Origin of the sequence: Arenibacter lacus, from assembly GCF_008711145.1 — a bacterium.
Classification (GTDB): domain Bacteria; phylum Bacteroidota; class Bacteroidia; order Flavobacteriales; family Flavobacteriaceae; genus Arenibacter; species Arenibacter amylolyticus.
Map to the genome: position 1 here is coordinate 1 of NZ_VVIN01000009.1, position 93,813 is coordinate 93,813.

The 93,813-nt window shown below is 41.7% G+C and carries 53 protein-coding genes; 8 read left to right on the top strand and 45 right to left on the bottom strand.

Annotated elements, in window-relative coordinates; translation table 11 throughout:
* Positions 1–47: 47 nt before the first annotated feature.
* The 6 genes from F1E73_RS04880 to F1E73_RS04905 all read right to left on the bottom strand — a co-directional run bounded on the left by F1E73_RS04880 (position 48) and on the right by F1E73_RS04905 (position 13,588).
* Positions 48–2,135, bottom strand: coding sequence for a right-handed parallel beta-helix repeat-containing protein (locus F1E73_RS04880; protein ID WP_150451266.1), 2,088 nt, complete (start codon positions 2,133–2,135; stop codon positions 48–50).
* A gap of 39 nt (positions 2,136–2,174) precedes the next feature.
* The gene (locus F1E73_RS04885) at positions 2,175–3,053 is read right to left on the bottom strand and encodes an alkaline phosphatase family protein (RefSeq protein WP_150451267.1); all 879 of its coding nucleotides are present in this window, start codon (positions 3,051–3,053) and stop codon (positions 2,175–2,177) included.
* A 115-nt stretch (positions 3,054–3,168) separates the two neighbouring features.
* Positions 3,169–5,472 (bottom strand): DUF5703 domain-containing protein, encoded by a 2,304-nt coding sequence (locus F1E73_RS04890; protein WP_150451268.1) that lies wholly within the window; start codon positions 5,470–5,472, stop codon positions 3,169–3,171.
* A 59-nt stretch (positions 5,473–5,531) separates the two neighbouring features.
* Positions 5,532–8,687: a sugar-binding domain-containing protein gene (locus F1E73_RS04895; RefSeq protein ID WP_150451269.1), complete on the bottom strand. Its 3,156-nt coding sequence runs from the start codon at positions 8,685–8,687 to the stop codon at positions 5,532–5,534.
* Positions 8,688–8,788: 101 nt separating this feature from the next.
* On the bottom strand, positions 8,789–10,504 hold the full coding sequence (locus tag F1E73_RS04900; RefSeq protein WP_150451270.1) for a RagB/SusD family nutrient uptake outer membrane protein: 1,716 nt from the start codon (positions 10,502–10,504) through the stop codon (positions 8,789–8,791).
* A gap of 21 nt (positions 10,505–10,525) precedes the next feature.
* Positions 10,526–13,588: a SusC/RagA family TonB-linked outer membrane protein gene (locus F1E73_RS04905; protein ID WP_150451271.1), complete on the bottom strand. Its 3,063-nt coding sequence runs from the start codon at positions 13,586–13,588 to the stop codon at positions 10,526–10,528.
* A 205-nt stretch (positions 13,589–13,793) separates the two neighbouring features.
* Here F1E73_RS04905 and F1E73_RS04910 point away from each other — a divergent pair, with 205 nt between their 5' ends.
* On the top strand, positions 13,794–17,798 hold the full coding sequence (locus tag F1E73_RS04910) for a hybrid sensor histidine kinase/response regulator transcription factor (RefSeq protein ID WP_191088984.1): 4,005 nt from the start codon (positions 13,794–13,796) through the stop codon (positions 17,796–17,798).
* Positions 17,799–17,901: 103 nt separating this feature from the next.
* On the opposite strand, the gene F1E73_RS04915 is transcribed toward F1E73_RS04910, so the two are convergent.
* From F1E73_RS04915 to F1E73_RS05045, 28 genes are all read right to left on the bottom strand, one after another.
* Entirely contained in the window at positions 17,902–18,837 is a 936-nt protein-coding gene (locus tag F1E73_RS04915) for a BspA family leucine-rich repeat surface protein (RefSeq protein WP_150451273.1), read from the bottom strand.
* A 279-nt stretch (positions 18,838–19,116) separates the two neighbouring features.
* Entirely contained in the window at positions 19,117–20,292 is a 1,176-nt protein-coding gene (locus tag F1E73_RS04920) for a helix-turn-helix domain-containing protein (protein WP_191088985.1), read from the bottom strand.
* Between the two features lie 399 nt (positions 20,293–20,691).
* Positions 20,692–24,024 (bottom strand): S41 family peptidase, encoded by a 3,333-nt coding sequence (locus F1E73_RS04925; protein WP_150451275.1) that lies wholly within the window; start codon positions 24,022–24,024, stop codon positions 20,692–20,694.
* Positions 24,025–24,027: 3 nt separating this feature from the next.
* The gene (locus F1E73_RS04930; RefSeq protein WP_086476321.1) at positions 24,028–24,984 is read right to left on the bottom strand and encodes a uracil-DNA glycosylase family protein; all 957 of its coding nucleotides are present in this window, start codon (positions 24,982–24,984) and stop codon (positions 24,028–24,030) included.
* 211 nt (positions 24,985–25,195) lie between these two features.
* Entirely contained in the window at positions 25,196–27,319 is a 2,124-nt protein-coding gene (locus tag F1E73_RS04935) for an nSTAND1 domain-containing NTPase (protein WP_150451276.1), read from the bottom strand.
* Entirely contained in the window at positions 27,316–28,821 is a 1,506-nt protein-coding gene (locus F1E73_RS04940) for a toll/interleukin-1 receptor domain-containing protein (RefSeq protein WP_150451277.1), read from the bottom strand. Before F1E73_RS04940 ends, F1E73_RS04935 begins: the two co-directional genes overlap by 4 nt.
* A 293-nt stretch (positions 28,822–29,114) precedes the next feature.
* Positions 29,115–32,573 (bottom strand): eCIS core domain-containing protein, encoded by a 3,459-nt coding sequence (locus F1E73_RS04945; protein ID WP_223883357.1) that lies wholly within the window; start codon positions 32,571–32,573, stop codon positions 29,115–29,117.
* A 342-nt stretch (positions 32,574–32,915) separates the two neighbouring features.
* Positions 32,916–33,962: an eCIS core domain-containing protein gene (locus tag F1E73_RS04950; RefSeq protein ID WP_150451278.1), complete on the bottom strand. Its 1,047-nt coding sequence runs from the start codon at positions 33,960–33,962 to the stop codon at positions 32,916–32,918.
* 22 nt (positions 33,963–33,984) lie between these two features.
* Entirely contained in the window at positions 33,985–35,364 is a 1,380-nt protein-coding gene (locus tag F1E73_RS04955; RefSeq protein WP_223883358.1) for an ATP-binding protein, read from the bottom strand.
* The gene (locus F1E73_RS04960; RefSeq protein ID WP_150451279.1) at positions 35,331–36,791 is read right to left on the bottom strand and encodes a contractile injection system tape measure protein; all 1,461 of its coding nucleotides are present in this window, start codon (positions 36,789–36,791) and stop codon (positions 35,331–35,333) included. The genes F1E73_RS04955 and F1E73_RS04960 overlap by 34 nt, the downstream gene beginning before the upstream one ends.
* Positions 36,792–36,794: 3 nt before the next feature.
* Positions 36,795–40,538, bottom strand: coding sequence for a peptidase associated/transthyretin-like domain-containing protein (locus F1E73_RS04965; protein WP_150451280.1), 3,744 nt, complete (start codon positions 40,536–40,538; stop codon positions 36,795–36,797).
* A gap of 11 nt (positions 40,539–40,549) precedes the next feature.
* The gene (locus F1E73_RS04970; protein ID WP_150451281.1) at positions 40,550–45,265 is read right to left on the bottom strand and encodes a hypothetical protein; all 4,716 of its coding nucleotides are present in this window, start codon (positions 45,263–45,265) and stop codon (positions 40,550–40,552) included.
* Between the two features lie 15 nt (positions 45,266–45,280).
* Complete coding sequence (locus F1E73_RS04975) at positions 45,281–48,637, bottom strand: baseplate J/gp47 family protein (RefSeq protein WP_150451282.1); 3,357 nt, start codon at positions 48,635–48,637, stop codon at positions 45,281–45,283.
* The gene (locus F1E73_RS04980; RefSeq protein WP_150451283.1) at positions 48,634–49,068 is read right to left on the bottom strand and encodes a GPW/gp25 family protein; all 435 of its coding nucleotides are present in this window, start codon (positions 49,066–49,068) and stop codon (positions 48,634–48,636) included. The genes F1E73_RS04975 and F1E73_RS04980 overlap by 4 nt, the downstream gene beginning before the upstream one ends.
* A gap of 3 nt (positions 49,069–49,071) precedes the next feature.
* Positions 49,072–49,362, bottom strand: coding sequence for a PAAR domain-containing protein (locus F1E73_RS04985; protein WP_086476329.1), 291 nt, complete (start codon positions 49,360–49,362; stop codon positions 49,072–49,074).
* A 12-nt stretch (positions 49,363–49,374) separates the two neighbouring features.
* Positions 49,375–51,126, bottom strand: a complete 1,752-nt coding sequence (gene vgrG, locus F1E73_RS04990) for a type VI secretion system tip protein VgrG (RefSeq protein WP_150451284.1) — start codon at positions 51,124–51,126, stop codon at positions 49,375–49,377.
* A gap of 9 nt (positions 51,127–51,135) precedes the next feature.
* Complete coding sequence (locus F1E73_RS04995; protein ID WP_086476331.1) at positions 51,136–51,840, bottom strand: CIS tube protein; 705 nt, start codon at positions 51,838–51,840, stop codon at positions 51,136–51,138.
* Entirely contained in the window at positions 51,840–52,010 is a 171-nt protein-coding gene (locus F1E73_RS17570) for a DUF5908 family protein (RefSeq protein WP_191088986.1), read from the bottom strand. The genes F1E73_RS04995 and F1E73_RS17570 overlap by 1 nt, the downstream gene beginning before the upstream one ends.
* A 13-nt stretch (positions 52,011–52,023) precedes the next feature.
* Positions 52,024–52,473: a phage tail protein gene (locus F1E73_RS05000; RefSeq protein ID WP_086476332.1), complete on the bottom strand. Its 450-nt coding sequence runs from the start codon at positions 52,471–52,473 to the stop codon at positions 52,024–52,026.
* Between the two features lie 5 nt (positions 52,474–52,478).
* Positions 52,479–52,907, bottom strand: a complete 429-nt coding sequence (locus F1E73_RS05005; protein WP_086476373.1) for a phage tail protein — start codon at positions 52,905–52,907, stop codon at positions 52,479–52,481.
* A gap of 44 nt (positions 52,908–52,951) precedes the next feature.
* Positions 52,952–54,403, bottom strand: coding sequence for a phage tail sheath family protein (locus F1E73_RS05010; RefSeq protein WP_086476333.1), 1,452 nt, complete (start codon positions 54,401–54,403; stop codon positions 52,952–52,954).
* Positions 54,404–54,427: 24 nt separating this feature from the next.
* A complete protein-coding gene (locus F1E73_RS05015) occupies positions 54,428–56,239 on the bottom strand; it encodes a phage tail sheath family protein (protein WP_150451285.1) in 1,812 nt (603 codons plus the stop codon).
* A 14-nt stretch (positions 56,240–56,253) separates the two neighbouring features.
* A complete protein-coding gene (locus F1E73_RS05020) occupies positions 56,254–57,396 on the bottom strand; it encodes a hypothetical protein (protein ID WP_140157721.1) in 1,143 nt (380 codons plus the stop codon).
* Positions 57,393–58,001 (bottom strand): DUF4255 domain-containing protein, encoded by a 609-nt coding sequence (locus F1E73_RS05025; RefSeq protein WP_176328456.1) that lies wholly within the window; start codon positions 57,999–58,001, stop codon positions 57,393–57,395. The genes F1E73_RS05020 and F1E73_RS05025 overlap by 4 nt, the downstream gene beginning before the upstream one ends.
* Before the next feature lie 286 nt (positions 58,002–58,287).
* Entirely contained in the window at positions 58,288–58,977 is a 690-nt protein-coding gene (locus tag F1E73_RS05030; RefSeq protein WP_223883359.1) for a response regulator transcription factor, read from the bottom strand.
* A gap of 263 nt (positions 58,978–59,240) precedes the next feature.
* Positions 59,241–59,654 (bottom strand): hypothetical protein, encoded by a 414-nt coding sequence (locus tag F1E73_RS05035; RefSeq protein ID WP_150451286.1) that lies wholly within the window; start codon positions 59,652–59,654, stop codon positions 59,241–59,243.
* Between the two features lie 33 nt (positions 59,655–59,687).
* Positions 59,688–60,701 (bottom strand): hypothetical protein, encoded by a 1,014-nt coding sequence (locus tag F1E73_RS05040; RefSeq protein WP_086476338.1) that lies wholly within the window; start codon positions 60,699–60,701, stop codon positions 59,688–59,690.
* A gap of 127 nt (positions 60,702–60,828) precedes the next feature.
* A complete protein-coding gene (locus tag F1E73_RS05045) occupies positions 60,829–61,941 on the bottom strand; it encodes a toll/interleukin-1 receptor domain-containing protein (protein WP_150451287.1) in 1,113 nt (370 codons plus the stop codon).
* Between the two features lie 467 nt (positions 61,942–62,408).
* On the opposite strand from F1E73_RS05045, the gene F1E73_RS05050 reads away from it, so the two are divergent.
* Positions 62,409–63,617, top strand: coding sequence for a toll/interleukin-1 receptor domain-containing protein (locus F1E73_RS05050; protein WP_086476340.1), 1,209 nt, complete (start codon positions 62,409–62,411; stop codon positions 63,615–63,617).
* A gap of 22 nt (positions 63,618–63,639) precedes the next feature.
* Here F1E73_RS05050 and F1E73_RS05055 read toward each other — a convergent pair whose 3' ends face one another.
* Both F1E73_RS05055 and F1E73_RS05060 read right to left on the bottom strand, forming a co-directional pair.
* Positions 63,640–65,637 (bottom strand): tetratricopeptide repeat-containing protein, encoded by a 1,998-nt coding sequence (locus tag F1E73_RS05055; RefSeq protein WP_150451288.1) that lies wholly within the window; start codon positions 65,635–65,637, stop codon positions 63,640–63,642.
* A gap of 9 nt (positions 65,638–65,646) precedes the next feature.
* On the bottom strand, positions 65,647–66,792 hold the full coding sequence (locus tag F1E73_RS05060; RefSeq protein WP_150451289.1) for a patatin-like phospholipase family protein: 1,146 nt from the start codon (positions 66,790–66,792) through the stop codon (positions 65,647–65,649).
* 355 nt (positions 66,793–67,147) lie between these two features.
* On the opposite strand from F1E73_RS05060, the gene F1E73_RS05065 reads away from it, so the two are divergent.
* Positions 67,148–67,885: a hypothetical protein gene (locus tag F1E73_RS05065; protein ID WP_086476343.1), complete on the top strand. Its 738-nt coding sequence runs from the start codon at positions 67,148–67,150 to the stop codon at positions 67,883–67,885.
* Between the two features lie 3 nt (positions 67,886–67,888).
* Positions 67,889–69,784, top strand: coding sequence for a CHAT domain-containing protein (locus F1E73_RS05070; protein ID WP_150451290.1), 1,896 nt, complete (start codon positions 67,889–67,891; stop codon positions 69,782–69,784).
* Positions 69,785–69,893: 109 nt separating this feature from the next.
* On the opposite strand, the gene F1E73_RS05075 is transcribed toward F1E73_RS05070, so the two are convergent.
* The 8 genes from F1E73_RS05075 to F1E73_RS05110 form a co-directional block, all read right to left on the bottom strand.
* On the bottom strand, positions 69,894–71,639 hold the full coding sequence (locus tag F1E73_RS05075; protein ID WP_150451291.1) for an efflux RND transporter periplasmic adaptor subunit: 1,746 nt from the start codon (positions 71,637–71,639) through the stop codon (positions 69,894–69,896).
* Positions 71,640–71,788: 149 nt separating this feature from the next.
* Positions 71,789–73,027, bottom strand: a complete 1,239-nt coding sequence (locus F1E73_RS05080; protein WP_150451292.1) for a TolC family protein — start codon at positions 73,025–73,027, stop codon at positions 71,789–71,791.
* Positions 73,028–73,033: 6 nt separating this feature from the next.
* Complete coding sequence (locus F1E73_RS05085) at positions 73,034–76,834, bottom strand: efflux RND transporter permease subunit (protein ID WP_150451293.1); 3,801 nt, start codon at positions 76,832–76,834, stop codon at positions 73,034–73,036.
* Between the two features lie 146 nt (positions 76,835–76,980).
* Positions 76,981–77,394 carry an HYC_CC_PP family protein gene (locus F1E73_RS05090; RefSeq protein ID WP_150451294.1) on the bottom strand — a complete coding sequence of 138 codons (414 nt, stop codon included), beginning with the start codon at positions 77,392–77,394 and terminating at the stop codon, positions 76,981–76,983.
* A 182-nt stretch (positions 77,395–77,576) separates the two neighbouring features.
* Positions 77,577–78,674, bottom strand: coding sequence for an ABC transporter ATP-binding protein (locus F1E73_RS05095; RefSeq protein WP_086476376.1), 1,098 nt, complete (start codon positions 78,672–78,674; stop codon positions 77,577–77,579).
* 95 nt (positions 78,675–78,769) lie between these two features.
* Positions 78,770–80,395 carry an ABC transporter permease gene (locus F1E73_RS05100; protein ID WP_086476348.1) on the bottom strand — a complete coding sequence of 542 codons (1,626 nt, stop codon included), beginning with the start codon at positions 80,393–80,395 and terminating at the stop codon, positions 78,770–78,772.
* A 113-nt stretch (positions 80,396–80,508) separates the two neighbouring features.
* On the bottom strand, positions 80,509–81,540 hold the full coding sequence (locus F1E73_RS05105; protein WP_086476349.1) for a Fe(3+) ABC transporter substrate-binding protein: 1,032 nt from the start codon (positions 81,538–81,540) through the stop codon (positions 80,509–80,511).
* Between the two features lie 354 nt (positions 81,541–81,894).
* On the bottom strand, positions 81,895–82,794 hold the full coding sequence (locus F1E73_RS05110) for an EamA family transporter (RefSeq protein ID WP_150451295.1): 900 nt from the start codon (positions 82,792–82,794) through the stop codon (positions 81,895–81,897).
* Positions 82,795–83,135: 341 nt separating this feature from the next.
* Between F1E73_RS05110 and F1E73_RS05115 the strand changes: the two genes are divergently transcribed.
* Positions 83,136–84,680 carry a pyruvate kinase gene (locus F1E73_RS05115; RefSeq protein ID WP_150451296.1) on the top strand — a complete coding sequence of 515 codons (1,545 nt, stop codon included), beginning with the start codon at positions 83,136–83,138 and terminating at the stop codon, positions 84,678–84,680.
* A 140-nt stretch (positions 84,681–84,820) separates the two neighbouring features.
* Here the strand turns inward: F1E73_RS05115 and F1E73_RS05120 are convergent, their stop codons facing one another.
* Positions 84,821–85,393 (bottom strand): sugar O-acetyltransferase, encoded by a 573-nt coding sequence (locus F1E73_RS05120; RefSeq protein ID WP_086476352.1) that lies wholly within the window; start codon positions 85,391–85,393, stop codon positions 84,821–84,823.
* Positions 85,394–85,867: 474 nt separating this feature from the next.
* Between F1E73_RS05120 and F1E73_RS05125 the strand changes: the two genes are divergently transcribed.
* The 3 genes from F1E73_RS05125 to F1E73_RS05135 all read left to right on the top strand — a co-directional run bounded on the left by F1E73_RS05125 (position 85,868) and on the right by F1E73_RS05135 (position 93,593).
* Positions 85,868–87,997, top strand: a complete 2,130-nt coding sequence (locus F1E73_RS05125; protein WP_223883360.1) for a S9 family peptidase — start codon at positions 85,868–85,870, stop codon at positions 87,995–87,997.
* A gap of 973 nt (positions 87,998–88,970) precedes the next feature.
* On the top strand, positions 88,971–91,982 hold the full coding sequence (locus F1E73_RS05130; RefSeq protein WP_150451297.1) for a SusC/RagA family TonB-linked outer membrane protein: 3,012 nt from the start codon (positions 88,971–88,973) through the stop codon (positions 91,980–91,982).
* Positions 91,983–91,997: 15 nt separating this feature from the next.
* Positions 91,998–93,593 carry a RagB/SusD family nutrient uptake outer membrane protein gene (locus F1E73_RS05135; protein WP_191088987.1) on the top strand — a complete coding sequence of 532 codons (1,596 nt, stop codon included), beginning with the start codon at positions 91,998–92,000 and terminating at the stop codon, positions 93,591–93,593.
* The last annotated feature ends 220 nt before the right edge of the window (positions 93,594–93,813 follow it).

Genomic DNA, 93,813 nt, shown 5'->3' on the forward strand with positions numbered 1-93,813 from the left:
ATAAGGTTCTCATTTAGTGTACTTAGGTATAAATCATTGATTCATTCCTAGTTTTTCAGACCGATTTCCTTCAAAGGTAATTTTTCCAAACCAGAAATTTCATTTACAATTTGATTTATAAATTCGTTTTTACTTTTCACCTCAGGCAACATCTTGTTAGCACTAATATTAGAATCGGCAAAACCTAGCCATTCCTTCTTACCAACATACACTTCATTGACATTAATAAATACGTTATCGGCTACGATATTACCTGTTGGAATTTCCGCATTCTCAAAATAGTTCTTAAGCGTTGGATATTGCTCTACATACGGGGGTTGATCATAATTGACAGCTTCCATTCGCTTCTCAAAAAGTCCACCTTCGTCCAAAACCCATTTAGCCCAAGATTGCAATCTATTACCAGTGCGGACTCCCACCTTACCTTCAATGAAAAAATTGTTTTTATAAATATTATCAGAGCCACCACCAATTAAAACATTTAATTTTCCGGCTTTATAGAACACATTATCAGTTACAATTAACCCACATGCGGCATCGTCATGATAAACAGCACTAGTGTTATAAATATCTGGAATATTAGCTATATAATTATACCTTACCACAGTTCCTCTTTCAGAAGGATCCCTACCATAGTAAATAGCTCCCATATCTTCTACTTCTAAACACACCTCGTGAATATAGTTATATTCAATTGTATGGTTGTTTCCATGCATTAAGATAGCTACACTTGGCAGATCGTACATTTCACTATGTATTACCTTATTTCCAACGCCTGTAAGGTGTACGGCAGGTCTATATGATTTTTCTATTCTATTTATATCATAAAACAAACAATTCTCCACAATGTTATTACCTTCCTCTAAGGTTAAGCGATTACCTCCGCCCAAAGAAACCCCACCAGCTCCTAATTGTGAAAATGTGCAGTTTACAATTTTATTATTGAATCCACCTTCTCTATTAAACGTGGTATTACTATACAAATGTTGCAGCAAACTACCCAATACTCCAGCTTTTGCCTTGCCTGTCCCTTCATGTCTATACTCGGTAAAAGCCTCTATCCCCTTCCCTACTGAAATCCCCAAACTTCCTAGATTTTTAAAAGTACATCCATCAATTGTAACTCCATTTGTGTTGGCCATAGCAATACCCATTCCTCGCGAATTCTGAAAAGAAATACCTTGTATGGTTAAATTCTCTGTTCCCTCAATTTGAAAAAACGGATCTTCAAGAATAGAAAAATCCACGCTAGAAATTTTTTCTACATCCGAAATAAAATACAGCATTCCCTCTTCAGCATCGATATAATATTCCCCTGGGGCATCTAATTCTGCCAATATATTGACACCATACCATTTTTGCCAAGGTTTTCCATTTCCATAGCCATATAGGGTAGCCGATGCTGTGCTAATAGTTTTCTTAAGCGTATCTATACTTGCTATCTTCACCATATCATCCGCATAACCATGCATAAAATAACCGGACATCCAGGCGTTTTTCTCCTTGGCCCAATTACTAATTCGCAAAGTATCATATTTAATTACCCCTCCCCTATCGGAGAAATCATCCTCTCTAGGAATAGCTCCTTTTTCTAACACTTTCCCCATGGGCACCATGCCTTTATTAGGCCAGCGAGCCAAATGCATGGCTTTTCCATTTACAAAAAGCTCACCCCAAGCAGGTCCGTAAGGTCTAGAAAACCCAACATTACGCAAATTCCCAAAATCTATAATTCCTAACTCTCTAAGGTTAACCTCATAAATGGGAAGAGAACTTTTTTTGGAACTAAATTTCAGGTCACTAACTTTTAAGTAATTAGCAGGTATATTCAACCCTCCCGATAGAACCACCTCTTGGTCTTGGTAGGCTTTAATATTAATGTGGGAATGACGATCGTCTAACTGTATTGTATTTACAAGTTTATAAACTCCGCCCATTAGATAAATGTCCACCTTTCTAATAGTGTTTCCGTCTTTCCAATTGACCGCTTTCTGCAAAGCTTTTTCCAAGCTTTTATAGGGAGATTTAATTGTTCCCCTTCCCGTGTCTTTTCCAGTAGGAGAAACATAGATTTCCTGACATATGGCTATATTACTCCATACTAATAAGACCAAACAACTTAGCAACTTTATCATCAATAACTTTGTTTTATATTCTGTTGTAACTAACAAACTCTAAAGTCCCGAAACCTCCCCATCTAGCTTCCATTCCTCTTTTACATCAATCCCTAAATGCTTTAATGCAGTAACAGTAACGTCCACCACATTTACCGGCTTTAATAATTCTCCTTGGACTACATCCTTTCCAGCTGCTATATAAAAAATAGTGGTATGCTCTGCTGTATCCTTTCCATGTCCTTTTCCGCTACCTCCATGATCCGTAGACACCAAAATAAGCCAATTTTCTTTCTGATACTCCTTTCGCTTTTTCAAAGCCTTTATTATTTCCCCAACCTTCTTATCCGTTTTCTCAATAGCACCTATGTATTTTTTATTTTCCAATGCATACCCAAATTTATGACCTGCGTGGTCTACATTGTCCAAATGCAGAAAGAGAGCATCTACATCTGTATTTTTCAAGGTCTTAATGACCTGTTTTGTTACCGCCGCATCTGTTTTCCTGTGTACAGATAGGATTGCATCGTTTTCTTGTAGTATATTATGTACAGGCTTCCAGTTGGCAATGGAGTACGTTTTTAAATTAGGCTTTTGCTCTCTTGCCCTTCTAAAGAAGTGCGGATATTCCTTGACATTCGGATTTTCATACGAATTGGAATAAACTTTATGCTTTTCTTTCCAAACGCCAGTCAACATACTGGTCCAACACACCCCGCTCCAACTTAAAGGGTCTGTCTTTGCTTTAAAAGAATAGGCCCCATTTTGCCAAAGACCGTCAAGGTTGGGAGTATGTGCCGTTAAGAGGGCATCTGGTCGGGTTCCATCAATCCCGATGATCAACACTTTATTCTGAGCTTTAACATTTAAATGGCTTACCATGAAAAGCGAAACAAAAACCCAAACAAACGGTAAATTCTTGCAATTTATTTTATTCATTCTGTTGATACTTATATTAAAATTTTTAATTATCACGCAGTTAAACTTTTAATTATTTTTTTATAACCTCTGTATAAAACAGTATTTAAGATACCTATCAATTCAAAAGATCATGTTAATTAAGGAAATCAGATGAAATTATTATTTTCGAATCATTATTATCAGGTTCCATAGTACTTTGAATAACTTCTCCATTTTTAACTGAAATAGAAATAACAGTACTATTTGGTGTATGTAGTCTAAAATCTACATCCCAGTCTTTGGGCCAGGCAGGCAATAAATGAATCTCATCATCATTGTAATGCAATAGCATACGCTGAAGTGCTATCATAGCTACCGCTCCATGATCTTGATCGGGTGTCCAATCATAATTAGGTCCCCACATAGCAGGAAATCTATAGGCTTTGTTACTTGTATTAAAATTAATTGAAGTTAATTTAGCAGCTTCATCGGTGAGTCCCAGATAGGCGGCCTTAATAGCGTTTTGTTGCCAGCCTCCTGTTTGTTTAAAAGCTCTATTATGAAATGTATTTCGGGCTAACTCTAAATCAGGCTTTCCTACACCATAAGTACGGTAAGGGAAAATAGCATACAATTCCGGATTTTCAGCATTTTGCTTTCCACTGTATTCCTGGGCAGGTGCTAACATTCTCACTCCATTCATTTCACGAATAGGAATTGGAGGCATTTCACTAATTAGTCTAGCCCACTGTGTTTTATGGGAACTACTTACTTCAGTATCCTGAAGTTTTAGTAATTCACTACAAACCTTATTTATCCCTACAATTTCCGGTAAAGGATTCACCGCCACACTGTATGTTTCGAGAGCCATGGCTGGATCAAAACGAATTTTTCCGTTCTCATCACGCTCCCAATGTTGATCATAAAAATTAATGATTTCAGAGACCACCGGCAACAAAGTTTCTTTAAGAAACACCCTATCTTTAGTAAAGGAATAATAATCGATCATCATTAAAGAAATCTCAAGGCCACTTTGCCAGTAATGCCTAATATATTTGTTTTCAGTCATCCCCAGCGGAAGTCCACTCCGACTCCTCCCATAATTTCCATCCACGTAGGTACCCCAGAAATACATTGTTTCCGGGAAGAATGCGCCTTGGTGCCCATAGTATTTTTCAGTAGCTAATTTACGGATTGGTAATGCATCACGATACATTTTAAAAAGCGGTTTCATCATCTCAAAATCGCCTGATGCAAGCATCGCCCAGTAAGGCAATCTTGTATTTTGCCACCAATAAGGGCCTCCCCATCTACGATAATCAGCATCAAATCCTTCAAACTTCCCCCTTAAATCCTTGGTATCTACCGTAAACAAAGAACCGTTAAATTTTATTGGCGAATTCCCACGACCCGAGCACGCTAACATATACCTTTGAAGTGCATAACCGCGATTAATATTATACACCTCTTCTTTATGCTTCTCTTCTCTACTACTAATTTCAATATAACTGCGATCCCAAAAGGATTGCCACCAAATTTGATGATCCTTAAAACGCTTGGTTCGTGCTTTCTTACCGATAGTATCTGAGATGGCCATCAGCTGAGTAGCCCAAGTATCCAGTGTAGCATTTTCAATTGTATGCGCAAATACGGAGACGGAAAATGATTTTACTTTTCCCTTGGAAGTTAGGGTCATTGGTCCAGTTCTCTCCAACTCTTTTGACTCCATCAATGCTCCAAAAGTCCTATATAATAAAGGATCTGTGTTGGCATCTATATATTCGTCCAAGCCCTGAAGTTTTAAATTCTCCTCCCAAATAGATCGATTATTCTGATGTGCCCATAATATCTTGTCACCATACCCTTTTAAAAGAGTGTCTCTTTCTACAATAACTTTGGGAGCCCCTTCTCCATGCAAACCATATGCAGAATGCAACTCGACAGGATTATCTAACTGACGACTTTCCGTCCTCCAAGACTCCATACTTGCCCTGGCGGTAATAGGCTTTTTACTGGTTACATTTACCTCTACTACCGGATGGTTAGCATCTACCCACACATCTATTGTCACCTGGTCATTTTCATCTCCTACTTCAATATGGATATTTCCGTCTTTCAGAATTAGTTCTTGGCGAAAAATGCCCCCTTCCTTAAACGGATTAGGCGTTAGCGACACCTTCACTTTTCCTATTTTCAACAAACGGGCATTTTCACTCCAAGCATCGGTTTTCGCCAAATAAAAGATTACATCACCATTTTTTTCGGCCCATACATTTATTCCTATATCTCCATTGCCAGCTGGCATGGAACCCAAAGAATTTTCGCTTGGGCTGCTCCATTTGACATTGTAATTATCCGTTTGGGACAAAGGCAATGTACTTTTTGGTTCTTGACCAAAAAATAACCTTGGTACCAAAAACAGAATACATACAAATAACTGACACGCTATGTTCTTCATTTTATGTTTCAAATTATTGTGTTCAAGTTTTGAATAAATTAAAATCCCACAACACGCTTTTAATTAAAGATCAATTGCCATACAAAATTATGAGCTACAGGATTCGTTTTCAGTCGGTTAATAATATCAAGCTGACATATTATTATGGACCCCGCTCCTATTTTTAATTCCCCGGCAGCCATTGCAGCTCCTTGATCTTCTACCCAGTTGGTATTCCCCGTAGATAAAATTGGTGACCAATGATCTGATAGGACGATCTTATCTAAGAATGGAGTAATATAATCTACTTCCTCATCGTACCACATTTTAAAATCGAACGGCTTAGCGTTTTCAGTAAACCTATGACCTGTTTGGGGCGATGTAAAATAATAACTTCCCATAGAGGTGTTTTGAACTTTTACTGAAGTACCACCAATATAATGATCGCCAACAGGAACGTTGTACAAAATCACTTTTTTACCAGATTTAGCAAGATTTTCTAGTTCTTCCTTATAGATATCATAATCCGCAAAGCTAGACACCCATATTACGTCGGCATCCTCCCAGTTAGGGACTACTGCACCCCCTATGTGATTTCTTAGGTAAGTGCTAGTCTTGGAAGTTTTCCCCAAGAAACCTATTCTACTAGATTCAACATTTGTAGGGCTGGGAAAGACATCGATATCCATGGTTGTCTGATCTACACTGTTCCCAGCTCCGTCAAAAACTGCGGCACGTAATATATATGGCGTTCTTTTTTTCACCTGTGGTGCATTAAACTTTATAAAGCCCTGAAATTTTGAGCTGTTATGAGGTACTTCAGCGGTATTTCTCCCAGTTTGGATTATTTTGCCTCCATGTTCTAATTGATATTTTATATAATAATCTTTAGGGCTAGTATTAGGGTCATGGGCAATCCACGATTCCACAGCTACCTCTTCCCCTTCATAGAAGTGTTTTCTATCACTACGAATACTTACTATAGTAGGCTTTAATGCATTTCTATAAGCAAAATATCCCTTCTTTGGATTCCTATCTACATCCATAATAGTTTTCATCCATCCTGCCGGCCAGGCATCAATAAACAAATGTGCGGCAAAGGTCACCATGCTAGAGTCTCTTCTAAAGGCTTCGGTAACCGTTTCCAAAGCCCATTCCTGATGGTCTTGACTAGCATCTACCCAATCTTGTAAAGAATGTTGGGTATTGTACCACATATAATGGAATTTATGGGTCTGTGCTGCGTATATCCGGTTAGCCGTCCAATTCTTATCATCCTCTTGGTCTTTTGGCAGCCATTCTTTGGGATAATATTTTTCCATCACTTCCACAGGATCCAAGGCTTCTGCCCCAAACTCACCACAACCATAGTACCAGTCCGGTTTTACCCACTGCCAATACCCTTTATATAGCTTTCCTATCCCTAATCCTTGGCCGTTATACCAAGTGTTGTAACAATGATTATCTGGCAATCCAGGTGTAGGTGGATCGTAATCCCCATCAGACTTTTTAATTACCCTGTCCGGGTTTTCCTTAAGTACTGCCTCGTCCATGGCTCTGAATAGGGAAAAATATTGCTCTGGAGTGGCCATGTTTCTATGCGGATGGCCTTCTCCATTCGGGAAGCGCTCATTGATATAGGTTATAATCACATTACTGGGGTGGTTCCGAATTAATCGCTCCATTTCGGAAACCTGTCTTACACTTTCTTCCCATTGGTTATAGCGAATTCCCCCGAAAGTGGGGAAATCGGTCTGTAACATAAGCCCCAGCATATCAGCATATTCATAGATTTCTGGTTGTACGGGACGTTGAGTCATCCTTAAAAAGTTCATATTGGTCAGCTTGGCCAATAAGATATCATCAATCAATTGATCCCAATCTTTTTTAAAAACATCTTGCTGTAGGAAGCCCATGGTATTTGCTCCCCTTAATCTTATTTTCTTGTTGTTAAAATACATTCTTCCCTTTGGAATAGAGACCGTATCCATCGTAAATGAACGCATTCCAAAAGTTTGTTTTTGGGCATCTACAACTACATCATTTTCATCCAATACATTTATTTGTGCTTGATACAACCATGGTGTATCATTACTCCAGGATCTAAATTCAGGCATTTTAACGTAGTAGGTAAAATAATTGGGACCATAGCCTAAATTGGTCCTAGTATGTTGCCAATCCGTTGGTTTTTGTAAATCTCCAATCCCAGGGATGTGCAAAGCAGAGGGTACTATAAGGGAATCTTTAACAACAACGGATTCAAAGTTTTGTCCAAATATGGAAAGGTTAAAGCTAATTGGCCTACGATCTTCATGATAGTTGTTCACTTCTATACGAACTTCCACCATCTCTTGATCGTAAAGCGGCCTTACAAAAACATCGTTGATATGAATTGGGTCTCTAGATTCTAAATAGCAGTCTTGATATATCCCCATGCCTGCAGCGCCTTGATGTCCACCATCATAAAAATTATCGTATCCAAGTCCGGTTACCCCATAAATCTTATCACCAAAAAAACGTTCTTTCCCTGCAGCTACAAATCCGGTAGTAGTATAATCGTTTTCTACTTGTATCAAGAGTTCATTTTCACCTTCCTTGGCATACTTACTTACATTAAACTCAAAAGGGGCAAAAAATCCTTCATGGGAACCAACATAAGCACCGTTGAAAAACACGTGGGCCTTATAATCCACGGCTTTAAAATGGATAAAAAGAGCTCGGTCTTGTAACATTTCCCGAGAAATATTTATCTTTTTATAATAGTAGGTAGTTGCCCTGCCATAAGGCGCATCGAAATGCGGAACCTGTACGTTCTTCCATTGACCTTCCCCGTTAAGGGTTCCCTTAAAGTTTTGTCTATCTTCGGGTGTTTCTTCTCTCCATTGGAACTCTGATAAATACACCCGATCTCGTGTTGCTTTAATCTCTGGAGCCTTGTTCTCCATAAAGGGAAGAAACTTTTTCTTTAAGACTTCGAGCTCCTTATACAACTCCTTTTTAGTACTGATTTCTGGCACCTCTTTAAAGGAATATTTTTTTCCTTTACTGAGAGGAATTTCGATTTCAGGCAATTTGGGAGGAAGTTTTTCCTCCAGCAGGCTCATTCGTTCATTTTGTATTTTATTCCCGATCTCTGCAAAAAAATCGGTCTCCTGGGCATAGAGGCCCGATAGGCCAAGCAAAGCACTGATAAGGAACATGCAAACTATTACAACAACTCTAAAAATCTGAATCATAACCTAATACATAATGGATTTTAAGTAAAGAAAGTGCCATTGTTAAATGTCAATGGCACCTCTTACACTCAACTAACTAAACAACACTACAATTAACTTTATTAATATCCCGGATTTTGCTCCAATGGGTGTTCTAAATTTGCATCTATAGCGCTTTGTGGAATTGGGAATAGATTATGATGCAGTTCTACTGCTTCTACATCTGCTGGCCATCCAAATTCCTTCGTCCTCTCATAAATCATTCCCAATCTGGCCAAGGTAAACATCCGCCATTCTTCACCCCAAAGTTCTCGAGCTCTTTCATCTAAAATGAAATCAATGTTGACGTCGGAGGGAGTAATATCTGAAGCATTGGAACGCTGCCGAACCGTATTAATATCCTTTGCTGCATTTGCTAAATCGTCATTTTTCATTAATGCCTCTGCGCGCAAAAAATAGGTTTCTGGCAACCTAATCACATAGGCATCTCGCACATAGCCATTGTCCGGAATAGCATCAATATGCTTATCGGTTCCCATTTTAAATATTCTCGGAAAGAAATAACTTAGTGTATCATCCCTACTGGTTAACCATTCTTTTCTAATGGTATCCCCTGGTTTTAGACTAACTTCAATTTCGTTACCATTTGCCAGTGTTACACTAGACACATAGGTGGTATCCCTATCGGTTTGCTGTCCATTTACAATAACTTTAGGTGCAGTATATATTCTTTGGATATTATGATGAGCATTTCGGTTGTCATTATCTGCATTCTTCCATACATCATATTTAAAATAGTTGTTCGGTTTTATCCAAGCATTCCCCCTACCGGTCCAATCACGCGCAGGCCCTTCGAATCCAAATTTATTTGCTCTCCAAAAAGTTGGCCAAAAGGTTCGCTCAAACAACGGTCGGTCATAAATATTAGTTCCTCCAGATACGTTTCTTTCGAATTGTATGGTCCAGATAGACTCCTTATTTCCATCATGGTAATTTTGATTCCCCATTCTAAACAGGTCCCAATACGCATCCTTTCCCTCCTCATTACTACGGGTACCAAATCTACTCTGCATTAAAGAGTAATCACCATCCGTGCCATCAATAACTCTAGAGGCAGCAGCTATTGCTTTTTCGTACATATCCTTATCACCTGTTTCATCCCCTAAGCTTATGTAGACCTCGCTTAAAAAATGATCGGCTGCAGCACGTACAGCTCTTCCGGGTTGATCCGTAGTTTTTGTCATATACTGGCTCGCAAACAATAAATCTTCCAACGCAACTTGATACGTCTCTAATCTAGTAGCCCTTTTAAAATCCAATTTAGGAGATGTTACCGGTTCCAAAACAATGGGTACCCCTCCAAACAAGGTAGCAAGGTTACGATATGAAAAGCCTCTGAAAAATCTAATTTCCGCTTGGATCTCCAACTTTTGATTCTCATTTACCCATTCTATTTGCTCATTTTCTGTTTGTAACAAAAGCTCGTTACAGTTTTTTATCATTTGGTAATTACGATTGTACCAATCATTAGGAAACTGACTATGAGAACCTAGATTATTCCAAAAACTGTCTGTTTTCTCCAATCTTGTTGTACTCGCCATAACATCTGTACCGTATCCGTTCTTGATAAAATCACGGGCGCCATCTGCACTATTGAAATAGGCTCTGGTTTGCCTGTACATTTGATTAAGTCCAGTTTTAAACTGCGCTACGTTTAAAAAGGCATTTTCTGTTGTAAATCGATCTTTTAAGTCTTCTTCCAAGAATGCGTCGTCGTCACAACTTATACTTAGAAAAGCGAATAGGACAACACTTATTTTTATTATTGATATTTTCATTTCTACTAAAATTTATTTGGATTAAAAAGTAACGTCAAGTCCTAAAGTAAATGAACTAAGACCGGGCAGCGAGTACTCCCCAATTTGAGTAGCACTTTCAGGATCCCATCCTATCCAATCAGAGATTGTTAATAGGTTTTTACCACTGGCATATATCTTAAGGTTCGAAATATTTGCCTTTTCAATCAATTTCTTATTAAAGGTATACCCAAGAGTAAGGTCCTGAAGTCTTATAAATGAGTGGGATTGATAAAATCCATAGCCGTAAGGATTATTATAATCTGGTCTTGGATACTTGTTGCCTTGCCGCTCTGGTGTCCAATAGGGAAGATTTAACCATTTAGATGCATTAGGAACCAAGGCCCCCATTAATCCTTTTCTATTTCCTGCCAAATAATGATTGTTTCCACCATCTATATAGTTGAAATTAAAGTATAGATTAAAGTTTTTATAGTTAATGGTATTAGACATATTCAGCGTGAAATTAGGCTTGGTATAACCAATTATGGATCTATCATCTGTAGTTATCTTTCCATCAGGCACCCCATCCGGACCACTTATATCTTTGAATTTCACATCCCCGGGTCTAGCACCAAAGGTTTCTTGATATTCTATATCTTCGGTTTGCACAATTCCATCAAACTTATAATCGTAGATAGCTCCAAGAGATTTCCCTATAAACCATCTATTTCCTAGATCATCGTCCTCTACTCCGTCACCATCAGAATCGATTCCATAAAGGCTTACAATCTTATTTTTGTTTTTCCAGTATGTAAAGGATGTTTCCCAAGAGAAGTCTTGATTCTTAATATTAACGGTAGTCAGATTAACTTCTAATCCTTTGTTATTGATCTCCCCTATATTGGCTAATATGCTACCATATCCGGTCATTATGGGCAGTCTTCGGGTCATTAGTAGGTTCGTAGTTTTAGAATCATATACCTCTAAAGAACCAGACACTCTATCCTTTAATATAGAAAAGTCTAAACCAAGATTGGTAGCATTCGTTTGCTCCCACTTTAACCCGGCATTTGCCAAGCTAGACTGGTAAGCAGTATTCACTGTTTCACTTCCAAAAACATAGGACGAATTCCCAACCCTTGGCAAGGTGCCGTAACTTCCTATAGATGGGTTCCCATTTTCTCCATAAGACAATCTAAGTTTTAAATGATCTATAAAATTCACCTTATCCTTTACAAAAGACTCTTCAGAAATAGTCCAAGCTAAGCCTAGTGCCTTAAAGTCACCAAACTTATTACCAGGTGCAAATCCAGAATACCCGTCACGCCTATAACTAAAAGTACCGTGATACTTATTATCAAAATTGTAGTTAACTCTGAATAAATATGCTAGTTGATTCAACTTGCTATAACCCGTATTTACATTTCTCTTCTCATTATTACCAAGTTCAAGAGCATGTACTCCTAATGCCGTGCTTCCCACTTCTTCAAAATCGGAAGCAGATAAGTTAGAATGTTTGTTTATTCTTTGCTGTCTTTCAGACATTAAGGTTGCACTTATATTATGAACATCTGCTATAGAGGTATTATAAGAGAGTATGTTGTTGAAGAGATAACTGTCTGAAGTGGAATTATTTTTATATCCATTGGCATTCTTCAAATATTTACCTGGATTGTTTAATTCTTCAATTTTTAATGTATTTACATAATACTTTTCATCAGTAAATCCTTCGCTTTCGCTATGATAGCGATTTGCACTATAATTGAATCGATATTTTAACCCTTTAATCCATGGGAGTTGTATTTCGGCAAAGGCCGTCCCTCGGTAATTGTATCTCTTTTCCAGATTATAGAGTTCGGTACCAAGTAAGGGATTGCTCCATGTGGTAACTGCTCCTGGGTATCTTTCCAACCAATGTTCAAAGCCAGGTTCCTGAACATTTTTATATCCAAAAGGACTAATGTAAGTTGCAGTGTAAAGATTTGCAGAGTTTCCCGAATAATCACGTATATCTGCATTTAAAGAGGCTCCTACTTTCAACCAACTTGTTACATCGGTGTCCAACTTTAACAGAACAGATTGTTTTTTAAAGTCGTCACCGACAACAATTCCTGTTTGATCTAAAACATTTCCAGAAAGGTAATAATTCACATTATCAGTAGCACCAGAAATACTTAGTTGCAGGCTTTGAATAGAAGCTTGGCGTGTTACTTCATCAAACCAGTCGATGTAGTGACCTTCTTGATACGCCTGATATTCTTTTTGATTTAGGATACGCTGTAAATCTAAGTCTCCTCCAGTGGCACCCCCAGATTTATACACATCTTGTCTAAATGTTAGCGCCTGTTCTGGATTCATCATATCGGGCTTATTAGTCCAAGTCTGAATTCCATTATAAGCACTCAAGTTGATCTGAGGGATAGCGGTTTTTCCTCTTTTAGTTGTGATTATTATCACACCATTAGCAGATCTAGATCCATAAACGGCTGCAGCACTAGCATCTTTCAATACGTCTATGGAGGCTATATCATTCGTATTAATGCTAGAAAAACCACCTTCGTAAATAAGACCATCAACGACCAATAAGGGGGAGTTTCCGGCAGAAAGGGAGTTCTGACCTCTCACTTGAATACTCGGTTGTCCACCAGCTGAGGTTACATTTCCGATATTAAGACCAGTTACCTTACCCTTCATAGCCTCAAGGGCATTAACGTTGGCTATGTTAGCTATTGGACTATCTTCTATACGAATACTACTAACGGATCCTGTAAGATCCCTTCTCGTAGAAGTTCCATACCCAATAACTACCACTTCATCTAGAGCGGAAGCATCTTCTTGCATTACCACATCTAATTGAGTTCTTCCTTCAAGTTTTACCTCCACCGATTTTAATCCCAAGAAGGAAAATACCAACGTGGCATTAGGATCAGCTACATTAATAAGGTAGTTACCATCAAAATCTGAAACCACTCCATTAGCAGAATTTTTCTCTACTATATTAACGCCAAAAACTGGCGTTGAACTTTCATCTGTGACTTTACCGGTCACTTTTATCGACTGTGCTCTGGCAAAGGATGTGAGTCCCAAGAATACACCGATAAACATTAAACATGTTCTTTTCATAAATTCTATGCGTTTGATTATTAGCGATTATTTAACATTCAATATTAACTAACACATTAATTTTATGATAGAACATATCCGTCTAATGCTATATCAATATCGGAACACTATAACTTTATCGGGAAAGACTAGTACAATTCCGGGCTTAGGCATCTTTATACTACCCAAAACCATATATTTACTTCTCATATTAAGTGGTTTTCAAATGAGTTTTCGAAAATTATTATTGGTATTTATCCCTATTCTTTTTTTGGCAGGAAAGAGTAGCCAAGCCCAGTTTATTAATTACTCTACAAAAGAAGGTTTATCTTCTAATAACATAGAGCACATTAGTGAAGATGAGGATGGGTTAATATACATATCAAGTTTTAATGGACTTAGTATATTCAACGGCACAGATTTTCAAGTTTTAAACCAATACAATAAAGAGGGCTTTAGTAGTGAAATATCAGCCGTTCTACCACTCAATAAAGGTTTCGTCCTTATAGGCTCCTTGGACAAGGGCCTTTTTCTTTTGGATAATTTTAAGCAAGATATAGTCCCCCTTAAGATTTCATCTATCCCTTTAGATGCCACTGTATCCGTTAACACACTTTTCTTGGATAAAAATAAGAATGTATGGCTCGGATTAAAGGATGGACAAATCATAACTTTTAAAAGCTCCGAAATAACTTCCCGTACATCATCAACTAGGAAGGTTAAGAGCTCATTGGTCTCTACAACATCCTTTGCTATTAACACATTTATTGAATCCAATCAAAGTATTCTGGCTGCTGGAAATGGTTCTAAGGTTATTAGAATAAATAAAGAGAATTCTAATTTCATTATTGATTACCCCTTAGAGTTTAAGGGTGTGAACCAAATACGTAGTATGGCTTTTATTAACAACTCCCTATTTGTTGGTACCAATAGCGGACTTTATAATGTAAATACAACTCATTACCTTAACCAACCTATCCCCACTACAGTTAAAACCCCCTGGAAACTAACTAATTCCATTATTAGAAGTATATCCCTGCACCAAGATAAACTGTGGGTTGGCACAGAAGGAGACGGACTATATAATTTTTCCTTGGATGGAAGGGAGCTAGATCACTATTCCTACTTAGAAAACAAACGCAATTCCATCAATTCCAATTACGCTTTGTTTACAATGGTAGATAGTAATGATAACTTATGGGTAGGCACTTGGTTTGGAGGGGTAAACCTCCTAAACTTAAATGAGAGTAAATTTCAGTTTGTCTATGACAGTAGGAGCGAAATAAACTTATTCTCAAATATCATATGGAATATTGCCACTACTCCAGAAGGTGATTTATATCTGGGAACCCATGGAAATGGATTGTGCATATACAATCCCTCAGAAAAAAACTTTGTATCCATCCTAAACGTAGCAGAGATAAATTCCATTTCTGCCCTTTATTATGACCTTGATCTAAAATTACTGTTTATAGGCACTTGGGAGCATGGCATTAAGGTTTTTGACCCAACAAAAGGAATGCTGGTAGAAAATAAGTTCAACTTTGACAGCCTTGCGTCCGAACGAATTTACACTATTACCAAAGGACCGGACAATAAATTATGGATTGGGAGCTTTAACAATGGGTTATATAGCTACTCTTTTAAGAACCACCAATTAGAAAAATTTCAACTTTCAGATAAAAAATCTTTGGCCAATACTGATATCCGTTGTTTACTTGCCGATAAGGAAAGAAACCAATTATGGGTTGGATCAACAAAAAACGGACTGTTTTCTATTCAATTTAACGAAGGAGTCGTACAGGAAGCCATTCATCATCCCAACTTTAAGGGTACCAATCAAAAGATTATCGCAGAAAGCCTTTATAAGGACTCTTTAAACAATATCTGGATTTTATGCCGCAATGGAATAGGAAAACTAGATTCGAAACAAGCTCCTTTCAAATTACCCATTTTAAATGGAGCCATCACTACAGGAATGATCGAGGATATGCAACAGAGGCTCTGGATCAGTACTTATAAAGGTATTTATGTCTATGAACCAACCACCCAATCAACCACCCCTTTTTTAAAGGAATATACATTTTCTGACCTCTATTTTGATCCAATAAAGGATCTCATATTTGGAGCCTCGGACAATGGCTTACTTGTATCCAAAACGGATACCACCATAGAGAGACCCCACCTACCCAACATATATTTCTCCCGGTTGAAAATATTAGATCAGGAAATTAAACCTTTAGAAAGTTATAAAGGGACTACGGTTTTACCAAAACACTTAAATTATTCGGACACCCTAAGACTACCTCATTATTCACAAACATTTTCAATAGACCTAAACGCTATTTCCTTTATAGAAAACTCAAAAGACCAGTTGCGCTATCGTTTAAAAAACTTCGAATCCGGTTGGAATATTTCCAACAACCTCTCCGCAACAGCCTCATATACTAATGTACCTCCGGGAACTTACACTTTTGAAGTGCAAACTTCCAACTTAAAAGGCGGGTGGGAGTCTAACAACATACGAACAATAACGATTATTAAAGAGCGTCCTTGGTGGACCACTTTCTGTGCATATTTCATCTATCTTATTCTTCTTTCCTTCATAATTTACATTGTCTACAAGGAGATTAAAAATCGTATAAGAATTAAACAGGAACTAAAAATTGAAAAAATAAAGCAAGAGCGAGAATTTGAAATTTATCAGCAAAAGATGGCTTTTTTCACCAACATATCCCATGATATAAGGACACCCTTAACATTAATACTTGGACCATTAGAAGAAATAATAACCACCAAATCTTTTGAGAAAGAAGTTGAATCCAAACTACAGCGGATGCTCAAAAACACAAGAATACTTTTTAGTTTGGTAAACCAGATTTTAGACTTCAGAAAAGCGGATACGAATAACATAAAACTAGATTTAAAGCGAATCGAATTAAATTCATTTGTTCAAAACATTCACTATCAGTTTAGTGAACTAGCACAGAACAAAGAAATAGATTTTGACATCTCCTCTCCTGAAGATAAAATATGGATAGTTGCAGACCCTCAAAAACTAGAGTCAATATTTTTCAATCTGCTGTCCAATGCTATCAAATTTACGCCAAAATATGGTCAGATTATGATTCATTTCAACCAGGATGAAGAAAATACGGTAATTGTGATCAAAGATACGGGAATGGGTATTCCTGAAGATGAGTTAGAAAACATTTTTACTAGGTTTTATAGATCTAAAAACAACAACCATTTGCCAGGAACAGGTATTGGTATTGCATTAGTTAAGAAATACATAGATCTACACCGCGGCCACATTGAAGTTAAAAGTGCAGAAAACGTTGGATCAGAATTTATCATACACCTTCCATTACTTCCAAATCAGGAGGGGTACCCGAAATTTGTTACCGTTAATGAAAAAGACATAGTCTCTCCATACAACGAGGTAGATACGAAGAATGTTTCGAAAAAGCCAACAGTGCTAGTAATTGATGATAGTTATGACATAAGGGAATACTTAAGGGAAATATTACAACAGGAATATAATGTTCTCGAAGCTGAAAATGGAACCATAGGCTTATCCATAACCAATAAAAGATTACCAAATCTTGTTATCTCGGATGTAATGATGGAAGGAATAGATGGTATTGAAGTTTGTAGTCGCATAAAGACCAACTTAAATACCTCCCACATCCCAGTTATACTTTTAACAGCAAAAAACACTATGGAAACTAAAATTGAAGGATTTGAAAAGGGAAGTGATGCCTATTTAGAAAAGCCTTTCAACAGCACATTATTATTAACTATGGTAAAAAATTTAATAGAGCACAGGGAGGCATTGAAAAAGAAATTCCTACTATCCACCTCTGTTTCAGATCAATCCACCCCCTCTTCAGTGGATGAAGAATTTATAGAAAAAGTAATCGAAATTATTCACATCCACTTATCCGAGTCTGAATTTTCCGTGCAGGAGCTCGCAGAAAAACTTTTGATGAGTCCGGATCAACTTTATCGAAAAATACGGGTCTTGACCGGTTTATCCGCCATTCATTTCATACGACTTATACGGTTAAAAAAAGCAGCAAGCTTATTATTAGAAAATAAATATGCAGTAAATGAGATAGTTTATATGGTGGGCTTCAACAACCCATCTTATTTCACAAGATCCTTCAAGGCAGAATTTAAAGTACCTCCCAGCGAATATGCCGAATCCCAAAAACCCAATACGGGATAAGTAAGAATAGAAATGCCATTAACCCTAAGAAATCCCATCACAAAAAATATTGATGGAGATACAAATTATAGCCAAGCGCCTTGCCACTTGGTGTAAACTGCCACTAAAGAAATCGTTTCCTTATGTTGATAGGACTGGCATTACCAGGACGGGGTTTGCCTATTTTATAAGTGGTGGTATAGGGCTCAGCTGGGCAATCCTTACCGGCATCTATGATGGACCATCCAAATTTATCCATAATCAATTGGCGAGCGGTTGTTCCCTCACAAAAGGTAGTCTCACCTACAAAAAATGAAACTCCACGCCGTAAGTCTAGCATACTCCACCCTTTTAGGAGCTTGTCGTAATTAGCGGTAGACAATCTGGAATTCATAAACATCATTTCCATCTTATTAGTCCTACTTACATCCCAGCCACTAATATCTTGATTGAAGGATTTTGCACCATGGAACATAAAACTCATATCTCTTACCTTCCCAACATCCCAGGATCCGATGTCCTTATTGAAACGTACAGCACTACTAAACATATGCCCCATATCTGTAACACCACTAACGTCCCAATGACCGATATCCTGATTTAAAGATCGGGCACCGTCAAACATCCCTCGCATACTGCTAACCTTCGAAAGATTAGGAGCATCCGCGGCATTGATTACCACATTGGAACATTTATAAAAACTCTTTTCCATAGAATCCCAAACCTGGTTACCCCACTGCTCCACGGAAAGTAATTTTTTAGAGTCCGAATGAAAACTGAATTTAATATGTGGAAAGTCGCCACTAATTTTCACAATATAAATCCCCGCTCTAGAATAGGTATGCTTAGCAGCCCCCCTATGGGAAGTGCTATACCCATCTCCCCAATCTACCGTATAATTAAAAATTCCCTCCCCTATAGGGATTTCTATACTCTTGGCATCGGTTTTTCCGGGATTATCGGTTTTCCAGGTAGTGATAAATTCGCCCTGTGCTAATAAACTACCATAACTTAAAAAACAGAAAAAGGATAATAACAATGTAATGGTTGGGGTTTTCATGGTAATCAAATCACTAAACTTTGGTTCTTGGTTAGTTCGTTAAAGGGAAATAAGAAAGATATTTTACATGCTTTTTTCCGTTACCAACTTGTCAGAATTGGTCAATATAAAACCATCTATAAAAGTGCGAATTTTCTTTCTATACTTCAAACTACGATTGCAAAAAAACTACATTAAACGAGAAATATTGCCATTAAACGGATAAAAAGAGTGTTCAAATCAAATAAGAACACCTACTAGAAGATGGAATTACATCCCATAAGAAGCTGTAAAAGTGCACTATAAGCTATCGGCCTCAAATTTTAGCGCATATTCACTTGGACTAAGGTCCATTTCACTTTTAAAAGCCTTACTAAAAGAGCTTCTACTTGAAAAACCGCATTCCCAAGCCAAGGCCTCTATGGTATTAGTTTCTAAAAAACCTATTTCGATTAATTTTTTTGCATGCTCCATGCGCAACTTATTCTTGTAGGCGGTAAAAGAAATCCCGTAATATTTCTTTATAAAATAGGAAAGATGGTGTGCTGGTATTTCCAATTCCCTAGCACATTTGGTAACGTTAAAATCTTTTTCCAAATAGCGTCGCTCCTGTTGCAAGTTTTCCAATTTGGATTTTATTTTGGTTTCCTCCAATCCAAATTTTTGTTCAGAAGATGGATTGATAGCTTTTTCAATTTTTACAGGCTGTTTTTTAATTCGAGGGTAACCGTGAAGAATTGAGGGAAAGTAAATAGGAATAACACCTATGGAAAATATGATAAGATACAGTATCAATGGTATAAGGGCCTTACTGTTTTTATAATGAAACAATAACTCCAACACACTAGATCTCATCATGTTTTCTAAAGCATATAGCATAGCCAAAATAGAAAAGAGCATCAAGAACACCCAAAAAACCATCAACCATTTATTCAAGATAACCTTTTGGTCTTCCTTATTATCTTCCCTAATAAAATTTCGCAACTTGGGCCATACCAACACTAATGTGGAAAACTGCCACACATGCCGCATAAGCATATGCTGATCTAAATTTAACAACCAATAACTTACATGAAGTCTGTTTTTTGGGTCGGTGATAGCCTCATGCAACATACTGTCATATAGCGCATCTGGCTGCAAATAGACGTAGCTTACATCAATCACACTTAAAATAAATGGGATAAATAATAATAGGTAGCTATTCTTCCATTTAAATTCATCCTCTATAATTGTTATAAAATAAAAGTAAACAGGGATGGCAATTACATTATAAAGCATCAGTGGCCATAAAAAAAACCAGGGAGCTAGTGCCAAATTTCCACCATCTATGATATAGGCCTGAACTGTGTAGAATGAGAGCAATAGGTAAAACCCACCCAAAAATCCAGTGGCCTTGGGGTTGGTAGACTTCTTTAGGAAAAATATGCTTGTTAGGATAAAACCAAAAATTCCTGTTATCAATAATATATCACTCAAAATAATACTTTTATAATTCAGGGGCCACATTCATTAGACTACTTAGCTTATTGATTAAACCCCAGTTTGCTCCCTGTAAACAAAAGCTATCTTGGAAACTACCACAGTTTCAGATCCCTTCAATATAGCCAAGAATAAATCAAAAAAAACAGGGCCTAATCAATAATATCACTCTCTATAGTCCCGCGATGGAAAATCCATGATCTGGGTCTAAACATTTACATAGACACTTCAAATAAACGGAAAGCAGTAAAAACCACCAACATTAATTTAAAGGAAATCTTTAGCTACTATAAACTTTTACGTACTTTACAATACTCTTAAAAGATAATTGGGTACGGGAACAACCCCTTAGTGGTGATGTCGCTTCATTGACACCAATAAATCACTTATACTTATTTAGAAATCAATATTGGAAAGGGTATCCATGGCCGTTTCTATTAGATCTGCATTTCCATGAAGCAGGTCATTTTTTGTAATCTTATGCCTTAGGTCTGGCACAATGCCCAGATCTTCTATTGGTTCCCCATTATTACGAAGAATTCTACGGACGGCTACACTTAAATTAGCTCCTTTTGGCATTGGTTTCAGAGGAATTCCGTCTAGAACTTGATCTGCCATAAGACCCCGCAATATTTCATGACTCCAGACATTTGCCCCTCCTGCACCAGTATTGGAGTGGATTCCTATAATCTTCCCTAGGCCATGGTCTTGAAAGCCTGCAGCGAACATATCGGCCGCACTGTAGCAAAGGGCATCGGTAATTAAAACCTTTGGTTGGGGAAAAATACTTTTCAACCGTTGCCCCCCTTCCAATTTCGTAATTGGATATCCCCTGGAATAACGGTCTCCCGTAACTTTTGAAAGATTAATTGAACGAATCCAATCCGACAGATCAATGATATCATTCTTATCTCTATATTTCTCGCAAAGTTGAAGCGTCAGTTCCGAATTAATAAACTGTGCGCACTGAAATTCCATAGCCCCTTCCGTTAGGTGTGCCAATAAAAGATCACTGGCTGTAATTAATCCGCCCCCATTCCCTCTAATATCCAATATGAGACCGTTTATAGGATCCTCCTCCAGAATTTTGAGTACGGAAATGAAATCTTCTACAAACTTTTCTGCATTGGAAGCGGCAAAACTATAGATTCGGATATACCCAAAACTTAGACCTTCCGAGGATTTTTTTACAACCTTCCCCTTCATTAAATCCGGGTAGTTCTTGGGACGGGCCCACGAACTCTTTTTTTGGGGAGGTCTATTTTTGGTTGCCCCACCATATAGGGTTCCCTTTAACCCATTAACCGACAAGGTGTCGTAATCAAAACCATAGGACAACATGGTAGCGTTTTTTTTCTGTTTGTCCAGATCAAATTGGGGCGGGTGATACGAAACCAACCATTCAAATTGGAGCTCCAAATATGTAGCCGTTTCGGGATCAAAACATTCCAATTGGACCCTATGTTCAACTGGCGGACTGGAAGTCCCCAAAGATCGTATGGTAAGCGTATCCAACCCCCTTGCATCCCTAGCTGCCTCATTACTCCCCGATTGATTTTCGGAGTTTAGCGCTATCGCCTTTTTTATTGGAATATTGTTCCAGTACAATACCTCCAGTCCAGTTTTATAATCCGGGTTATCCATTAGGATATCCCTAAAATAAGTGGTGATGATATATTTAGGCTCAGTATCGAAGGGAGTGGGATAGTATTCTTCAATAAGAAATGGCAAAAAAGCAAACCTATTTTTATACGGTCTGGGAAGAATGTATTTAGTGTGCAGGTCTCTAAGGGAACTGAAAATATGTAGGAGTTCCTGATGAAACTTATAGTCGTCCTCTAACCGCTCCGGATGATATTTGGCATCATTTTTAATGTTGCGCTTCATTAAATCAATTCTGTGTATTGGATGTACGGCATACATAGACCTCTTAAGTACCTGATGCACATATACTTCTCCAAGGATAAGTTTCACCTGGTCCAAAATGCACAATTTCTCCCCCACGGATAAATTACTGGACATTTTCTCGAAGGTTTCCAAGGGAATGGGTTCCTCCAAGTTTATTAATTTCAGTCCCTCTATATTATAATCGCTGTGCATTAGGGACAAAGACGACCGGTCATAGAAATCCGGCAATTCCTTTCTTATATATGCCGGTAAGGGATGGTAGGCCATTCTTCTAAAATGCTCATCGTCTTCCATTACCGTTAGCTTGTCCAAGGGAAGCGGTTTGGCAATTTCACTGAAGGGGATGCCCCCTCCCCATTCCAATTGCGCCTCGTCCAAATCCGCATCGGCACCCTCATGATGATCGGTTACTAAAATCCATTCAGTATTCAAGGGGTTATCCGATGCAGTCAATAAAGGACTCCCATTGGCCTGCTCCAAGTTGGCAGCCAGCTCATTTAAATTATTGAGACCCCGTGCTATTTTATCCTTGGCTGCTTGAAGAGCCACGCCCTGGAGAATATTATCGGGGTCCGACTCCTTCAGGTAGAGGTATCTGGTAGAATTCGCTATTTTAAATTTTTCTATATGTAGGGGGTCAAAATCAAATTTTTTTATAATTCTGTTTTGGGCACATCTAGGGACTCCATTAATAAAAATTCCCAAAAGACTTATTTCCGAAGCCTGAATTAACTTGTAATACGGATCACCTTTGTAGCCATGAACAACAATCATATCTGCCTTTTTCCCCGTTTCCAGTGATCCTAAGGCTCCTTCCCATCCCAGTATACGGGCAGGATTGGAAGTAACCATACACACCAATTCCTCATTAGAAAAAACAGGCGCATCATATTCGTATTGACTTACCAGATAGGCAACTTTTAACTCTTCCAATAGATTTTTACTCCCGCTGGGCGACCAATCGGATCCCAAAGCGATCAATATGTCATTGCGCTTGGCCGCTTTAATATTGGCCGTACCACCGTAAAGCACCAAATTACTCATTGGGGACCAGGTCATGGACCCTCCATGATCTCCTAAAACCTTAAAATCTTCAGGTTCTAAGCCGGCACAATGTATCCCGTTTACCTTTGGGGTGATGGCCCATTGACCATCGGAAATCCGTAGGTTGGTAAAAAAGGACCTTGCCCTTTCGTCTACTCCTTCCGCAAGATGCAACAATCGGGTCTTTATTTCGGACAGGGAGTCCTTAAATGCCTGGGCTCCCCCTGGTCTAACATCGGCAATTTTGGTGAGCGCTTCCGGCAAGGCGTCCTCATTGGTTTCTTCTACATTCCTGATAACCCCATGGAAAACCTTTTTAGTAAGGCTAGAATTAGCCAAAGTAATCCCCTGTGAGGTAGTTACCCCACCCACTAGACATTTACATTCCACATATCTAACAATTGCCTGCGGAAATCCGGGGGATTTGCCCAAGGTTTGCATGGGACCGGTTACATTAATACGATAGCCTTTTATCCCCTTCCATTGGGAATGGTTCCTATACTGTTTATCCGCTATCCAGTAGGGTAATATATTATAGGGAAGATGGTTGTGAAGCTCAATCATTCCCGGATAAATGGTTCCTCCGGATTTAATGACATCTGCTTTTTTGAAACCGTCGGGAAGTCCTTCATTCACTTTCCTAATGCCCACTATGTTCCCATTTTGCACAAATACCCTCCCCCTATCCAGAACCCTGCTATCCTTATCCATAGTAACGATCCTGCCCTCTAGAGCATACTTAAGATTAAAATTGGGATGTATAGGATGGTTGGGCATGGGTTAGATGGATTGCCAAATTATATTCTTCACCCTATCCGCGGGGTCTCGTTTGCTATTGGTTCCATGTGTGCCATGCCAATAAGGAAGGCCGTAGGGCAAATCATATCTAGGGATATCGGCCATATGCAGCGTTTGGTCCCAATTTCCGGAATACGGGCTAAGATCCAATGCGGAAGCATCATCCGGTGTCAAAAAATCTGCAATAGGCGCTAACTGGTCATTCCAACTGGGATGAGTAGTTTGCTCCGGAGCTGTTGGATGTACCAAATTAAAAACCGTAATATTCTTGGAATTCTCCCAATGATTCAAGGCGTGCTTGGCTCCTGCCCCAAAAGTTAAAATTGCTTGGATGGGATTTTTTTTGATGAAGGTATTTATCAAATCATCCCGAAATGTTTTAAGCGTAGGTTCCAAGGAGACTCTCCGCATTTCCGTATCAAATTGCCCTTTAATGCTATAGGCAAATGTGTTTATAATGATATACGACCGGGTGATGCCCACCTTGTTTAAAAATTTTTGTAACCGTTGTCCTGCCGATCCCACGAATGCTCTTCTGGCAATCGCTTCGTCGGTTGATGGGTCTTGACCAATGATCAACACCCTAGCGGTATTGTCCAGTCTTCCCCTATACAAGACCCCTCCGAAGGCCGTTCTAAAACGCTGGGAAGGATGGTGTAGATAATAGTCATCGGAAAGTTCGGAGAATTTTTGAAGCCAAAATGGCGGTGGACCTGGATCGTACTCATTGTCCATTGCTGCACGTTGTATACCTTGGGCAGCAAGAAAAAAGGAATTGGCGCCTAGGTCATTAATGGTTTTAATATTAAACGCCTCCTGTAAAAGAGCCGCATCTTTAGGGGACACCCCTTTTAAAGCAGCAACCGGCAGCTCTCCCAGTTCTTGGATCGATTTCTGGTAGTGGTCCTTTATGATAAGCTTATCCAAGGCAAACGACATAGGATTATATTTTAGCTATTCTAACAGGGGGAATCACAGTACTATCAGGGAGAAAAGTGCCATCGGCAGTAACAATTTAGTCAATTTGATTCAATAGATTGGGTACAACTGCATAGTTGGTGCCTATGAGTGTATAAATGGTGCTAGTTGGTGTTGATTAAGCTACTTAGTATTCCCTTTGGTGATATAGATGGTAATTCCAAGGAAGGAATTAATTGGCTGTTTTGGAATAGGCTTTTTTACCATACTCCTTGATTTCCGCAAAATGTGCCATAAATAGTTTCATTTGAGAAATCGCTTTCGAATCAAGGGTATATTTCTTTGCTCGGACTTCCTTTTGTATTTCAGCAACCGTCTTTTCCGCTTCCGCAATTAAACTTGGAGTCCAAGCCGTAATTTTGGTCTTGGTAAGAAAGTAAAAGGCATCTCCCAATTCCTCGGGGGTCATTTCCCCCCTGTTCCCGGATTGAAGCGTTTTCAGGGTTTTCAAAATCGTATCCGAATTACTGGCCTCATTGGTTCTTTTCACCTGTAAATCCTTTCTTCTAATGTCCTGTTCAGATTGCTTTATTGCGGTATTTAGGTTGGCGGAAACTTGGGTCAACCTATTTTTAGTAGCGTTATCAGCCCCGGATTGCGCGATGATATTCTCAATGGAATCCTGGGCACTTTTTAAGGTTTCCAGTTGTGCCGTTGCCTCATCCCTTTCCTTTAGAGCTACCTTAGCAATACTGTCATTTAAATTAGCAAGTTTGTTCGCAGATTTTTCCGCTGCCTCACTTTTTTCTTTTAACTTTTTATAATTAAAGGTCGTAAAAAGGGTTACTGCAGAAATCAGTACCAAAGCTGCAATCCAATAGAATAAGGCGCGGAGTCTTTTTTTACTTCTTAGTTCCTGTTTTAACCTTGCCTCCTCCAATCGTAGATTTTCCAGGTTTTGATCATCACTAGCCTTGAGATACTCCATGGCCAACTCAAATCCTTCTTTATAACGATTTGCCCATACCTTGGTAGGTTTAAATTTATTTTTCCATTCAAGGGCCAGTTCCAGCTCACTCCCGCTAAGAAAGTCCTTTTTTCCCTGTTGGTGCAGCTCGGCAGCTTCCACCAACCGCAGATAGATCTTTGCCGATTCTGCTTCTTCATCCATCCATCGATTCAACCGTTGCCATTCCCTAATCAGGCTTTCATGGGAGATATCTATCACCTTATCCCTTGTATCGGCTACGTCATTTACAATAAGAAAGGAGCGTTTCCCTTTTATAAAGAATTGGATTATCCGAAGTACCTCCTCTGGCTTGGCTCCGGTGAGTTCTACCAGTTGGCTGAGCAGGACAGGGCGTCTGGTCTTACGGCCATGTTCATCGATGGTCGTCAGGGACTGAAAAATTTCCTTAGCGATGGAGAACTGTCTCTTATCCATGCCGGCCAGGGCCTCGTCTGCATGTTTTGCCAATGCCTCCTGCATGCCCCCTATATATTCATAATCGCGCATATCCAATTCCCCACTTTTGTCCTCCTGCAGTTCGTGATCCCAAATACGCATCAATGCATGTTGTAATAAGGGCAATTCATCTTCATACTGGCCTACATCATTCAGAAGCCTGGAGACTAGGGCGGGATTGAGTTTGCCAGCATATAATTTTGCCGGTCCTTCTATGGCCATTTTTAATTGAACCCGATTTAGTTTGGGTACCAGAAACAGGCTTTTGTTCATGGCCTCGGGCAGCCCATAAAACTTTGTACAATCCCCCAAAAAGTCGGACCGCATGGTAATTACCACATAGAAGGGGACTTCCTGCTGCTTGGAGAGTTCCAGCATTATATTTACGAAGTCATTCGCTTCGTCTTTGTTGGCAGCACTTTTCTGAACCTTGGTAAAGCGGAACAATTCCTCAAATTGATCTATTAAAAGAAAGAAGTTTTTATGCTGCTGTTGTTTTATATTTTTGAGAAACTGGAGTAAGGGACTTATCCCATCCACTTCCATTGCACTTAAAAGTCTGGGAATTTCCTGAAGATCCCTTTCGGCATCAGTCCACCCTACCAACACCTTAACCAGATTATAAAGTGGGGCTTGCCCAGGACGCATAATCCCGATACACCATTGATCGCTTCCCTGTATTAAATAGCCTGCCTTTAGAGCAGGAATGACTCCCGCTCGTAATAGGGACGACTTACCGCAACCGGAACTCCCTACTACCGCAACGAAATGGTAGCTATGCAACTGCTGCAACAACTCCATGACCTGGTCATTACGACCAAAAAACAGCAAACTCTCATCCACGTCAAAGGGCCGCAGGCCTACATATGGATTTAATGAATCTCCCTTCATACTCCCGTTGGTTTTAATGCTTTTATAAACTTTTCCAGTGCCAAACCATCTAAAACCTGTTGATTGCTATTGTCAATTATGTTAATTTTCAGAAACTTTTGATTGATCCACAGATCGTTGTCTTCCTTGTGTGGCGGTGCCATATAAATTAGGAAATCCTCAATGGGATAATTACGGGTGATAATCAGTTGAAGGGCCGCACTCATACGTTCAAGAACCCACTCACGGGATACCTTGCCATAGAGAAAGATGAGTTTCTTAACCTGCCCGATCCTATTGCCCAAGATCTCAATATTTTTTCGCGGATCATCCTCCTGGGGATTTATAAAAGGCTGAATATTGTTTTCCAGCAATGCTTTCCCCAAATCGAAAGCATAATTCTGGTCGTTTAAATGCGTATCCAATAGCACGGATAACTTATCCTCGGTGGAAGGATTCTCCACTTCCATCAATTTAATCTGTTCCGCAAGGTCTGCAATCTGCTTTGCCAATAGGCTCTTGGGCCCACGAATAAACTCCACGCCCTTGGACATTCCTTTCCCTGCTTCCAAATCGCTTAAAAAACGTTGATACTCCAATTCCTCGATAGAGGAGAAATCCAATTCCGACGGTACCCAGATCATTTGCGGATTTTGCAACCCGAGTGCGATCTCTGCTTGTTTCTGGGGATACCAGAATTGGGGGGCACCTATAATCTCCCTCCCTGGGTATTGATCCAATAAATGGACCGTTAGATCCGATTTTTTTATGGCTTCCTCGGTAGATTCTCGATGTGCATTTACCTCATCCGGAGGCGGAATTCCGGTAATAACCTCATAACCCTTTTTTTCCAGTTCGGAGATAATACGTTTACGGGAAGTGCGCAACGTATCGGGTACTTCTCCAATATAGATGGTAAAGGCATCGGTAACCGTTGTAGGATTTGAAGTCCGTTCTTCCCGCTCCCTCCTTAAATCATTGATCAATTCCCATATCCCGTCCCTTAGATCCTGCATTCGGGATATATAATTTTTGGAATCCGTCTCCAACAGGTCTCCGAAATCTTCCTTCTCCCGAGCGTCATGGAAGCTAAATCCGGTAGTTCCCCTCAAGGGGGTTGGCCACTCTTCGTAGGGGATATTATTGAGCAATACGTGAACGATTCGGGATCGGTCTGCCACCTGAAGCCCATAAGGATCGTTTTGAACCTTTTCCTGAAATAGTTCCAGCTCTTGTTGGCAATAATCGGATTGCTTATAACCTGGAGAATTTAGCACAAGAAAAATGGCCGACTGTGTTATGCCGTTTTTAATGGACTCGTCAAAAAGTTTGGTGCCGTCCAGTTTCTTGTCGTCCCACCAAATCTTAACCGTACCCATACGGCCATAGCGCCTGTCCAACATCTGTTTTAAATGGGCATAAAACAATTTTATCCAGCCCTCTTCCTGCCCGGAGAATGTTGCATTGTCTACATGGGCATAGCTTATAAAAATATCATATTCAAAACCAGGTGTCAGCGCCATACAGTATTCCTTTAATTTTTTGGTTCCCTATAATATTGGAAGTCGACTTCCAGGGCATGTCCAATTTCTTTAACATTGTTGCATGCATAATCGGGGGAAATATCAGTATGTAAAGGCTACCTCAAAAGCTTGGGTGGGGTAGTATTGGTAGTTTACTATTTATCCTTGGGTTAATGTGACTTAAATTTAAGAAATATCTTGCAAAAAGAGGCCGAAATGAGGCTAAAACGTCTAAATTATTCCGCTAAACGACGAGGGTAGAACCTCCAGTGACCTCCATTGATTCCAAGAGGTTATACGATGGTAAAAGGAGTTGGGTAAACGGTAGTATCCCTTACGAGGTTTACAATCCTCCTGACCACTTCTACGTGCCTATCATCGAGTTCCGTACTGGCCCTGTGGTCTCCCATCATGCCTGCTACATCGGTACCACCTCTACTACCACTGGCCGGTTCGCCCGTTAACCTGCTATAGTCTGCGGGAGTTAAATTATATTCATCGGGATTGCCAACGATATGTCCAAATTCGTGCGCCATGGTAGAGTCGTCAAAGCCATCACCGTTGGTACCCCTCAAGTAAACTTTCATCCTTCCGCTCCTTCGCCAAACCGCAGACCTTCCTATATCATCTTCCAAAACAATGGTTTTGTCAGGGCTCGATAGACCAATGGCCATGTAATTGGCAAATACCAGTCGTAACCTTTTGCTACCACTCTTAAGTACAAATCTGTTGTTCCAGTTCTCATCTATAATTCGGACCCAATCTTCCAGGGTTGCATTGTTAAACTCATAATCGGAAGGAAGTTCCGAATCATCAATATTGAACCTTAAGGGTATTCGAATCTCATTGGAGGTAAAATGTACAGGTAGTGTCACCGGAATTCTTGAAGCACTTCGTGTACGATGCGTACCTTCGGCCCCAGCCGTCTGCCATAAGGGATCGTGGGAACGAATCGCAGCAAGGAGCAAATTTCGATCACTGCCAGACAGTCCAGAATTGATTAACAACAAATAAACACCGGGCTCATTAATGATTGTCCTCTGATCAGCCGCACTCAGCCCTCTAAGGAAACCATCTATATCACTGACATTTATCTCCGTAGCCCGAAATTTTTGGATGAGACTGGCCACGTTGGCCGGCATGGCTGCACTACCATATTTTAACAATAAAGCTGTTTCGGTAAGGTCCACACCACTTAGTTCATCTCCCATTTCCGATAGTATTTTTGGGTCGCTCCCCAATCGTCGTAGCTGGGTAGCACTAAGGGTATTATCGGTAAGAATTGATCGGATGGCAACCATGTTTTCCTTCCTGATGGCCTTCAGCAGTTCCTTTTGTTTTGTAGCGGGGGTAAACTCATGAATCCCAATGGCTGTCCTTGCTAGATCCAGATCCTCACCGGACAATTCTTCCTCCAGCATATGAACAAACCACGGATCCCCAACAATAATATTTCTGGCTTGGGCATTACCATTTATAAGGGTCAATTCTGCTATGAGTTCTTCCTCTTTGGTTCCCCAACCCTTTATATACTTCCATATATTTTTTAAATACGGATTAGCTTGCCCGGATATGGTAACGAAATTCTCTATCCCTTGGTGCCTGGCAACCATCCGTAAATACCAAACTTCCTCCGGATCATATTCCTCCGCAATTAGGGCCCATAGGGCAATATCTTCCAGGATATTAACTCCATGGGCACCTCCTTCATGACTGGCGGCCTCTCTTACCATAACTACGACCCTATCAAAATCCCTTCCCCTAAATCCTGAGCGGGCAGATACATTTAAATCTTTTCGTTCCCCACTTTCCAAAATAGCATAGCCTTGGACGGAGGCCGAATCACTACCTGTATCCCCAGGGTCAATATTGGTATAAAGTAAGCTGGTGGAGGTATCCAGTTCGTCCCCGGACAATTCATCCTCCAGGACCTCAATGAGCCCGGGCATTGCCTGTAGCTCCTCCCTTTCAGTCTGGGTGACACCCCTTAATACCGAGTTTATTCTGGCCTCATGGGTTCCCCAACGATCGGTGGCGTCCAAGATTTCCCTAAAATGGACCGGATAGTTGCTTTCTAACTGGTAGGTTAATAACAGGTAGGTTTTTAACATTTTCATTTCTGACGCCTCTCTTCGGATCTTCCGTTCCATAATTTGATCGTTCTTAATCGCATCACGGACAGTCTGACTGTTTTCACTTCTAATGGCCGGCCACACATTTGCCATATTTACAAAAACATCGTCCAGCTCATCTTCAAACGCGGCCCGTAGACTAGCCTCCGTTTTTTGAATGGAAGGGGGTTGTTCCTTTGGTATCGGATTTTGCTGCTGCACCACATGGGTCAACTCATGCGCCAACAAATGTTTCCCCGCTGAACTTTGTGGATTATACTGCCCTTGGTTAAAATAAATATCGGAACCACTGGTAAAGGCCCTGGCATTCAGTTGACGGCTCATTTGGAAAGCATTTTGGTCCGTATGTACTTTTACTTTAGAGAAATCAGCACCAATACGATGTTCCATCCACTCGCGGGTTGGGTTAGGCAAGAATCGTCCACCTCCTTTTTTAGCGTTAAACTTTGATTCAAAACCCATAGATGGGTTTAACTGTGAATTAGCCTTGGGGCTTATTTGGGTGGTAGTGGTCGGTGTTCCTATTTCACGATTGGGTTCCCCTTGAAATCGGGGATAACTATGGGTGACATTTGGCAGGTTATAGAGGTCACCACTTAAGGCATGACCGATGGCACCACCCAGATTCACAAACGCCTCGAAAGGGTTTTGGTTAAAGGGAGCCGTAATCGTAAACAATACCGCTGGGTTATTTTGACCTTCTTCCAGCGGATAATTAAAGTAACTCACATTGATCATTGTACCGATGTCCATAGGATTGGCAACAATGTTCAGGTTTGGAATGCCTTGATAGTGCTCAAAGTGAAAACTACTGGGAGCCCCGAATAGGGTGACATCATCGGCAGTAATATAACCGTAGTGCAATGCATTTCGGATAAAAGAGGTACCTCCGCTAAGTCCGTATGCACTATCAAAATGTTGTCCCAAATATTGCCTTGCACGTCCCAGATGGAACTGAAAGTAACTTAGAATAGGAATACCCAAGGACTCTAAAGCAGCCAACGGAAAGTCCACCAACCCATTACCCGTGTAGGGCGCCAAATCTACAATGCTCCCATTAGGTCCCTGAACAAGGAAGGTTGGGGAAGTGTACATAACACCATTTGCACGGAGGATCAACGGCGAAGGAAGCTGTAGGCTGAGGTTCGGCAACGTATCGGCAGCGGAAACTGATACTTCTGTATTGGGGGTTAGAGACTCTGTACCGGTAGGCCCATCTTCTTTTTGAATTATAGTATCTGCAGACGTACACTCCATATGCAAAGTACTTTCTGCCTTCATTTGTTTTTGAATAATGGGAGTATTGATTGTTGCTAGTGGTTTCATCCTCAATTTCTCCTCTTCCTGTTTCTGGAAAATCGGGGCGATAGTTGGACTTATCGGTTTCATCCGTAATTCTTCCTCTTCCCCACAGGTTTCGCATCTTCGCTGTAGGGGTGCAATTTGGGATGCAGGCATCCTCATCACCCCATCGGCAACGGTTTCGGCTTCCTGTTCATACCTATCCTCAGCTTCCCCGATCGCTAACTTTTTTTGAACAACTGGCGTAGGGGCTACAAACACTTTTGGATGTGTTTGAGATCTGGATTGAGTGGTATGTTTATGTTGTGAAACTTGCACTTCATTTATTTTTTATTGGTATACAGTGAAAATAGATTATGGGACATCGGTGTTTTGCGATTGAACATGTCCTATTCCTTATTTTTTTTTTAGAAATCTACTTGCTGTGGCCATTGACCTAGGTTTCCCCATTATCCCATCTCCCATTATTACCCCGTCTTTAAAAAGATCATTGAGGTTTGGGTTAAGAAATAGCAGCTCGTATTCCATTTGGCGTTACACTTTTCACCCAAATTTCCAGATTTTCGACACTCTAGGCACCAGTCTGTTTATCAATGCATTAAAATTTTTCAATCTTACGGTTATTACTTGCTCCCATCTATTTATTAATAGGGTTAAGATCTATCTTGGGTAGGAAAATAGAATTTCGTTATAGGCGTCCACTACATACTGCCTACCGTTCCCGGTAAACTCTACCCAAGCATGTGTGGTGCTGGTCTCCCAGTCTGGGGATAAGCCCATTTGCTGAGACACATCATGAACTGATGAGGCATAATTTCTACATACATAATCCCCGTCCGTAAGATCCCCATCCCTACCTTCTAGAGCCAAGACTGCGCTATGCACCTCATTGTGCAGACAAATAATTCTATCCTCAAAGCTAGCTTGTAGGTTACATCTGGTTGCTATGTCGGTGGTAGTTTCGGAAGAGAGAGAACTGCCCACGAAAACAAAACTAATGCCCTCGGAAAGTGGATTACCCGCATTTCTATGACCTTGTAGCCACTGTGCGCTGCCAATAGATCCCACATGATTTGTAGTTCCACTGGGGACCGGGGCCCTTTCGGTTCCTTTGAACCATCGTTGTATGGTGGGTGTCTTGGATTGCTGAATAGTATGCGTTAATTCATGCGCCAACAAATGCTTTCCCGATGTAGATGTGGTATTATAATGGCCTTCATTAAAGTAAATATCATTTCCATGCGTAAAAGCCCTAGCTCCTAAAGATCGATTCATCTGAATGGCGTTTGAATCCGTATGTATGCGAACTTCGCTAAAATCAGAACCAAATGAATTGCTCATCTGCTGATTTGTAGCCTCCGGAAGTGCGGAACCTCCACCTTTTGTTTGGTTCAATTTAGTAGACAAGGCGGCGGTGGTATTCAAAATATCCCTCTCCGATTTCGCCTGTACCTTTGGCTGCTCTTCCTCCGTTGGGACCATTTGAATGACTGGCGTAATTGAGCTCGCCAAAGGGTTCATTTGCACTTGTTCTTCCTCGCATTCTTCACATTTTCGCTGAATAGGGGCATCAGATTGCGGCATTCGCATTACCTTATCCGCCATTGCATCTGCCTCTTGTTCGTACTTGTCCCCAGGCTGACCGACAGTCAATTTTCGCTGTACTATCCCGGGCCTATGCTTTGTTAAATATGTCCCGTATCCCATAACTACCTTCTTTTAATTATTACTAAATAGTCCTCCCATTCTTATGGTATTCCCGTTTCACCCCTTGAACGATATCTGCCATAAATATTTCCGTTCCCTTCCTATCCAATGCCATTAAAGAGGCGTACTGTACGGCATTAACAATGGAGCCCCCCGCCAGTTCATAATCGTTCGCGATTTGATAAAGATTTATGCTTTTCTCCAATTGACAGGTATCGGAAAATGCCATTTGCCATAAATTATAGCGTTCCTTGGCCGAGGGGATTGGAAATCTGATCACGGTCTGGAAACGCCTTAAAAACGCATCATCAATATTGCTTTTAAGATTGGATGCCAAGATCACCAGTCCGTTGTATTCCTCAATACGCTGCAATAAATAAGATACCTGCTGGTTGGCATACCGGTCATGGGCATCTTTAGTGGCTGTTCGGCTTCCAAAGAGGGCATCGGCCTCATCAAAGAACAGAATCCAGTCTTTGCTCTCCGCTTTGTCAAAGACCTTGGCCAAATTCTTTTCGGTCTCTCCAATGTATTTCGAGACCGTTTGGGAGAGGTCTATCCGATAGACATCCAGTCCTAGTTTTTTTCCAAGAAGACTGGCCGTTAAGGATTTCCCAGTTCCCGGAGGGCCATGAAACAAGGTCTTATACCCTGGCTTTAGTATGTTCGCCATTTTCCAATCTACCATCAATTGCCGATGGTGTTTTAACCATACCTCTATTTCCTTGAGTTGGTTCTGGGTGCTTTGTTCCAAGATAAGGTCTTTCCATTCCATCCTGGTTTCCAGGCGTCTAGCAGGGAAGTCACTACTAAAGGTTGGTTTTTTCACTTCCCCGGTAGTTATCCTATCCAGCACTTCCTGGGAAAGGCATATCTGCCCGTTAAGGAAACTGGTATTGCCCGAAACTTCGGATAACCATATCAGCTGTTTCTTTGCAAACACATGATCGCCTTCAAAGGGTTTTAGCAAGGCAAAGCGCCTTTCCAGATCATTGGCGGCCAAAATAAACATTACCGTTTCCCCAGTAGGCAGGAATCCCGAATGGGAATCGCTTACCTTCCCGCCAAACTCGGTGTACAATTGATTGGTAGTCTTGTTTTTTTGAATAAACACATCCAATAATTCCGGTTTTATATAAGGGACGGCAGCGAGGATTAGGATAAATCTTTCCACAAATCCAAATCCATTCTCCTGAACCAATTGGGCGTAGCCCGAGGTCCCCTCGGAAATATTAGGGGGTGCAATCTCCATAACATCCCTGTACTCGGTTGCTTCATTGGCATTTAAGTCCGACCTTGTTTTAAGGATCTGCTTTAACCATTGTAGCTCCATGCCAATATCCGCTGCGTTTATTCTAATCTTGTCGGTTACCATTCCACGTTTATTATATATTGGTTCCATGGCAATTTTACTACCGAAATTGGCCACGTCAATCGGTCTAACAATACATCAAAGCCCTTTCTCTCGACTTTTATCAACCAGCCATTCTCCTTGGGCGTCAAAAGGCCATCCCGTTGTAGGAAAGTCTGTCTTAAACTATCCGGACCTGTATTTTTTAAGGCCGGCCAATTAGCAATAAGGGCCCGCAATAGATGCTCACATTCTTGTTTTTCCCCTTTGGTCAAACCAAAGCGGTCCGAAATAAAATCTGTAGGCCCTACCCCACATAGTATTTTATTCAACAACCAGTGGGTTTCGTCTCCTCCTTCCGATCCAAAGACCATGAAATGCAATAGATGGATGGCTTTGGTAAACGCCTTTTCATCCTGGAATAATTGCTCTTTCATAAGACCTAATCCGGTAAAGAAAGCTTCCAAATAAGGCCAAACCAATATTAGACCTGCGTTATTGATGACTATTCCATTTTCCATCGGCAATTCCCTGGGAGTCACCATCCTTTTTCTCACCTGTCTTCCCCTAGTAGCTGTTTGGGATCTTGATTGGTGCGGGGCGACCAAGCTTTCCATTAATTGCCGCTCCTCCCTGGAAAACAGGTCTCCCCGCTTCCAATCTACCGATTTAAGCAGCGCTACAACCGATTTTCGATAGGTTGTTGGCAGTAGCTGGATTAGCCGCACCCTAGACGCATCTGATTGGTACACAAGCTGCTCAAGAAGTTGTTCCATAACCCACATCCGGACTACCCCATCCGTTTTTAGGTCGTCTAATAAGCCCTTTGCTGTTTTGGCTATTAAAGTATTCGCTAAGGGCATTGGCCTCCCCAACTTGCTTAAACAACCTTTAAACAGCGGAAGCTCGTCCAAAACTGCTTTTTTAGACATGGGATAATATTTAAAAAGGAAGTCCGACATTTGCTTTTCCGAAAAAAACCGGACCGCTCGTTTTCGGGCCTCTACATGCCCTAAAATCCTGAGCAATTGGGGCATGGCGACCAACTCTTTGGAAGAGAAATCCGATTGCAGTTTTGGCAGGTCCCCTTCGTAGTACCAAGGGAGTTGGCCCGTATTCAAATAATAGAGCAAGGTGTTTTTCACCTTTTGCCGAACGGCCATTTTGGAGGGTACGGGAGAAACTTTTTTATCCCTAATCTGATGAAAGAGTTTTTCCTTCAATGCTTTTTTCACCGCTTTCGGAAATTCCGATTCCAGCCGATTAAATGCCAAATGCCCAATATCTATGGTCATGGTATCTATCCGAACTACCTCATTATCGAGTATCAGATTTTCACAGATATCGGAAAGAATAGCCTCTATGCTTTCCTTATACACCTTGGAAATTGCCATAGCAACCTCCTCTTGGTCATCCACATTTGCGATGTTGATGTCCAAGACTTGTTGTTTGATACTATGTTTATCTACATAGGACAATTTTTATACTTTAAAGTTTTTCGTAATGTTCGCTACTATTTCCTTCCCTAGTACCCCCGACTTGCTCTTAGACCACTCTTTCATTTCACCCTCCATATTAACCCCGGCCTTTTTTAATGCCTTGGCCGTGTTGCTCAGGGTTTTTTCACTCTCGGCACTGATATTTTTCCCCTCGTTGATAATTAAGCGATCCATATAACTATTGGTAAGGACTTTTAGGGAATTGGCCCTGTTGGTTTTTGTCGTTTTATCCGTTGTAGTGTTCATTTCCTTAAGAAGAAGATCCCGATTCTTCAGATAGGTCTTGTTAAGTTCCTCGGTGCTTATTTCCGCTTCCTCATTAAATGTAGTAATCACCTTTTCTACGGCTACTAGGGTCTTTATATTTTCCCTTTCCTTGGCAATAGCCTTCTCCATTATTTCGCGATATAATTTTCCACTTCTCTTATATTCATCGGCTAGGAGAATGGCCTCTCTTGAATCTTCTACAAACCCTATATTATTGATTAACTCCTTAAGCCCCCCTTTTAATTTGGTACCTGGAATCAATTCTACATCCTGGGTGGTCATCTCATTTTTTACCACCACCTTGGAAATTTTCACCCTGTGAAATCCGTTGGCCGCCACTAGAAGTTCATAAGTCCCGTTTACCATGGCCTCATCGGTGAGCCTATACATCCCCTTGCTATCGGTTTTGGCTCCAATATCCTTACCTCCCATGGAGGTCCATACATCGGCGTTCTCTATAGAGATTTGCCTGCCTTTTTCATCCTTATAGAATACAAAGCCTTTTATACCAATGGTGATATCCCCTTTGGGAATGATGGGAATAATAATAGTGATGTTGGAGGAGTCCAAATCCCTTAACTCCGTATTCCCCACCTTTTCTATGGTATAGGGAAAATCTTCTATGAGATAGGCACTGGTATTATTTCCGGAAGCCGCCAAAACTTTTTTTTCATCTACACTGTAAATAAAGGTTTGTATTTCCTTATGCGGATCAAAAGGATGGGGCCTCACATTCAATTTGGCCTCCCCATACTTCCCATTGTTGCCGCTCAACTTAATTCGATATCGTTCCGGTTCGCACATAGAATGGAGCATGTGTTCTTCCACTACTTCGTATTGAATAGGAGCCTCCTTGTTATTGTTTATCCTTGTTGGGACTATTTCATTGATAGGAACCGCCAACGGATCTAAATGAGCTGTCACTACCCCCACCGATGTACAGGGATCGCAACATTGATAAGGCAGCGTGAAATCGGCAAGAACTCTCCCGGCACCTTCTTCGTTTAATTTAAAAAAGGCATCTATATCCAGTTTATCAGTTTTGATTTCCTTTGTCCATTTTTCCAATACCCCCTTCATTTCTGCCCGAAATCTATCCGAAAATCCGTCTTGATATAACAACACAAAGGTTTGTCCCTGTGCTACCCCGGCCTTGTGTTCCAACCCTGGGTGATGTTTTAAAAACTCCCCGAAACTATGCTGTTGATGATATGCAGAAATTCTATTGACTAGGGTATTGTGAAGTACGCGAATATCGATATAAGGATAAATAAAAAGATTCCTCATCAACTCCTGAACTGCTGCTATCAATCTTAGGACCACGTGTACTTTTGTTAGATTACCATTGTTGGGAATTTCACCCGCTTTCAACTTTAGAAAGTTGGTAAATAGGTCCAGCGGACATTTATAGGCTTCCAACCACGCCGTCATATTAAAGGCCTCAAAGCTTTCCGGAGTACGATTGCGTATGGCTATTAAACACGCGTCGATTTGTGCATGAAGACTATCTACAGTTACACTATTTACCCCGGCAGTAGTCCCACCTGGAGCCTCTTTCTCCCTTTTAATCCATTCGGCCCTATTGGCCTCCTTGGTCTTATAGTGAACTTCATCCATTGCACGGTACCAATTATTGTTGTCCAAACCTAAATTAACACCACGTACCTTGTTAAGTTCTTCATATAATTCGGAGGTGTCTTTCTCAGACATTATATTACTGTCGTTTTTGGTCTTATTCTTACGCTGAAGAAAGCGTGAACCTGAAATCAATCGCGAAAAACTTCCTAAAAAATAGAGCAACTTGCCACGCCAAATGGCATAATGTGGCTGTAAATCCTTATAGTGGCAGTCCCGAAGTCCCAATAATTTTTCATGGACCACGGATTCGTCACCAAAATAGATGGTTTTAATATCGAAATTTAGGTTATACTCCGTTTTTATTTTGTTGAGTCCAGCCATTGTTTCCTGGATTCCCCTGCCATGGATTCCTTCCAAACGAAGGAAATTTAATTGGTCCAAATCAAAATGCAAGGGCGTAGTAAGGGGAGTCTTTCCCTCCGGAGCCATTGAATTATTGTCATAGGACAGGTTTAGTGCATCGCTTTCCTTTTCCCACAATTGACATTGACGTTGTTTCCTTTCAAAGTTCCATTCAACTTCCAGGTTTTCCAAGGCCTCAAAATTGCTAGTACTTTTGGAATCGTAGTAAAACGGAATGCTGCGCATGGACAAGCTCGATTTTTTCTCACAGCTTGGGGTTACCTTAACTTCCACCTTACCCATATTCTGAAGGCGTTCAAAGGAAAATTTTTCCAATAGTAATACTATTCTTTTATGTAGGGATATGGTCTTATCCAGAAGTTGTCCATGTAGGTTAAAAATAGGTGGCTGGGTAAAGCGATGTCTGTACGCATCTACTTCACATTTGGCAGGTTGCTGATTTATCACTTTTCCCAACATCAGGTGTCTTGGAAACCTATTCATGTCCGGGCAGCACTGGAGCATTAAAGCGTAGGCAGTTTCCCTAAATTCCTCATAGGCCAGGATGAGATCTTTATAAAAATCATAGACATATTGTACCCCCCACCAGCTAGGTTGAGTGAGACCACCTGCCAAATACGCTTCCAATTGTTTAAAGGTATTTTCGATGATTGAGGAAGAGAAAGGGTTCTCTCCATAACTCTTGTTTAGGATTGGCTCGTAAACCGTATAAGTAGCATTTAATAGGGCCTTTAAGGGGGTAAACCCTTTAATCATTGTTTCTACATAGGCAAAGGCAAAAGGGAAATAATGTTTGGTTTCCAAATCATCAAACAATACCCTAGGTAGACCAAGGTCCCTTAAATCATCTTTTTTTAGAAACAGGTCGTCCTGTCTACCTCCGTTGGTCCTACTATTGACCTTGTTTAGATCGTCTACACTGATGAGTAGTTTTCTAAGGTTAAAAATGCGGTCAATTCCCAATTCATCACAGCTCTTCCCCAGACAGGATTTAAGATCATTGTCCAAACATTCCAGGAACAACACAGCTACCTTATCATTGAGAAAATTTTTAGTCAGGGAAATAAGCTGCTCGTCTTCATCCACTTCCACCTCCTCGGTAAGCAGTTCGTAAAGCGCAACATCCTGTTGAAATATTGCATCCTGAAAAGGGGTATAGACCACCCCTTCCGGCAAATTATACGCTCGGTATTGCACCGTGGTACACGCCCCGCTCTCCGGGCATAACTTAATTAAAAAGCCTTCCGAACTAATGCCGATTCCTTCATGAATTACCACGTTTGTGTTTTGTCCGGTAGTTACTTCCAATTCTAAACCACAGGCGATCCCCATCCCAATAAGGCAAGAGCGGGTTAACCTGGTCTGTTGATCCAGATATTTATGTAGCTGATTGAGCTGCCCACTGGTAAGTACCTGGTTATCTTCAAAAATGGGATAATTGTTTATTAGTGTGCTCATGACTTATTTTTTTAGGTTCCTAAAACGGAATTATTCAGAATGATGGCACCTTCCAGCGATTCTTCCTCGTCACAACTGTGTAAGGTCCCGGTGGGATAAATATTTCTGCTCTTACTTAGTGCCTTTATAAAATTGTTTAACGCTACGGAAAGATCGGACTTGCTCCCAACGGGCCTATTGATCTCTAGGAGCCAAGATTTATAGGCGTGTTCCAAAGCCTCCATTTGTTCACAATTCACCCAACAGACATTGAGTAGTATATGTGCCGGGGTTTCCAACCGGAGGGTCTTTTCTACAAATTTTCTAAAGTCCAGATCTATAAACCTATCGGCCCAATAGGGAAGAATCACGGTGGCTATACAGGAATATACATCCTTAATTTGGCAGGCTTCGCAGTCTTGATCCAAATGGATGGGCAGCAGATCGTCTATTACCCATTGCAGTTTTGAAACTAGGGTAATGTCCAATTCCGATCCATTCTCCTCTACCATCCCGACAGTGTATTGCCCCTCATTTTCGTCATTCCCCGGGTTTTCAATACGTACCCTATCCCCTTCTATGAGTGCCATTGCCGAGGCGTCGCCAACAGTTATTCTTTTGGTGATGGGTTTTATCTTGGTAATCGCTGTCTGGACCGAGTAACGTACCGTACCATTTTGGAAGGGAAGTTTTGGCAAATCGAACTTTAAATCTTCCTTGACCTTTAACTTGGATTTACCTCCTTGTGTGGTAATTTTGACAATACCGAGTTCCATTCCATCGTAAGGACCATTTTCTATATAAATGGATTGCCCAACAATTTCGGCCTTTAGATTATCGGAAACCATCAGGGTATTGTTACTGGAATCTACCTTAACAATATCGCTTCTTTTGGGAAAAATCAGTTGGGCCGTACTACTTCCCAGGGAAACCAATTGCCTAGATTCCAACGGAAGAAACAACTCCTCATTAATTCGGGGACGGAGCAATGTATGCTCTATCAAATGCATTCCCTCCTTATTAAAGAATCGTTCCTTTATAAAGCCAATTAGTTTCCCGATGGCCTTTTCATCCTCTCCACCTACCACTGTTACCGTGTTCCCGCTTATTCCCACCATGGTAAACACATGGGTATCTATTATTTCGCCGTCCGGCACCTCGGAAAAAATAGGTTCCCAAAACCCCAAAATTGTTTTGCCACCTTCATTGGATATTTCCCGTATGGTATAGACGCCATCGTTTTTTTGGGAACCCCTAATCTCAAAAAGATCGCCCACCATAAAATTGGCGCCAATATCTGCATCGGCCTTCACATACCTTTCCTCACTATTCACTTCCTGAAGTCCAAAGGCTTCTTCCCAGATGGCTTCCCCGTCAAATATGGGTGAAGGTAGTGCTTCGGCCAACTCAATCTCCAAATTTGGACCTATGGCATTCGTATCCATTATGGTGTATAGACCATCGTTGGAAGTAGAACCTAAAATTTGAAGCTTGGGATCAGTGCTATTTTTAATTTGGTCTGCCAAAAGGGAATTAAAATCCTTTTCAGAACTGGCCCCTAAAAGTATTCCCTTCTTACTATATAGTTGAAAACGATAGGGGGATAGGGCCGCATCCAGCACGTAACGTTCCCTATCCAAAGCGTTATGCACCACCTCCCACAACAATTTGGCAATCCTTTCACCTCCCTTTTTTAAAACCTGTTCCTCGGTGAGCGGCAAGGTTTCCGTTTCTTCCAAGACTACCTCCTCGGTAATCTTCCCATGCAGTATTTCGAAGGGATTTGAGAAATTAAACGCCTTGGAATACAGCACATAATCCAGGGAATAAGTGGGTAAATTGGGAGCCACAGGGCTCGTGTCTGCCGTAAGGGAATAGGTGAAGTAGTTGTTAGTGGGACAGCCTAGATTTTTTCTATTGGCTTCGTAATTTTCAAAATACTCCTTTTTTAAAATTGCCATAAGCTGGGTAATGGCAGTATCTGCATCTCCTTCGGCCGTGTCCGAATTATAGTCGTTTTTGGCACTAATTCCCAACACCCCATCCTCGCCATTCAGTTGAAAGAAAAACTTACCGCCTTCGGCTGGCAAAATGGTATAATTTTCCCGATAAAGCCCCACCATAATAAGGCCTTCCATCAATTCCTTCACCGCTGTTTCATTTTCCAAACTATCCTTTTGTACCAATAGCGGAACCGCAGCATCATCGGTAATGGAGTAGCCCCAGCTAGTATTTATGGAGAAATTGGGACCGAAATTAAGGGTTGCCAATTCCTTTTCCTGAATTCCCAATAAAAAGGAGGCCCTCTGCTCTACTCCGGAGATGTTGCCTATATGCCATTGGTAAAAGGGTTGTAGGTAATTAAAACCTTTTCCCCTTTCGGCACTGATGGCGGGGTAGCGATCTAGAAACTGTAATTTGTCCTCTATGAGGTCCAAGCCGGCAGTCTCTTTATTTACTTTATGCACCAAGATGGCATAATCCGTAAAGGTCTCCGCAAATCTTCCCAATAAATGATCCAAAAACTTGTTCCGCCTTTTAATGTACAGCTCCTCACTTTCTACCATTCCCTTCAGGGTTTCCGAATGCCCGGCAGCATCCATATATAAAGTTGATGCATTGGGGATAACTTCATGAAGAGGTTTTGAGAAATAGGTACGGTCAATTTTGTACTCCCCAAAAGCATTTTTATCCCCATTCATTGAGAAAAGATCTTTTACGCTATTTAGTTGTGCCAGTTCATTGGCGATCAACTGATCAAAAAAAGTTAAAAATGCCTTTAGCTGCTTTACCTTTCCCAATCGCTCGCTCTTCTTAAGTCCCTTTAAGGACGATAGATTGGGAATGCCCGAGCTTCCCACCCCATAGATATCGGGAAATTCTTCCTGCAGGGAAACGTAGTTTTCAATATCCTTAAACGCTCCCAAGGGGGGATCGATATCCATTTTTGGGTACCGGATCTTTTGGGGCCTATCCGCCGCCTCCAAATTGTTTATTAGGGTGCCTACCACCTCATCATTGGCCAGAAAGGGCAGTTGATCCTTGTAGAAGGTAATTTTGGATTTATCCAAACTTAATCTGGGCACGTAATTGTGTTCCCAAGCCAGGTCCAAACACCATTTTACACTTTTCTCCTCAATACCGTCATCATTGTCCTGTGGTTTGTTGGCGATCTGTATATTCCGTACCGCCTTTACACCCTGTACATCCATGATAATACGGATTAAATCCGAAACGTGGATTACCTTGGTCAGCTGCGCGGCCTCCAATTCCTTAGCATCAATAAATCCATGGCTTAGTTTAGGGCCTTCGAAAATCTTATCGACTGTTAAACATAGATTTTCATCAAGCTTACCAACAAATAGTACAGCTTCTTCCGAAAAGGTGTCAGAGGCTATTTCCTCTTCTATATGAATATCGGTAAAGGCGGGATTCAATTGATTCTCCCTGATACAATTTACGGTAAATTCCCCGGCAAGGACCTCATCCCCGGTAATGGAAACCGTATCGCCCTTGCCAACGTCTTCCTTAAGTGCCGCATTGATGGTAATCGTATTTTCTCCGGGTGATATCGCGGTTATACCATAGGTGTTTTCCATGGCACATTTGTTCAACATTTCCTCAAGGGTGTAAAAATATACGGTGGGGGAAAGAAAATTTGAAATAGCGTAAAAAATGGCGGCTTCGGTTTCTTCCACATCGGCCAGGTTATCCAATTCGATATCTGCACAGAGAAGGATTTCCTCTACCTTTAGGGCACTGACCCGGAAAAAATCGTCACAAAGGTTTCGGTTTCGATGTAGGTTGATTTTGACTTCCTCCACGATCTTGTGCACCAAAGCCATCTTTTCCATGTGTTTTACGATCAAACCTGCGGTAGGATCATATAGGAAATGGTTCAGTTGGGTGATAAGGTTATCCACGGCCGGAATAGGTTTGGAATTTGAGGCTACGGAAAGGACCACTTTTTTATCTTGGGCCAGATCATAGGTAAGACCATAGCCATTGGCCATATGAAAGAACTTTAAACTCACGTTCCTCACAGCCTTCCGTACCTCGTTATAATCTGTCCAATCCACAGGGTCGTCCCAGCTAGGAAAAGAAATCCTGACGGCAACTTTCATTCCCTGCAAGATGGGAAGGGCAGGGAATTCATAGAGTATAAAATCCCCTGCTATGGTATTTTCGTTTAGATCCCCATAATCCGTGTTTTTATCAAATTCCAGCAAAACATCATAGAGTGTTTTCACATAGAACTTTTTCTGCATGGCCGCATTAGGGATGGGGGCCAGACTAAGTTCACTCTTCTTTTTGTTCACATAAATGGCATGTTCGGCATCCGGGGATTTATGGATCCAGGCATTTTTCACCCCATAATATTGGGGATCGGATCCGTTGTTGTCTACCACCTCCACATCGATCATGATTTCCCTAAAATCATTAAAGGTCACAGGACAAACGGGCAGAATTCTACCGGCCGTATAGAAATTCTTTATATCGTAAACATCCGGACTTCCCAATTTCTGGGCCAGGATGTCCTTAATATCGTAATTAATTCTATATCCGACATCGGTGAGCACATAACTGAGTACCTCCAGGATGGTAATTCCGGGGTCATGGGTGTTGTAATCCGTCCATAACTTGCCCGCCAATTCCTGGATATGCCGAATTCCGATTTCTCGAAGCAACTCGTAATCCATGCTTTCTAAAGCCGGTGCTAACTTCGATATAGTCTTGGATTCGTTCATGGTGGCATCTTTTTTTTAGCACTTGTCCCTAAGGGTCAATTCATTGGTACTTAGAATAATATTATCATCACATAAACATTGATCCGCCCCATCCGATGGAATTTCCAGGATGGTATGGCTATCTGCCGAACCAATAATGGATACCGATGTTAACGCAATAGCCTCATCTACATCCTTATTGGGATTATTTTCGGGATCTTCTTTTATTATATGGTACATTTTAAAACAGGTGATATAATCTACATACGACCTTTCTTCCACAAAATTCAGGATGACGGATTTATGAATTCTCCCCCCAAAGACAATGTCTTTGGAACAGTCCGAAGCCCAAGGGGATAAAAAGTTTTTGATTTCCTGTTGAAGTTTGGCAAGGTGGAACCCTACGTCCTTCCCCTGATGGAGCCTCACATTAAAAGCTACCTTAATTTCCTCATAGATGGGGTTTTTCACATGAAGGTTGGCACAGGGCGGCTTCAGAGCCTCTATAAATGAGGCAATCTGACTAAGCTGATCCAAGCTGGCCTTTGGGCGCAAGGGATCTATCGCATTTTTGTTCTGCACATTGGCGATGATTACCAAGGAAATATGGCCTGGAGCTATTTCACTAAAGTTGGTAATGGTTCCGTCGAAACGAGTATGATTAATACATTTAACCTTGTAGACCAAGGGAAATTTCTCCAAAATAAGGTGTTCGTAGTCCCAAATGGTAATCGCCCTGTTTTTATGTCTCAGTCGTTCGCTTACCCTGGTATAAAACGCTCTTTCCCTTTCCGGGGGTTTCCCATCGGACGAGGCATAGGGTTGTTCCAATTTTTTAATGGCAGCATCCGCATCCTTAAGATTGGCTATAGTACCGGCTTCCAACGCTTTTTCCAAAAATCTTGGGTCGTTGCCTCTATCGTAAAAAGAAGCACTAAGGGCCTGAGCCCTAACAGCGATTATATCACATACGGCATCGGTATCTTTTTCCACACCGGCCTTTATCCAATATAGCTTGGGAGACAATCTGGAATTCCCAGTGACAATGGCACGGGGAATGTCCAACTTCAAAATTCCGGAAGTGAGCAGGCCATTAGTTCCGTCGGACAGGATGGTATATTGATCAAAGTCTTTCCACCCTTCCTTGGTAAGATAGCTCCATTGCACCGTTTGCTTTACCTTTTCCGGGTTGGCACTGCCTTCCGCTACCTGAATAAGCAGGGATAGCGTTTGAGGAGGATGTAGCTTTTCAATTCCTATATAGAGGTTCCCTTCTTCGGTGATCATCGGGAACAGGCTGTTTGAAGGATTCTCCCTATTTACTTCATAATTGCCAAAAGGCATTAAATGAAAAAAGTTTTCAGCAATTTCGGTTTCCTCGGTCGCGGTGACCGTACTGTTTAGATTAATGGTTACCGATGACTTGTAGTAAAGGGATAGGGATTCAATTGTGGGGACATAGGGAGTATTTGGGAGGGTCCATTCGTCCGTATTCTGGATAATTTTGGATTCCAGGGTATCTTTGACATTTTTTTTGGGTGGTAACGACTTTAAGAGCAGGGTATTGTTGCTTGTACTAGTACCATTTGCCATATGTATGGCGTGATAGGTATAGGCATTTTGAAAATCCCTATGCCCAAAATCCATCCCTTTTAGGGTAAGTCTCATAAATCCCTTTGCAAGATTGGGATCATACTCCTCAAAATCCTTACTGTTTACCTTACGGTCTATAGATAAAAGGCCAGGGCTCATATTGGAAATCTTACTCTTTGTTTCCGAATCGGGTAATTTGGTGCTGGTGGAAATATCCGAACCGTTTGTTGTGGTAAAAAGTTGTTGATCGTTGGCAATCACTTCCCATTCCTTCTTATTAAGCACTTCTATCTTGGTCTTAAATGCGGTATTACTTCTGTTATCGGTAGTACCTTCCACATGATAATGCTTATAGTAGCTACTGAAACCCTGTGAGTTTTGGGGAAGATCTACCCATTGGAATTTTAGGGCCAGCTGTTCCAGTTTCTTTTGAAATACTTCTTTGGAACCGATATAAAATTTACTGCCCAAATGAGGAATACTTCCAAAAATGGCCATGGATTTGGTGGGATCCAGTTTACCAAGATCATTTTGGACGATGATATTCTGAATACCAGGGGTCTCCCCTTCCTCCTCTATTTGCACCGTAATTTTTAAGGTCTCTACCAAAATCCCCTTCAATCCCTTATAGGGCGAATTGGAGCTTAGATCGGCTGTATTTATAAGCACCTTTAAAAGGGGCCATTGGGTATCAAAATTCTCCCCGAAAACAATGTCATCATAAGCGACAACGGCAGCCTGATCTACCTTTAGCCGGCATTCTATCAACAATTTCCCGGAATTGGGTCTGGATTCCCGTACGGTTTCTACCGTTGCCAATAGCCATTCTTCCTCCCCGCTGAGCAGCAGCTTAAAGCTTTGCAGACCCAATTTAGAATAGTCCAAGTCGGGCCCATTTGCGTCAATTCCGATTTCCAGGGTAATTCTACGCTGACCTTCCGCTAAAAACAAAATGGGACTGGCAATGGCAAAACCAAGGTGCCCCTCTGGGCGGTCGGCCACTTTTAATCCGGAGGGATTATCCACATCCGTAATAAACGAAGGGCGTCCAAATACCCGCCAATCTCCTTCTTCGGTTTCAATTTCCTCACCTAGCCCATCGGCAGAATTGGCTATTGGGGAACTATATATTCTATGGTCCGTTTTGGGATATTTGGCCTTTCCGTCCCATTCATCAAAAATATTGGCGAATTGGGCCTTTATTGCTACCACCTCGGCCTTATTGATAACGGTGTCCTCATTTAGTTTGTAAATAACATCCGTACCCGTTGTGTCCTTTCCGGCTTTTAGCGAAGTCCCAGCCTTTAACAAATGACTATCCACGTGTTTGGCCAGTTCAAAGATGATGGAAACCTTATCAGGCTCCGCTGGTTTTTCCTTTAATTGTAGTACCTCCTTGTAATAAAATTCCAGATGTTTCTGTGTGATGGTATTGATGTCTGCCTGTACCACCTTAAACATATACAGAAAACCAAAGAACAATGCCTCGTGCGGCCTGGCAAACTGATCTATCCTAAGCTGGGCCAGATACGCTTCCAATGAAAACGTAGCCCAATCCGCTTCCGTAATCTCAAAGAAAGGTGTCCAATCAAAATGTTTGGAGTTTACACTATCCCAGGACGAATTTTCACTGTTATAATATTTAATTTCCGCTGCAAAATTTTGAACAAAGGACAATAGGTCTTTCATACTCCGTTCATCCACGGCCACATAGGATGGAAGCAGCGTATGTAAGGTGCGCTGTTGTTGGCTTGTGCCATCCCTTCTCAAGGGGTTGTTATGAAAGCAATTTTCGCTCATTCCAAAATATTTGTTCCTTCATTTAAATAAAACGGAAATACCAGATTGGATCGGGTATTGCTCGAAATTATGGTATAGTCAAGGGTCAACTGAATAGTACCATTTAATGATTCCTGAACGGCTTCTATTTTATCTACAAAGACCCTTGGTTCGTGGATCAAAATGGCCTTTTTAATCTCCTCCGAGATATAGGTCGCCGTGTTGGTGTCTAACGGCTCAAAAATTAAACTCCTTACCGTGGTTCCGTAGTCGGGCCGCAATAATCTACTCCCCTTGATCGTGGTCAACAAAATGATAAGACTTTCCCTAACGTCCTGCTCGTGTTGCACCAAGGTTGCACCATTGTTCCCCAAGGTAAATTCGACAGGAAATTTCCATCCCCTCCCTAGGAAGCCTTTGTTATCTATAAGATCATTTCCTGTTTTTCCCATTTGCTATCCTATTAATACCGTAAATTCTCCCAATACTATGGTCCCACCATGGGAAGTAGAATCTCCCAATCTAGCTGCAGGCATCCCTCCTATCATTACCGTACCGGAACCAGCAACGATGGTATCCGGCGGCCCGGTACACGTGGCCATATCGCCTACCCTTGCTGCCGGCAGTCCCCCTATGAGTACGGTTGGTTCCCCAGCCGGCAAAATAGGGCCGCCTACATGGGGTACCGTACCCGTTACCATGGGGCATACATGCATATCCGTAACTCTTGCCGCAGGTGCTCCCATTTAATTTCTTCTTTAATTTATTTGTACCAACGAACCTTTTATGGTGGCCGTTCCACTAGAGGTGACTTCTGCTCCGGAAGACCCCTCTGCCTTGAACGCAGCCTGTGCCTTAAGGTTAATGTTGACCCCTTCTATGTTGACATCACCCCCGGCCTTGATATTTACATCCCCAGCGCTGTCCAACAAAATACCCCCACTGTCCAGGGTAACCTTATTGCCGTTTTCGTCCTCGACCTGAATGGCCCCCTCTTCCTCGGACAATAAAATCTTGTTGCCATTGGGAGTTTCCAGAAGGATGTGGTTTTTGCCATCGTCAAAGACCAGTTTCATTTCACTCCTACTTACAAATCCTTTCTCATCGTTTTCTTCCGTGGCCGTGAACGGCGCCGGTCTCGCACTACTGTGTACCATACCGATCACGATAGGATTTCGGGGATCATCGTTCAAAAAGCCTACGATAACCTCATCGTCCAGTTCTGGCATAAAGAAAGTGCCCCTATTGTCCCCGGCGTCCAAGGTGGCAATCCGTGCCCATGTACCTTCCTCCTCGGTACTGATCATGGGGAGTTTTACCTTGATCCTGTTTTCTCCCATGGGATCGTCGTGTACGGCGGTAACTTTCCCTATATGTAGCCCATTAATGGCAGGCAAAAGTGCCGCAGAGGGGATGGCCTGTACGTCATCATAACTCTCGGTCAGGAATTTTGGGTCCAACCCTATCTGCAAGTGGGTATTCCAAGTGGATGAAAAAGTATGACTAACCCCTGATACGTACGCCGTTCCGTTAAAACGATCCCCAAGGCCTTCCAGATTGATCAGGTTACCCGGTTTAATTACATTATTGCCCAAAATCTTAATCCTGCCAACAATTTTCGACAATTGGCTCCTCAACATTCGCGCATTGGTCCACGCTTGTAATTCCGCCGGACTCAAAGCTCCGGTATGTTGAAAATTTAGGGGATCCACACCAATGGTAGCGGACAGTTCCGTGGACGACAGGTTCCCTAGTTCGGTGATATTCTGAGGTTGGTTACCACTGGTTACAACTTCTTGATTGGCCGTATCCCAAGCCCTGGTCTCAATAGCGGAAAACTGGTTTCTGGCATCCATTTCAAAATCGAATTCCAGGATATTATGTCCATAGGAAAGATTGGCCACCGCTTGCTGCCCGTAATCAGGGGCTGCTGTTTTAATGGTCCCATCATCAACCATGGTCAATTGCCCGTTGGTTTCCGCTCGGGTCACCAGAAAATCCCAATCCGTGCAATAATATTGGACCATTTGCGCATGGGTTGTGGGGGTGGTTTCAATCTCGGGGGCTATATCGCCATAATCGTTCAGAATAGCTTCCATAATGTCACTATCCGACATATCCGAAAAATACCTGTTCTTACGTCCTACGGTAAGTTTCACGGCCACGTCCTTGGCTTCTATGGAAAGTTGGGAGTTGGTATTGCCCCCCATGGTTTTGATCCCGTGTTTAATAATAACCCCTTTAAATACGGTTTCTTCTTCTCCCTTATAGCCCATTTTTATTTCAATTTCCTTTCCGGGAATCAGGGTGTTTTCATTGCTGGCCCAAAAATCGGCTTCGGCAACGTTACCATCTACCAATTGGATCTGTGCCGTAGGAATCTTATTGATCGCTTTGGTTACCGCCAAACTGCTTACGGCAAAACTACCGTCCAATTCGGTACCATCTACCAGAATGGTAAAGGAGGGTAATTCGGAACCTGTGGGAATATCTAATTCGGCTAATAGCATAGGACTCACTTATTTTTGGACCGGGGGCAGAATTATTTCCTGCCCTGGCCTGATATTTCTAAAATTTGACAAATTGTTGGCTTTGGCTATTTCCATATAATAATTTGGATTGCCATAAATATTGCTTGCTATCAAAGGCAGTGTCTCCCCTGCTTTAACGATATGGATTTTGGTTAGGTCCGAAGAGAACAGTTTAACAAGTGCTGCCTGGATTACCCTAAACTCATGTCCTACAAAGGTGGCGGTAACAGTAGCCCTTAAGGGTCTGCCAATGGAGCTGAACATGGTATAGTCTACTTTGGCACTCTTTAATTTACAGTTGAAAATAAAAGTTCCCCAAACCAAGGTTAGGGTTCTGGGCTGATGTTCTTCCGGATCCACGTCTCCCGTGAGCTTTAAAAACAATGCTATTTCCAGATCCACGCCTCCCACGGTCTTGGCCACCTCCCCGTTGATGGAATTTACCGAAGTCCCTGTGGCATCAAAAAGAAATTGGAACGTGACCTCCCCACTTTGGTTACTATGATAGCTTTGTTCTTGGCTATTATCTCCTGGCACGCACTGCCCTTGGTAGTTTATGGCGATATTTTTGGATAGTTTCTCCGGATTGTACATCACCGGGTACGGGATAGGAAGTCCCTTCGGCATGCCATTTTTATCGGCATGGTAAGAAAAGATCATCATCTTCAATAAAATCCCGTCTAACAATCCCATTATCGTTCGTTTTTGTTCTTGATCATTTTCAATACTTCATCTACCCTAACCTGATTGGTCTGGGCGGAGGGCGGTGTGGTACAATCCTCCCCGGAAACATGGGTAGACGGCTTTTTGTTTTGCTTATCTACCGTGGTGCGTATTATCAATTCTCTTATCTCGACAGGCATAAGGCTTTCTTTTTTAGGAGACCTCCAAACGTCTAAAATATTGGAAGTTCAGTTCTATGGTTTCAATAACAATTTCGTTCTGCTGTGCCCCAAAGTTGGAAATAGTCCATTTAACCGGATAGGCCTTTACAAAGCTCCAGGACTCCAAGGGCTCATGTTCGGCATTAAGAAGGGTAACCAGTACGTCTTTGGGATCAAAGGAGAAGGATTCTACCGCGTCCCTAAACCATGCGATCAGCTTTGATCCAATCAACAATCCCCTTTTTAGGACGAGTTTTTCATAAGTGATCCTATCGGCCAATCTATGGACAAAACGATTTTCTCCTCCTTCGTTATAGGTAAACTCGCCAACGCTGACATTTAATCCGGATACCTCCTGGAAACGAATATCATTCCCATCGGATGTAATTCCTTCAATGTCTACCCTAAAATGAAAACCGACCGGTGGATAGTAATTTGCCATACTGTCTATACGAATTCTATATTAAGTCCCTCATGGCAAAGCTCGATGGTTTCTACAGCCACCTCATTCCCCGTGGAATTAAGGGAAGGCCCTTCCACCTTGCATGGCCAGGCAGATTTTACCTTCCATACCGTTACGGGCTCGTGTTCTTCGTTTAATAGGCTGATGGTGATATCTCTCCGTTCTATCTGGTTTAAGGCAACCGTATTGAGCCATTGGAAAAATTCGTTGTCTGCCCTAAAAATTCCTCTCTTTAGGGTGATGTTGGAATATTGGGGAATACCGGGCATTTTGGTGACATGGTATTCGGCAGCATTACCTTCTCTATAGTCTATGGATTGAAGTTCCACCGACAATCCGGACACCTCTGTAAATCCAATGCGTGTTCCGCCCCATTCTACTTGAAAATGAAATACCGAAACGGGATAGTTGATAGCCATAATGTGTTGATTTAATGATTATTGTTTTATTTTTTCTATTAAGACTCTTGAAGTTTATGGGAAAATTTCAGGATGATGAATTCCGCAGGCCTTACAGCTGCAAGTCCAATTTCGATATTCATCCTTCCCTCTAAAATATCCTGGGCAGTCATGGTTTCGCCCAGGCCTACCTTTACAAAGAAGGCCGCTTCCGGTTTTGCCCCTGCCAAGGCCCCTTCGCGCCAGAGACCAGTAAGGAAGTTATCTATCATCGCCTTCGTCCTTACCCAGGTCAGTTTGTTATTGGGTTCAAAAACAACAAATTCGGTTGCTTTCTTTACCGATTCTTCAATAAATATATACAGCCTTCGTACTGGTACATAGCGCCATTCGTTATCATTACCGGCCAGGGTCCTAGCACCCCAGATCAATATTCCTTTCCCGGAGAAAGCTCTAATTACATTGATGGATTTTCCGGTGGAGGGGTCTACATTTAAATTATCCTGCATTTCATTGGTCACCAACACTTTTGGAGCCAGGACCGAAATGAGTCCCACATTGGCAGGGGCTTTCCACACTCCCCTTTCCGCATCTACCCGGGCATAGGCCCCGGCAATAGCCGAGGAAGGAGGAAGATCTACATACAACTTCCCTATTTCGGCGACTACGGACCTATAGATACTGGGGTTGGCAGCCTCAAGACCGGTCATTAATCCACTAAAGTCCTCTGCTCCGCCTGGTAAGGCACTCCCCGTGCCACCGTCCTCCTGTAGGTGACTAATGGTTACGGTGTCTTCTGCATACCCATGGTTTAGGGTCGTTTTTAGGTCTGGGCCGTAAGTAGCTCCATATTTTAAATAATTCATGCCCAGAGCACCTCTGTACGTTTCTATCTGGGTAGTATCGGTTATATCCCCTTTAAAATCGGCAATGGTAAACCTATCCTGTACTTTGTTGCACAGGCTAAGCGCTGCTACCACTACCAAACCGTATTCCCCTGGGGTTCCCAATTTGGTTGCTTCTGGAAATACCAACAACGTAGGTTCGTCCACTTTTTCGATAGCGGTGATACCACCAGTTAAACCACCTGCCACTGTGGAAACCGATCCATCCCCCACTATAATGGGATCGGTATAGCTTCCTACGGAGACCACATGACAGGGTCCGCCCCCATTGGCAAAATAAAGGTTCATACTGTGGTAGAGGATGTAATTGGAGGCCGCCCCCGTTAATACCGAGGAGAACTTCCGTTCCAAAAGAACATCAGAAGCATCAAAAACATCCCTAATATTTACAGTAATATCCTGTCCTACAGGACCTCCGAAAATTTCAACATACTCCAACATGGAGGTAATCCGTTTTGGCCTAAAGAGAAGACTGTTACCATCCTGGTCGGTGGTAGCTTCCGTATACCCTATAAACGCGGGAATAGCGGTAGCAACTGGCGCAATGGAGGCCGGTAGGGTCGAAATTTCTTCAATATAGACTCCGGGTGTGTTATAGGTAGGCATAATGTTATGTTTTTATATATTATGTTATGATTCTTGTAGTTTATGGGAGAATTTAAGGATGATGAATTCTGCAGGTCTTACTGCTGCCACCCCTATTTCTATATTCATCCTTCCCTCCAGAATATCCACGGCTGTCATGGTCTCCCCAAGTCCAATTTTCACGAAAAAAGCGTGTTCCGGTTTGGCACCTGCCAAGGCCCCATCCCGCCAAAGTTGGGTAAGGAAGTTTTCTATCATGGCCTTGGTCTTCACCCATGTAGGTTTACTATTGGGCTCAAAAATGACAAATTCCGTAGCTTTCTTAATGGACTCTTCCATGAAGTTGTAAAAGCGTCTTACCGGAACATAACGCCATTCATTGTCGTTACCGGCCAGGGTCCTTGCCCCCCAAACAATGTTTCCCTTTCCATTAAAAAATCGGATTGCATTGATGGATTTTCCGGTAGTGGCATCCACGTTAAGATCTCCCTGTTCCGCGGCGGTAACCTGGATGGTAGGTTCCTTTACCAGATTCACACTTACGTTGGCCGGTGCCTTCCACACTCCTCTATCCCTATCCACTGCAGCATAAATACCTGCTATGGCGCCACAGGGATACAGGGTAACCTTGTGTTTCTGAAGTTCTTTCTTTATCCGATTGTACAAGTTGGTATCCAGGTACTGATCAACCCCGCCTTCCAGTTCGGGCCCTGAGATAGAAGCAGCAATTCCGGTACCGCTATCGGTGTAATTAATCGCAATACCATTGCCCGCAGCACCGGACGCAGTGGCTTGGATTACTACGACTGCCCCGTTATTTATGGCACTTACATTGGGAAGTGTATCTATTTGTGCGGCCAAAAGACCTGCGGTGGCGCTGGCGTCCCCCCCTTTTGTGAACTCTGTCCCTTCCGTAAAATCCGTTCCGTCCACGGTAAAAACATCACCGTCTATACTCGTATTGTCCAATACGGTTATGGTGGCCGAAGCCGCCTTGGAAATGGCGGTGGTACCGTCGGATTCCAGGCCGGAATTTATGTTGCTCAGCATTTTACCATTCCAAAGGGCCGCATTGGGCGCAGTGGTAGTATCCACGATCTGGACCTTGTCTTCATCAAAGGAAAATTCGATTAAGGTATGCAAGGATGGATAATAGGCCGCAGCGTATTTTAGGTAATCCGGGCCTACATTATCATTTCTAAAATTGTTCCCGTCGTTAAACACCGTAGAGGAAACATCCGCTTCCACATCCAGTATCGCAAACCGGTCCTGTAGTTTATTACACTGTACCAGCATAGTATCGAACAACGGCTTTCTATCGGTATCGGATAAGGCCATGGCTTCTGGTATGGTCAGGAGGGTGATCTCATCTATTTCCTCACAGACATTGAGTCCGGCCAGGAGAGCCGCATCATCTATGGCTATGGCATCTATTTCCGTTGGCATGGTGGTAGGATCGGATTCGTCTATCTGGGTATAGGTACCCACGGAAACCACATAACAGTTACCACCGCCGTTAGCGTAAAACATGCGTACCTGATAGTACAACACGTAGGGGGATTCATTGGCTCCAATACTGGAAACGCTAAGCCCCACTTCCGTTTCCCCGCTGGGCGGATCGGTTATGGATGCGCTGTAATATTCTTGAAAGGGCCCACCAAAATGCGCTATAAATTCGAGCATAGAGGTTATTCTTACGGGAGTTCTAGTGGTTGCTGGATCAATTGCAACATTATCTACAATTGCTTTTTCCGTATAGCCAATAAATGCAGGGACGGCCGTAGCTACAGGTGCTACCGATGCTGGAAGCGTACTAATTTCCTCAATGTATACGCCGGGTGTTTTGTAATCTGCCATAATTTTGATTCTCTTTAAATGAATACAAATATTTCTTTCTCGATCACTCCTCCATTATCTTTCTCCACGGTGTTAATGGGTGGATTGGATAGGTGGGCGACTACTTTTTTGTCGGAAGGTTTGAGAACAAGTTCCACGTTTAGCTTGGGATCCTCAAAGCTTGGGATTTCAGCACTGGATTTAAAGACGACCGTATGAAATCCCTTTACTTTAATATCGGTTCGCGGTTCAGTACCGTCCAGGTTAAAATCTACATGGGTATACGGGGCACCGCCCCCGGTAGGGGAATCCTCAATGGTGAGACTGGATGTATTGAGTACATCATCATAATCCAATTGAGTTTTGGTTTTGTTGACAATAAAATACTTCCAAATAGCCGTTTTACGTTCAAAATTTAGTCGATAATACTCGGTAGCCCCATAAAGGTGGCCCGTGGCCGAATCGTAACGGATGTCTACCACCCCCAATACACCTTGTTGTAGGGCCTCATTGTCTACAAGCACGGTTTCTTCCCTTAGGGTTGTTGCATCTGCATCGTTCCTAATGGTAATGGTATAAATGCCATTGGGTTTATTCCTTAGATCTACCTGCTGGTGAAATTTCTTATTGTCGTCCCTACTAAGGTTCAATATGGTAGGTAAATCGTTGCCCTCCTGATCCTTGCCCACCGATATTAAATTCCCATTTTGATCGGTCAGCTTAAACTTAGTTTTGGTATGGGTAGTGGTCAATGAAAAAGAGTAAGTAAATAGAGGGGAAAATGCCTTGCCGATCAAGCTATGGGTAAGTAGCTCCGGAGTATCGGGGTGGGTGCTGGCATTGGCGGGATTGTTGGTAAAGTAGAGTTTGTTGCCCACTTCGTATTTCTTTACACCATCCAGGTTGGTGATATTAAAAAACTCCTCGCTGTTTTCTAAGGTTAGGTAGTATCTAAAAACAACATCCTTCCCCAGATCAATAAAGGGAGAGGTCTTATCTGCGTCTGCCTTAAAAAGAACAATGGCATCATTGCCAAGTGTCCTGAACAACATTTTCCCATTTCGGGTCAGCACAGCAGTAGTTGTGTCCGGTTTTAGCACAAGAGATTTGTGGACACCATTTTTATAGAAATTGTGCTGCATGGATACTGAAAACAGTCTGTTGTATTTTGTGGTCACAGCATTTTGTTTTTGGCCAGGAGGTCAATTTCCTCAATGGGAAGGGCATCACTGATCAATTCATCCTCCTGAATGGTAATCATTCTCACTTTGTACAATACCGAGGGAAGGTATTTGGTACCCAGTACACTCCAGAAGTTGTACATCTGCTCAAATGAGGAGGAGTACAGCTCCAGAATTATTTTTTTAATATTAGGATCTTCGGCGGCCATAACAGGAGTATTGTCCTTGGTAAAAACGTTTTTGGCCTGAAAGAAGGAGATTACATAGGATAACTGCTTAAGCCCCTCATAGTAATCATCCGTAGGGTCGGTTTGACTTTGGTTCTGAAAGTTGGCGGAAATTAGGATATAGAGATTTAATTTTAATTCGGGATTTCTGTATTCTACCGTTCCATCGGCATTGATAAATGTGGCATTTTGTTCCTTAAATACTTTTTCCTCCTCAATATTCACCAAGGACAGTCCAAGGGATTTATCCGGAATAGCAATGCCAGCCTCACCGGATACATGTGTTAGGAACACCTTTTCCTCATCAAGATTATTTTTGATCTTTAGATAGTCATTAATAGACCTGGTTAACAGCTTTAAGGTTGAATGTATCATAATAGGTACATAAAAAATTAAATAAATCCGTGGGGGACGGGTAGGGAGAAAGTAGCATTGACGGCAAAACGAAAATCCCATAAATCTTCCTTTTGAGGAATCGATCAATGAAATAACCGACAGTAATTGATGCTGTGTGCCACTATCATCTGGGAGGAGGATAGACCGAATCTTTCGATTCACTAAGAAAGATTCTAATTTTAAGCTTATAAATCAATCCCCATTTTTAGGGATTTTACCATCTGTTTTCTTAATTTCATAAAATGACCATGGGGGTCCTAATTGGTCAGATAAATGCTGCCGCTTTTTTAATTAAGTGCGCGGTATTTTTCACTTTAAATTTTTCGATTAAATTCTTCCTATGTGAAACTACGGTATGATTGCTTATAAAAAGCTTATCGGCAATTTCTTTGGAAGAGAAGCCATTGGCTATATGTTCTAACACCTCTTGTTCCCTTCCCGATATTTGGAGGTTATTTTTATTGGATATGGAAGGGTTGTTCAGGTTATAAGAAGCATGAAAAAAATTTTCGATCTCTTCCTTTACAGAAACATCAAAAACATAGTTAACCGCGATCTTCCGATGAATTATGTCGTATAAATGAATTTCGTGCTTCACACAGATTTGTTTCCCCTCCAAGGACGCAATATGATATTTGAGCACCAGTGGGGATTGGGGTTTGGGAGTAATCAAATAGCTGGTTATAAGCTCCTTAACACACCCCACCTCGTCCAAATCGATCTTTGAGAACCAATAGCCCCACCCATCGTCCCACAATTTGTAGAAGTCATCGGAAAAAATTGATATGCAACGGGGATTACAATAAAGGAAAAGGGCCTTGTCCATAAGGTAGATACCTACCATTGCATTCTTGGAGCGTTCACAGACCTCTACAATTTTAGCAATTCTTACCATCAGTTCATCTTCACAGATGGCATTTGGGTTTAGACAGGTGTTGATGTCTGATAGTTTCATTTTGCTGGGGTATGTATCTTAAGATAAACAACATTTAAGGAACGGAAGTATTGTTTTGTATATATGGTCGCAAATTCTGTATAAATGATCCCGTAAACCGATTCATTTACTTCCCTCATTCCTTATGGATATCCTGCATTGGGAAAAATTATTTTTTTCTTCTAGCCGCTAGCTTAGTGCGATAAGGCACTACCACATAAATTTGTAGCACTTAGCGTTATAAGAACCAGATTACAAACGAAGTAGAACCCAACGCGACCCTATTAAGGAACCAAGGAAATGGGTCCTTCCGGAGAGTTTAAATTGATTCTGGTAATGCTATGGTCGGTTTCACTTACTGGTATCATTTTTCCTTTAAATTGGATCTTTTCATTATTCTTCCTCGTCACTGTAAATTCAATATCCAGACCATTAAAACTTCCGCTTAAGGGGTTACCATCCCGGATAGTATCGTTATCATGTTGTTCCTCCCCGTTAAATACACCCGATGGTACGTTTCTATTAGCTGCATTTGGCTGCAGGTCCATACGGTATTCCCCATTGGTTCCTTCTACGGGCCATGTGGCATTAAATCCGGGAATAAAAACAGTTCCACCACCGTCACTTGAGCTACAGCCTACACATGCAAATACCATGATAGCTATAATCATAATTCTAAACAAGTTAAGAGTTTTCATATCTTTTGGATTTAAATTATTAATACTTACCTATTATTCACTGATTTCTACCCTTAGGTGGGATAGAAACGGATTTATTTTTCCGTGCATAATATCAATTTGCCTTCCAAGGTCGTCTGTTGTTTCTTTGACACTTTTTAGGATACTGTTCCTCATTTTTTGTTTTTCATTTTTCCCGGCAGAACTTTCACCATATTCCCAAATAGCCACTCGCACCTTATCCAATTTCAGAATATAGGTAATATGGATATCGTCCAGGATACTGCTAAAGATATCTTCCAGTTCCCGTCCCCTTGGTTCTGCCCAGTATGCTATAAAGTCCAGATGATATTTGGCCCTATTGGCCGTAAGGAGATCAAAAACATCATTGTAGGCAAAGATGGTCTTCCCTAGAGCTTCAAAATAATTTTTGTCGCTGAAGGCAAAACGGGATATATCCTGAAACCTGTTTTTAACATCCGTTACGCGAACCATATAGGTAGACAACACCCCCGAAATAATATTGTATTGTTCTTTTTTTGCCGCTAACAGTTCTTTGGCGTGTAACAGATCTACCAACTCCTTCATATACTTTTTTCGGGTTTGGTTATCGCGTATTAACCCTCTCCCTATGAGAACACTCCCTTTTCTCAATATCACTTCGTTTAAACTTTGGAACGTAACCGTAACCTCGTAGACTCCGCTATCTATATCGTCCTTTACCTCTCCAAAAATGACTACCCCTGCCCTGTTGGCCGCCAGGCTATCTTTGGAGGCACTGGGTATATTGGCAATGTCCCTTACTTCCCTTTGTAAGTTTTGATGTGCCAGTACCCTATTGTAACGCCTTCGCTCCAATACTGTATAGAGTCCCGAATTGATGAGTTCGGTTTCAAAATCGTTGGTCAGCATGGTCGCGATAGGCTTTAAGGCCGGCTCCGAAACGCTGAAATCCCAGACGTAAACAATGGAATCGTTACTATTGGGTGGGGGCACCATGGCTTTCCCCTTACTAGGAATAGCAATTAAGAATAAACCCATAAAAAACACCAGGCCTATATTTTTCATTCTTTACGATTTTTGGTTCCAGCTTGCCATATCAACAATGTATTGGATGCCCAAGACAAAGGAGCCCGTGCACAATCGACACATTTTCTGGTGGGGGGAAATGGCGTACTACTAACAGACAATCACCTTAAAGGCACAAGGGTATCTGTGTATTGTCCTTGGTAATCAATTTATCGGTAGTGCATTTATCCAGACCATCGTATATTTCAAAATGATGGCTCATCGTTTTCTTTTTTATCTTCACGGTTATGGATACAAGGCCTCTACTGATTATTTCTGCCTTTTCTCCATCTACTAAAACGTTGGCCTGCACCATGTTGGAGGGGACCATCAATTTTACCGTGTAGCTTTTATCGGCTACCGCTGTTTTCTCCTTTTCATTGATTACCTCATCTTTTTTACTATCAGGTTCAGAGCTATCTTTTTTTAAATGCTGAGGGGAATCGATCTTGTGTTCGTTTACAAGTATCGTATCCAGGGCATTTTCCATTCCATTTATTGGCTCCGAGGTATTTATTACCTGGAAGGTTACCACCCCTATCACAAGAACCGCCACCAACAGCGCCATTCGTTTAATGGTCTTGGATCTCTCTTTGGTCGGTTCTTCCGCACCAGTGCCTACGGGAAGCTCGGGCAATTGATCCGCTATCGCATCTCCCTCGTTTGACTTATTGTGTAACAAATCCAACTTCACTTTTTCCTCTACCAGTTCATAGAGTTGTTCAAAGTCCGATTGAATATGCCTATCGGTGGTAAGGGTATTAATGTCCTTAAGAATATGCGTAAGTCGTGCTATATTCCCCCTTATCTCCGTATAGAGATTAAGATCGTCCGTTACTCCCTGAATATTGGAAAGCTCCTTCAATTCCCTGATTTTTGCATTCAGGTTTTCGGTTTCATTTTCCCAGTACTTCAACAAGTCCAACCGATCTACTGCTTTGGCTATTTTTACCTCCTCCAAGACCACCGGAAAAATACGCTCATAAAAATCACGGTTCCTAAATATCTGCAGCAACTCGAACATGCAGTTTTCGGACCGGAGGTACTTATTGCTTATAATTAGAATTATATATTTTCCCCGACCAATGTCCTCCATAAAAGTTTTGATACGCCCCTTATATCCCAGATCATTTTTGTCTCGAATAATACGTAGGCCCCTTTTTTGAAATTCCTTTTCAATCGCTTCCGCAATTGCTTCGCTTTCGGAACCCCAGGCGTATGATATATATATGGATGGCATAAAATTGCTTTCCTATAACTACAGAGAAATTATCTTAACCAACTATCTATAGTTCCTTTATTTATTACTAACACCCTATAATTTACAATTTTCCTTATTAAAATAACGGTATTTATGTGTTTTTAGCAACAAATACTGTGTGATTAGCAATAAATTACAAAATGACCGTTATCGCCTGGCAAAACGTAAAAATCCATACCCACTATGAGATTTCTCATCCTTTTCCCTCTCTTGCTCTATCATTGGAAAACCGACTATACATTAATTATACCCACTCATACATTTTTTTACTTTGTACTGGGAATAACTTTCTAACTTATGATGTCTTCACGGAAGTCCGACTTTAAGATTAATAAGCTGTAATCCAACACTGGAAGGGGGCAATTTATCGGCTATCGCCTACGACCACTTTGGAAGTCTACAGAACTATTGATTGCGTAATTGAAACAAGTATTTAAGTAAGTACTATGAGTCTATCGGCCCTTTTAGGAAAGAAATCCAGACCTCGAATATTCATATGTTACCGTAGGGGTGGCGAAGGTGCGGGATTTGGTGGCCGTATAGCCGATAAACTGGTGAAGCATTTTGGCCATAGTCAATGCTTTAGGGATATTGAGGACATAGAAAAGGGCACTGATTTTGTGGAGAGTATTAAACACGCCACCAGTATTTGCGATTTGTTATTGGTAGTCATTGGGCCGGACTGGGTAAGTATGAAAGATGCCCATGGGGTTCCTAGACTCCAGGACCCTCAAGATTTTGTCCGTTTGGAGGTAAGTACCGCCTTAGCTCGGAATATCCGGGTGATTCCCGTATTGGTAGGAGGGGCAAAGATGCCCTTGGAAGATGAATTACCGGACGATTTAAAATCGCTCGTCAGGAGGCAGTCGCACGAACTAACGGACCAACGCTGGGATTACGATTCGGACGAATTGATAAGATCCATAGAGTCCATTGGCATTAGAGGTAGATCCCCAAAGGAACAGGAAGCCCGTAAAAGGAAACAGAAAATCATAGTGGCTGTGGTGGTCACTACCTTTGTGATTCTAATTACCCTTGGTATTGGTTTTATGTGGAAGTCACAGACCGACAAAAAGCCTATTAACGGTGATCAATCTAATATTCCAGCCCAACTTCTTACCACCGATCCAATTCCTACGGAGAAGGAGAATAAGAATGCTGTTAAACCCGTTAAAACGGTAGAAAAGAAAGCACCTGATTACAGTCAGGAAATTGTTGCTATTAAAAAATCCATACAATTGGGATCCAATCTGGAATCCCTGGCAATGGCCACCTTGGACCCTACGCCTTTGGGTCAGGTTTTTTCCGAAGATGCCCTTCAGGATTATGAAGATATTTTATCCGAATTTTATTTGATGGGGATTTACAACCTGAACACCTTGGAAAATCAGTCCATTGGGAACATAGAAGTCTACCAGGAGGGCAACGGGCTTAAAGCTGAGGCCAGTGTATCCGAAACTTGGTCTACCCATACGCATAGGACCTCGGATCATTTATGCTTGGTGCATCAACCTTCGCGTAATGCCCCTCAAACTGTATATCTGGAAAAAAAGAATAACAATTGGTTCATTTCTTCCATTGTACAGCACAATAACACTCCCCCCGTAACCACCCAATGCGGACAGTACAATTGTCCCCTGTTGGCCGGACTCTAAGAACGTTGTAAGGGGAAGTTTTCTATAGTTGTATAATCTTAGTTTTGGCACCTTTTTTCTTCACCTCTTCTAACATATGCTTGGTTCCCCCTGGGCCATCTTCTCCTTTTCCGTCCCATAGGGCCAATAAGGTAAGATTACGATCCCCATAGGACAATGCGGTGTTTAACAACCATAAATTATTCCGTTCCCAAAAGGTGTATCCTTTTTTACCATATAACCACACAGGAAGTTCTTTGGACTCGGCCAATATACTTACCTCCGTATCCGCATCCTCATACAGCGCATAAAAACGGTCTACCCAACTACTCCCCGCAAATTGAACGGACTCTACAATGTATTTCTCCGGGGGGAGTGCTAAATACATTTTCCTTTGAACTCCCAATTCCTTGCAGATTTCCAGAAATAGAATATCCCCGCCACTAGCCCCTCCGGAAATACCGATCCATTCCTGCTCCGACGGGCTCTTGTTAACGATCTCTGTTATGCCTTCCTTAATTCTACGGCGTACCTCGGGTTCCAATTCCTTAGGGAAGCGAGGAGTTTTTCTATCTTCCCCATCTATCATATGCCCGGTAAAAAGCAGCACTTTTTTCACCTTGTTGGACGATTCATCCGAGTTTCCGAATACTTCCAAGGCGGGCGTAACGTTCTTGGACATAATGTTCAGTTTTTGAAATAATACGAGTTGTCTCTTAGCTGCATCAAAATTAAGATCAGATCCAGATTCGATAGCACTGCAATATAGGTGTTTTACCCGTTCGGGGTTATTAATGGTCAATACTGCGAGGTCTGCCAAGGTGATTAGTACCCAAGGATCGGTTAGATTATCCCGTTCCAGGGCTTTTTTTGCCGAGAACGCCGCTCTTTTCACCGTTATGACCAATTGATCAAATTCCTCCACATACCTATCCAGGGCAATTTTCGCATCCAGGGCCGTATCAAACTTAGACTCCCAAATAGCGACTTCACGTTGTGCCAATGCTATTAATGTTTTAAGGAGACCTAGCGCATTTACACCGGAATAGAAGTGATTTAAATCCTCATCATAGCCCTTGGAATAATTCTTATAAGCCTTAAGCAAGGAAGACGATCGGATTGCTTTCTTTCCCATTTCCTCAGGTTTCAGCATAATCCAACGCCTCACCCATTTCGTTTTTTCGTTACGCGCTCTAAGGGCATAGGCCTCTGCTCTTTTATTCCTATTCAGTATTGAAAATTGATCGAACAGCCTATTGATGGCCAATTCCGATTTAGCCAGTAATTGATGGGCGATATCCGAATTTTGTTTCACCTCTATATCTCCCAATCGATGGTATATAGTGGCCAAATATTCATTGGCTTCCAAGTCATTCGGATTATTTTTTCGGATATGTTCCCATACCTCCTTGGCTTCGGTATAATACTTGGATCTATATTGAATGTCTCCTACCATTCTTAAGGCCGGTATTTGCCATGAAAAGAACTTAGCTTCGGCAGCCAACAGGGACAATTTTCCCCTATGTCCCGTTTCTTTTGCCAAAAATACTTCCTTGCGGTAGTCTAGCGGAACTGCCAAAAAATGTTCTGGATTTTGGGCAGTAAGTTTGGGAAGCATAAGGAATACCGGACTATCGGTCCTATTGGAAATTAGGGTTTGTTTAAGGGCCTCCGCGAGCACTTCTACACTGGATTCCAAATTATCCTGTTCATAGGCTATGTACCGATCTGTCTTTAGGTCGAAGGGCACTTCGTCTTTTCGGCATCGTATCAGGATCGTTTTCTTTTCCCTAAGGGCATGGCGAATTCCCAATTCATAAAAGACATTGGCATTGTGGATAGAAATATCGGCAACAACCACCTCACTGGTAAGCAACAATTGAAACATATCCTGACGAATGTTTCCCGCCTCCAAAATAACCCCCGTTGTATACCCCTTAATCTTGGCCTTTTCCAAGGCTGGGAGAATTAAGCGCTCCTGGACTTCATCAAAATTAATTCCCTCCTTTATTCCAAAAGGCCTAACAATAAACGCTTCCATACTTTTATTCTATTTTACAAAAGGCCCCAAATGATCTAGGTTTACTTGAGATATGGCTGTCTGGGCTCCCACCTGCCGCAGATCGCTGATATGTTTTACCGAATCCATTTTCCCTACTTTTTCCGGATCTATATGTCCCAACCCCATTTCTTTGAGTCCCTCCTCACTTAGATCGGCATTGTAGCGAACATACAGGAAGTCCCTGCTCTCCTTGGTGTCAGTGCTGACCATATCCCCTAATTCCCGATCTATTTTATCCCCAAAAACACATCTACCGAACGTACGGCAATTGATATCCTGATCTACCTGAATGGCATACATAAGATTGGAGGGCAATTGCAATAAGGTGTTACCCAGGTTTCTATATTCCCCTCCAGAGGGGGCGCTTCCGGTACCCACGGAGACTACCAACAGTTTATCTTCCCCTTTTTCCCAATTGAGCCTATACCCAGGATGTGTTGCCATCCGAAATAGCAGAAATGCTGGATTGTTATAGGGGGTTACCCCACCATCCACAAACACAAAGGTTTTACTGGGATCGGCGGCATCCCATTCCAAAGTCTCCGGTGGAAAATAGGCGGGTGCGGCCGTACTTGCCCTTACCAACTGGTAAAGTTTTACGTTTTGATTATTGTCGGGTCTATTTTTATCATTGTACTTGGCCAGGGGATTATTGCTGATCGGCCATGGGGAATCCGTACTCCGGTTCATCGTCACTACGGTTAGTAATGCCTTGAATTTTCCATTGGCAATGTCCATATTGGTATCCTTCCCAAAGGTATCCTGCAACATTTCCAATAAAGGTCCGGATTCATAAAGCGACTTCCATTTTTTTAGCAAGCAGGATTTATCGAACATGTCTTTCCCCTTATCGGTGTAAAAATCTAACAACTCTTGGGAAGACATCCCTATGGAGAGTCCGGCAGCAATAATAGCTCCCGTACTGGTGCCACCAAAGTAATCGAAGAAGTCGCACAATCGGAAGTCGTCCTTTCTATTGAGCTTTCTTCTTAGATCCTGTTCTAATTTCAATAGTATTTCCAAGGTGATAATACCCCGAATTCCCCCACCGTCCAAAGCGAGGATCTTCCGCGTTTGGGATTTTTCATAGCGCTGGGACAGATTTCCCCAAAGGGAAGGATTTGTAGTTGGCATAGCGGTCTTTTATTTAGTTTGACGGTAAAGAAAAGGCTGTTGAGCAGTTCATTACATTGTCAAAAATGTTCCAGTACTAGCGTGGGGAGACACATGCTTGGGGGAAGGGTCCTTATAACATTCTGTCCTAAGGATTAGGAAGCCATGGGCTATAAAGGACGCCTTAACAAGTTAAAGTTTTATTTCCAATTCCGCAATAATAGGCAGTCGATTTCTGCTATATCCCCAAGATTTTTCATAACTTTAAGAAGATATAATCCTCTCCCCTTTTTTTCTTAAAGCTGTTAAAAGCCGATAAATGGTATTGGGCCTGCCTCAACACCTGTAAGCGTATAACCCTAAAACCTATTGTATTATGAGCGGATTAGCACGTAGTTATGAAAAGGCCATAAAAAAAGAACTCGGTGCACATGCGGCCTGGTTACCGGTGACCAATACCCTCGCGGTGGGGGATTTTGGTTATTTTGAAGGCGGAGTATTCCGCTCATTGGGCAACCTAAAAAACAAATACCCGGAGATTACTTTAGACATCGCTCCCGGACCTGCCACCAAAGTAAATTTCACTACCCAAGGAACCCGGGTCACCCGATTGGGTGCAGACGGAAAAACCACCGATTCCTTTGCGGCCTTGGGGGATGCAGAGGCAGCGTTGAAATTTAAGTTTGAAAAGGAAAACTCCCTGGTCATAAAGGCAGAAAAGGTAACGGTGGCCCAATTACAAAATATAGATGAGGTTGCCTTGGCCTTGGCCGCAAAGTCTAACTGGAGGAAAAAGTACAAGGTAGTCTCTGCCGTCTACACTGGCGAAAACTGCCTTATAATCTGTGCAAGGGAGGCAGGATCCGACTTTAGCATAAAGGGAAGCGCCCACATTCTGGGGGCGATAGAAGGCGGTAAGGCTGAGGGCGGATTTGAAACCTCGTCCTCCAATGCTAGTACATATGATGTAATAGGAGAATCTGGCGTAGTTGGGGTGAGGCTCTTTAAGATCAACCTTTTCAACAAAGTTAAATTGCTTGGGGACGACCAACTTACCCAAGACGACATTTCTATTGAAGACAATTTTGATTCGGATATCCAGGACGATTTTTAAACCATGAAATCGCTTAAGATCGAATACATCCGTTTTGACGATCTCCAGACCGGAATCCTGATGGGTAACAAGCCCTATATACTTTCCCACGGGGATTTTAACTCCTTACAGCAGGTACACACCCCCATGGGACAATTGGATCTACTGGAGGAATTAGCGGACCACCTTAGGTACGAAGGGACTACTGTAAGAACTACTGAAGAAAAATGGGAGGCCATAAAAAAATGCAGTGATCAGTTACGCACCTTATTTTATAACCTGGATGGGCTGCTAGAAGGTATTTCCCATCTGGAACTTTTTCTAAACCCTTCGGAATTGGCCTTAATTCCATTTGAATTGCTGTTAGACGCTAAGAACAAACCAATCTTTGCCTCTGGAAATGGCAAACCGTTGGTTTTGACCCGTAATTTCCGTCGGGAAACCGCTCCCCAGATTTCCGTTCCGCATACTCCCCGGGTATTATTTGTACATACCAAGCCAGATCATAAAAATTACTTGGGGCTTCCCTTTCCGGACATTCCCTTTAAGAATCACGAACAATCCCTTAATTATGCCCTGCGCCATTGGGGGTTGGACCACCAACCCATGGTCTTGGCCAACCCTACCTTTAAAGAGTTCTCCGCACTTGTCCGGGAAGCGGATAAGACAAATAAACCCTTTACCCATATCCATCTATTGGCGCATGGGTCCTTATTATTTGACCCCAAACGACCTTCCAACTTCGAATATGGAATTGCCTTCCATTCCAAGGATGGAATAGAAAATGACTACAGGCCTACTACGGCTCTAGAAATTAAATTTCTATTTGAATCCTTGGACAATTTGCCCTTTATGGTGAATTATATGATTTGCGATGGTGCCAATTTCACCAATGGCAGCAAACCGGACCGCAACCCGGTACACGCTACCTTTAAAGCCGGGGTCCCCATAGTTCTGGGATCTCAATTCCCATTATCCATGAAGGGGGCCAATTTAATTACCAAGGAATTGTACAAGCGGTTGTTTCGGGCAGAGGATATTCGTACTATTTTAGGGGATATTAGAGCAACATTATATTCCGCAGAACAGGAGTATCGGCATGATTGGATAAGCTTGGTCAGTTATACCAACCTACCCAACGATTACGAATTTCAACTATTGATGTTGAAAATGGAATATCAGCTCAAAATTTTAAACAGTATAACCAACAGCACTTTCAGGACAAATAAGGAACACCAGCTCACCAAAGACGATTTTATACGGGCTAAAGTACAGATAGAAGCATCCATTAGGGATCTGGGGGAACAGCTAAAGGCAATTGAAAATGACAGCAGTAAGGAACAGGCCTTCTTGGAAAACAGCGGACTATTGGCGAGTGCCTTTAAGCGATTGGCAGAAGTTGAGTTTAGGGAATCTCAAATTTTTGAGGTGGACACCACCTCAAAACAGCTAGAATATTTACAAACGGCCCAGAAATGGTATAAGAAAGCCGCTGATCGTAATTTATCACATCATTGGAGTATTGTACAATACCTTTCCTTGGCTTATATTTTGGAAGGTACTATTGCCACTAAGGTAGACTATTGGTATGCGGCAAGATTGGCGGCATTTACGGAGATTGCCACCCAGCATGCTCAGGATAAAAAGAGTGTCTGGGCCTACGGTAGTTTATTGGAGCTTTATTTAATAGGCAGAGCTAGTAGTGAAAAAGATTTTAGCGCACAAATTGTGGAGCTAACAGAGGAATTGGTCCAAAATGCCAAAACCATCAATAAACAGGAGGCTATTAGCACTACAAAGCATCAGCTGCTTCGCTATAGGGATTGGTGGAACTCTCCAGTGTTTAAGATTCCTGGGGAGTCGCTTGTAAAAAATCGGGATTTTTTACAATTGATCATAAATATCTTAGAAGGCCGATAAAGAAAAGCTATTCGCGTTACTATAGGGATATATGGTTTTAGGAAGGTGCGAAGGTCTCAATTCCTTCCCACCTTCCATAAGCAGCGGTATTTCCCCGTTGGTTAAATCTTTAATCTATGACTTCCGAAACTTCTCCGCAACGCAGCATGCTTGCCCCATAATACGGGTTTAAGATCCCCTCTTCTGTACTTAGCCAATACGCCCCAGCATCATTGTTCACCATGGGACAGTAATCCACATATACCTTTTGATTGATACCAAAAGATTTTACCGCATTGATTAAATAGGTAGAAAGGTGCTCAAAATGATCTCTTTGAATTTTAATATCGGAGGTCTTGGATAGCGCAAGTGCAGCTTCTTGAAGTTCCTTATCCAACAACATCCAGTGGCTATGGGCAGGCGCTTCCTTTAACAGTTTCATATCTACCTTCTGGATGCTATTAAGCAATTCCTTGGCCGCCTTCATAGAGGTTTCTGCATTGTCTTGGACCAGGGCATTTTCTATTACCATATACGCATCAAAAACGGCTTTCAATTGAGCTTGAAATTTAGCGGGAACCGCTACTCGCTCCAAGGCCGCCAACTGCTCTGTAGCATCCATCTCTAAATCCCCACCAGCATTCATCATACTCTTTTTCCCCTGTAACTGTGCCGCAGCATCTACCGTAAAAGTCCCATGGACCACCACTTCCTCCCCTGGGGTAAGTCCGCCTAAAATGGTATACTTATCCCCACTCTTAGCGCCTAGATCTACTTCTCGCATTTCAAAAATGGGCTCGTCCGGATTTGTTTTCACATATACCAAGGATCGGTTCCCCGTCCAAAGCACTGCCGATGCGGGAATGCTTAGCTGTGTTTCACTCGAGGCCATTGTAACTCCTTTTACCGTACCTACCACAAACATCCCAGGCTTAAGAATTCCCTCGTTGTTCTTTAAGGTTGCTCTAACGGCAACGGTTCTGGATTGGGTATTAAGTCGCGGATCTATAAAAGAAATGGCTGCTTCAAATTCATTTTGGGGGTAGGCATTGGAGGTAATCGCTATTTTCTGTCCCTCCTTCAACTGGGCTAGCTGATGTTCATAGGCATCAAAAATGGCCCATACCGTTTCCAGATTACTGACCTTAACAATGGGCTGACCTTGGCTGACGTAGTCTCCTTCCTCGGCCAATTTTTCGGAGACTGTACCAGAAACCGTGGCATAAATAGGGAAGTTTTCACGTACTTTTCCCGATGTTTCTATTTCCTTGATTTGATTTTCAGATAGTTTCCACAGTTGCAACTTATTCCTCACCGCCTTGTAGAGTGCTGGCTGAGAATCTTTAATAGTAGCTGCGGTTAGCAGTTCCTGCTGTGCCGCAACAAGTGCTGGCGCATAAATGGTTGCCAACAACTGCCCTTTCCGGACGGTTTCTCCTGTAAAACTAACGTTCAGTTTTTCTATCCGCCCTTCAAAATAACTGGCTTGTACCGCATTCGCCTCTTCATTAGGCATAATTTTCCCCGAAAGAGTTAATGAGCTGCCTCCCGCCTCAGCGGCATTGCCCACTACCATGGTTTGAATATTGGCTAAGGACATGGCATTCTTTGTCATTCGTATTTCGTCTGCTGCAAGTCCTTCTGCACCTGCTTCCGCAGGTATCAGGTCCATCCCACAAATGGGACAATCCCCTGGTTCTGGTTGCATAATCTGGGGGTGCATAGAACAGGTCCACATTTGAGCCTCTGTTTCTGTGCTTTCCATATTATGGGAGGCGTGCGAGTCCCCCCCTTCTTCATTGGTAGTTCCAAAAAACACATAGCCCAAGACGAGTCCCAGAGCTAAAATTGCGATATAATAAATATATTTTTTCATGATAATCTTATTTAATTTTTCCCCTGCAGCTCGCAGATTGTATGTTTTGCGCTAGGGATTGCAGCGGCATCCTTTTTTCCTTTAAAAAGATATAGCGAAAAGCCCGCCCGAGCGCCATAATATTAAATTATATATTTCTTGTACTTTATTTATTTGATGAAATAATCAACAATACTTTGCTGTTTAAAATATTCTCCAATAGCTTCTATTTGGTTGATCTCGATATTCAGCTGCAGCTCTTGCACCTCTAGTACCTCTCTAAAATCTATAGTGCCCGTTTCAAAATTCTTGAACAATATTTCGGTGGCATTCCGTGCTTGTGAAAGATTTTTTTCATGTGTATTTAAACTTATACGCGCGGCGTTCCTCTTCTTTATAGCCGTTTGCAGTTGGGCCACTAAGGTGTTTTTGGACGCTTGTTTCTGAATGCTTAGCTCCTCCTGCTTTAGCTTATTCTGCCTAGTGACGGATTTATACTTCTTATTAAAAATTGGGATGGAGACAGACACCATAGGCATAATCATATTGGGCGCCTCGTTAAAAAGCATATAGTTGACCCCTACCCCAACATCTGGCGCACTTTCTTTTTTGTTGAGTGCTTCTGACTGCTGCACTACCTTCTGCAATTCCTCAAATTTGGTCAGTTCTGGATGTAGGCTAAGACTGGCAAAATCTATTGCTACCTCCTGTTCTGGAATTGTTAAACTATCCGTCCATGTAATCCCCGAGATTTTCTCCCGATTCATAATTTTATTGAAGGTGACCAATTCTGCCTCATACTCCTGCGCTAGCACTAATTTTCTTTCGCTAAGATCATTCTGCCGCATCTGGAGTCGCAATACCGAAACCGCAGATGCCTTCCCCACCGCTACCGAGCTTAGCGCCAACTCCTCATAAACCTTTAAGAGCTGTTGATTGGCATCCAATACCTGTTGTTTTTTTGCCAATTCATATAATCGGTAATAGGATTGGGACAGAGACATCGCAATTTTTCTTTTTGCGATTTCAATCTCCAGAAAATCGGCCTCCGCCATGGCCATGGCATAATTACCACGCGCCCCTAGGGTTCCGAACCATGGAAACATTTGCATTACGGTAAACTCACCGTCTGGCATCGCCATAGGCATATGGTTCTCACCTACCATGAATCCCCCGGAAAACTGGGTGTTGGGCAGGGAGTTTACCTCGGATATTTTTTCCGTGGAAATGGCATATCTTTTTTCAAAGGCCTGGATAGTGGGATTATTCCTTACGGCCTCCTCTATAAACGTATGCAACTCTTGCCCTTGCACAACTCCGCTAAAAAACAGCAGAACCACAAGGAGCATACCTCCTCTTAGCACCTTCGCTATGGGATAACGAAGTCTTGTATTAATTATAAATTCCATTATTTCTTATTTATTATTAAGAGTACTTAGTTGTCTTTTCAATTTTGCTTCCCTTCTCCAACTGAACAAAACTGGAACAACGAAAAGGGTAATCAGTGCAATTAGCATCCCACCAAAACTAGGGATGGCCATAGGGATCATAATATCACTTCCCCTCCCCGTAGAGGTTAGAATGGGCAACAGGGCCAGTAAGGTTGTGGCCGTGGTCATTAAAGCCGGGCGAATTCTTTTACTTCCCGCTTCCACTACTGAAGAACGTACCTCTGCTATGGTCTCTGGATTATTCCTATCAAAGGTCTGGGTGAGGTAGGTGGCCATCACTACCCCATCGTCCGTGGCAATACCAAAGAGGGCAATAAACCCAACCCATACCGCTACACTTAGGTTCACGGGATTCATTTGGAACATATCCCGTAAGTTTTCTCCAAAGAAGTTGAAGTTTAAGAACCAGTCCTGGCCATAAAACCAAATCATTAGGAAACCACCGGCAAAGGCTACGGCAATCCCAGAAAACACCATTAGGGAGGTAGCTACCGAACGGAATTGGAAATAAAGGATCAGGAAAATAATCGTCAGGGCCAAAGGCACTATGATCGATAGCGTTTTTTCGGCACGCAACTGATTCTCGTACGTACCCGTAAACTCATAATTGATCCCTTTAGGAACAATGAGTGCTCCACTGGCAATCTTTTCTTGAATCAAGGCCTGTGCATTCTCTACTACATTCACCTCAGCAAACCCATCGAGTTTATCAAATAAAACGTAGCCCACCAAAAAGGTATCCTCACTTTTAATCATCTGTGGACCCTGTTCGTACCGCACTTCTACCAGCTCTCCCAAGGGCACCGGATTGCCTTTTTCCACCGGTACATAAATATTCTTAAGATCCTCTGGGTGTGCCCTTAGCTCGCGGGGGTATCTAACTCTGACCGAGTAGCGTTCCCTGCCTTCTACGGTCTGAGTTAAAGGCATACCACCTACTGCTACCTGCAAAATTTCCTGTACAGTTTCTATAGATACCCCATAACGGGCCAGTCGGTCTCTTTTAATATCTACCAACATATAGGGTTTTCCCACTATACGATCTGCAAAAACGGCTTCTACCTTAACCCCTTCAGCATGTTTTAGAATTTCTTCCAAGGCTATCCCGAAGGCTTCAATTTTCCGAAGGTCTTGCCCCATCACCTTAATACCCATAGGGGCCCGCATTCCTGTCTGCAGCATTACCAAACGGGTTTCAATAGGTTGTAATTTAGGCGCGGAAGTAACCCCCGGAAGTTTAGTTACACGTACTATTTCATTCCAAATATCGTCCGAGGATTTTATTTCGGGTCGCCAGTTTCTATAAAACTCCCCATCCTGGTCTGGAATCAGGTGCTGAATCTCCACATTAGAGGGATCTGCATATTGTGAATTCCCGTCATGGACATCAACGCTCGACTTTCTATTGGGATTTTCGACTAATCTTCCATCCCTAAGCACAAATAATCCATCTTCATTCACTTTATACCTTTCGCGTTTCCCCTCCTCGTTTAATGCATACTCTGGCTTGTACAGAATAACATTTTCATACATGGAAAGTGGTGCTGGATCCAGGGCGGACTCCGTACGCCCAGCCTTACCAACCACCGTTTTTATTTCAGGAATACTGACCACCGCCATATCCAGTTGCTGCAGTACCCGCTTGTTCTCCTCTACACCAGAATGTGGCATAGACGTAGGCATCAAAAGAAACGCCCCTTCATCCAAGGAAGGCATAAATTCCTTGCCCGTCTGCTGCCAAATCATAACACCAAATACCACAATAAGGGTGGGAATGGAAAGGAATATTAATTTATTGCGAAGCGCCCATCCAAGAATTTGGGTGTAATAATACTGGAAGAGCCAGAAGAACCCCAAGAGGCCAAAACATATAAGCCCCACAAAGAGCAGGTTCCAAAATATACTTTTATCCACTCCCAACGGACGCCAGAACTCTGCTAATAGGAAGACAATTGCCAAAGCCGAAACGGCGATATTTATCCAATTGGCGCGTTTATCGGTGAGTAATAATTTACCTGGCAATTTATCAGCGATTTGCTCATGTTTCAATAAGCCTGTAATTCCGAACCCCATTAGGATAAAACCTAACCAATATCCGAAAATTATGGCCGCTAGCCCTAAAAGGATTAGCCCTCCGTTGATAAGATAACTAGTGACTTTTTTGATACTTTTTCTTCGGAACAAATACGCTGCAAAGGGCGGAATAAGGAAGATGGCCACCATAAAGGCCGAAATTAAAGCCATGGTCTTGGTAAATGCCAAGGGTCTAAACAACTTACCTTCCGCTCCAATCATGGTAAACACCGGAATAAAGCTGATAATTGTAGTCAGAACTGCGGTAAGGATGGCTCCCGATACCTCGGCACTGGCATTATACACCACGGTGTTTATAGGCGTTTTTATTCCAGTTGCCAGAGACCGTTCCTTTTCTTCATCCAGGTGTCTGATGATATTCTCGGAAAGAATGACCCCAATATCCACCATGGTACCAATAGCAATGGCAATCCCGGATAATGCCACAATATTAGCATCCACATTAAAGTACCTCATGGCAATGAATACCATTAAAACAGCCACCGGTAAAAGTCCCGATATTAGCACAGAGGCCCTTAGGTTAAAGACCATTACAATGATGACCAGGATGGTAATGAGTACTTCCAAACTCAACGCTTCATCTAGGGTATCCAAGGTTTCCTGGATCAGTTCCGAGCGATCATAAAACGGAACAACGGTAAGCTGGGAAATGGTACCATCCGAAAGTTCTTTGGAAGGGAGTCCGGCTTTAAGCAGCTCCAACTTATCCTTTACGTTATTGATAACCTCCATCGGATTTGCACCGTAGCGAGCAGTGACCACACCCCCTACCACCTCAGCGCCCTCTTTATCCAAAATTCCTCTCCGGGGGGCAGGTCCTAAACTCACCTTGGCAATATCTTTGATCCGGATAGCGGTGTAGTCTTCCGAGGTAACCACGGCATCTTCAATATCGGCTATTGTCTTTATATATCCGAGTCCCCGCACCAAGTATTCCACCTGATTAATTTCCATGGTTTGGGCTCCGATATCCTTGTTGGTTTCCTTTACTGCTTTTACAACATCCCCAAGACCAATATTGTATTGCCTCATCAGTTCTGGCTGTACATCAATTTGATATTCTTGTACATATCCTCCGATGGAGGCAACTTCCGAAACACCACTTGCCGAGGAAAGGGCATATTTCACATAGTAATCCTGAATGCTTCGCAATTCGTGTAGATCCCAACCTCCGGTTACATTGCCGTCTTTATCCCGACCTTCTAGGGTATACCAATAAATTTGTCCTAAGCCGGTAGCATCCGGACCCAAGGACGGATTTACACCATTGGGAAGGAGGCCCGCTGGTAAGGAATTCAATTTCTCCAGAATACGGCTACGGCTCCAATAGAATTCTACATCCTCCTCGAAGATGATATAGATACTGGAAAATCCGAACATGGAAGTACTACGAATGGTTTTCACCCCGGGAATTCCCAACAAGCTGGTGGTAAGCGGATAACTAATTTGGTCCTCTATATCCTGGGGGGAACGCCCCTCCCATGGGGTATATACAATTTGTTGGTTTTCCCCGATATCGGGGATGGCATCTACGGCCACGGGATTCGTAGGAATAAAACCTGTATTCCAATTAAAAGGTGCGGTTACTACTCCTGCGCCAACAAATAGTGCCAGCAACAAGACCGCTACCAGTTTGTTCTGTATTAGAAATTTAATGCTTTTATTTAGCATGTATATTGATTGTTAAACAGTGAAACATTGATTAAAACTCTGATAGTATCAGAATATTAAAGACAACGAAATATGCCCATCATGACTTTTACCATAGGGCAGTTCCTTCCGCACCAAACATTATCGGATACGGACACTGTTTAAAATCAAATTATATAGGTCTCTTGAAGCTTTTGTAGATCCCAGATGAGGAAGGGAGGTTTATAATCCCTAAATGGGATAATATTACTATCCAGTCCTTCAAAAAGATTAATATACGTATAGTATAAAGTGGCAACAAAAGTCTGCTGCCCGAAAGTTAATTTTTGAAAGGGAGTTTTTATGTCATCCTGCCCCTCCACCAACAATTGCTTGTCCGTGCAGCAAGATGTTTGCTGGTAATCTAAATCACAACTATCGGATGGCAACTCTTCCATGCCGCAGGTCTGTACATTATGAAATAGGGAGTAATCTACCAAAGTATCTCCACAATAGTGCATATCTACGGTGAACGACATCGTGGTAAACAATACCAAGAACGCCATACAGGCAGCAGTTAATTTGTGGAGAAAAGATTTCATAACGCATCAAAGCTATAAAATATAACGATAGCTATTGTAATTTTAGTATTTTTTTAGGCTATAACATTAAGCATCTGTATAATATGGTATGTATATTAATAACATACCGCATTTAAGTATAATGCATCTACAGGGATTTTTCTAACACTATCAATAAGAAATGAAGGGTTTTCATAAATGAATTACTCCGACTCCGTATCTTTCACCTTATAATTCTTGAGTCTAAATCGCACTATATCCCCTGGCTTCCAGGTTTGCACCGAGGACCTCAACAAAATACGTTGGGTCTCTTCCAAGGGTTTCCCCTCGCCCTCCTTGGCACAATTGGTACACCTATTACAACATACCTTAAGTTGCATATGATCGCCTAGGTACATACACTGCTCTACCATCCCACAAAGGTGTGGTTCCTCTGCATTGCAAAAATCGGTTTCCTCTGCCCTGAAAAATAAGTTTACCTTATCCTTATTAACGGATAAGGGACAATCTTTAGGCCCAGACACAAATCCAAAGGGCGTTTTATAACCGCCTGGTGCAACCGTAGCAACTACATTATTAGACTTCCCAAATAGCTCAGCAACATAGGCAGAATTTGGGTCGTTGTACAATGCATCGGGAGTATCTATCTGCAATAGCTTCCCGTTTAGCATTACCGCAATTTTATCGGATGTAGAAAACGCATCTTTGGTATCGTGGGTGACCAAAATGGCCGTTATACCCATGTCTTTAATAATTTGCCTTACTTCTTCACGTACCTGATCGCGTAGAATGGTATCTAAATTACTGAATGGCTCATCCATCAACAACAGTTCTGGCCTTGGAGCCAATGCCCTAGCCAATGCCACCCGTTGCTGCTGCCCCCCGGAAAGTTGATGGGGGTATTTCTTAACATCTTCTTTTAGACCGGTAAGTTTAATTGTCTCATACACCCGTTGTTCGGCCTCTTTTTTAGGGAGTCCCTTTAATCCAAACGCAACATTTTCAAAAATAGTCAAGTGAGGGAACAGCGCATAATCTTGAAATACCATCCCGGTTTTTCGTTTGTTGGCAGGTAAGGATTTACGGCCGCTAACAATGATTTTATCATTCAAAATAATACTCCCAGAATTGGGATGTTCCAGGCCTGCAATTAAACGCAACAAGGTGGTTTTCCCAGAGCCGCTCTCTCCAACCAAGGCCAATATCTCCCCTCTTTCCAAGGAAAAAGATACATCATCTACCGCATTAGTTGCAGTGTTCTGATATCGTTTACTAATATTATTTAATTCAATAATTGCCATGTTCATTCATTTTAGCTGCTTTTGTTTTCCCAAAGGGTAGGGTTATACTACTTATTTACCCACCACAAAAGCTATTGATCTTCCTTCTGCTGCATTTATTTCTTTCTACTGATCATATTATTCAACAAAATAATTGGTATCACTCCCGTTAACACTACTACCAAGGAAGCGTTTGCAGATTCTGCAATCATCTCATTGGTCGCCATATCAAAGGCTTTGGTTGCTAGGGTATGGAAGTTAAAGGGTCTTAAAATTAAGGTTAAAGGAAGTTCCTTTAAGATATCCACAAAGGCCAATAACACGGCCCCAGCTATACTGTTTTTAATTAAAGGTAAATCTATTTTCCATAGGGTCCTTAATGGAGAAGCGCCCAATGAACGCGCTACCTCGTTTACCGAGGCCCCCGTTTTCTGAAATCCTGCATCAATAGCATTATACCCAACCGCCATAAACCGTACAATATATGCCACTACTAAGATAAACAATGTTCCCGATAAAATCATCCCAAGGTCGTTGGATAGCACCCAGTTGAGTTTTCTATCTAGGCCCATCATAGGTATCATAACACCTACTGCAATAACTGCACCAGGAATGGCATATCCTATGGAAGCGGTCCGCGCTATATGTTTGGTCCACCGCAAGGGACTAAGGCGAATGGTATACAATAGGAAGATGGATATTACCGCTATGGCCATTGCAGCGCCTATTGCCAGTGAAAAACTTCTAAATATCAGAATACCAAATTCAGCATTTACCACATAGCTCCAGGTAAGGGATACCCAATAGAATAGTTGGGCAAGCGGTAAAATAAAGCTTATCAGGAGCACTGCCAGGCAAAGTGCGGTGTACAACCATCTTGTACCTTTGTGTTTTGGACTCACCCTAATAGCGGGTTTGGCCCCAGTATTGGCCGCATTCCAATTACGACTCCCTCTTTGGAAATTCTCCAACCATATCAATACCAATACGATGAGGGTTAAAATAGCCGAGAGGTATATAGCGGTATTGATATCGCCAAAAGAAAACCAGGCTCTAAAAATCCCAGAGGTAAATGTATCTACCCCAAAGTATTTCACGGTCCCATAGTCATTTAGCACCTCCATCCCCACCAAGGCGATTCCTCCTGCCACTGCTGGTCTGGCCATGGGAAGGGCAATCTTGGCGAACATCTGTATGCGGTTGCTTCCCAAAAGAAAAGCTGCCTCCTGCATGGCGCTGGACTGTTGCATAAAAGAAGCTCTACAGATTACATATACATAGGGAAACAGGCTAATAGAGAGAATAAAAATAGCCCCAGGCATGTTCATAATATCTACAATAGCGCCTTTAAAATGTATATCAAAATTATTGCGAAAAAAGGCCTGTACCGGTCCCGTATATTCCAAAATCCCCACATAGCTATACCCCATCATATAAGAAGGAAAGGCAAGTGGGAGAATTAGTAACCATTCAAAATATTTACGCCCGGGAAAGTCGTACATAGAGACCAACCAGGCCATACTCACCCCAATCAGGAAGGTGAAAAACCCCACCCCCAGTAACAAGAGGGCGGAATTGACAAAATAAGAAGGCAGCAAATTGGACGCAATATGCTCCCAATGCTCCCCAGGCTTATCGAAAAGCTTGATCAAAATAGTGAAGATGGGAGTCAGGACCAACAGTAGTATTACCGTTGCCCCACCCGTCCACTTATTCCACCAATAGGTGGTTCTCTTTGCCATTTATAAATGCTATTCAATGTTTTGGACCTTTTAGAAATCCAAAACTTCTTAAACTTTTAGAGCAAGACCAAGAAGGTTATTTAAAGCCTTTTTGGTCTTACTCCCTCCCCTTCTTATTTCCAACCGGCCTCATCAAAGATCTTAACGGCCTTGCTATTGTATTCCCCCAGTTTATAGAGTTCTACGGTGTCCGTTTTAAAATCGCCCCAAGTCTTTAAAATAGAGGCTTTACTAGCCTTAGGATTGATGGGGTATTCGTAGTTTAAATTCGCTAGTGTCTGCTGCGCTTCCTCCCCGGAGAGGAATTCCATAAGCTTAATAGCATTTTCTTTATTGGGTGCATATTTAGTTACCCCTATACCGCTGATATTAATATGGGTACCCCTTCCTTCCTGGTTTGGAAAAATAATACCGACCTGCTCTCCCGCCTTGCGCTCTTCCGCATTTTTATCGTTCAGCATTAATCCAATATAATAGGTATTTACCACAGCAATGTCTCCTTCACCAGCAGCCACCGCCTTTACTTGATCCCGATCACTACCTTTTGGATTCCTTGCCATATTGGCAACTACTCCCTCTGCCCACTCCTTGGCCTTTTCTTCACCATGGGCTAAAATAATAGAGGCCAACATAGATTGGTTGTACACATTTTCTGAGGAGCGGATCACTACTTTGCCCTTCCATTTGGGGTCTGCCAAGTCTTCGTAGGTCTTAATATCTTCCGGATTCACCCTATCTTTGGCATAAGCGATAATCCTTGCCCTATAGGTTAAACCGTACCAATGTCCGTCTTTCTCCCTAAATTCCGATCCAATATTGCTTTCCAAAACCTGGGAACTAACGGGTTGTAAAAGGTCCCTAGACTGTGCACGATACAGTCTACCAGCATCCACAGTAATCAATATATCTGCATTGGAATCCTTGCCTTCTGTCTCCAAACGCTGGATAAGCTCATCGGCACTAGCATTTACAATATTGACCTTGATTCCAGTCTCTTCAGTAAATTTGGAAAAAAGCTCATCATCTGCCTTGTAATGGCGGTGTGTATAAACGTTAACCACTTCCTTGGATTTTGAAGCTTCACCACATGCCACAAATAAAGTCATTAAGCTCAGTATAAAACCGAATTTTAGGGTATTCCTCATCTGTTTTGTTTTTTTGTTTGATCTGCAAAGGTAAGCTTATTTAGACTTGTTACAAACAAGAAGTAATTACATTAGCTGTTCGTTTTGGATGAGTGAAGCGCTTCCCTACCCCTAAAACTGCAACTAAAATTAATCCCAACCACCCATTGAAAGAAAACCCCTGGAAATGAACAAACTACCCAGACTACACTAAGCGTATCGGCCGCTACCAATAACTTTCTCCTTTTAAAAAGATTCTTGTTTTGGCTAGTAGAACCAAAAAATACTGGAAAAGGGATCACTTAACAATTAGGGACTACTCCCAATTGCAAGAGTTACTTTACCAAAAAACCTATCCCACTAACGCCTTATTGATTACGTTGAGACTACCTCTTTCCTTTTAAAATTAATGAGTACTACCGCAAATAAAACGATTAGGATCCCTCCCCACTGAAGCGGACTTATATCTTCATGTAATACCCAATAGGCACTAAAAACAGAAACTGGTATTTCCAAGGCTGCTATAATACTTCCTAAACCTGTCCCTATTTTTGGAAACCCCCTATTGAACAATAGTGGGGGAAGCAGGGTACCAAATACACCCAGAAAAGCTCCCCAACTAATAAAGCTCTTCCAACTAAAGTCTTGCAAAATTTGAAGGTTCCAAAATAAGATTACCACTATAAATCCGCCATACACTAAGTATTGGGTACGTACAAGGATGGGGAGCTGCAAACCCACCCGAGTAGTTGCGTACATTACCCCCGTAAAGCTCAAAGCAGCCAACAGCCCAAATCCGATACCTCTAAGATCCAATTCTACATTGGTCTCAAAGACTTTCGCAGCCAAGAGCGTACCCACTATGGCCACCAGAGCACCCACTATTTTAATACCACTGACCAATTTCCGGGCCGTAAAAAACTCTAAAGCCACCCCCATCCAAATGGTCTGCATCAGGAGGATTATACCTACGGACACCGGCACATATTGGATAGATAAGTAATAGAAACTACTGGTTAACCCCAAAAAGCTTCCAAAGAGCATTAATTTTAATTTTGGATGTTTTGGGGTACCCGCTACTTTCTCACCTACCTCTTTTTTAGAAAAAAAATAGGCCAAAACGCTCAATACCAATACCCCAAATAAGTACTGGGAAAAGGCAAGTCCCGCAGTTCCCAAGCCCTGGTTGTTGGCATATTTAACAAAGGTGGCCAACACCCCATAACTAGATGCGCCAATGGCTATATACAATACCCCCTTAAGATGTGTGTTCATTACTTTTAAATTGAGTGAAATTCTTCCTACGGAAAATAAAAGGCAAACATAATCAATCAGAAAGACACCTCGGTTTTAGTAACCAGAAGCACGAGGGGGCCCCCTGTAAACCCACAGAGGCTAACTAGCGCCAACAAATGAAATATAGCACCTAAAAGATTATTTTTCCATTACAATTCCACTTAATTTTGCAGGCCGTTATCTTCCCTAGGATTTAGAAGGTCACATCCTCCAATCCCAGTAGCTTCCATAATTAATATTCGTATTTTTACATCCAAATAAAACCCGTTATTTGCACCAGCACAAATACTTAATTACGATCCCATACACTTGTATTGATTATGGAACTGGAAAGACTAGAAAAGGAACTGGAGAAAATCTATATCACCCTCATAGAAAAGGAAAAGGTTGCCAATAGCATTGCATCCTCCGTACATCCTCAATACAGGTCGAGCTCTAAAAACCTCTATCGCTATTTATTATTGCGCAGTACCGATATTCGGGAGATTCAGGCTGGTTTATCGGAATTGGGGATATCCTCTTTGGGCAGCGGCGCAGGATATGTATACGATAATATATCAGGGGCACTGAAGCTGGTGAAATTATTGAACGGTACATCCTGGGAGCAAAATTCCGATATGGAAGCCATTGGTTTTACGGGCAGCAAGAAATTATTGGTACAGCATGCAAACCACCTATTTAAGGTGGACTCCAAGGTAAGGGACACAGAAATTATGGTCACCATGCCCGATGAAGCTGCTACGGACAAAGACCTCATAAAACGGCTGCAGGAAGCGGGTATGGGTATTGCCCGATTAAATCTAAGCCATGGCAACGAAGAACTATGGAGTAAAATTTTAAAGAATGTTGGGAGCGTGGAAAAGGAAACCGAACTTCCTATCCATATTTACATGGATCTTCCGGGCCCCAAAATACGGATCAGCAACATCTACAAACAAGACCGCCCAGAAACGTCTTTAGTGTCGGTTCCCCTTATAGAAATAAACAACACATCGCGCTTATTGCTTATAAAACCGGAGCCCGCCCTACTTTCCGAGGGGTCTAACGTTTTAAGTTTCTCCGAAAACATCCCGTTGATAGAAGTCTCTCTTCCTCAGATTATAGATAACCTTAAAGTAGGGGAACGGGTATTTTTTGATGATGGTACCTTTGAAGCCGTAGTAGAAACTATTAATAATGGTACCGCTACCATTTGCATAAAAAATGCATACAAAAAGAAATTACGCCCCGGCAAGGGCATAAACTTGCCCGACACCAATTTAGAACTTCCTTCCCTTACCTCCGAAGATCTAGAATTATTGCCTTTCATTATAAAGCACTCGGATATGATTGGCTATTCCTTTGTGAAAAATGCCGATGATGTTTCCCTACTTTATAGTGAACTGGAAAAACTAGGCAATACAGATATTGGGGTAATCTTTAAAATAGAGAATAGTACCGCCTTTGAGAACCTGCCCGCCATACTTTTTAGAGCAATGCAAAGACCAAAAATCGGGATAATGATTGCTAGGGGCGATTTAGCAGTGGAGGTAGGATTTGAACGGATATCAGAGGTGCAAAACGAAATTCTCTGGTTGTGTGAAGCAGCTCAGATTCCAGTAGTATGGGCTACCCAAGTATTGGATACCATGGCCAAAAAAGGGATGGCCACACGTGCAGAAATCTCCGACGCCACCATAAGTGCCCAAGCGGAGTGTGTAATGCTCAATAAGGGTCCTTTTATAGTAGAGGCCACCCAAACTTTAAAGAACGTATTGGGGCGCATGGAGGCCCATTCCCAAAAATCCAAGAACACCCTAAGAGCCTTAAAAGTTGCAAAAAAAGGTTTAAAAGATATCCACGGGCAGTACACAGAGGAAGCTTAGATCCAAACAAATAACAAAACACGAGCGTGACGCTCGCGCTAGCGGTTATGAGCGGAGTGATGCCTGTTTACAGACATAGTAAACTCGCTCTAAGAAACAGAAGCTTCACCACACAAACGAATACAAATTAAAGCTAATCCCTACAGTTTTCGTTTTACTTCACAGGGATTTCCAAAGGCCAAAACATTGTTGGGCAAGTCTTTAGTAACCACACTTCCAGCGCCAATGGTTACGTTGTCCCCAATAGTAACGCCTGGGAAAATCACGGTATTCCCACCTATCCACACATTATCACCAATGGCAACTGGCTGAGCAAAAGTGAGGTAACGCTTCCCATGGCCTACATCAACGATTCTTTCCGAGGCTTTTAATGGATGGCTGGCTGTATATATTTGAACATTAGGGGCGATGAGACCGTTTTTCCCTATGGTTATTGTATGATTGTCCAAAAAAATACAATTGGTATTAACAAAGGTGTTATCGCCTATGGTTATGTTTTCCCCATAATCACAAAAGAAGGGGGTTTCTATCCACACCCCGTCTCCTTTCCGCTTAAACAGTTCAGACAGAATCCGCTCCCGCTCATCTCGCAATCTCGAGTCTAAATTATTGTACTCCTTTAATAATGATCGTGCATGGTGATAGATTTCTATTAATTCCGCATCCCTAGAATCATAATACGCACCATTAAGCATCTTTTCTTTCTCGGTCACCGATGTTGGTTTTTAGGTTATGACCTGCAAAATAGGGATAGTTCTTTAGATTTACACCATTATTACAATAGGCTTAAATCTCGATAAATTGCTTAATGCAGCACAGTACTCCCTAAATAAAACTTGTCTCCTACAAGTATCCTCACATCCTAGTATGCCCCATATACTAGGTACGAATATTAAAAACAAATCTAGGATATGTTGCACAAGGGAGGATCAGGGTACGTTATAGAATCCATTAGTGGCAACCTATTAGGATACGCCCCTGGTTAACAATAAGTAAAAACCCAAATTTTACGTATATTTATATGAATTAGGAATTTCCCCATCTACTTAGATTCCTTTATTCCTTGTACTGAAATTGATCATTTTTTTTCTGATTAACAAGGTAAAAGATCAGTGACCTCCCCCAAAGATTTACGTATAACCATTGCCATCCCATCGTTGTGGGACATGGCAACCAAACACACTATAATGAAAACAACTTCAGCAGCATTAGTGCTATTCGCCTGCCTGTTTCAGGTACATGCACAATTCCAGGATGCAACACCTCCCATAGCAGAACAGAAAGAACACTGGCGCGTTATTCATAACGATAGTGTATTGGACAACTATTTCTGGATGTACGACTATTTTGGAAAGGGACCGGATAGCACTCAGGTTTTAAACTACTTAAGAGCAGAAAACAATTATGTAGATTCTGTAATGCACCTATCTAAACCCTTTCAAACTGAGTTATTCTTGGAGATGAAAGCTAGAATAAAAGAAAAAGATGAAAGTGTACCCGTGTTTAAAAACGGCTACTTTTATTACTACAGAACAGACGAGGGCAAACAGTATTATAAATTCTGCCGAAAAAAAGAAAGCATGGATTCCCAAGAGGAGGTGTTGTTGGATGTTGACAAAATGGCCGAGGGACATTCGTACTATTCAGCTTCCGGATTCGCGGTGAGCCCCAATAATAAATATTTGGCTTATGGCGTGGACACCCTAAGTAGACGGCAATACACGATTTACATAAAAGATTTAGAATCGGGTTCCATACTAAAAAACAACATTCAAAACACCACAGGCTATCCTTGCTGGGCTAATGACAACCAAACACTTTTCTATACTTCCAAAAATCCGGCAACCCTATTGTCCGAAAAAATTAAACGACATACCCTAGGTGCAGACGCTGAAAATGACGTAGTGGTCTACCATGAAAAAGATAATAGCAATTATATATGGGTTGATAAAAGCAAAAACAATCAATTCATTTTTATTTACTCCCAAGCAACGCTGTCTTCCGAGTTAAGGATGATAAATGCCAATCTACCAAACGGTGACTTTAAAGTATTTCAGCCTAGAATGAAGGATGTGTTATACGAGGTACTTCCCCTAAACGATCGATTTTTAATACTTACCAACAAGGATGGCGCCAAAAACTTTAAATTGATGGAGAGTCCGCTTAATACAACCGAAGCCTCCCAATGGACGGAAGTCATCCCCGTACGCAAGGAGGTGTTGTTGGAAAGAGTAGAAGAGTTTAAAGACTTTATTGTTATCAGTGAACGCGAAAATGGACTTGTGAAATTACGTATTAGGAATTTAGAGAATAATGCAGAGCATTATCTAGATTTTGGGGAGGCGGCCTATACCGCAGATATAGGTGCCAATCCAGAATATAAAAGCGAAAAATTGAGGTATAGGTATAGCTCTCTTACCACTCCACCCTCCACCTATGATTATCACATTAACACCAGAGAAAAAGACTTATTAAAACAAGAGGAGGTTCTTGGCGGATACAATTCAAGTAACTATACTACAGAACGCATATATGCCACGGCAAAGGACGGCAGTAAAATACCCATATCCCTAGTTTATAAGAATGATACGAAACTAGATGGAACATCGCCTTTATTACTTTTTGGTTATGGAAGTTATGGAGCAAGCATGGATGCCCGTTTTGCCAGTACTAGATTAAGCTTATTAAATAGAGGCTTTATATATGCCATAGCCCATATAAGAGGGGGGCAGGAACTTGGTCGTGCTTGGTATGAGGATGGGAAGTTGATGAATAAGAAAAACACCTTTACGGATTTCATTGACTGCGGCGAGTATTTAATTCAGGAAAACTATACAGCAAGAGGGCACTTGTATGCCATGGGTGGCAGTGCGGGCGGACTTTTAATGGGGGCTGTTGCAAATATGGCGCCCAATTTATGGAACGGACTTGTTGCTGCAGTTCCCTTTGTAGATGTAGTAAATACGATGCTGGATGAAAGCATCCCGTTAACCACCAATGAATTTGATGAGTGGGGCAACCCAAAAAACAAAGAAGCTTATCAATATATAAAATCGTATAGTCCTTATGAAAATATTGAAAAGAAAGACTATCCTAATATTTTCGTTACTACGGGCTTACACGATAGTCAGGTACAGTACTTTGAACCCGCAAAATGGGTAGCCAAATTGCGAGCTATGAAAACAGATGAGAATCTTTTACTCCTCCGCACTCAAATGGAATATGGTCATGGTGGCGCCAGTGGACGGTTTGATTACTTAAAGGAAATAGCCGAGGTCTACGCTTTTTTGCTAAACCTAGAGGGGATCTATCAGTAGCAGTCTAACATAGCCGTAGTTCATTTAACACCCTGCTTAAGGAAATTTTAGATTTGCACGCACTTTCCCTATCCAGATCAGAACTTCCTACCATAAAGGGGACACCATCAAATAGCTATACTTTATGTATTAAATAAGATCATTTATGCTAAAAGCAAGGAGTTAGAAGCGACTTGCATCATAGGAGTTGTTGGCTTTATAGGTTTCCATGTACTAGGTCTCTAATCCAATTATCTTAATACCATATAAAAACTGTTATCTCCAAAGAAGATATTCTCCCCTTAATTGTAAAAAAATGGATTTTCCAACCACACTACTTCACCTTTGTGAAAAAGTAGTTCGGATAAAATCCGAGCCCGTTCTTACGTCAATCTAGAATCTCGATTATGGGACTCTTTTAATAAGAATCGTGCATGGTGATAGATTTCTATCAATTTCGCATCCCTACAATCACTGCAATCTCTATCACGCATTTTATCAATCTTGGTCACCTAGAAATTTTGTGGAGTAAAAATTCTCAAAATAGGGGTGATTTTTCGGATTTAGGTTATTAGATTGAAATTGAGTGAACCCAGCATGATCTTTCCCATATCAGGCATTTTACTTTCGTATACAGAACATCCTAAACCTTACCGAGGAATCTATCTATATGAGAATTAACACCTTCATAACAAAATAGCAAGGTTAACTTAAATAGAAGTAAAGTAAACCCTGTTTGGAAGAGCTATTATCTTAGATAGGGGTTCCTCTAGCATTGCCTTAATTCACATAATATTACTTAAAGAAATCGGTAGGCTAATCGTTTACCCCTCTACTTGTTTTTAAGTTGAGGTATTTCCCAATATCATTTAATATACATCTGTTGAGTCCACCTAAACCAGACAAAGGATTGAACTAGATGTGGATCCATGAATAGGGAAAAGTTTCTTTAAATCAATGTTTAACAATTAAATCAATTTAAACACCAACATTTATGAAAAAGCTTTTATTGTTATGTCTTCTACTAATGGGAGGCGCAACTATGTTTGCCCAAAATGGGATTACCGTTTCGGGAACGGTCTCCGAAAGTGGTACCCAAATGCCTGTTCCGGGAGCAAGTGTGGTAGAAGTTGGCACGACCAATGGGGTAGTCAGTGATTTTGACGGAAACTACTCCATTAATGTCGCTAAAGACGCCATCTTGGAAATTAGCTTTCTAGGATACGCCAAACAACAAATACCAGTAAATGGTCAAACAACCATCAATATATCACTATCAGAAGATGCCGAGTTTTTGGACGAGGTGGTAGTCGTAGGTTTCGGTACCCAGAAAAAAGTAAACCTCACGGGCTCCGTCGCAACTGTAGATAGTAAAATGCTGGAATCTAGACCTATAACCAGCGTATCTGCCGGACTTTCAGGATTATTGCCTGGAGTGTATGTAAACCAATCTTCAGGATTGCCTGGAAACGACGGTGGCACCATCAGAATTAGAGGTACGGGAACGCTTAACCAGGCTTCGCCTATGATATTAATAGATGGGGTTGAAGGTTCGTTAAATGACGTTCAGGCAAATGACATCGCGAATATTTCGGTATTAAAAGATGCTGCTTCGGCTGCCATTTACGGTTCTAAAGCGGCTAATGGTGTTATTTTGGTAACTACCAAATCAGGAAAATCAGGAGAACCAACAGTAACCTATACGGGAGATTTTGGCTGGCAAGATCCTACCGTACTTCCAGAGTATCTAGGTTCTTATGACTACGCTATATTATACAACGAAGCCTTGGCCAATAGTGGTAAAACACCTAGGTTTAGTGAGAATGATTTGGAACTCTTCCGCACTGGCAGCAGTCCTTTCACACATCCAAATACAGACTGGCATGATCTTTTATACCAAGGATCCGGATTTGTAACCACCAATAACTTCGCTGTTTCTGGCGGGTCCGAATATACCTCTTATCGCGCATCCCTAAATTATCAGAATCAGGATGGGATTATAGAGCATACCGGAAAAAAGGATTATAACGCAAGAATCAATTTAACCGTTACCCCCAAGAATTGGATAACTACAAACCTTAATATGTCGTATAGTCAAATGGATCGTTATGAGCCAAACAACGCCTATGTTGGTGGAGGTTTAGATCAGATTATAAGACAGGTCAATAGGATTGCCCCATGGATTCCTTATAAAAATCAAGATGGCACCTATGGAACCATCTCGGATGGTAACCCTATTGCATGGTTAGATATGGGACCACAGATAAACTACCAACGGAAGACCTTTGTTGGTATAGGATCTGTACAATTAGATTTATTCGATGGCTTTAATATAAAGGCGACTGCATCCCATAGAAATGTAGATTCGGGTAACTCTGAGTTAAACAAAGAGTTGCAATACAACCCTTCAAAATATCACGGACCAACAAAGTTAACCGAGAGATTTATCACGAATACACGTAATACTTTCGATTTAACAGCTAACTACTCCACAACATTCAACGGAGAACATAATTTAGATTTGTTGGCAGGTTATCATGTAGAGTCTTACGACTACAAAAACACCTCGGCCTATAGAGAAAATTTTCCCAGCAACGAACTTACAGATTTAGATGCAGGGTCTACTAGCGGCATGACCAACTCTGGGTATACCCGTAAATTAAATATGGTGTCTTGGTTTGGTAGGGCTAACTACAACTATATGGGCAAATATTTAGTAGAGGCCAATGTTAGAGCCGATGGTTCTTCACGTTTCGCAAAAGACAATAGAGTAGGTGTTTTCCCATCGTTCTCGGCTGGATGGCGTATATCCGAAGAAAATTTCTTTGAAGGATTAAAGGACGCCATGAGCAACCTAAAAATTAGGGCTTCTTGGGGACAGTTAGGCAACCAAGATGCATTGGACGATTATTACCCTACTATTCCAACGCTATCATTGGGCATGGATTATCCGTTTAATAGTACTATTAATTCCGGTGCAGCTATCGTAAATGCGAAGAATGCTTCATTAATTTGGGAAAAAACAACTTCCTACGGTCTTGGCTTTGATGCTACGGTATTGGGAAACATAGACGTTACCATCGATTTATATAAAAAACTAACAGAAGGTATTATCATGGAAGTTCCTGCGCCAAATGAATTTGCGCTAGGGAAGTTCTTCGACAACGTTGGTAAGTTAGATAACAAGGGAGTTGAAATAAGCGTGAATTACCGCGATCAATTTGGTGATATCGATTTTCAATTTGGCGGAAACATTGCGTACAACGAGAATGAGTTGGTAGAATTGGCAGGAACAGATCAAGTAATAAATGGGAGAAAAATCAGAAGATTAGGAACCCCTCTCGATTCTTGGTTTGGCTATAAAACAGATGGCCTTTACCAGAGTGAATCCGAGATCGCTTCTTGGCCTACAAATACTATTTACGCTAGTCAATTACAACCAGGAGATCTTCGTTACGTAGACACCACGGGTGACGGGAAGGTAGATGCTGACGATAGAGTTTTATTAGGGAAATCTATTCCCCCAATCAACTTTGGTTTTAATATTAGTCTAGGGTATAGAAATTTTGACTTCATGGCTCTTTTCCAAGGTGCAATGGGTGCTTATGGGTATATGGATACGGATGCTATAGGCGCTGTAAACGGGGACGCTCAAAAACCGCTAAAACTGTTCATGGACCGTTGGACCCCCACAAATACCAATACCAATGTTCCTCGTCTTATCGATAATATTTACGGCCCCAGTATGCCTCAAAACTCAACCACAAGTCATTGGTTGAAAAGCACCGATTTTTTAAGGTTGAAAAACCTTCAGCTAGGTTATAATGTTCCAACGGATATTTTGGACGAGTGGAACATATCGCGCCTAAGAATTTATTATAGCGCCCAAAACCTATACACCCTTACACCTTACACCAAAGGATGGGATCCTGAGGCTCCTTCAGGAAGAGGTAGTGGATACCCTGTGGTAATGACTAATTCAATCGGAGTTAACTTAACATTTTAATTTGATATGCTCAACATGAGAAAACTAATATATTTACTAGCAATAACCGTTGTATTTAGCGCATGCGACGATTCCTTTTTGGATACCGCTCCAAATGACGCCCTTTCACCTTCCACTTTTTGGAAAACTAAAAACGATCTTGATTTAGCCTTAACTGGGTGCTACAACGGATTTGAAAGTTCTGGAAACATATTCTACCGGGATGCCGGTTCAGACAACGCCTACAACAACTTTCCATGGGAAGGATGGACCAATATTGGAAATGGAATTCTTTCTGCAGCCGATCCTGGGGCCTCTTATTACAGCTTTGGCACCATAAATAGGTGCAATGAGTTTCTAGCAAACTGCGACAATGCAACTGCAGTTCCAGAAGCCGACAGGGCAATTTATAAAGCTCAAGCTCGATTCCTTAGAGCTTATAAGTATTATACCCTTACCGTAAATTATGGCGATATACCCTTAATTCTTGAGAATTTTAATCATCCAGAGGAAGCCAAGGTTCCGAGAAATCTACAATCCGAAGTTCGTAAATTTATTGAGGAGGAACTGAAGGACATTATTGATATCCTCCCTGAATCTTACTCAGAAGCAGATCAGGGTAAAGCCACCAAAGGAGCTGCACAGGCCTTATTGATGAGGTATTACTTGTATTTTGGAGCGTATAAGGATGCATTGGCGACAGCGAATAGTATTTCTGGATATTCTTTGTTCCCATCTTTTGAAGGTCTTTTTGACCCAACCAATGAGCAGAATAATGAGGTGATTCTTTCAGTGCAATACACTCCAGATTTATACAGAACCAACTATACTCCATATTTACCAAATAGTATTGGAGGATGGTCCTCTGTAGTACCCACTCAATCTTTAGTAGATGCCTTTGAAATGATTGATGGAAAAACCATTGAGGAGGCAGCATTAACAGGAGAATATGACCCGGCAAATCCCTTTGTTAATAGAGACCCTCGTCTAAGGGCTTCCATTATTTATCCAGGACAGGTTTTTGCAGGAAATGTATACCGCTCTATAGAAGAGGATAGCAATGATTACTTCAACAAAGCTGATAACGCTTCTAAAACAGGGTATAACTATAAAAAATACAATACTTTCTTGGATTTAAACCCAGATGCACCTTACTGGAATATGGGTAATGATGTATTTATTTTCCGTTATGCCGAAGTATTATTAACCATTGCAGAAGCAAAAGTAGAATTGAATGAGATAGACAACGAATTATACGAAGCCTTAGACGCTGTTCGCGAAAGAGCGGGAATGCCAAAGGTTGATAGAGTTAAGTATGCTACCCAGTCTAGCCTAAGGGAATTGGTAAGAAATGAAAGAAGGGTAGAATTTGCTATGGAAGGACTTCGTAGAGACGATATCATCCGATGGGATATCGCCAAAGAAGTACTAAATGGCGAGCTAATGGGGGCAAAGAGAGGCGTAGTACTGGAAACCACGCAGCCTAATGGAGATTACAATGTTTATATGACCTTGCCAGAGAACTTGATTGAGAGCCGCTCTTTTGAAGCTCCTAAGAATAATCTATTGCCCATCCCACAGAGTGCAATTGATAAGAACCCTAAATTGGCACCTAATAATCCTGGGTACTAATTAGCACGGAACGAAGTACTTACCACAATGTGCTGCAATGATTACAAAGCACTTGATGTAAGTTAATAATAGAAATCCCGGAAATGAAATTTTCCGGGATTTTTTTGATTCTAATCGTTCTGATTGAAAGTTTCGGTTGATGCCTAGAATAGGAAGATCAAGCCTTACGCATTACACGGCCTAAAACTGGACACTATCATAAAACAATAAAGAAGCAACC

Coding starts and splice junctions, on each gene's coding strand:
- F1E73_RS04880 (WP_150451266.1), bottom strand. CDS start 2,135: ATGATAAAGTTGCTAAGTTGTTTGGTCTTATTAGTATGGAGTAATATA.
- F1E73_RS04885 (WP_150451267.1), bottom strand. CDS start 3,053: ATGAATAAAATAAATTGCAAGAATTTACCGTTTGTTTGGGTTTTTGTT.
- F1E73_RS04890 (WP_150451268.1), bottom strand. CDS start 5,472: ATGAAGAACATAGCGTGTCAGTTATTTGTATGTATTCTGTTTTTGGTA.
- F1E73_RS04895 (WP_150451269.1), bottom strand. CDS start 8,687: ATGATTCAGATTTTTAGAGTTGTTGTAATAGTTTGCATGTTCCTTATC.
- F1E73_RS04900 (WP_150451270.1), bottom strand. CDS start 10,504: ATGAAAATATCAATAATAAAAATAAGTGTTGTCCTATTCGCTTTTCTA.
- F1E73_RS04905 (WP_150451271.1), bottom strand. CDS start 13,588: ATGAAAAGAACATGTTTAATGTTTATCGGTGTATTCTTGGGACTCACA.
- F1E73_RS04910 (WP_191088984.1), top strand. CDS start 13,794: ATGAGTTTTCGAAAATTATTATTGGTATTTATCCCTATTCTTTTTTTG.
- F1E73_RS04915 (WP_150451273.1), bottom strand. CDS start 18,837: ATGAAAACCCCAACCATTACATTGTTATTATCCTTTTTCTGTTTTTTA.
- F1E73_RS04925 (WP_150451275.1), bottom strand. CDS start 24,024: ATGCCCAACCATCCTATACATCCCAATTTTAATCTTAAGTATGCTCTA.
- F1E73_RS04930 (WP_086476321.1), bottom strand. CDS start 24,984: ATGTCGTTTGCCTTGGATAAGCTTATCATAAAGGACCACTACCAGAAA.
- F1E73_RS04935 (WP_150451276.1), bottom strand. CDS start 27,319: ATGAAGGGAGATTCATTAAATCCATATGTAGGCCTGCGGCCCTTTGAC.
- F1E73_RS04940 (WP_150451277.1), bottom strand. CDS start 28,821: ATGGCGCTGACACCTGGTTTTGAATATGATATTTTTATAAGCTATGCC.
- F1E73_RS04950 (WP_150451278.1), bottom strand. CDS start 33,962: ATGGGATACGGGACATATTTAACAAAGCATAGGCCCGGGATAGTACAG.
- F1E73_RS04955 (WP_223883358.1), bottom strand. CDS start 35,364: ATGGAACCAATATATAATAAACGTGGAATGGTAACCGACAAGATTAGA.
- F1E73_RS04965 (WP_150451280.1), bottom strand. CDS start 40,538: ATGAGCACACTAATAAACAATTATCCCATTTTTGAAGATAACCAGGTA.
- F1E73_RS04970 (WP_150451281.1), bottom strand. CDS start 45,265: ATGAACGAATCCAAGACTATATCGAAGTTAGCACCGGCTTTAGAAAGC.
- F1E73_RS04975 (WP_150451282.1), bottom strand. CDS start 48,637: ATGAGCGAAAATTGCTTTCATAACAACCCCTTGAGAAGGGATGGCACA.
- F1E73_RS04980 (WP_150451283.1), bottom strand. CDS start 49,068: ATGGGAAAAACAGGAAATGATCTTATAGATAACAAAGGCTTCCTAGGG.
- F1E73_RS04985 (WP_086476329.1), bottom strand. CDS start 49,362: ATGGGAGCACCTGCGGCAAGAGTTACGGATATGCATGTATGCCCCATG.
- vgrG (WP_150451284.1), bottom strand. CDS start 51,126: ATGCTATTAGCCGAATTAGATATTCCCACAGGTTCCGAATTACCCTCC.
- F1E73_RS04995 (WP_086476331.1), bottom strand. CDS start 51,840: ATGGGATTGTTAGACGGGATTTTATTGAAGATGATGATCTTTTCTTAC.
- F1E73_RS17570 (WP_191088986.1), bottom strand. CDS start 52,010: ATGCCTGTCGAGATAAGAGAATTGATAATACGCACCACGGTAGATAAG.
- F1E73_RS05000 (WP_086476332.1), bottom strand. CDS start 52,473: ATGGCAAATTACTATCCACCGGTCGGTTTTCATTTTAGGGTAGACATT.
- F1E73_RS05010 (WP_086476333.1), bottom strand. CDS start 54,403: ATGCCTACCTATAACACACCCGGAGTCTATATTGAAGAAATTTCGACC.
- F1E73_RS05015 (WP_150451285.1), bottom strand. CDS start 56,239: ATGGCAGATTACAAAACACCCGGCGTATACATTGAGGAAATTAGTACG.
- F1E73_RS05025 (WP_176328456.1), bottom strand. CDS start 58,001: ATGATACATTCAACCTTAAAGCTGTTAACCAGGTCTATTAATGACTAT.
- F1E73_RS05030 (WP_223883359.1), bottom strand. CDS start 58,977: ATGAAACTATCAGACATCAACACCTGTCTAAACCCAAATGCCATCTGT.
- F1E73_RS05035 (WP_150451286.1), bottom strand. CDS start 59,654: ATGAAAACTCTTAACTTGTTTAGAATTATGATTATAGCTATCATGGTA.
- F1E73_RS05040 (WP_086476338.1), bottom strand. CDS start 60,701: ATGAAAAATATAGGCCTGGTGTTTTTTATGGGTTTATTCTTAATTGCT.
- F1E73_RS05045 (WP_150451287.1), bottom strand. CDS start 61,941: ATGCCATCCATATATATATCATACGCCTGGGGTTCCGAAAGCGAAGCA.
- F1E73_RS05050 (WP_086476340.1), top strand. CDS start 62,409: ATGAGTCTATCGGCCCTTTTAGGAAAGAAATCCAGACCTCGAATATTC.
- F1E73_RS05055 (WP_150451288.1), bottom strand. CDS start 65,637: ATGGAAGCGTTTATTGTTAGGCCTTTTGGAATAAAGGAGGGAATTAAT.
- F1E73_RS05060 (WP_150451289.1), bottom strand. CDS start 66,792: ATGCCAACTACAAATCCTTCCCTTTGGGGAAATCTGTCCCAGCGCTAT.
- F1E73_RS05065 (WP_086476343.1), top strand. CDS start 67,148: ATGAGCGGATTAGCACGTAGTTATGAAAAGGCCATAAAAAAAGAACTC.
- F1E73_RS05070 (WP_150451290.1), top strand. CDS start 67,889: ATGAAATCGCTTAAGATCGAATACATCCGTTTTGACGATCTCCAGACC.
- F1E73_RS05075 (WP_150451291.1), bottom strand. CDS start 71,639: ATGAAAAAATATATTTATTATATCGCAATTTTAGCTCTGGGACTCGTC.
- F1E73_RS05080 (WP_150451292.1), bottom strand. CDS start 73,027: ATGGAATTTATAATTAATACAAGACTTCGTTATCCCATAGCGAAGGTG.
- F1E73_RS05085 (WP_150451293.1), bottom strand. CDS start 76,834: ATGCTAAATAAAAGCATTAAATTTCTAATACAGAACAAACTGGTAGCG.
- F1E73_RS05090 (WP_150451294.1), bottom strand. CDS start 77,394: ATGAAATCTTTTCTCCACAAATTAACTGCTGCCTGTATGGCGTTCTTG.
- F1E73_RS05095 (WP_086476376.1), bottom strand. CDS start 78,674: ATGGCAATTATTGAATTAAATAATATTAGTAAACGATATCAGAACACT.
- F1E73_RS05100 (WP_086476348.1), bottom strand. CDS start 80,395: ATGGCAAAGAGAACCACCTATTGGTGGAATAAGTGGACGGGTGGGGCA.
- F1E73_RS05105 (WP_086476349.1), bottom strand. CDS start 81,540: ATGAGGAATACCCTAAAATTCGGTTTTATACTGAGCTTAATGACTTTA.
- F1E73_RS05110 (WP_150451295.1), bottom strand. CDS start 82,794: ATGAACACACATCTTAAGGGGGTATTGTATATAGCCATTGGCGCATCT.
- F1E73_RS05115 (WP_150451296.1), top strand. CDS start 83,136: ATGGAACTGGAAAGACTAGAAAAGGAACTGGAGAAAATCTATATCACC.
- F1E73_RS05125 (WP_223883360.1), top strand. CDS start 85,868: ATGAAAACAACTTCAGCAGCATTAGTGCTATTCGCCTGCCTGTTTCAG.
- F1E73_RS05130 (WP_150451297.1), top strand. CDS start 88,971: ATGAAAAAGCTTTTATTGTTATGTCTTCTACTAATGGGAGGCGCAACT.
- F1E73_RS05135 (WP_191088987.1), top strand. CDS start 91,998: ATGAGAAAACTAATATATTTACTAGCAATAACCGTTGTATTTAGCGCA.